This window comes from Acetobacter sp. P5B1, assembly GCF_018811985.1.
GTDB lineage: Bacteria > Pseudomonadota > Alphaproteobacteria > Acetobacterales > Acetobacteraceae > Acetobacter > Acetobacter cerevisiae.
Map to the genome: position 1 here is coordinate 57,672 of NZ_JACRVS010000003.1, position 115,343 is coordinate 173,014.

Annotated in this window: 102 protein-coding genes, 6 tRNA genes and 1 other RNA gene (2 of these 109 cut by a window edge); 66 read left to right on the forward strand and 43 right to left on the reverse strand. The window is 57.2% G+C overall.

The features are described 5' to 3' along the window. From KP703_RS03010 to KP703_RS03030, 5 genes are all read left to right on the forward strand, one after another. A protein-coding gene (locus tag KP703_RS03010) for a peptidylprolyl isomerase (protein WP_062141377.1) crosses the window boundary here: on the forward strand, positions 1 to 544 show its 3' portion. Its footprint begins 401 nt before the window's first position; only the last 544 of its 945 coding nucleotides appear in the window; its start codon lies beyond the left edge, outside the window; it ends in the stop codon at positions 542 to 544. Positions 545 to 613: 69 nt separating this feature from the next. After that, positions 614 to 1,858 (forward strand): bifunctional glutamate N-acetyltransferase/amino-acid acetyltransferase ArgJ, encoded by a 1,245-nt coding sequence (gene argJ, locus KP703_RS03015; protein ID WP_215753765.1) that lies wholly within the window; start codon positions 614 to 616, stop codon positions 1,856 to 1,858. Positions 1,859 to 1,891: 33 nt separating this feature from the next. Further along, positions 1,892 to 2,533, forward strand: a complete 642-nt coding sequence (locus tag KP703_RS03020) for an RDD family protein (RefSeq protein WP_062248646.1) — start codon at positions 1,892 to 1,894, stop codon at positions 2,531 to 2,533. 138 nt (positions 2,534 to 2,671) lie between these two features. After that, positions 2,672 to 5,275 (forward strand): mechanosensitive ion channel family protein, encoded by a 2,604-nt coding sequence (locus KP703_RS03025; RefSeq protein ID WP_215753766.1) that lies wholly within the window; start codon positions 2,672 to 2,674, stop codon positions 5,273 to 5,275. After that, the gene (locus KP703_RS03030; RefSeq protein ID WP_215753767.1) at positions 5,268 to 6,026 is read left to right on the forward strand and encodes a 2OG-Fe dioxygenase family protein; all 759 of its coding nucleotides are present in this window, start codon (positions 5,268 to 5,270) and stop codon (positions 6,024 to 6,026) included. The genes KP703_RS03025 and KP703_RS03030 overlap by 8 nt, the downstream gene beginning before the upstream one ends. A gap of 90 nt (positions 6,027 to 6,116) precedes the next feature. On the opposite strand, the gene KP703_RS03035 is transcribed toward KP703_RS03030, so the two are convergent. Both KP703_RS03035 and KP703_RS03040 read right to left on the reverse strand, forming a co-directional pair. Continuing rightward, positions 6,117 to 9,386 (reverse strand): Hint domain-containing protein, encoded by a 3,270-nt coding sequence (locus KP703_RS03035; RefSeq protein WP_215753830.1) that lies wholly within the window; start codon positions 9,384 to 9,386, stop codon positions 6,117 to 6,119. A gap of 791 nt (positions 9,387 to 10,177) precedes the next feature. Then, positions 10,178 to 10,420, reverse strand: coding sequence for a hypothetical protein (locus KP703_RS03040; RefSeq protein WP_156470097.1), 243 nt, complete (start codon positions 10,418 to 10,420; stop codon positions 10,178 to 10,180). Between the two features lie 207 nt (positions 10,421 to 10,627). Here KP703_RS03040 and KP703_RS03045 point away from each other — a divergent pair, with 207 nt between their 5' ends. Next, positions 10,628 to 11,035: a hypothetical protein gene (locus KP703_RS03045; RefSeq protein ID WP_215753768.1), complete on the forward strand. Its 408-nt coding sequence runs from the start codon at positions 10,628 to 10,630 to the stop codon at positions 11,033 to 11,035. Between the two features lie 77 nt (positions 11,036 to 11,112). Here KP703_RS03045 and KP703_RS03050 read toward each other — a convergent pair whose 3' ends face one another. Together KP703_RS03050 and KP703_RS03055 are read right to left on the reverse strand one after the other, a co-directional pair. Beyond that, positions 11,113 to 12,021: a DnaJ C-terminal domain-containing protein gene (locus KP703_RS03050; protein WP_215753769.1), complete on the reverse strand. Its 909-nt coding sequence runs from the start codon at positions 12,019 to 12,021 to the stop codon at positions 11,113 to 11,115. Beyond that, positions 12,018 to 12,215 carry a hypothetical protein gene (locus tag KP703_RS03055; protein WP_215753842.1) on the reverse strand — a complete coding sequence of 66 codons (198 nt, stop codon included), beginning with the start codon at positions 12,213 to 12,215 and terminating at the stop codon, positions 12,018 to 12,020. The genes KP703_RS03050 and KP703_RS03055 overlap by 4 nt, the downstream gene beginning before the upstream one ends. Before the next feature lie 228 nt (positions 12,216 to 12,443). On the opposite strand from KP703_RS03055, the gene KP703_RS03060 reads away from it, so the two are divergent. The 7 genes from KP703_RS03060 to KP703_RS03090 all read left to right on the forward strand — a co-directional run bounded on the left by KP703_RS03060 (position 12,444) and on the right by KP703_RS03090 (position 17,803). Continuing rightward, a complete protein-coding gene (locus KP703_RS03060; RefSeq protein ID WP_062141393.1) occupies positions 12,444 to 12,734 on the forward strand; it encodes an accessory factor UbiK family protein in 291 nt (96 codons plus the stop codon). Between the two features lie 42 nt (positions 12,735 to 12,776). Continuing rightward, entirely contained in the window at positions 12,777 to 13,277 is a 501-nt protein-coding gene (locus KP703_RS03065) for a YbjN domain-containing protein (RefSeq protein WP_043550336.1), read from the forward strand. After that, positions 13,277 to 14,101: a pyrroline-5-carboxylate reductase gene (gene proC / locus KP703_RS03070; RefSeq protein WP_215753770.1), complete on the forward strand. Its 825-nt coding sequence runs from the start codon at positions 13,277 to 13,279 to the stop codon at positions 14,099 to 14,101. The genes KP703_RS03065 and proC overlap by 1 nt, the downstream gene beginning before the upstream one ends. A 57-nt stretch (positions 14,102 to 14,158) precedes the next feature. Then, positions 14,159 to 14,806: a TetR family transcriptional regulator gene (locus KP703_RS03075; RefSeq protein WP_215753771.1), complete on the forward strand. Its 648-nt coding sequence runs from the start codon at positions 14,159 to 14,161 to the stop codon at positions 14,804 to 14,806. Between the two features lie 71 nt (positions 14,807 to 14,877). Further along, positions 14,878 to 14,952 (forward strand) — tRNA-Gln (locus KP703_RS03080). Between the two features lie 180 nt (positions 14,953 to 15,132). Beyond that, the gene (locus KP703_RS03085; protein WP_256441362.1) at positions 15,133 to 16,470 is read left to right on the forward strand and encodes a DUF2142 domain-containing protein; all 1,338 of its coding nucleotides are present in this window, start codon (positions 15,133 to 15,135) and stop codon (positions 16,468 to 16,470) included. A 97-nt stretch (positions 16,471 to 16,567) separates the two neighbouring features. Then, positions 16,568 to 17,803: an MFS transporter gene (locus tag KP703_RS03090; protein WP_215753772.1), complete on the forward strand. Its 1,236-nt coding sequence runs from the start codon at positions 16,568 to 16,570 to the stop codon at positions 17,801 to 17,803. Between the two features lie 102 nt (positions 17,804 to 17,905). Here the strand turns inward: KP703_RS03090 and KP703_RS03095 are convergent, their stop codons facing one another. Next, entirely contained in the window at positions 17,906 to 18,175 is a 270-nt protein-coding gene (locus tag KP703_RS03095; protein WP_025826565.1) for an HU family DNA-binding protein, read from the reverse strand. Positions 18,176 to 18,829: 654 nt separating this feature from the next. Here KP703_RS03095 and KP703_RS15570 point away from each other — a divergent pair. Next, positions 18,830 to 19,249 (forward strand): hypothetical protein, encoded by a 420-nt coding sequence (locus tag KP703_RS15570; RefSeq protein ID WP_252353798.1) that lies wholly within the window; start codon positions 18,830 to 18,832, stop codon positions 19,247 to 19,249. Here KP703_RS15570 and KP703_RS03105 read toward each other — a convergent pair. Next, a complete protein-coding gene (locus tag KP703_RS03105) occupies positions 19,191 to 22,091 on the reverse strand; it encodes a glycosyltransferase (protein ID WP_215753832.1) in 2,901 nt (966 codons plus the stop codon). The genes KP703_RS15570 and KP703_RS03105 overlap by 59 nt on opposite strands. A 111-nt stretch (positions 22,092 to 22,202) precedes the next feature. Then, positions 22,203 to 23,624, reverse strand: coding sequence for a calcium-binding protein (locus KP703_RS03110; RefSeq protein WP_215753774.1), 1,422 nt, complete (start codon positions 23,622 to 23,624; stop codon positions 22,203 to 22,205). Positions 23,625 to 24,763: 1,139 nt separating this feature from the next. Between KP703_RS03110 and KP703_RS15890 the strand changes: the two genes are divergently transcribed. After that, positions 24,764 to 27,106 (forward strand): glycosyltransferase, encoded by a 2,343-nt coding sequence (locus KP703_RS15890; RefSeq protein WP_373687426.1) that lies wholly within the window; start codon positions 24,764 to 24,766, stop codon positions 27,104 to 27,106. A gap of 185 nt (positions 27,107 to 27,291) precedes the next feature. On the opposite strand, the gene KP703_RS03120 is transcribed toward KP703_RS15890, so the two are convergent. Further along, positions 27,292 to 27,366 (reverse strand) — tRNA-Gly (locus tag KP703_RS03120). A gap of 201 nt (positions 27,367 to 27,567) precedes the next feature. Between KP703_RS03120 and KP703_RS03125 the strand changes: the two genes are divergently transcribed. The 9 genes from KP703_RS03125 to ubiM all read left to right on the forward strand — a co-directional run bounded on the left by KP703_RS03125 (position 27,568) and on the right by ubiM (position 35,863). Next, entirely contained in the window at positions 27,568 to 29,619 is a 2,052-nt protein-coding gene (locus KP703_RS03125; protein ID WP_252353799.1) for an NAD(+) synthase, read from the forward strand. Positions 29,620 to 29,689: 70 nt separating this feature from the next. After that, positions 29,690 to 30,286 carry an imidazoleglycerol-phosphate dehydratase HisB gene (gene hisB, locus KP703_RS03130; RefSeq protein WP_043550343.1) on the forward strand — a complete coding sequence of 199 codons (597 nt, stop codon included), beginning with the start codon at positions 29,690 to 29,692 and terminating at the stop codon, positions 30,284 to 30,286. A gap of 90 nt (positions 30,287 to 30,376) precedes the next feature. Beyond that, entirely contained in the window at positions 30,377 to 31,039 is a 663-nt protein-coding gene (gene hisH / locus KP703_RS03135; RefSeq protein WP_215753777.1) for an imidazole glycerol phosphate synthase subunit HisH, read from the forward strand. Then, a complete protein-coding gene (gene hisA, locus KP703_RS03140) occupies positions 31,032 to 32,369 on the forward strand; it encodes a 1-(5-phosphoribosyl)-5-[(5-phosphoribosylamino)methylideneamino]imidazole-4-carboxamide isomerase (protein WP_215753778.1) in 1,338 nt (445 codons plus the stop codon). The genes hisH and hisA overlap by 8 nt, the downstream gene beginning before the upstream one ends. Then, a complete protein-coding gene (gene hisF / locus KP703_RS03145; protein WP_043550347.1) occupies positions 32,369 to 33,157 on the forward strand; it encodes an imidazole glycerol phosphate synthase subunit HisF in 789 nt (262 codons plus the stop codon). The genes hisA and hisF overlap by 1 nt, the downstream gene beginning before the upstream one ends. Then, complete coding sequence (locus KP703_RS03150) at positions 33,154 to 33,645, forward strand: phosphoribosyl-ATP diphosphatase (RefSeq protein WP_215753779.1); 492 nt, start codon at positions 33,154 to 33,156, stop codon at positions 33,643 to 33,645. Before hisF ends, KP703_RS03150 begins: the two co-directional genes overlap by 4 nt. A gap of 3 nt (positions 33,646 to 33,648) precedes the next feature. After that, positions 33,649 to 34,023, forward strand: a complete 375-nt coding sequence (locus KP703_RS03155; RefSeq protein ID WP_061507653.1) for a histidine triad nucleotide-binding protein — start codon at positions 33,649 to 33,651, stop codon at positions 34,021 to 34,023. A 42-nt stretch (positions 34,024 to 34,065) separates the two neighbouring features. Further along, entirely contained in the window at positions 34,066 to 34,656 is a 591-nt protein-coding gene (locus tag KP703_RS03160; RefSeq protein WP_062141240.1) for a nitroreductase, read from the forward strand. A 4-nt stretch (positions 34,657 to 34,660) separates the two neighbouring features. Next, on the forward strand, positions 34,661 to 35,863 hold the full coding sequence (gene ubiM / locus KP703_RS03165) for a 5-demethoxyubiquinol-8 5-hydroxylase UbiM (RefSeq protein WP_062273131.1): 1,203 nt from the start codon (positions 34,661 to 34,663) through the stop codon (positions 35,861 to 35,863). 58 nt (positions 35,864 to 35,921) lie between these two features. On the opposite strand, the gene KP703_RS03170 is transcribed toward ubiM, so the two are convergent. The 3 genes from KP703_RS03170 to KP703_RS03180 all read right to left on the reverse strand — a co-directional run bounded on the left by KP703_RS03170 (position 35,922) and on the right by KP703_RS03180 (position 38,821). After that, on the reverse strand, positions 35,922 to 36,389 hold the full coding sequence (locus tag KP703_RS03170; RefSeq protein WP_215753780.1) for a DUF4186 domain-containing protein: 468 nt from the start codon (positions 36,387 to 36,389) through the stop codon (positions 35,922 to 35,924). Positions 36,390 to 36,395: 6 nt separating this feature from the next. Continuing rightward, entirely contained in the window at positions 36,396 to 38,075 is a 1,680-nt protein-coding gene (locus KP703_RS03175) for a ShlB/FhaC/HecB family hemolysin secretion/activation protein (protein WP_215753781.1), read from the reverse strand. A 122-nt stretch (positions 38,076 to 38,197) separates the two neighbouring features. After that, complete coding sequence (locus KP703_RS03180; protein WP_215753782.1) at positions 38,198 to 38,821, reverse strand: hypothetical protein; 624 nt, start codon at positions 38,819 to 38,821, stop codon at positions 38,198 to 38,200. 258 nt (positions 38,822 to 39,079) lie between these two features. Here KP703_RS03180 and KP703_RS03185 point away from each other — a divergent pair, with 258 nt between their 5' ends. Continuing rightward, the gene (locus KP703_RS03185; RefSeq protein ID WP_062248314.1) at positions 39,080 to 39,271 is read left to right on the forward strand and encodes a CsbD family protein; all 192 of its coding nucleotides are present in this window, start codon (positions 39,080 to 39,082) and stop codon (positions 39,269 to 39,271) included. Positions 39,272 to 39,630: 359 nt separating this feature from the next. Here KP703_RS03185 and KP703_RS03190 read toward each other — a convergent pair. The 6 genes from KP703_RS03190 to mnmE form a co-directional block, all read right to left on the reverse strand. Beyond that, positions 39,631 to 39,706, reverse strand: a tRNA-Lys gene (locus KP703_RS03190). A 67-nt stretch (positions 39,707 to 39,773) separates the two neighbouring features. Beyond that, positions 39,774 to 40,697, reverse strand: coding sequence for a ParB/RepB/Spo0J family partition protein (locus KP703_RS03195; RefSeq protein WP_215753833.1), 924 nt, complete (start codon positions 40,695 to 40,697; stop codon positions 39,774 to 39,776). Continuing rightward, positions 40,691 to 41,482 carry a ParA family protein gene (locus KP703_RS03200; RefSeq protein ID WP_062248318.1) on the reverse strand — a complete coding sequence of 264 codons (792 nt, stop codon included), beginning with the start codon at positions 41,480 to 41,482 and terminating at the stop codon, positions 40,691 to 40,693. Before KP703_RS03200 ends, KP703_RS03195 begins: the two co-directional genes overlap by 7 nt. Beyond that, positions 41,475 to 42,071, reverse strand: coding sequence for a 16S rRNA (guanine(527)-N(7))-methyltransferase RsmG (rsmG, locus tag KP703_RS03205; protein WP_215753783.1), 597 nt, complete (start codon positions 42,069 to 42,071; stop codon positions 41,475 to 41,477). The genes KP703_RS03200 and rsmG overlap by 8 nt, the downstream gene beginning before the upstream one ends. Beyond that, complete coding sequence (gene mnmG, locus KP703_RS03210; RefSeq protein ID WP_215753784.1) at positions 42,068 to 43,939, reverse strand: tRNA uridine-5-carboxymethylaminomethyl(34) synthesis enzyme MnmG; 1,872 nt, start codon at positions 43,937 to 43,939, stop codon at positions 42,068 to 42,070. Before mnmG ends, rsmG begins: the two co-directional genes overlap by 4 nt. Positions 43,940 to 43,957: 18 nt before the next feature. Then, positions 43,958 to 45,301: a tRNA uridine-5-carboxymethylaminomethyl(34) synthesis GTPase MnmE gene (gene mnmE / locus KP703_RS03215; protein WP_215753785.1), complete on the reverse strand. Its 1,344-nt coding sequence runs from the start codon at positions 45,299 to 45,301 to the stop codon at positions 43,958 to 43,960. A 276-nt stretch (positions 45,302 to 45,577) separates the two neighbouring features. Here mnmE and KP703_RS03220 point away from each other — a divergent pair, with 276 nt between their 5' ends. Then, positions 45,578 to 46,045 carry a methylated-DNA--[protein]-cysteine S-methyltransferase gene (locus tag KP703_RS03220; RefSeq protein WP_215753786.1) on the forward strand — a complete coding sequence of 156 codons (468 nt, stop codon included), beginning with the start codon at positions 45,578 to 45,580 and terminating at the stop codon, positions 46,043 to 46,045. 33 nt (positions 46,046 to 46,078) lie between these two features. On the opposite strand, the gene KP703_RS03225 is transcribed toward KP703_RS03220, so the two are convergent. From KP703_RS03225 to KP703_RS03245, 5 genes are all read right to left on the reverse strand, one after another. Further along, complete coding sequence (locus tag KP703_RS03225) at positions 46,079 to 48,160, reverse strand: M1 family metallopeptidase (RefSeq protein ID WP_373687427.1); 2,082 nt, start codon at positions 48,158 to 48,160, stop codon at positions 46,079 to 46,081. Between the two features lie 125 nt (positions 48,161 to 48,285). After that, entirely contained in the window at positions 48,286 to 49,035 is a 750-nt protein-coding gene (locus tag KP703_RS03230; RefSeq protein WP_215753788.1) for a hypothetical protein, read from the reverse strand. A gap of 340 nt (positions 49,036 to 49,375) precedes the next feature. After that, positions 49,376 to 49,452, reverse strand: a tRNA-Pro gene (locus tag KP703_RS03235). Positions 49,453 to 49,531: 79 nt separating this feature from the next. Continuing rightward, positions 49,532 to 50,116, reverse strand: coding sequence for a TIGR00730 family Rossman fold protein (locus KP703_RS03240; protein WP_062141218.1), 585 nt, complete (start codon positions 50,114 to 50,116; stop codon positions 49,532 to 49,534). Between the two features lie 88 nt (positions 50,117 to 50,204). Continuing rightward, positions 50,205 to 51,410 (reverse strand): MFS transporter, encoded by a 1,206-nt coding sequence (locus KP703_RS03245; protein WP_215753789.1) that lies wholly within the window; start codon positions 51,408 to 51,410, stop codon positions 50,205 to 50,207. Between the two features lie 70 nt (positions 51,411 to 51,480). On the opposite strand from KP703_RS03245, the gene KP703_RS03250 reads away from it, so the two are divergent. Then, entirely contained in the window at positions 51,481 to 52,056 is a 576-nt protein-coding gene (locus KP703_RS03250; protein ID WP_062250418.1) for an NUDIX hydrolase, read from the forward strand. Positions 52,057 to 52,294: 238 nt separating this feature from the next. On the opposite strand, the gene hemJ is transcribed toward KP703_RS03250, so the two are convergent. Genes hemJ through hemE form a run of 3 tightly spaced genes read right to left on the reverse strand, consistent with a single transcriptional unit; the run spans position 52,295 to position 54,524 of the window. Beyond that, a complete protein-coding gene (gene hemJ / locus KP703_RS03255; protein WP_062273104.1) occupies positions 52,295 to 52,747 on the reverse strand; it encodes a protoporphyrinogen oxidase HemJ in 453 nt (150 codons plus the stop codon). A 5-nt stretch (positions 52,748 to 52,752) separates the two neighbouring features. Next, a complete protein-coding gene (locus KP703_RS03260; protein ID WP_215753790.1) occupies positions 52,753 to 53,445 on the reverse strand; it encodes an HAD family phosphatase in 693 nt (230 codons plus the stop codon). Beyond that, complete coding sequence (gene hemE, locus KP703_RS03265) at positions 53,442 to 54,524, reverse strand: uroporphyrinogen decarboxylase (protein ID WP_062273100.1); 1,083 nt, start codon at positions 54,522 to 54,524, stop codon at positions 53,442 to 53,444. Before hemE ends, KP703_RS03260 begins: the two co-directional genes overlap by 4 nt. A 368-nt stretch (positions 54,525 to 54,892) precedes the next feature. Here hemE and KP703_RS03270 point away from each other — a divergent pair, with 368 nt between their 5' ends. The 5 genes from KP703_RS03270 to KP703_RS03290 all read left to right on the forward strand — a co-directional run bounded on the left by KP703_RS03270 (position 54,893) and on the right by KP703_RS03290 (position 58,763). Beyond that, positions 54,893 to 55,525 (forward strand): Maf family protein, encoded by a 633-nt coding sequence (locus tag KP703_RS03270; RefSeq protein ID WP_215753791.1) that lies wholly within the window; start codon positions 54,893 to 54,895, stop codon positions 55,523 to 55,525. A gap of 84 nt (positions 55,526 to 55,609) precedes the next feature. Beyond that, positions 55,610 to 55,685 (forward strand) — tRNA-Ala (locus KP703_RS03275). 153 nt (positions 55,686 to 55,838) lie between these two features. Further along, positions 55,839 to 56,042 (forward strand): hypothetical protein, encoded by a 204-nt coding sequence (locus KP703_RS03280; RefSeq protein WP_062141207.1) that lies wholly within the window; start codon positions 55,839 to 55,841, stop codon positions 56,040 to 56,042. Between the two features lie 21 nt (positions 56,043 to 56,063). Beyond that, complete coding sequence (locus KP703_RS03285) at positions 56,064 to 57,305, forward strand: multidrug effflux MFS transporter (RefSeq protein ID WP_215753792.1); 1,242 nt, start codon at positions 56,064 to 56,066, stop codon at positions 57,303 to 57,305. Between the two features lie 27 nt (positions 57,306 to 57,332). Then, on the forward strand, positions 57,333 to 58,763 hold the full coding sequence (locus KP703_RS03290; RefSeq protein WP_215753793.1) for an amidohydrolase family protein: 1,431 nt from the start codon (positions 57,333 to 57,335) through the stop codon (positions 58,761 to 58,763). Positions 58,764 to 58,769: 6 nt separating this feature from the next. Here the strand turns inward: KP703_RS03290 and KP703_RS03295 are convergent, their stop codons facing one another. The 4 genes from KP703_RS03295 to KP703_RS03310 all read right to left on the reverse strand — a co-directional run bounded on the left by KP703_RS03295 (position 58,770) and on the right by KP703_RS03310 (position 61,121). Continuing rightward, on the reverse strand, positions 58,770 to 59,165 hold the full coding sequence (locus KP703_RS03295; protein ID WP_373687428.1) for a hypothetical protein: 396 nt from the start codon (positions 59,163 to 59,165) through the stop codon (positions 58,770 to 58,772). 36 nt (positions 59,166 to 59,201) lie between these two features. Beyond that, positions 59,202 to 59,396 (reverse strand): Trm112 family protein, encoded by a 195-nt coding sequence (locus KP703_RS03300; protein ID WP_043550377.1) that lies wholly within the window; start codon positions 59,394 to 59,396, stop codon positions 59,202 to 59,204. Between the two features lie 22 nt (positions 59,397 to 59,418). Continuing rightward, positions 59,419 to 60,057: an LON peptidase substrate-binding domain-containing protein gene (locus KP703_RS03305; RefSeq protein ID WP_156474614.1), complete on the reverse strand. Its 639-nt coding sequence runs from the start codon at positions 60,055 to 60,057 to the stop codon at positions 59,419 to 59,421. A 74-nt stretch (positions 60,058 to 60,131) separates the two neighbouring features. Continuing rightward, complete coding sequence (locus KP703_RS03310) at positions 60,132 to 61,121, reverse strand: tetratricopeptide repeat protein (protein ID WP_215753794.1); 990 nt, start codon at positions 61,119 to 61,121, stop codon at positions 60,132 to 60,134. Positions 61,122 to 61,346: 225 nt separating this feature from the next. On the opposite strand from KP703_RS03310, the gene uvrA reads away from it, so the two are divergent. The 3 genes from uvrA (at position 61,347) to KP703_RS03325 (ending at position 66,525) form a co-directional block, all read left to right on the forward strand. Beyond that, the gene (uvrA, locus tag KP703_RS03315) at positions 61,347 to 64,238 is read left to right on the forward strand and encodes an excinuclease ABC subunit UvrA (protein ID WP_215753795.1); all 2,892 of its coding nucleotides are present in this window, start codon (positions 61,347 to 61,349) and stop codon (positions 64,236 to 64,238) included. 28 nt (positions 64,239 to 64,266) lie between these two features. Then, positions 64,267 to 65,103 (forward strand): creatininase family protein, encoded by an 837-nt coding sequence (locus tag KP703_RS03320; protein WP_215753796.1) that lies wholly within the window; start codon positions 64,267 to 64,269, stop codon positions 65,101 to 65,103. 135 nt (positions 65,104 to 65,238) lie between these two features. Then, complete coding sequence (locus KP703_RS03325) at positions 65,239 to 66,525, forward strand: YncE family protein (protein WP_215753797.1); 1,287 nt, start codon at positions 65,239 to 65,241, stop codon at positions 66,523 to 66,525. Between the two features lie 81 nt (positions 66,526 to 66,606). Here KP703_RS03325 and aldA read toward each other — a convergent pair whose 3' ends face one another. Continuing rightward, complete coding sequence (gene aldA / locus KP703_RS03330) at positions 66,607 to 68,067, reverse strand: aldehyde dehydrogenase (protein ID WP_215753798.1); 1,461 nt, start codon at positions 68,065 to 68,067, stop codon at positions 66,607 to 66,609. A gap of 171 nt (positions 68,068 to 68,238) precedes the next feature. Here aldA and KP703_RS03335 point away from each other — a divergent pair, with 171 nt between their 5' ends. The 7 genes from KP703_RS03335 to rimI all read left to right on the forward strand — a co-directional run bounded on the left by KP703_RS03335 (position 68,239) and on the right by rimI (position 75,201). Further along, positions 68,239 to 69,153 carry a LysR family transcriptional regulator gene (locus tag KP703_RS03335; protein WP_215753799.1) on the forward strand — a complete coding sequence of 305 codons (915 nt, stop codon included), beginning with the start codon at positions 68,239 to 68,241 and terminating at the stop codon, positions 69,151 to 69,153. Positions 69,154 to 69,227: 74 nt separating this feature from the next. Further along, a complete protein-coding gene (locus KP703_RS03340) occupies positions 69,228 to 71,246 on the forward strand; it encodes a M61 family metallopeptidase (protein ID WP_373687430.1) in 2,019 nt (672 codons plus the stop codon). 66 nt (positions 71,247 to 71,312) lie between these two features. Continuing rightward, positions 71,313 to 72,551, forward strand: coding sequence for a DUF2075 domain-containing protein (locus KP703_RS03345; RefSeq protein WP_373687429.1), 1,239 nt, complete (start codon positions 71,313 to 71,315; stop codon positions 72,549 to 72,551). 238 nt (positions 72,552 to 72,789) lie between these two features. Then, positions 72,790 to 73,353, forward strand: a complete 564-nt coding sequence (locus KP703_RS03350) for a NifU family protein (RefSeq protein WP_043550454.1) — start codon at positions 72,790 to 72,792, stop codon at positions 73,351 to 73,353. 101 nt (positions 73,354 to 73,454) lie between these two features. Next, on the forward strand, positions 73,455 to 74,036 hold the full coding sequence (locus tag KP703_RS03355; RefSeq protein WP_043550384.1) for a malonic semialdehyde reductase: 582 nt from the start codon (positions 73,455 to 73,457) through the stop codon (positions 74,034 to 74,036). After that, positions 74,036 to 74,731 (forward strand): tRNA (adenosine(37)-N6)-threonylcarbamoyltransferase complex dimerization subunit type 1 TsaB, encoded by a 696-nt coding sequence (tsaB, locus tag KP703_RS03360; protein WP_215753837.1) that lies wholly within the window; start codon positions 74,036 to 74,038, stop codon positions 74,729 to 74,731. The genes KP703_RS03355 and tsaB overlap by 1 nt, the downstream gene beginning before the upstream one ends. Beyond that, complete coding sequence (rimI, locus tag KP703_RS03365) at positions 74,728 to 75,201, forward strand: ribosomal protein S18-alanine N-acetyltransferase (protein ID WP_252353801.1); 474 nt, start codon at positions 74,728 to 74,730, stop codon at positions 75,199 to 75,201. The genes tsaB and rimI overlap by 4 nt, the downstream gene beginning before the upstream one ends. A gap of 195 nt (positions 75,202 to 75,396) precedes the next feature. Here the strand turns inward: rimI and purD are convergent, their stop codons facing one another. Then, positions 75,397 to 76,665, reverse strand: a complete 1,269-nt coding sequence (gene purD / locus KP703_RS03370; protein ID WP_215753800.1) for a phosphoribosylamine--glycine ligase — start codon at positions 76,663 to 76,665, stop codon at positions 75,397 to 75,399. A 66-nt stretch (positions 76,666 to 76,731) separates the two neighbouring features. On the opposite strand from purD, the gene xseA reads away from it, so the two are divergent. The 6 genes from xseA to KP703_RS03400 all read left to right on the forward strand — a co-directional run bounded on the left by xseA (position 76,732) and on the right by KP703_RS03400 (position 83,082). Next, complete coding sequence (xseA, locus tag KP703_RS03375) at positions 76,732 to 78,192, forward strand: exodeoxyribonuclease VII large subunit (RefSeq protein ID WP_215753801.1); 1,461 nt, start codon at positions 76,732 to 76,734, stop codon at positions 78,190 to 78,192. A 120-nt stretch (positions 78,193 to 78,312) separates the two neighbouring features. Continuing rightward, positions 78,313 to 78,660, forward strand: coding sequence for a hypothetical protein (locus tag KP703_RS03380; RefSeq protein WP_062250383.1), 348 nt, complete (start codon positions 78,313 to 78,315; stop codon positions 78,658 to 78,660). 51 nt (positions 78,661 to 78,711) lie between these two features. Beyond that, positions 78,712 to 78,796 (forward strand) — tRNA-Leu (locus KP703_RS03385). Positions 78,797 to 78,831: 35 nt separating this feature from the next. Further along, positions 78,832 to 80,019, forward strand: a complete 1,188-nt coding sequence (locus tag KP703_RS03390; RefSeq protein WP_215753802.1) for a phosphoserine transaminase — start codon at positions 78,832 to 78,834, stop codon at positions 80,017 to 80,019. A 219-nt stretch (positions 80,020 to 80,238) separates the two neighbouring features. Continuing rightward, entirely contained in the window at positions 80,239 to 82,242 is a 2,004-nt protein-coding gene (locus KP703_RS03395; RefSeq protein WP_215753803.1) for a CocE/NonD family hydrolase, read from the forward strand. 9 nt (positions 82,243 to 82,251) lie between these two features. Beyond that, positions 82,252 to 83,082 carry a creatininase family protein gene (locus KP703_RS03400; RefSeq protein ID WP_252353802.1) on the forward strand — a complete coding sequence of 277 codons (831 nt, stop codon included), beginning with the start codon at positions 82,252 to 82,254 and terminating at the stop codon, positions 83,080 to 83,082. A gap of 102 nt (positions 83,083 to 83,184) precedes the next feature. Here the strand turns inward: KP703_RS03400 and KP703_RS03405 are convergent, their stop codons facing one another. The 3 genes from KP703_RS03405 to zwf all read right to left on the reverse strand — a co-directional run bounded on the left by KP703_RS03405 (position 83,185) and on the right by zwf (position 87,406). After that, positions 83,185 to 84,576: an NAD-dependent succinate-semialdehyde dehydrogenase gene (locus KP703_RS03405; RefSeq protein ID WP_215753804.1), complete on the reverse strand. Its 1,392-nt coding sequence runs from the start codon at positions 84,574 to 84,576 to the stop codon at positions 83,185 to 83,187. 32 nt (positions 84,577 to 84,608) lie between these two features. Then, positions 84,609 to 85,637, reverse strand: a complete 1,029-nt coding sequence (gene adhP / locus KP703_RS03410) for an alcohol dehydrogenase AdhP (protein WP_215753805.1) — start codon at positions 85,635 to 85,637, stop codon at positions 84,609 to 84,611. Positions 85,638 to 85,852: 215 nt separating this feature from the next. Next, the gene (gene zwf, locus KP703_RS03415) at positions 85,853 to 87,406 is read right to left on the reverse strand and encodes a glucose-6-phosphate dehydrogenase (protein WP_215753806.1); all 1,554 of its coding nucleotides are present in this window, start codon (positions 87,404 to 87,406) and stop codon (positions 85,853 to 85,855) included. A 115-nt stretch (positions 87,407 to 87,521) separates the two neighbouring features. Between zwf and KP703_RS03420 the strand changes: the two genes are divergently transcribed. The 9 genes from KP703_RS03420 (at position 87,522) to KP703_RS03460 (ending at position 96,257) form a co-directional block, all read left to right on the forward strand. Continuing rightward, entirely contained in the window at positions 87,522 to 88,544 is a 1,023-nt protein-coding gene (locus tag KP703_RS03420; RefSeq protein ID WP_062141174.1) for an aspartate-semialdehyde dehydrogenase, read from the forward strand. 140 nt (positions 88,545 to 88,684) lie between these two features. Then, positions 88,685 to 89,158, forward strand: coding sequence for a succinate dehydrogenase, cytochrome b556 subunit (gene sdhC, locus KP703_RS03425; protein ID WP_061501373.1), 474 nt, complete (start codon positions 88,685 to 88,687; stop codon positions 89,156 to 89,158). Between the two features lies 1 nt (position 89,159). Continuing rightward, the gene (gene sdhD, locus KP703_RS03430) at positions 89,160 to 89,573 is read left to right on the forward strand and encodes a succinate dehydrogenase, hydrophobic membrane anchor protein (protein ID WP_062141172.1); all 414 of its coding nucleotides are present in this window, start codon (positions 89,160 to 89,162) and stop codon (positions 89,571 to 89,573) included. Between the two features lie 98 nt (positions 89,574 to 89,671). Further along, positions 89,672 to 91,483 carry a succinate dehydrogenase flavoprotein subunit gene (sdhA, locus tag KP703_RS03435; protein ID WP_215753807.1) on the forward strand — a complete coding sequence of 604 codons (1,812 nt, stop codon included), beginning with the start codon at positions 89,672 to 89,674 and terminating at the stop codon, positions 91,481 to 91,483. A gap of 36 nt (positions 91,484 to 91,519) precedes the next feature. After that, positions 91,520 to 92,302: a succinate dehydrogenase iron-sulfur subunit gene (locus tag KP703_RS03440; protein ID WP_062141168.1), complete on the forward strand. Its 783-nt coding sequence runs from the start codon at positions 91,520 to 91,522 to the stop codon at positions 92,300 to 92,302. A gap of 235 nt (positions 92,303 to 92,537) precedes the next feature. Further along, positions 92,538 to 93,995 carry a hypothetical protein gene (locus KP703_RS03445; RefSeq protein ID WP_215753808.1) on the forward strand — a complete coding sequence of 486 codons (1,458 nt, stop codon included), beginning with the start codon at positions 92,538 to 92,540 and terminating at the stop codon, positions 93,993 to 93,995. 51 nt (positions 93,996 to 94,046) lie between these two features. Next, positions 94,047 to 94,559 carry a GNAT family N-acetyltransferase gene (locus KP703_RS03450; RefSeq protein ID WP_306789678.1) on the forward strand — a complete coding sequence of 171 codons (513 nt, stop codon included), beginning with the start codon at positions 94,047 to 94,049 and terminating at the stop codon, positions 94,557 to 94,559. A gap of 80 nt (positions 94,560 to 94,639) precedes the next feature. Further along, positions 94,640 to 95,302 (forward strand): fused DSP-PTPase phosphatase/NAD kinase-like protein, encoded by a 663-nt coding sequence (locus KP703_RS03455; protein ID WP_215753809.1) that lies wholly within the window; start codon positions 94,640 to 94,642, stop codon positions 95,300 to 95,302. A 7-nt stretch (positions 95,303 to 95,309) separates the two neighbouring features. Continuing rightward, the gene (locus KP703_RS03460) at positions 95,310 to 96,257 is read left to right on the forward strand and encodes a DMT family transporter (protein ID WP_215753810.1); all 948 of its coding nucleotides are present in this window, start codon (positions 95,310 to 95,312) and stop codon (positions 96,255 to 96,257) included. Positions 96,258 to 96,311: 54 nt separating this feature from the next. Here the strand turns inward: KP703_RS03460 and KP703_RS03465 are convergent, their stop codons facing one another. The 3 genes from KP703_RS03465 to KP703_RS03475 are packed head-to-tail and all read right to left on the reverse strand — an operon-like array spanning position 96,312 to position 100,559. Continuing rightward, a complete protein-coding gene (locus KP703_RS03465; RefSeq protein ID WP_062141162.1) occupies positions 96,312 to 97,535 on the reverse strand; it encodes a phosphoglycerate kinase in 1,224 nt (407 codons plus the stop codon). Further along, positions 97,535 to 98,554, reverse strand: coding sequence for a type I glyceraldehyde-3-phosphate dehydrogenase (gene gap / locus KP703_RS03470; protein WP_062272018.1), 1,020 nt, complete (start codon positions 98,552 to 98,554; stop codon positions 97,535 to 97,537). The genes KP703_RS03465 and gap overlap by 1 nt, the downstream gene beginning before the upstream one ends. A gap of 25 nt (positions 98,555 to 98,579) precedes the next feature. Beyond that, complete coding sequence (locus tag KP703_RS03475) at positions 98,580 to 100,559, reverse strand: transketolase-like TK C-terminal-containing protein (RefSeq protein ID WP_215753811.1); 1,980 nt, start codon at positions 100,557 to 100,559, stop codon at positions 98,580 to 98,582. A gap of 193 nt (positions 100,560 to 100,752) precedes the next feature. Between KP703_RS03475 and KP703_RS03480 the strand changes: the two genes are divergently transcribed. Further along, positions 100,753 to 101,229, forward strand: a complete 477-nt coding sequence (locus tag KP703_RS03480) for a hypothetical protein (RefSeq protein ID WP_062141156.1) — start codon at positions 100,753 to 100,755, stop codon at positions 101,227 to 101,229. Between the two features lie 91 nt (positions 101,230 to 101,320). Next, the gene (gene hemA, locus KP703_RS03485) at positions 101,321 to 102,583 is read left to right on the forward strand and encodes a 5-aminolevulinate synthase (protein ID WP_215753812.1); all 1,263 of its coding nucleotides are present in this window, start codon (positions 101,321 to 101,323) and stop codon (positions 102,581 to 102,583) included. 57 nt (positions 102,584 to 102,640) lie between these two features. On the opposite strand, the gene KP703_RS03490 is transcribed toward hemA, so the two are convergent. Continuing rightward, positions 102,641 to 103,417 carry a DsbA family protein gene (locus tag KP703_RS03490; RefSeq protein WP_082779859.1) on the reverse strand — a complete coding sequence of 259 codons (777 nt, stop codon included), beginning with the start codon at positions 103,415 to 103,417 and terminating at the stop codon, positions 102,641 to 102,643. Positions 103,418 to 103,623: 206 nt separating this feature from the next. Between KP703_RS03490 and KP703_RS03495 the strand changes: the two genes are divergently transcribed. Together KP703_RS03495 and recA are read left to right on the forward strand one after the other, a co-directional pair. After that, complete coding sequence (locus tag KP703_RS03495; RefSeq protein WP_231874796.1) at positions 103,624 to 105,003, forward strand: gamma-glutamyltransferase; 1,380 nt, start codon at positions 103,624 to 103,626, stop codon at positions 105,001 to 105,003. Between the two features lie 228 nt (positions 105,004 to 105,231). Then, a complete protein-coding gene (gene recA / locus KP703_RS03500) occupies positions 105,232 to 106,257 on the forward strand; it encodes a recombinase RecA (protein WP_231558193.1) in 1,026 nt (341 codons plus the stop codon). Between the two features lie 3 nt (positions 106,258 to 106,260). On the opposite strand, the gene KP703_RS03505 is transcribed toward recA, so the two are convergent. Beyond that, a complete protein-coding gene (locus KP703_RS03505; protein ID WP_215753813.1) occupies positions 106,261 to 106,785 on the reverse strand; it encodes a GNAT family N-acetyltransferase in 525 nt (174 codons plus the stop codon). A gap of 92 nt (positions 106,786 to 106,877) precedes the next feature. On the opposite strand from KP703_RS03505, the gene KP703_RS03510 reads away from it, so the two are divergent. The 3 genes from KP703_RS03510 to mdoH all read left to right on the forward strand — a co-directional run bounded on the left by KP703_RS03510 (position 106,878) and on the right by mdoH (position 111,000). Next, entirely contained in the window at positions 106,878 to 107,228 is a 351-nt protein-coding gene (locus tag KP703_RS03510) for a winged helix-turn-helix domain-containing protein (protein WP_062141150.1), read from the forward strand. A gap of 86 nt (positions 107,229 to 107,314) precedes the next feature. Beyond that, the gene (locus KP703_RS03515; protein WP_062141149.1) at positions 107,315 to 108,859 is read left to right on the forward strand and encodes a glucan biosynthesis protein; all 1,545 of its coding nucleotides are present in this window, start codon (positions 107,315 to 107,317) and stop codon (positions 108,857 to 108,859) included. Next, on the forward strand, positions 108,835 to 111,000 hold the full coding sequence (mdoH, locus tag KP703_RS03520) for a glucans biosynthesis glucosyltransferase MdoH (protein ID WP_215753814.1): 2,166 nt from the start codon (positions 108,835 to 108,837) through the stop codon (positions 110,998 to 111,000). The genes KP703_RS03515 and mdoH overlap by 25 nt, the downstream gene beginning before the upstream one ends. Positions 111,001 to 111,112: 112 nt before the next feature. Here mdoH and KP703_RS03525 read toward each other — a convergent pair whose 3' ends face one another. The 4 genes from KP703_RS03525 to KP703_RS03540 form a co-directional block, all read right to left on the reverse strand. Continuing rightward, positions 111,113 to 112,066: an aldo/keto reductase gene (locus KP703_RS03525; protein ID WP_215753815.1), complete on the reverse strand. Its 954-nt coding sequence runs from the start codon at positions 112,064 to 112,066 to the stop codon at positions 111,113 to 111,115. 92 nt (positions 112,067 to 112,158) lie between these two features. Next, positions 112,159 to 113,220 carry an N-acetylglucosamine-6-phosphate deacetylase gene (nagA, locus tag KP703_RS03530; RefSeq protein ID WP_373687431.1) on the reverse strand — a complete coding sequence of 354 codons (1,062 nt, stop codon included), beginning with the start codon at positions 113,218 to 113,220 and terminating at the stop codon, positions 112,159 to 112,161. 190 nt (positions 113,221 to 113,410) lie between these two features. Further along, entirely contained in the window at positions 113,411 to 114,385 is a 975-nt protein-coding gene (locus tag KP703_RS03535; protein WP_215753817.1) for a BadF/BadG/BcrA/BcrD ATPase family protein, read from the reverse strand. Positions 114,386 to 114,495: 110 nt separating this feature from the next. After that, positions 114,496 to 114,936, reverse strand: a complete 441-nt coding sequence (locus tag KP703_RS03540) for a hypothetical protein (protein ID WP_231866224.1) — start codon at positions 114,934 to 114,936, stop codon at positions 114,496 to 114,498. Positions 114,937 to 115,064: 128 nt separating this feature from the next. On the opposite strand from KP703_RS03540, the gene ffs reads away from it, so the two are divergent. Beyond that, an RNA gene (ffs, locus tag KP703_RS03545) (signal recognition particle sRNA small type) lies at positions 115,065 to 115,162 on the forward strand. Between the two features lie 57 nt (positions 115,163 to 115,219). After that, positions 115,220 to 115,343: the 5' portion of a DNA polymerase III subunit gamma/tau gene (locus KP703_RS03550; RefSeq protein WP_215753818.1), read on the forward strand. The gene runs 1,898 nt beyond the window's last position; 124 of the gene's 2,022 nt are visible here — the first part of the coding sequence; its start codon is at positions 115,220 to 115,222; its stop codon lies beyond the right edge, outside the window.

Consider the following 115,343-nt stretch of genomic DNA (forward strand, 5'->3'; position numbering starts at 1 on the left):
CCGCGAAGTCATGCCGCACCTGACCGATGCCGAAATTCAGGCTGACTATCAGCAGAACTATGCTGGCAAGCCGCCGGAACAGGAAGTGCATGCCCGCCATATTCTGGTGAAGACGGAAGCCGAAGCACAGGACGTCATCAAGAAACTCAAAGCGGGTGAAGACTTCGCCAAGCTGGCTGCTCAGGTATCCACCGATACGGGCAGCGCCAAGCAGAATGGCGGCGACCTCGGCTGGTTCAAGAAACAGGACATGATCCCGGCGTTCTCCGATGCCGCTTTCGCCATGAAAAAGGGCGAAATCAGCAGCACCCCGGTCAAGAGCCAGTATGGTTTCCATGTTATTCAGGTGCTCGACACGCGCACGGACCCGATCCCGTCTCTGGATTCCGTCAAGGGCAAGATCCGTCAGTCTCTGATCCAGAAATACGTGCGTGAAGCCGTCGCCAAAGCAACCGCAGGCGTCAAGATCGTGCGTTTTGATCCCACCACAGGCAAGCCGCTGCCGGACGCTCCCGCTCCTGCCGCTGCCCCTGCAAAAAAATAATTTTCACTCCAGACTGACTAGCCCCGCCAGCCTGCTGGCGGGGTTTGCCGCTTCCAAGGACTTCGCGTTATGGCGCACGCTCTCCCCGTCTCCCCCCTCGCTCGGCCTCTTCCGGAACTGAAGGAGGTGCGCGGGGTGCGCCTTGGCGCAGCTGAAGCTTGCATTCGCTACAAAGGCCGGACTGATCTTGTTCTGGCTGAATTTGCACCGGGCACCACGGTGGCCGGTGTCTTTACCCGTTCCAAATGCCCCGGCGCACCGGTTGACTGGTGCCGCGACAGCCTCCCCACAGGGGAAGCCCGCGCCCTCGTGGTCAATGCCGGGAACGCCAACGTTTTCACCGGCCGCGCGGGCCGTGAAACCTGTAAGGCCACGGCTGAGGCAGCCGCCCAGCTTGCTGGCTGCACGCCGCAGGCGGTTTACCTCGCCTCCACCGGCGTTATTGGTGAAATTCTGCCGCATGAGCGCATGACGGCGGCTCTCCCCGCCCTGCATGACGCACTCTCTGAAAATGGCTGGGAAGCCGCCGCCCGTGGCATCATGACCACAGATACCTTCCCCAAAGCCGCCGTGCGCACCGCAAAGCTGAACGGCACGGATGTCATTATTCAGGGTATCGCCAAAGGCAGCGGCATGGTCGCGCCAGACATGGCCACCATGCTGGCTTTTGTCGCCACCGATGCCGCCCTGCCTGCCTCTGTTCTGCAAGCCCTGCTGTCCGAAGGGGTCAAAACGACCTTCAACTGCATTACGGTTGATTCGGATACCTCCACCTCGGACATGGTGCTGCTGTTTGCCACCGGTGCTGCTGGCAATGATGAGCTTTCCGCCAGCACGCAGGCCAACGCCGCAGCCCTGACGGATTTCCGTGAGGCCCTGCAGGCCGTGCTGCATGATCTGTCCCAGCTTGTTATTCGGGATGGCGAAGGGGCAACCAAGCTCATGACCATCACCGTAACCGGTGCCGTTTCTGACGACTCCGCCTGGCGCGTCGCCATGGCCATTGGCAATTCTCCGCTGGTGAAAACCGCTGTCGCCGGGGAAGACGCCAACTGGGGCCGTGTCGTGATGGCCGTTGGCAAATGCGGAGAACCGGCAGACCGCGATACGCTGTCCGTCTCCATCGGCGGTGTGTGCATTGCGCGTGAAGGCACTGTTGTGCCCGGCTATGATGAGACGCCGGTTGTGGCCCACATGAAGGGTCATGAAATCGACATCGACGTGGATCTCGGTCTTGGCGATGGCAAAGCCCGCGCATGGAGCTGTGATCTGACCCACGGCTATATTGATATCAATGGATCATACCGGAGCTGACCGCGCTTCATCGCGCTTTAAGGAACAGGCCTGATGTCTTCTTCCGCTTTTCCTCCCGGCTGGGGGCAACCGTCTGGCGCACAAAACGGGGCAGGTTTCCCACAAGGGAATGGTAGCCAGCCTGTCTGGATTTATGCCGGGTTCTGGTGGCGCGTCTGGGCCTTCCTTATCGACAGCATTATCCTCACTGCGATGGATGCCGTTCTGGGATATTTCATCCTGCCGGACTTCAAGGTCCAGTGGGAAGAACTCCCCATCCCTGACAGTTCCGGCCAGACCGTGGATGTGGTGGACATTGCGCAACGCGTGCAGCCTGACACCATTTCCGTGCTCATCCCCCATATTCAGGTCGGTCACTGGCATCTGCCGGGGCTCCTGATGGCGCTGGTCCCGGCCCTGTATTTCATTCTGTTTGAGTCCTCCCGCTTCCGCGCCACACCGGGCAAGCGGTTGTGTCAGCTGGAAGTCACCACCCTGCAGGGTGAGCGCATTTCCATTGCGCGGGCGACTGTGCGGTTCCTGATCAAGGCGTTCATCTCCTTCCCCTTCTTCCACATTGGGGTGCTGATGGTGGCCTTCACGCGCCAGAAACAGGGACTGCATGATCTGATTGCCGGAACGCTGGTCCTTCGCGCGGAAAACAGCCAGATCGTCACGTTCGACCGCCGTATGTAGTCCCCCATCTGGCGGCACATCAGGCCTTCGGCTGCGCACCTTGTTACCGCCAGATTTGCCCCTTACCATTTCTTCACACAGGGGGCCTGTAGTGTGCCCCTTTCCTGACCGACATTTTAAACAAGGATACGGCACGCCATGGCGGCAGAGAGCCTGCACCAGAGCACGACCCGAGCCCTCACGGCTTCTCCACCTTTTTCTCTAGCCAGATTTGCCCTCGGGCTTTGCTTTGTCTGCCTTCTGGTTTTCGGGATTGCGCCCCGGCTGAGCAGCCAGGCTCTGGCCGCTGATACGGCTCCTGCCGCCGCTCCGGCAGCAGGAGCCTCCACAGGGAACCTCAGCCGTCAGGATGCGGAACAGCTCCTCAGCGTTCTGAACGACCCCAAAAAGCGGCAGGATTTCACCAATACCCTGACGCTCATGGCCAAAGGCCTGCCTGTTGCGCAGCCCGCCGCAGCGCCTGCCGCCAAAAAAGACAATCCCACCGCGGTGATTGACAGTGACGTCAACTCCGAACTGGACGGTCTGACGACTGCCATGCGGGGTTACACCCAGAATTTTACGGCGCTGTTCAAGGATTTACGGTCAGTCGGCACGTGGTTCCATCAGCAAATCAGCAATCCGCAGTCTCGTCAGACTCTGATTGATGCGTTCAGTCGCGCCCTGATCATCATGCTGGTGGCTCTTGCTCTGGAACGGGCCACAAGCCTGCTGCTTAAAAAGCCACTGAATTCTGTAACAGCCCACGCCGAAACGCGTGAGCGCAAACAGGAAGCCGCCGTTGCGGTGGAAAATGTGCAGGCTGCCACCTCCACCCCGGATGGTGACAACACCAAAACCCGCGCCGATGACCAGCGCCGCCGTAATGAGGTGATGCGTTACCTCATCCGGGTTCCTTACAATGCTCTGCATTTCCTGCTTAAGCTGCTGCCCGTCGCGGTCTTCCTGGGCCTGGGTTATCTGGGAGCGGAATTCCTGACGACCACCCAGCAGGCCAGCACCGTCACCATCACACTGACCAACGCTTACGTGGTGGCCCGCTGCCTGTATCTGCTGGTTGAAACCGCTCTGGCACCGCGCTCACCCGCCATCCGTCTGGCTCCTGCCAAAGATGATACGGCACGGATGCTTACCCGCTGGTGGAACGTGCTGGTGGCAGCGCCCTCACTGGTCATCTGTCTGTCTACACTGGGGAGCGAGTTCAATCTGGCTCCGCGTGGCACGGAAGCCATGCTGCGCGCGGTGGTGCTGATCCAGCACCTGATTATTGCCGCGTTCATCTGGCGGGTCCGGCATATTGTGGCCAATGCGCTCCAACCCTCCGACAACATGCGCAAAAAAGCCTTCTGGGCCTTTGTGGGCACCATTGCGCGCTTCTGGTGGATTCCGGTCCTGTTTCTGGATATCGCGCTGTGGTTCGTCTGGGCGGCACACCTGAAGGGTGGGTATCAGTGGATTCTGCGCGGCACGGGCCTGACCTTTGCCTTTCTGGTCCTGTCCCGTCTGGTGGCGGTGCTGGCCTATGGCATGCAGGACCGTCTGTTTCGGATTAGTGATACGGTTGAGGCGGAATATCCCGGCCTGCAGAAACGGGCGGATTATTACTACCCGTTCGTGCGCCGTGTGCTGACCATTGTCATCGTGTTCATGACCTGCGTGATCATCGCGCAGAGCTGGGGCCTGCCGAGCTTCCAGTTCTTCTTCCACTCTCCGCTGGGCTCACGTCTGGTCGGGGCGGCTCTCAGTCTGGCCATTGGGGCAACCATTGCCGCCTTGGCATGGGAAGTCATCAATGGTCTGCTGAACAAGCAGATCGACCGTTATACCTCATCCTCTCAGGCCTCCCGCGCGACACGTCTGCGCACCGTGCTGCCTATTATCCGTACTGTGCTGCTGGCCATCATCATCATCGTGGTCTCGGTCACCACCCTCTCGCAGATTGGCATTAACGTCACACCGCTGCTGACGGGTGCGGGAATTATGGGTGTGGGTCTGTCCTTCGGTTCCCAGAGTCTGGTCAAGGACGTTATCACCGGCTTCTTCATGCTGGCGGAAGATGCCATTCAGGTGGGTGACTGGGTGACCACCGGGGGTGTCTCCGGCACGGTGGAACATCTGTCCATCCGGACGCTGCGTGTGCGCTCCATTGATGGTGACCTGCACATCATCCCGTTCTCTTCCGTGACATCCATTGCCAACACGGGCCGCGGCTTCAACCAGATTATCGTCAAACAGGTGCTGGATCTGAGCGAAGACTCCGTGAAAGTCGCCAAGCTGATGGCCAGCGTTGTGGCCCAGATGCGGACCGAAGATGCCTTCAGCCACATGATCTTCTCGGATTATGCTGATCTGGGTGTGGATAAAACGGACAGCAACGGCGCTGTGCTGGTCGGTGCCATCAAGACTGCGCCGATGATGAAGTGGAAGGTGCAGCGTGAATTCTACCGCCGTCTGGCCAACCTGATGGTCGAAGCCGGGGTGAAATTCTACACCCCCACGTCCTATTACACCACGCCGCCGGGCAACAGCATGCATCTGGCTGTGGACGATGTGCCGGATACCATGACGCCAGCCGCCCATGCGCAGCAGCCTAAGCCTGTTGCCCCTGAGCCTGTGCCTCAGCCCTCCGCTGAAGAAAAAAAGGCGATTGAAGCCGCAGAAAAATCTGACACAGGCCTGCAAAAGCCTGAAGATGAAAGCTCCCCTGCTGCTGCTTTTGGAGAAGGTCCGCCCCATGCCTGACGCCCGCCCACACTCCCTCCCGCCAGCGGCCTTAAAACCGCTGGAAGCCCTTGAAGCGCCGCTTGGTCAGAACGGTTTTGCCTATGAGCAGGCCTCTGCCATCCGCCCGCTGCTGGAGCAATTCGGGATGGAGCGATGGGAGGAATTCGCAGAAAGCTGGAATCATCTGGGAGTTGATCGCTACATGGCAGATGGCGGCCGTTACCGCCGCCGCCGCCACGCGACCTTCACCCTGACGGAAGACCAGATTCTCAGAAAGCCGCATCAGCCGCATTATCAGAGCCGGGATTACAACACCCTTAATGGTGGAATTGAACGCTGGTTCAAGGCCATTACCCCCGCCATAGTGGAGCACCCGGCGCTGCTCGCAGTGCTCCGGCTAACGCAGCATATTGCGGATGATCTGACTCCGCAGACCCAGCGCCCTGTGGCCTGGCATGCGGAAGTGCATCAGTTCCGGATTGAAGCAAGCCCGGACTCAGCCGGGCGCCCCACCCCGGAAGGTCTGCACCGTGACGGCGTGGACTGGGTCTGTGTGATGATGGTGCGCCGGGAAAATATTGCCCGAGGGGAAACGACTATTCACGACCTTAACCGCCAGCCGGTCGGCAGCTTTACGCTGACAGACCCGATGGATACGGCGCTGGTGAATGACAGCCGGGTTTATCATGGTGTGACGCCAGTCAAGCCGGTTGACCCGACCCACCCGGCCTATCGGGACGTTCTGGTCGTCACCCTCCGGCACGAATAAGCCAGATGCCTCAGAAAAAAAATATTCCATAAAAAACAGGCCCAGCCCCTCAGGGTAGAGCCTGCTTGTCAGCACTAACAAATCTGAAAATCAGGCAGAACGGACGTTCGTTTCTTCCACCTGTTTGGGAAGGACAAGGTAAGGTCCAGCGGCCCGGATCGTCACGGAGAGAATGCCCATTTTGCCCCTGGTGAGATAATCACCCAGTGGCAGCACAGCATTCCCATTGGTCCATGCGCAGTCCGTCTCATCGTTCTCATACCAGCCTTCAGGTTTCTCCGCCTGAAGATGAGAGGTGATAGCGAACTGCTCCCTGGCGCACAGCAGCCGCACGTCGGCAACGGCCACACCCATGGAGCGACGATCATCCACAAAAGGACCAACCACATCCGCAGGGCGACTGGCACGAGAAACAAGGCGAACGGATTTTGTTTCAGGTGGCAGCATGAAGCTGTACTGCTGCCCCTTGTGCCGCATTGAGCGAAGAATTGTCCCGGTGTCCGTGATCAGATGCAGATCCGGATCAAGGGTAGTTTCAATATCTTCCATCTGAACACAGCAGCCCGCAACAGAGTTTTTGCGCGATTCCACAGAACGGAACAGCGGTTCAACAAAAGATCGCTCAACACACAGCGGTGCCGCGGCATGATCTGCCCACGTGCGCTTTTTCCCACCCAGACGGACCACCGTGCCTTCCTGACGGAAGGAAGCGCGGTTGCCAGTATCCAGATAGCTTTCAGTCAGCATACCATCGGCAGTAATAACAGAATGCTGCCCTGTTTCCACATGGTAGTAGTCATAAGAGGTAATGGACTTATCGTAGAAAATGGAAACACCGTTGACCAGCATACGGGCTGGCACAAATTTTCCTTCAAAGAACAGGCAATGTTCTGCAGTGATCAGCATATCCTTGTAAGGCACGCCCTCAGCAATCGCATCTTTGAGAATACGCACAGGATATCCTGCTTCGTCATCCTGCAGATCCGTACGCACCGTAGCCTGAGCTTTGCCAACCCAGACAACCGGACGGGTAACGTGTTTGTTGCTCTTCCAGTCGAAAGTCACAACGTCATGACTAATCGTAAGATTTTCGACCGCAACATCCCCTGCGGACGTACGAATCATACTCCCGCTCAGGAAGCACACTTCGTAAATTAGATTACCATCTGTCCCTACGACCAGCGAATTACCAAGGCTGGAGGCCTTATCAATCTCTAACCCTATAGCGTGACCATTTTTCAGATTGATCCACACGCGGTTAGCATCACCAGAATCATAGGCAATGCCGACAACATCTCCATCTTTGACGCCATCCAATACGATGCCGTCTGAGTCTCCCGCGGCTGCGCCATCAAAACCAGAAATGACGGTGTTAACAATTCCGCCATATGACAGACCGGAAATAACCAGACCGGTATTCTTCTCCCCGTCCATGACAATAGTGCCACCAGCATTTGAATAAATACTGGCCTGCCCGCCACTTTGCAGGGAAAGGGTCCCTGAAAGGATTCCCCCACTCTCAATGGAAACGTAGCCGCCGTTATTGACGGTTGCACCCGTAAGCTGGCCGCCTGCACTCACAATCGCGCTTGCTGTATTATTAATTGTAAGGTCAGAAAGCGTGCCGCCCGCATACGCATAGGCGTAGCTACCATCATTAATTGTGGCACTGATGGATACACCGCCCTTACTAACATATTCCGCAGCGGCATTGTTAAATGTCGCATTATAGGAACTTGCCCCAGCGGAAATTGCTTCAAAAGCCTGAGACTGACCGTTAGGAACGGTGCCGTTTCCTGTCAAAACACTGTTGGATGTTATTGCGCCTGAATACAGCACCATAGTCCCACCGGAAATGGTGGCACTCTCTACGGTCGCACTTGTAATAAACCCATGACCATTGGTAGCCAAAGTGACATCACTCACTGCACCTTTAGATACAGTAAGCGTACTTCCGTCCTGGAAGCTCGCATTACTGAGCGTACCACCAAAAACGCTTACGCCACCGTTTCCATTCGTAAGATTACTGCCACTCCCAGTAATATTTGCAGCAGACCCACTCTCATAAAGATTGATAAAGCCGCCAGTGTTGATGTTAAGCGCCGAAACGCTACCGCCGAAAACATCAAAACCACCGCCATTGTCTGCAACCATACCAGAAACAAGACCACCGGATACCGTGATGATCCCGCTCTGAATGGCACCCCCATTCATTGTCCCGCTATCGTAAACTGTACCGTAACCACTGATAATTTCAGCATCAGATGCCAGGCCACCAGCGGATACAATAATATTGGCGTTTGAGGTGAGGATTTGGGCAGAAATGCTTGTGCCGCCATTGTCTACATATTCGGTGCCGCCACTTTGAACGATATCAGAGGTCGCGGTGCCACCAGCAGAAATATGAACATATCCGCCACTTTGCAACGAGGCCGACGTTAGGTGACCGCCGTCAAAAACGTTTATGCCACCACTTCCGTTTGTTGCTGAGACAACGGTTGCATTCCCGCCTGACAGATTAATGATACCACTCTGAACCGTCGTATCCGTAAGGTCGCCGCCGGTGTAAACATTCACGGCGCCGGCTGAAAGAATTGTCAGTGAAGCCGCACCGCCAGAAAGATTTAAGGTCGCATCGTCCGCCTCTAAAGTGGCGGATAGACTTGATCCCCCACCATGAACGTCCATGACACCCTTTGTCTCAATGACAGTACTTTGTGCTATGCCACCCGCCGAAACCTGAATGGCGCCGCCAGAGACAGCACTGGCGACAGAAACTGTTAGGCCATTTTCAATCTGAACTATGCCGCTATCTGTCGCGGTCGCGTTGCTGACCTGGCCGCCAGAAATGTCAGCATAGGTATTTGTCCCGGATACGGTGAGACCGTTTAACGTCGCGCCGTTATAGATGCCAATCCAGCCCCCGTTTGCAGCAGTCCAGTTTGTACCGTTTCCCCCGTTGGAAAGGTACGCATGGCCAGCATCAACAGTAAGATCAACAGCGCTACCCCAAACAGTTTCCTGCCCGCCTGTGCCAGCGACATCGCCAGACGTTGTGCCACCTGCAGAGACCAGAATATTCGCGCCGTCCACCGCGGACGTGAAGCTCGCCTGACCTCCTGATAAAACATTGAGCGTTGCGGCAATATTATCCTTAGAATCACCGCCAAAGAGATACGTGCTGACAGCCCTTCCGGAGTTATAAACATCTATATACCCCCCAGACCCAGCACTCACATTGGAGGCGATACCTCCTGCACTCACAAATAGTCCCACACCACTTTGAACTGTTCCACCGTTCCAGGTCGTAGCGTTACTGGCATCACCGCCAATAGTCGTGTCGGACAAAATATCATTCATATTTCTTATCTTTTCCAAATAATATTTTTACTGCTGTAATATTTTTCTTAGCAGTAATGAAGAAAGTGCTTTCAAACTGTCGCGGCGCATCTGCAGGCCATAATTACCAGAGGAAAGCATGGATCAAAGTGCTCTTTTAGATTATGCCGGCACGGAAAGCCTCCCCCTGATCCCTTTTTCAAGAAAACGATTGCCTGTATCTCGTTCTGTCAGACTCAGACACCAAGACCTGCATGCAGGCTTGGGAAATAAAATCCGATAAATTTGATTGCAATCATAGCGAATGACCCCGGCCCCAGCCTGCGGAATTACCGGAAGAGCCTTTAGCTCAGATGATTTTACGGAATCAGGATTTCCGTCTTCTGCTAAAAATGATGACCGGCCAGACGCACATAGCGCTGTATTGTCTGCTCTTTTGTTCATAGTAAAATCACGGCATTATTCGGAAGTTATAAATTTCTCAAATTGAATATTTTCATATCACTATCAATATGTTGTTTTCTATTATTTGAAAATAAATAGCTGAACAAAAAATATTAAATGATTTTTAATGATCTGACTTTTAGCCCTGGTTCAGCCGGATAACTTTCTGATCCTTGAGCCATTCAGTTTTCTGTAATTCATCCGATCAGGTTAGACTTACCAGACCGCCGATTGCTTATCCGACGCAGAGCAAATTCAGCCCATTTGATACGCGCAGGAACAATCGAGACAAAAGCCAGCAACCAAAGCTTACAGTGCTACAGCACGGCTAATTGCTCACACTTTATGCCCTGACGTCTGGCTTACCCTCAATAGCCCGCGTGATACATGGCGTTAAAGCCAAGGGCTGCAAAGCAGAACACGAACACCATCGCGCCAACCATCTGGAAGACTTCCTTGACGGCAACCCCTTCCGGCGGAGGAGGAGCAGAGGGCACGGGAGCCGGTGTCACAGGCAGAACGGGGTCCGCCATAACCGCATGGGTTTCCGCGCCCACACCCTCATGCTCTGCCTGTAGACCTGCATCAGGGGTATGAGTCTGTGAGATCACGGACGCATCATGTGATGAATCTGTTCCTGACATGGCGAAACCCCTTCCGTTTTTGCAATGCAGATTTGTAACCCCTACTTATCTGGGTCTCAAACAGCTCTTCGTCAAGTCTGGGTCTCAAATAAACCCGATCACATTCCTCAGGCGGGGTGGACGGAAAGCCTGCAGGCAGGCACATGAAAAGATCTGTTTTCAGGAGTGCCCGCCATGAAGCCGCTTTTTGCCTCTGCCCTCATCCCGCTCGGTCTGGCCTTTGCCATGCCGCTCCCCGCACAGGCCGCAAAGCCCACCGTGCAGGCCCCGGCCACACAGGCGCATTACGAGACGTCAGTTTTTGTGGGACAATGGGCCATTATGGCGATGGACCCGATTATGGTCGCCGCGAACAAGGCAACGGGTCCTGCGGAGCGCCTGCTCGTCACGCTGCCGGAATCCCTGAAGAAAATTGTCGGGCAGGATCACTTCAGCCTCTCCCGCGCCTCCGGCACAGCATGGACCGGGAAGCAGGATGACCTGACGGTCACGTTCAAGCTTGTTTCAGAAAATAGTGCTCAGATTCAGATTACAGGGGAAGGCACCCATAAGCTGGACCTGCCGCTGTATCGGGACAACTAAAAGAGCGTGCCCCAAACAAGGCGCGCTCCTGTGCCTGTCCGCTCATAGGCGGTTCAGGCACAGGCAGCCGTTGCGCCTTAGGACGCGCTGTCAGGCGTCCAGTTTTTCAGGAAGTCTTCCAGCGCGGCATCAGGCTTCCCGATCTTGATTTGCAGCGTTACGTAAAGATTCCCGGCTTCACGCGAGCCATGAGCCTGCACGCCTTTCCCACGTAACCGCAGCTTGGTGCCACTGTCGGACTGCGGCGGCACGTTCATCTTAACCGGGCCTGTCGGGGTCGGGACCGTAATGGGACCACCCAGCACGGCAGTTTTCAGGTCCACCGGCAGGGTTTCGGTCAGGTCAAACCCATCACGCGTATAGGTCGGGTCAGCCTGAACGTTCACGGTAATCAGCGCATCCCCATCCGGGCCGCCCTGAACACCCGGGCCACCTTTGCCGCGCAGGCGCAGAGTCTGGCCGTCTTCAATCCCCGGGGGAATGCGCACATCCAGCGTTGCCCCTTCCGGCAGCGTGATGCGGGATTTCCCACCCGTGACCGAGTCCAGAAAACTGACCTTCAGCGAATAAGAGCGGTCAGCCCCTTTGCGCGGTCCGGCAGAACGCCGTCCACGACCTGTGAACATGCCGCTGAACAGGTCACCCAGATCTTCTTCACTGAAAGAGTGGCCCTGCCCTCCGGCATAACGGAAGCCACCCGGGCCTGCCCCGTAATCCCCGTAGCCGCCACCGCCGCCGCCAAATCCCGGATGGCGTTCCTGCCCGGCAGCATCAATTTCGCCCCGGTCAAACCGCGCCCGCTTTTCCGTATCGGAAAGCAGATCATTCGCCTGCCCGATTGCCTTGAACTGTTCTTCGGCAACCTTGTCACCAGGGTTCAGGTCAGGATGGTATTTCTTGGCAAGGTTGCGATAGGCCTTGCGGATCTCATCCTGACTGGCGGTTTTGGAAACCCCCAGCACCTCATAAGGATCACGCACACTCATGCTGCACCTCCCTGAGCTGAAGGAGGATTGGGATCAGTGCCAAAATTCATTGTGTCCAGCAGGCTGATCAGCAGCGCAACCGTCACATCCTGACTGTATCCGGCTTTGTCTGCCTCACTCACAAGTGCCGCGAGGCGGGGTTTGAGAAATGCCTCCGCCGTCATGTTGTCCATAAAGCTTGTCTCTCCACTCATACTGTGCAGACCGCTTCCTGGTCGGACCGGCCTGATAATGGTTTCAATATCTTATTCTGATAATGGGAACGCACTGAGGCAGGGTCAATGGACAACGGGGCAGGAGTGGGCTGCACACCTGCCAGACAAACGCTGTCCAGACATTTCTAAAGAAGCGATAGCCTCATGCCCGCAGACTGACTATAAGCCTAAGGGAGAAGATTTAACTGTTTAAGTGGAGAACCAGCAATGTCTGACAAACCGCGTTTTTTTGATGATCTTGCTGGTGTAGCCGGCGGTGCTTTTTCAGCCCTGACCGGCGCAAAAGAAGAGCTTAACGCCATTGTGCGCAGCCGCGTGGATGAAGTGCTGACCAGCCTGCAGGTTGTCCGGCGTGAAGAATTTGAAGTGGTGCGTGAACTCGCCGCCCGTGCGCGTATCGGGCAGGAAGAAGCCGAACGCCGTCTGGCCGCACTGGAAGCCCGTGTGGACGCACTGGAGCAGAAAAGCCACGGCAGCCACACGCACCACACCTCCTGAGCGCAGCGTTTTTCCGCATCACCTTGCAGCCGAGAGTGAGCCATGCCCGCGTTAAGCACAAACACCCCTTCTCCTCCCGTTAATCCGCTGGATCTGATGGAACAGGTCATTTGTGGACACGGCTGGAATTTTGAACGCTGCAACGCAACCGAAATGGCCGTGGAAGCCCCCGGCAAGTGGTGCGATTACGGCATGTTCTTCTCCTGGTCGGCAGAACTTGGGGCCATGCACTTTACCTGCGCCTTTGACCTCAAGGCCCCTCAGCCCCAGCAACGTACGCTGTATGAGCTGATTGGCATGGCCAATGAGCGGATGTGGATTGGCCATTTCAGTCTGGATCAGGAAGACGGTGTTCTGCTGTTCCGGCATGCCCTTCTGCTGCGCGGGACGAGTATCTCTGTCGAAGTGTTTGAAGACATGATCGACATCGCTCTGACAGAGTGTGAACGCTTCTACCCGGCTTTTCAGTTTTTCCTGTGGGGCGGGCAAAGCCCGGCTGATGCTCTGGCCGTTGCCATGCTGGACTGTCAGGGAGAAGCATAATGACGGCTCATACTTCCCCCCTGCCCTCCGTCCTGCTGGTTGGCTGTGGCCAGATGGGTGGCTCCATGCTGGAAGGCTGGCTGGCCCACGGTCTGAAACCTTCCGTCGTGCTGGACCGGCATGACCGCACCCTGCCGGCACCCCATAAACTGGCTGCTACGCTGGAGGATGTCCCGGCGGATTTCCAGCCGGATGTCATTATTCTGGCCATCAAGCCCCAGAAGGCAGACCCGGCGCTGGAGGCTATGGCACAGCGCTTCCCTAACGCCACGCTGCTGTCTGTCATGGCAGGCCGCACGGTGGAAAGCCTTACGGAACGCTACAAGCAGGGCAACCCGCAGGCACAGCCGGTGATAATCCGGGCCATGCCCAACACGCCCTGTGCCATTGGTGCAGGTATGAGCGGTCTGTATGCCCCTCCGCACGCCACCGCCACACAGAAAGCGCAATGTGATGCCCTGCTGCAGGCTGTGGGCGATACAGTCTGGGTTGAGCGCGAAGAGCTGATTGACTCCGTCACCGCTATTTCCGGCAGCGGCCCGGCCTACATTTTCCTGCTGGCCGAACTACTGGAAAAAGCCGGTGTGGAACAGGGCCTCCCTGCCGAGACCGCCCGCATACTGGCACGCAAGACCATTTATGGCGCGGGCGCGCTGCTCAACCAGTCTCCGGCGGATGCCGAAGAGTTGCGCCGCCGCGTGACCAGCCCCGGTGGCACCACGGCGGAGGCCCTGAAAGTCTTCATGGCGCCGGATGCATGGCCCGCTATCGTGCCCCGTGCCGTAGCCGCAGCCGCCAGACGCGCCAAAGAGCTTTCGACCTGATTTACGCGGCCCGACAGGCTGCCTTACTCTCTATTTTCTACGAACAGGCTTCTTCTTATGGACCATGATGACTTTGACGCCGCCCTGCTGAGTGCTGCCATGACACAGGCCGAGCATGGGGGCTGGGCGTCTGTCTCTCTGCTGGATTCCGCTCGGACTGCGGGGCTTGCTTTCCCGCAGACGCGCGAGCGCTTCCCCTGCCGCGCGTCTCTGCTGCTCCGGCTGGGCCGTATGGCGGACGAGTCCGCTCTGGCGGACAACACCACCTTCGGTTCCTCGCGTGAGCGCCTGTTTGATCTGCTGATGCGCCGTCTGGATGTGTTCCAGCAGTATCGGGGTGGGATTCGCGCCGTCATGCGCGCCCTCCCGATGGACCCGCCTCTTGCTCTGCTTCTGGGAGGCGCCACGCTGGAAAGCATGCGCTGGATGGCCGATGCCGCCGGAATCAACGTCGCCGGGCTGGGCGGGCTAGTGCGCATCAATATGGTAGTCGCCATCTGGACGCACACACTCCGCGCATGGGAAAAAGACGATAGCGAAGACATGGGCAGCACCATGGCCGCGCTCGATCAGGCTCTGAACAAAGCCGCCGGTTTCCGCCTGTTCCCTGCTGAGAGTGAACTAAGCGACGGCGGCCTGCCGGATCTCGATTTTGAAGAACCAGATGCCCCGTCCGCTCCCCTTACCCCTGAAAATTCTCTCTGAGAGACAAAACAGCGCGTTCTCACTCTTTACGAATCCTACTGGTTGGCCTTAATAAGAGCCAACCGCACTCTTGGGGCGTAGCCAAGCGGTAAGGCAGCGGATTTTGATTCCGCCATGCGGAGGTTCGAATCCTCCCGCCCCAGCCATTTTTCTTTAAGACATATAAAATCTGTCTGATCCTCAGGCCTGAATTATTTTCCCTCTTGGGGCAATAACGGGCGCTGTATTTTTCTGACATCATTGCTATTGCAGGATCACAAAGTCACCACGGATCTTTTTGCAATGTTGTCTTTTAAAAAACTATCGATTCGGAAAAAAATTCTATTCTGGCTGCCGCTCTTCTTCTTTTTTTCTGCTTTTTACTGACAGCCCTCATTCCACCTCTTCAGTCTCCTGATGAGCGAGATCATCTCAAACGCGCTTATTTTCTGAGCCAGGGACAGATTTTTCTGACTGCTCAACCGCATAAATTATCAGGCGGTCCGCTAGACTCTGGCCTTCTGGAGTATCTGAATTTCTCGGAAAAATACCCTTTCCGCCCGGACATCAAGGTCACTGAGCAAGACATTGTGCGCTTAAAGACCATTCCATGGTCTCATAAGGGTGTTTATGCCGAGGCTCCGGGCACGGGCTACTACTTCCCTGTTCTCTATGCTCCACAAGCCATAGGACTGACTGTTGGCCGCTGGCTCGGCCTTTCAGTCGACCGCTCCTATATGCTGGCCAGACTGAGCGCGATTGCATCTATTGGCATTCTGCTGTTTGCCTCATTCCTGCTCACCACACCCAACCCGCTGGTGCTGGCTCTTCTGATCCTACCGATGAGTTTGTTTCAGGAAGCCGCATGCAGTCTGGATGGTGTCTCCACTGCAATGACCATTCTGGCCATTTCCTGCTTTTTACGCATCACGCAGGATCGGGATAAAACGCCTCTGAGCCTGCTGTTTCTGCTTGCTGTCTCCGTGGCACTCGTCACATCCTGCCGCCAACATGCCCTGCCGTTACTTGGGCTCATATTTCTGAGCGCAGCCTTCACCCGCCGCAAGGCAAGTCTCATCGCCGGAACAATTGCCAGCCTTTTTACCGTCTCATGGACAATTCTGTCTCTCAAGACCACGGTTTTCAAGCTGCCACTCCCCGCAACCTCCGCCTCCGAAAGAGCGGTGCATTACGTCCTGCATCCCTGGTCTTTTTTCAAAATCCTTTTGCATACGCTTGGGCTGCATACGGTTCAGGTCGATTACCTGACGACGTTCCTTGGTCGTCTTGGGTGGCTCGATACCCCTCTACCAGAACATGCTTATGGGATCCTTACCGCAGCCCTTATCGTGCTGGCAGTTCTATCCTGCCCCTTCACTGCATTTCGCAACAACTGGCAGGCTCGACTCAGCCTTGGATGTGCGGCTCTGGTCTCGTTTCTGCTGATTTTTTTCGCCATGCTCATCACATGGAGTGACGATGCACCGACCACCATCGGCGGCGTGCAGGGACGCTATTTTCTAATCCCCGCATTGCTTTTTGCCTATGCACTTAACGGCAACGAGAAGCAGGAGACATTGACGCTCTGCTATTGCGCATCCCTAACCATACTGGGCGGCCTGTTCCTGTTTTCCTCACACGAAATGATTGGTGTGCTTTTACAGCGGTATTATATTACCCCCTGAAACTGGTAGTCCCTTCCAAAGCTCTCGTATTATTTAAAAGAAAGCGGTCCCAACAGGGATAGGCCTTTGCCTGTGCTGCCTGTTATGACTCGTTCCCATGGAAGATCATCCGGCAGCCGCCACGCCTCTTTTGTCCCAGCCCGGTCTTGCTGCGGCCCTCACGTCCCGCACACTTGGGGCGTTTTCCTCTCAGGTTCAGGCTGTTGCTGTCGGGTGGCAGGTTTATGCGCTTACACATAGTGCAGCGGCACTCGGCTTTGTGGGACTTGCGCAGTTTCTGCCCATGGTGGCCTTTATTTTCCCGGCAGGGCACGCAGCAGACCAGCACGACCGCCGGCGCATTGTCATCACCTGTCAGGCTATCGAAGCCTTTGCTGCCGCCTTCATGGCGCTGGCCTCCTTTGCGCATTTTCTGGCACCCGGCATGATTTATGGTCTGGTGGCCCTGTTTGGCATCTGTAGGGCTTTTGAAATGCCTGCCCAGCAGACCTTTCTGCCCTCACTTGTGCCTGCGTCCTTATTCCCGCGCGCGGCGGCGCTGTCGTCCTCTCTGTTTCAGGTGGCCTCCATTGCCGGCCCCTCTCTGGGTGGGTTGCTGTATGGTCTGGGAGCTGGCGTCTGTTACGCGCTCTGCGGCACAGGCTTTGCTGTTGCCGCTATGGCCACAGCCAGCATGAAATTCCGTTTTCCAGCCCGTGCGCGGCAACCCGCAACATTGGCAGCTGTGTTCGGTGGCATTTCTTTCCTGCGCCGCAAACCCACCATGCTGGGTGCACTCTCGCTGGATCTGTTTGCCGTGCTACTGGGCGGCGCCACTGCCATGCTGCCGCTCTTTGCCACGGATATCCTGCATGCAGGGCCGTGGGGGCTCGGATTGCTGCGAGCGGCCCCTGCCATTGGCGCGTTGCTGGTGGCCACCATTCTGGCCCGTTACCCGCTGGGCCACCATGCGGGGCGATGGATGTTTGTCTCGGTCATGATCTTCGGGATTGCCACCATTGTTTTTGGCTTCTCCCGCTCCATTCCTGTTTCCATTGCAGCACTAGCCGTGCTTGGCGGAGCAGACGTTATCAGCGTGATGGTGCGAAGTGCTTTGGTCCAGCTTGGCACGCCGGACGAGATGCGCGGCCGCGTCTCCGCCGTGAACATGCTGTTTATTGGGTCATCAAACCAGCTGGGGGAGTTTGAAAGTGGCATGCTGGCCAGCGCTATCGGGGCTGTTCCCGCGGTGGTGGTGGGCGGCATTGGCACGCTGGTCATTACCGCTCTGTGGATGGCGTTTTTCCCAGGCCTGCGGAAACTTGATCGTCTGGATGATATCAAACCCGATTAACCGGCGGGAAAGGGCAGCCCCTCCCCTGAAAAAGGCCAAAAAAAACAGCTCTAAGGAAACCTTAGAACTGTTTTCAAAAGCATCAGACTGAGTAAAAAATACTCAGACTGCTTTTTTCAGATTGGGGCTGGCTTTAAAGCGCACCGTTTTACCGGCCTTCACTTTTACAGGCTCACCCGTCCGCGGATTCAGGGCTTTACGCGCCTTTGTCTTGCGCACTGTAAATGTTCCGAAAGACGGAAGGGTAAACCCACCCTCACGCTTCAATTCTTCTACAATCGCATCAAGAAGGTCGTTGGCAGCCTGATTGGCGGCAACGCCGGTGCAGTTGATCGAATCCTGGATCACCGCAGCAATAAAGGCCTTGCTCATTGAGACTTTAACTCCCCTTCAGACAGAACTATGTGAGTAACAATTCTTCGGCTACTATAACCAGCAACACTCGCGGCTTGATAGTCATATTTCACCGAAAAAACCAAATTAAAAATGCAATCAGTTTCGATTTTTCCCGCAGGCATCACCAAAAAACAGGTTGAAAGGGCGCCATCCGCCCCTTTGCCCGCAGGGACAGTCTGCCTGTTTGCCTGTTATGTTCCTGATGGGAACCTCCCTCTTCACACCCGCTTTTACCTCAAAAACCTGTTAAAGTGTGGTGTCACTCTGCATATTATTCTCTCCGGCGCAGAAGCTATTCATGAAAACACAAATAATTTTTGCAAAAAACACGGTATTCATGCCTGGAGACGGCCAAATGGCGGGCTGGACTTTGGTGCCTGGCAATTTCTTCTGGAAAAAGGACTCGCCAAGGACGCCCCTTACATTCTTTTTGCCAATGACAGCGTCTTCGGCCCGCTCAAACCCCTGCCCCTTCTTTTAGAAGAGCTTGCCGCAAACCAACGCCCTGCATGGGGGCTGGTTGCCTCACGGGCCGTCACGCCCCACCTGCAATCCTGGTTTATTGGACTGTCCCAAGCCGCATTCCAGGCGGCCCCCGTGCAACGCGTTCTACACCTTCCTTTTCAAGACATGTCCCGGGATGAAATCATCTGGCACGGTGAACTCGGCCTGTCCGTTGCCCTGAAAGCTGCGAACATTCCGCTCCATGCCGCATGGAGTGACCTGAACGCTCCCATGGCCCGCTTTTTCCCTACCAACCCCATGCACACACACTGGCGGGACATGGCGCAAACGGGAGCAGTACCTTTTCTCAAGCAGGAAGTTTTACGGGATAACCCCTTCCGGGTGCCCCACCTTGCAGACTGGCGGGCGCTGATCCCGGCAGAAAGCGACTTCAACCCGGAATGGATTGACACCTATCTGAACCAGCACGCGCCACGCCCCCTCACCATCCATCCCACATGGAAAGGACGCGCGCTTTATGGCCTTATCAATCAGCTGGATCGGCTGAAATGGCGGACAGATCGTCTGCGAGGCGTTGCGCGTTAGCCGTTTTTATGGCCACCACGTCGCGCAGAACGCCGTCCAGCTCTGCTGTCTGCTCCTCAAAAGTGGCGAGGTTCTGTTTGAGCGGGTTGACGTATCCTGTCAGTCTTTCAGGATTTTTCAGAAGCGCTTCAACGGCTTTCTGCAAACTGTCCGGTCGCCCGTCTATGGCAATCAGCGTGCCGTTTACTCCGTCAACAATATCTTCCGACTGCCCACCCGGTGCTGTGGAGATGACCCACACATCCCGCGCCAGAGCTTCACGCACAGTCAAACCGTAGCTTTCTTTCCATTGAGACGGGAAGAGAAGCACATCAATCCCATCAAAAAAGGCATCCATACTCTCAGGGACGTATGCCGGAACCGTTGTGACTGTTCCTTTTACTTTCCATGATTCTGTGTAAACGGAGCGGATACCCAGATTGAGTTTGTTATCAACAACCCGAAGCTCCCAGTTCCTATCTGACAGAGCCTGAAAGGCCCGCCGCACCAGAGAATAGCCCTTGATTTCTTCTGTGCCGCCAACATAACCAAAGCGCAGCGGGCTACCGGGTTTACGCGGAGTGCGGGCGTGTGTGGGCCAGACAAACCCGTTTCTATTCACCAGGATACGGTCTGGAGGAACGCCATTGGCAATAAACAGTTGCCGGTGCGTCTCGCTGGGGGAAAGCAGCAACGCAGCCCCTTCCATCGCAGCCCGCATCATCACGGCCCGTTCTGACAGATGCCGCGCCTCAGGCACGCACGCCTGACAGACACGCAGATTGATTTTTTCCTGAAAACAATAATGCCCGTCGGCTTTCACCATGAACTGACGGTCACACAGCCACCAGGCATCATGCACGGTCACCACATAGGGCACACCGGCTTCAATACAGGCTCTCAACAAACCCAGACCCAAACCCTGGGTCGCATGGAAATGCACAACGTCCGGTTTCATTGCCGCCAGCCATTTCCGGAAGTGACTGGTGGCCGTCGCATTATCAAGGCCGCCCACCCGATCATGATCAGGCGGCACACGCACGCCCAGCACGGGGCAACCATCAGCACTGTAACGTAGAGGCGCGTTGCCACGATCCTTCAAATCCGGACGAGAGGTCATCACAGCAACATCCACATCCGGCAGACGCTGCAACCGACGGACCATTTCTTCTGCCACAAATGTCGCTCCCCCAAAGGAACGCGGACTGAAATACACATTGGCGCATAGCACGCGCAGGTTTGTTTTTGAGCGTACATCAACAGGCTCCCCAAAGACCGGCAACACCTGCTGCTGCGCAATCTGGTCAGGGCTGTATCGGGCCAGAACATCCTCATAGGCCTGCTGACCGAGCTGCACTCTTAACGCAGGATCTGCGGCCAGACGGAGAATGGCATCCCGCCATTGCTCATCCTGCTCAGCCAGAAGTCCATTTTCGCCATCCCGCATAACCTGCAGGAATGCATCGCGCGGGGAACAGACAGAGGGGATTTTCAGAATGGCGGCTTCAAGAAATTTAATATTACTTTTGGCATCATTGAAAATCGTGGGTTCAAGCGGTGCAATCGTAATATCGGCTTGCGCCAGAAGCGCCAGATACGCGGCATAATCACGCCCGGCGAGGGTCTGCACCCGCTCCTTTACAGTAAGAAAGCTTTCAGGAAGCGTCAGATCACCAATAATATGCAGAGTCAGGCGTGGATCTGCCTGCATGGCAGCAAGAATACCGCTGGCCGCCATCCGAAAATCAGCGTCATGCGTTTTGGTACCTGACCCATAGACAATACGGATTTCCTGCGTGGTATCGTGAGCAGGCACACCACGTTCTGCCAGGCTTTGCGCAATTTCTATGGTTTGCTGGTCCAGCGCGTTCTCAATCACCACAGCAGAGGGAATGCCAGCATCTACCATGGCCTGTGCCAGGACTCGGGTCGACGCAATAGCGCGGTCGCAGGACAACAGGCATTTCCTGAACAAGAGAACACCAAAAAGCAGTTGCTTCTGCTCCGCCGTATCCAGCGTCTGAAGGTTGCCATTCTCCTGATACAGCTCAGCGGAGAAAATCAGGTCATCCACTTCCCACCACGGGGACAAGCCGAGCTGCCGGGTTTCATGAAGAAGAATTTCAACGGATTCAAAGGCTGGAACCCGGTAGAAAATCACCTCGGTGCAGACTTGGAGAGCCGCCAGCGCCTGCTCCGTTTCGCGCCAGTCCACAACATCTACGGTCCAGCCCAAAGACCGCAGTTGTTCTTCTTTCTGCCAGACACGATACTTCGCGCACTGCCGCAAGGAGAGTTCTGCAATAATCAGAATATGCGGCGTAAGCTGGCTCAGTGCCTCAGCGCCAAGTGGCTTGGCATACACTCCCTCAAGCGCTTTTTGCCGCTCTGCCGCAGTCATGGGCGATGACTTCACACCTTGATGCGGCGCTGGCATTTGCACTGCGGAGGTTTGAGGCGGAGGAGACGAGGGTTGTTTCTGGCGATTGGACGTATACCGGGCGACCGCCCGCCCCACCCCGGTCTCCGGTAAGCGGGCCTGAATACGCTGCGTGACACCGTGCAGCCCTTCATCCTGATAGATTTCTTTGACGCGCTGACAGACAGCAGGAATTTTCTGCCCCGTTGGCAATTGGCCTTTCATCAAATGCCGGACAACCCGCAAAGGAGCCGTCACGCGCCAGGAAAGCGTGCGGCGCTGTGTTTCCAGCATGTGCCGCAGACTTGCAGCCTCATGCGTCAGGCCATCAACGCGCATCCCCTGAATACGGGCGCTGGCACGATAGCTGGCGGACAATGCCTCTGCCTGTGTCAGAACCTGTCTGATTTTCTCTGAATCTTCAGTCAAATCACTCACAGGCAGCACTCTTTCAATAAGACAAAGAATTGAAAAATTTTACTAACATTTTACCCAAAAGAAAACCGGGCCTTTCGGCCCGGTTTCCTTAACGTTCAAACCGTCTTTAGCTGAATTTTACTTCAGGCCGCTGAACTGGTTCGTCGTCAGGTCAGAAACATCAACAAAGGTGATCTTGCTGTTGTCAGACAGCGTGATCGTCGTGTTGCTGCCATTATGCGCTGCCTTGTCCAGCACATCCTGCTGGAACTGAGACGCCGTATAATCGTAGTCAACCAGCAGCACAGAGTTGCCAGCAGCGCTACCGAAGTCGGTGATGGTGTAGTCAGCGCCAGCAATCCCGTCGCGGAAGCCGAACACGTTGGCCGCACCAGAACCACCCGTCAGCGTTGCATTGCCAACACCAGCAACCAGCGTATCGGAAGCGGAACCACCGATAAACGTCTGTGAGCCTGTCGTGCCGACAACGTTACCGAAGGCGTGGATACCAAATGCGGAAGACGCACCGTCCAGCGTTTCGTTACCGTCGTTCGCTACGAACAGAGAGTCGGCAGACGTACCGTCAAAGTGAGCATTCAGGTTGTTGGAACCGAAGATGGTTGCCTGACCCGCCGTAATGGTCGTGTCACCCGTGCCACCAACGAAGGTCAGCGCGCCGCTGGCGTTGATGAGCGCCGTATCCGTGTGCGTGGTGTAAAGATCACCATGCGCAGCGGAAATGGTGTTCCGCTGACCACCCTCAACCGTGCCGGTTGCACCAGCCATGTTGATGTAGTCGTTAGAGCCACCGGTTACGGTGCTCGCGCCACCAACCGTGATCTGCTCGTTACCGGCAGCGTCAACAACCAGAGAGTTGTCACCAACGTTAACGAAGGAGTTACCACCGTTCAGCGTGATGCTCTGCACACCAGACGTTGCGGTAATCGTATCCTGACCGTCAGAGTGAACATAGTTCACACCAGTGCCCAGAGTGATGGTGTTGTTACCGGCACCAGCATAGATGGTGTCGTTACCATTGCCGCCGTTGATGGTGTCATTGCCATCACCGGTACGGATGTCCCATGCACCAGGATTCTGGTCCAGATAGTCACCCTGGAACAGGTTGTCGCCCGAACCACCGACGAACAGGCCGCCGCTGGAACCTGCACGGAAAGACACGCCCTGCGTAGTACCTGCAACAACGCTCAGATAATCTGTCGTCACTTTGCTGGCATCAATATTGACCCAGGCATCCAGAGCGGTGCTGGGAGCGGTCGTGGCAGAGTTGGAGCCAACCGTCAGCCAGCGGAAATCGCCGGAGACCTGATAGGAGCCAGCTGCCGTAACCACGCCATAACCGGACTGGTTGCTGGAACCAGTGGCTTTGCTGTTTGAGCCAGTGTTCAAATAACGGGCATCCAGGATACCCTGATTATTCAACTGATCAGAAAGCTGGTCCGCAAGAGCCTGTGTCCGGCCTACGAACGCAGTGTTCATAGCACCATCAACAGTGACCTGTACGGTCCCTCCTGACGCACCGGCAACGGTGATAATCGCCATATTTATCCGTCCTTTTCTAAGCCCGCTTTATTAGGCACGATCGGGTCACACCCATACAGCGGCACAACAACGTCAGGCTTCGTTTTAGGCGAAGCCCATACGAATATGCAAGCATCTTGTGAGTATTCTCAATGTTCAACGCTTTTTTTTGTAAATGCTTCTAAAAAGAGACACTCAAGATCAGTTACCCAATACGTGACAGTTAACTTAATGCTATCCACATTAGTACTAAATTAGAAAAAATGAGCTTTCAGATTGTCAAATAGTCAGTTCCCGGCAAAATAGTCTCTTGCTTTGAAATCAGGACATTTTGCTTTCCCATGCCTGCATCTTTATCAAGATCACCGCTCCGCAAGCCCGTCTCCTCTGTCTTGTCTCTCTGCACAGCGGAGCCTGAACCATTTTTTACACAGATTACCCTGGCGGACGGTGACACTGCAGGCTGCGGCCATCTGCCTTTTATCATATGGCTGCTCTGTGTTCTGTCTCCCGAAACTCTCGTTCTTATCGGAGCGAGTCGTTCAGTCAGAGAGACCCTGAATCAGGCAATTCACAACCAGATTCTGCCGACCCGCCTGGTCGAAACGCGGCTCTTTTCCTTGGAGAAGGACGCCGACTCCGCACTCTATTATTACGCCTCCCCTTCATGGGAAACGCCCGAGCATTTAAAATCTGAACTGGACAAGCTTCCAGCAGGCAGTCTGGTGCTGCTTGGAGGCACAACCTCTCCCGCGGGACGCCCTCTATGGGCAGAATTTGAAAAAACTTTCCTAACATTCAGTTTTTTCCATGCCGGGGGGCTTGGCCTTCTTGCTACAACCCCACCGCACAATACTGATGTGAATTTTATATTAACAAAAAATTCCACCCGTTCAGAAGATGACCTGCTGAAAAAAACGCTTCTTCGCGAACGGTTTAGTCAGGCCGGACAATTTTGGGAAAACAAGGCGTTACTGTCAGCGCAGACTGAAAAAACACAGGATCTTCAAGAAGAACTTCGTCAACAACAGTTGTTGTTTCTCAATACAAAACAAGAAAAAACGTCTCTAAAGGCCAATCTGGACGCGGAAAGAACCCGTCTAGAAACTATAAATAGCACACTACACGCGTACGCCACATCCTGGCGTAACCATGCTCTCGTGCTCAGAGAGGCCAACACAGCACTCTCTGCATCCCTCTCTCAGGCACTTTCACATTTCCATCATAACGCGGAAGTCTGGGCAGCATTCTCTCAGGAAGTCAGGAGCCGTGCAGAAGGGCTGAATGCTCTACGTGATTTCCTTTCCACACCAGCAGGCTTCCTCCGCTCTCTGGCCCGTACGATGGTCCGTGGCTCCATGGCCCCTTTTGTGCCGGACCTGCCGACCCCGCCAGCCGTCACGGAACCCGACGTTACCATCTCACCGCCGGTAGTGTCAGAGCAGCCAGAACCACTTGCTCTGACCGACGCCATGATAACGGACTCGAGCATCCCTCTTCTCTCTGCGCAAGCTGACCACACATCTGCGCTTCAGCCTGTCACACTGCGCAGCCCGCGTCGCAAGGTGCTGTTTGTTGCTGGTGAGCCGGAGTCCCCCGGCGTGCAGTATCGCTGCATTCGGAATGCTGCTGCCTGTCTGCGGGCAGGACATGAGGCACGCTGGAAACCGTGCGCAGACGTTAACCCGGATGATCTGAGCTGGGCGGATATCGTCATTCTATGGCGCGTAGAATTCAGTGGGCATGTCGATATTCTGCTGCAACTGGCGCGGAAAAATGGGGCAGACATCATTTTCGATACCGATGACATCACGTTCCTGCCGCATCTGGCACGGTTTGATATTATTGATGGTATCCGCAGTATTGGCGCAACAGAACAGCGTATTGAGACTGTTTTCACAGAAATGCGCCGTACCTTGATGCGTTCTGATCTGTGCATAGCCCCCACCGATACCCTTGCAGGCCTGATGCGCATCAATAAACCGCTGACCTATACTGTTCCTAATACCTTTGATGCGGATTCTCTGCGACGCAGCCGGATGGCCATGCGTAAAAAACAGTGGATTGAGTCAGATGGTCTTGTGCGCATTGGCTATGCCACGGGCTCCCGCACGCATCAGCGCGATTTTGCCCGCGTTGCCGGGATTCTGGTAAAACTGATGCTGAAGCGGGCAGACCTACGCCTCGTTCTGTTTCGGGAGCCGGGCAATCACCGCCCGGTCCTGCTCATGAACGAGTTTCCGGAACTGGCCCCCGTGTCGGACCAGATTGAATGGCGGGATATGGTTCCCCTCCCCGACCTGCCGGAAGAGACGGCCCGGTTTGATATTTCCATCGCACCGCTGGAAACCGGGTCGCTCTTCTGTAACGCCAAAAGTGAACTGAAATTTTTTGAGGCGGCTCTGGCAGGCGTTCCGTCCATTGTCTCCCCCACAGCACCATTCCGTCAGTGCATTGTGGATGGTATCAGTGGCTTTCTGGCGGATACGCCGGAAGAATGGGAAACCGCCCTGCGCACGCTTCTGGAAAATCCGGACTTACGTCGCCGTATGGCAGACGCAGCCTATCATGGATCTCTCTGGTATTTCGGGCCGCAACGCCAGGCGCTGGTATTTGACAGCATTCTTGAGGGACTCGGCGGAGAACAGGCCGCCGCCCGTGCCTCCGAACTTCAGATTGCCCGTGGCGCTTATCGCGGTAAAGGTCTGCCGGATGTCCCTCCGCATGAGATCCTGTTCCATCAGGATAGAATGGACGAAGCTGCTGTTACCGTAATCATCACGTCCTATAATTATGAAGCTTTCATTCTGGAGGCACTAGAGTCCGTTCGGGCACAGACCATGGAGATGCTGGATCTGGTCGTGGTGGATGATGGCTCATCAGACGACTCGATTGCTCTGATTGCGGCCTGGATGACACAGCATAGCGCCCGCTTTAACAGGCTCATTCTACTGAAAACAACAGTGAATGCGGGGCTCGGTGGGGCACGCAACTGTGGCGTGACACATGCGGAAACGCCCTTCTTCCTGCCTCTGGATGCCGATAACCGCCTGTTGCCGGACGCCTGTGCGTCTCTGCTGGCAGCGACGAGCGAGATGACAGCCTACGCCTACCCCATTCTGGAACAGTTTGGAGAGCCAACACGCCATAAGGTGTTGGGCGACAAACCCTACCACCCCATGCAGTTGGTTGCCGGCAACTATATTGATGCCATGGCGCTTGTTGCAAAATGGGCCTGGGCGGCTGCGGGTGGCTATTATGTCAGCCGCTCCGCGATGGGCTGGGAAGATTACGATCTGTGGTGTTCTTTTGCGGAACTTGGCTTACAGGGCACGCATGTTCCGGAAATTCTTGCAGAATACCGGGTGCATCGCACCTCCATGACCAGCAGCGTAACCGAGCAGGACGCCCATAAGCAGCGCGTGGTGGAGCTTGTTGAAAGTCGTCATGGCTGGATCAAACTGGTGCAGAAAGCCGCCAAAGACCGCGAAAAGGTTTCATAAACCCCTAGCTGAAAGCATCGTTTTCCTGTGGCACCCCTTGTGGTGCCACAGCTTTTTTCCGCCCAGTCGTGTGTGTGGGAAACAAAGCTTCAGGCTTCTTACATTTCAGAACCGCCGAGGCCAAAAACGCAAAAAAGGCCGCTTGCGCGACCTTGATGCATACCACTCAAATTTCCTTGAAAATTTGGAGCGGGCGATGGGATTCGAACCCACGACCCCAACCTTGGCAAGGTTGTGCTCTACCCCTGAGCTACGCCCGCATCGGATGGCCTCCTTCTAAGGGGGTTCGACAAAACGCGCAAGAGGGTTTTTTATATTTTTTTCGTTTATTTTGAATGACCTCTCCGCCCCTCAACGCAAAGCACGCCGGAAGCCCGGAAAGTCCTTGTGTTGGCGCGGGTCCACTTCTCTGCAATCATGGTCTGAGCTCTCTTTCCCATCAGCATAAAGGATGGAACGCGTTGTCGGCTTCCGCATTTCACGCGCTGTATCATCAGGGCTTTGCCCGTGTTGCGGCCTGCACAGTCCCCGTTGCGCTGGCGGACCCGGCCACAAACGCGCAGCGCACGCTGGAAGCCGCCCAGACCTGCGGGGTGGATGGCGCTGTGCTGTGCGTATTCCCGGAACTGGGGTTGTCTGGCTACGCCATTGATGACCTCCGCCAGCAGGAAGCCCTGCTCAACGGTGTCGAGCAGGCGATTGCTGATCTGGCCGCAGCGTCTGCTGACCTGCTGCCCATTCTGGTCGTGGGTGCGCCCCTACGGCATGACAATGCTCTTTATAACTGCGCCGTTGTCATTCACCGGGCTAAGGTTCTGGGCATAGTCCCCAAAAGCTACCTGCCCAACTATCGCGAGTTTTATGAAGCCCGGCATTTCACTCCCGGCATGGCCATACAGGGCCAGACGCTGCGGCTGAACGGTGCCGATATCCCCTTCGGGACCGATCTGCTGTTTGAAGCGGAAGACGTGCCCGGCTTCTGCCTTGCGCTTGAACTCTGTGAAGATCTCTGGGTGCCTGCATCTCCCGGCACACTGGCCGCCCTCGCTGGTGCCACCATTCTGGCCAACCCCTCTGCAAGTGACATAACGGTGGGCAAAGCCGAAACCCGCACCCTGCTCTGCCGTGCGCAGTCCGCCCGCTGTGTCGCCGCGTATCTTTATGCCGCTGCCGGAGAAGGCGAATCTACCAACGACGTCGCATGGGACGGACAGATCGCCATTTTTGAAAATGGCGAGGTGCTGGCCCAGAGCGAACGTTTCCCCTCCGGCTCTCAGCATGTGATCGCGGATATTGACCTCACCCTGCTCCGGCAGGAACGCCTGCGGATGGGCACATTTGCCGCCAACGCCCGTGCCATGCAGGCCCATGCTCCTGCGTGGCGGCGCGTCCGCTGCACGCTTACGCCCCCTATGGCAGACATAGGCCTGCGCCGCCCGCTTTCCCGCTTCCCCTTTGTGCCCAATGATGCAGACCGACTGACGCAGGATTGCTTTGAGGCCTTTACCATTCAGGTCTCCGCCCTCAAGCAACGGCTGCGCACCAGTGGCGTCAAACGGATGGTCATTGGTATTTCCGGCGGTCTGGACTCCACACAGGCCCTCCTGGTGGCCGTGCGGGCTGCGGATGAGTTAGGCTGGCCCCGCAGCGCTGTGCTGGGCTACACCATGCCCGGCTTTGGCACGACGGAGAAAACACTGGCCAGCGCACAGGCCCTGATGGCCGCCCTCGGCACCGGGAATGAGGTGCTGGATATCCGCCCCGCCGCCTCCCTCATGCTGCGCGAAATCAAACACCCGTTTGCGCAGGGCGAACCTGTGCATGACATCACGTTTGAGAACGTGCAGGCAGGCCTGCGCACAGACTTCCTGTTCCGTCTGGCCAACCAGCATCAAGGCATGGTGATAGGTACCGGCGATCTCTCCGAGCTGGCTCTGGGCTGGTGCACCTACGGCGTGGGGGACCAGATGGCGCATTACAATGTGAATGCCGGTCTGCCCAAAACACTCATCCAGCACATTATCCGCTGGGCTATTGCCTCCGGCCACTTCTCGCCAGACGTCACGCCTCTGCTTTCCACCATTCTGGCGACAGAAATCTCGCCGGAACTGGTGCCTGTGGGAGAAAACGGACCGCAAAGCACAGAAGACATTATCGGCCCCTATGCGCTGCATGATTTCACCTTGTTTTACGTCCTGCGCTACGGCTTTACGCCCTCCCGCATTGCCTTCATGGCCGAACAGGTCTGGCGCGATGCGTCCATTGGCAACTGGCCTCCCGGCTTTTTAGAGCAGGACCGTAAGGCGTATGATCTGCCAACCATCCGCCACTGGCTGCATATCTTCCTGCGTCGCTTTTTTGGCACCAGCCAGTTCAAACGCTCCGCCATGCCCAACGGCCCAAAGGTGATGGCCGGCGGTAGCCTCTCCCCACGCGGGGACTGGCGTGCACCCTCCGATGGCAATGCCACCCTGTGGCTTGCGGAACTGGACCGGAATGTTCCGAAAAGCTGACGATCTTTCCCACTTCCCGCCCCGTGCCTGATGGTATCGGGGCGCGTCTTCCGTTATAAAGCACCCCACCATGAGCACAGCACGCCAAGCCACCCTTCATCGCGTTACCAGCGAAACCGATATTGCCGTCACTCTTGATCTGGATGGATCAGGACAGGCCAACATTGATACGGGCATTGGTTTTTTTGACCATATGCTGACAGCACTGGCCAAGCATGGCCTGCTGGATCTGACCGTTATCGTGAAGGGCGACCTGCATATTGATGGCCACCATACGGTGGAAGATACCGGTATTGCGATCGGCCAGGCCCTGCGGCAGGCGCTGGGTGACAAGCGCGGCGTGCGCCGGTTTGGCCATGCGCTGGTCCCGCTGGATGAAGCCCTGTGTGAAGCCGTTGTGGACCTTTCCGGCCGCCCGTTTCTGGCATGGGACGCCACGTTTGACCGTGACCGTATTGGTGAACTGGATACGGAACTGGTGGAAGAATTCTTCCGCGCCTTTGCCATGTCCGGCATGCTGACCCTGCATCTGACACAAAAAGCCGGCAAGAACTGCCACCATATTGCCGAAGCCGCGTTCAAGGCGTTAGCACGCGCCCTCCGTATGGCCGTGGAACCAGACCCACGGGCGCAGGGCAGCATTCCCTCCACCAAGGGTGTGCTATAAGTCTCGTCGACAGTTTTCTTCCCCGAACCTCATTCTGCTCAGGCATCGGGGGAAACCGGTTCCTGATACGAACCAGAAGTGCGAGGTCCCATGACCCAGTCTCTCTCCATCGCCGTTGTTGATTATGAAGGCGGCAATCTGGCCTCTGCAGCCCGCGCGGCAGCCCGCGCGGCAGAGCTTTCGGGCATTGCGGCCACTGTCAGCATCACCAATTCCCCTGCTGATGTCCGCGCTGCGGACCGTATCATTCTGCCGGGTCAGGGAGCCTTTGCAGACTGCGCCCGCGGGCTCGAGTCCATCACCGGTCTGAAAGACGCCATTCTCACCGCAACCCGATCCGGCACGCCTTTTCTGGGAATATGCGTCGGCATGCAGCTCATGGCCGAACGCGGGCTGGAACACGGCACCACAGAAGGCTTTGGCTGGATTGCGGGCGAGATTGCTCCCATGGATGCCCCCGGCCTGCGTATGCCGCAAATGGGCTGGAATGAGCTGAACTTCAGTCACCCTCACCCGCTTACAGAGGGGCTCGGTGCCGCGCCGCATGGCTATTTTGTGCATTCCTACGCGCTGAGAAACACAAAGCCGGAAACCCTGATTGCCACCACAGACTATGGCGGCCCCGTTCCAGCCATTGTGTGCAATGGGAATGTGGCAGGCACGCAGTTCCACGTTGAGAAAAGCCAGACTGTCGGCTTGCAGATTCTGGCTAATTTCCTGGCCTGGACCCCGGAAACCCTTTGCGATGTCTAAGAGTAAACTCGTCCAGCGCGTTTTGTCCCTGACGGAAGACGACCTTCAGGCCCTGTGTGAAGCCGCCGACGCCGCCATTCTGGATGGCGGTGGCTTTGGCTGGGTGCAGCCTCAGGGCCGGCAGGTTCTGGAGCGCTACTTCAAAGGGTTGCTTCTGGTACCCGAGCGCATGCTGTTTGTGGTGCGTCTGAAGGGGGAGATTGTCGGCTGTGCCCAGCTTGTCCGGGCCCCGCGCAATAATGAATGTCAGGCCATGTGCATCACCCTGATGCACCTGTTTGTCGCACCCTACGCCCGTAATCGCGGCCTTGGCTCTGCCCTGCTGCATGAGGTGGAAAATGCCGCCCGCAGCATGGGCTTCCGCGTGATGAACATGGATGTGCCGGACACACAGACAGCGGCCATCAATCTGTTCCAGAAAGCGGGCTTCCAGCACTGGGGCACGCACCCGCACTTTGCGCGAATGGGAGACCAGACCGTGAGTGGGCTGTTCTTCACCAAACTTCTTGATACCGTGCGCTCTGCCCCCGTGGAGCCTTCCTTCTCCCCTCAGGTTGAAACACCGGACATGATTGCATCTTCTCCTGCCTCCTCCCGCCCGCTCACTCTCTACCCGGCCATTGATCTGAAGGACGGAGCCTGTGTGCGCCTGCGCCGTGGGGAAATGGATGATGCTACCGTCTATTCGGATGACCCGGCAGCACAGGCCCGGGCATGGTGTGATGCCGGGTTCAAATGGCTGCACGCGGTTGACCTGAACGGTGCCTTTGCAGGCCAGTCCGCCAACGCTCCGGCGGTGCAGGCCATTCTGAACGCCGCCACGGTGCCCATGCAGCTGGGCGGCGGCCTGCGGGATATGAAGGCCATTTCCTCCTGGCTGGAAGCTGGCGTGACCCGCGTTATTCTTGGCTCCGTGGCCGTAAAAAACCCGGCGCTGGTCAAGGAAGCCTGCCATGCCTTCCCCGGCCGGATTGTGGCGGGGATTGATGCCCGCTCCGGCCATGTCGCCACCGAAGGCTGGGCCGAAGTGTCTGACATGCAGGCAACTGAACTCGCTCTGCGGATGCAGGAAGCGGGTGTGGCTTCTATCATTTTCACGGAAATCAGCCGTGATGGCATGCTGGACGGCCTCGACATTGAGCAAACCGTAACACTTGCCAACACGGTTTCCGTGCCGGTTATCGCCAGTGGCGGTGTAGGCAATCTGGAGCATCTGGCTGCTCTGCGGAAAGCGGCGGATGATGCCCCGGGCATTGAAGGCGTTATTGTAGGCCGGGCGTTGTATGATGGCCGGGTCTCTCCCGCTGAGGCGCTGAAGGTTCTCGCCTGATGCTGAAACTCCGCGTTATCCCCTGTCTGGACGTCAAGAATGGTCGCGTTGTGAAAGGCGTGAACTTTGTTGAACTGCGCGATGCCGGAGATCCTGTCGAGCAGGCTGCTCTATATGACGCCGCAGGTGCTGACGAACTGACCTTTCTGGATATTACTGCCAGCCATGAAAACCGTGACACCATTCTGGATGTTGTCAGCCGCACGGCAGAACGGATTTTCCTGCCGCTGACAGTCGGTGGCGGTGTGCGCACCACGGATGACATGCGCCGCCTGCTGTTGGCCGGGGCCGATAAATGCGCCATGAATTCGGCAGCCGTTTCCCGCCCGGACCTGATTAATGAAGCAGCGCAGAAATTTGGCAGTCAATGTGTGGTTGTTGGCGTAGACGCGCGGCAAACCACGGCTGGTAAGTGGGAAGTCTATACCCACGGCGGCCGCACCCCCACGGGGCGGGACGTCATTGACTGGTGCCGGGAAGTGGCGGAACGTGGAGCAGGCGAAATTCTGCTGACCTCCATGGACCGGGACGGCACACGCTCAGGTTTTGATCTGTCCTTGCTGAAAGCCGCAACACAGGCCGTCAGGCTCCCGATTGTCGCCTCTGGCGGCGTGGGCGAACTGAAGCATTTTGTGGAAGGTGCCGAGGCCGGGGCGACCGGGCTTCTGGCTGCCAGTGTCTTCCACTTTGGCCAGTTTACTGTGTCTCAGGTTAAAACCGCGCTGGCCGAAGCCGGTCTGCCCGTACGCCCCAATCCCTCACCTTTTCAGGCAAAGTCACGCACATGACCAAAAAAGCCAGCACGAAGGCTACAGCCAAAGCAACTCCGAAAACTCCGTCAAAAGCCACGCCCAAAAGCAGTGTGAAAAAAGAGGCTGTGGCCAAAAAGACCGAAAAAGCCAAAGAGGTTCTGGAAGATAAACTCTCCCAGTCCGCTGATGAGACCGTGCTGGACCGGCTTTACACGGTTGTGCAGAGCCGCAAGGGCACAGACCCCAGCCTGAGCCACTCTGCCCGCCTGCTCTCCCGTGGCACCTACAAGATTGCCCAGAAATTTGGTGAAGAAGCTGTTGAATGCCTGATTGAAGCCGTTGCTGGCCGCAAGGATCTTCTGGTTGGGGAAAGTGCCGATGTGCTTTACCACCTTATTGTTTTGTGGGTTGATGCCGGTGTGACACCAGAAGAAGTCTGGGCAGAACTACGCCGCCGGGAAGGCACAAGCGGCATTACGGAAAAAGCCTCTCGTCCTAAAGAAATTTTGTCGAAAAAGGGATAAGCTATGGCTGTTAAAGGAACAGGGCCTTACAACCCGGAGAACATTTTTGCCAAAATCCTGCGCGGAGATATTCCGTGCAAAAAGGTTTTTGAAAATGAATGGGTTCTGGCCTTTCAGGACATTGCGCCCAAAGCCGCTGTACATATTCTGATCATTCCAAAAAAACCTTATGTCTCTTTTATAGATTTCACGAAAACAGCTTCCGAGGATGAGATTGCCGGCGTCATGAAAGCCGCTGGACAAATTGCCTCCGAACTTGGGCTGGATGAAAGCGGCTACCGGGTGATTACCAACGCCGGTGAAAATAGCGGGCAGGAAGTGCCGCATTTCCATCTGCATCTTCTTGGTGGCCAGCCCCTTCCGCCCTTCCCTGTCTGAGCAGGCTTCTCTCTTCAGTTTTTTGAAACAGGACCTTCGATCATGACACCCATGGACATGCTTCTGACCCGCGCTTCCACAGACCATCTGGCAGAACCCGCGCCGTCAGACGCTCAGCTTTCCGAAATTCTGGCCGCTGCCATGCGGGCACCAGACCATGGTAAACTGCGTCCGTGGCGGTATGTGGTGATCCGGGATGAAGCGCGGCCTGTTCTGGCTGAACGCATTGTCGCCAGCATGAAGCGGATGGATGCCGAAGCTCCTGAGTTTAAAATTGAAAAGCGTCGCAAACGTTTTTCCACCATGCCGCTTATTCTCGCACTCGGCATGCATCTGCGCCCGGATCATAAAATTCCGTTGTGGGAGCAGGAGATGGCTGTTGCCGCTGCCGCCATGAACGTGCTGAACGCCCTGCACGCCACCGGCTTTGGCGGTGTGTGGGTATCTGGCGATGTGGTGGACGATCCCGTTCTGGCAGCAGAACTGGGCCTGCCTGCTCCGCACCGGCTGGCCGGCTTCCTGTTTATCGGCACGCCGGAAGGCGAACAGCATGCTCCCAAACGGCCTGACCCGGCTGAGTTTACTGCATCATGGACCGGCAAGCCCGTTCAGTTTGCCGCAGACAGGACCTAAAGCCATGACCACACCGACACAGACAGATGTTGCCATTATCGGAGGCGGGCCTGTCGGGTTGGCCACAGCGCTTTCTCTGGAGAGCGCTGGTCTGTCTGTCACGGTGCTGGAACGCGCACCGCGCACAGTCTGGGCTGAACCCTCCTTTGACGGGCGGGAAATAGCCCTGACCCACCATGCCGTGCATACTCTCCAAAGTAATGGGGCATGGGACTACATTCCCGAAACGGCTATCTGCCCGCTTCGGGAAGCTCGTGTAGAAACCGGCAAGTTTCCGCATCCGCTTCGCTTTGACACCAACGGTCGCGGTGTCGATGCGCTCGGCTGGCTGGTATCCAACAACCATATCCGACGTGCGCTGTTTGCGGCGGCCTCGGAACGTCCGCGTATTACGCTGCTCGGCTCCACATCCGTCGAAACCGTGCGGCAGAACCCGACGCAGGCTGTTGTCCACCACTCACATGGCCAGACGGCGGCTCAACTTGTGGTCGGCGCCGATGGCCGCTTCTCTCCCACGCGTCGTCGGGCGGGGATTGGTGCGATTATCCATGACTTCAAACGCAGTATGCTGGTGTGCCGGATGGCACATGAGTCTCCGCACCACAACATCGCAACGCAATGGTTTGATGAAGGCCAGACTGTCGCCCTGCTGCCGGTGAATGGGATGGCATCCTCGCTGGTGCTGACCCTGCCGCCTGAAGACATTCAGCGCCTGCTGGATATGCCGCGCGATGCCTTTAATCAGGAAATCATGCAGCGTATTGGCAATCGTCTGGGCCAGATGCGCCTCGTGAGCACCCGCCACGCCTATCCGCTGAAGGGTGTATATGCGCACCGCTTTACGGCACGCCGTCTGGCGCTGGTGGGTGATGCTGCTGTAGGTATGCACCCGATTACCGCGCATGGCTTCAACCTCGGCCTGCGCGGGCAGGAAACACTAGCAACAGAAGTGGGCAAGGCTTTTGCAGAAACAGGGGATGCCGGAAACGCACACGCTCTGCGCCGTTTTGAACGCCAGCACCGCATGATCACGGCGCCGCTCTTTGCAGGCACTAATAGCATCGCCACGCTTTATACGCATGATGGCGCGCCGTTCCGGCAACTTCGCCAGGCCGGTCTCCGCCTTGCAGACACGTTTACGCCGTTTAAAAACGCCGTGACAGCCTTGCTGATGGACAGGGAAGTTCAGCCGCCCAAAGCCTCCTGAGGATTTTGAAGGACTTTCTCTTTATAAAAATTATTGAGCAGGATGCAGATGATCAGACTTATGATCCTGCATCCTTCTTTGTCTGTTCAGGACAACAGTTTTGCTCAGCGGCCTGCTTCTGCGCTGTATCCAGTTCGTGCTCAAGCCATCCTGCAATAACCGCCAGAACATAACGCTTCTGAAGATCTGTTAATTGTAAACCTTTTGAAAAATGATGCCATTTTTCAAGGCATGAACGGCAGCATGTGCCCGTGGCATGCTGTGCAACAAAAACAGGATGTCCCTTCCAAGGCGTTTGTTTGCCATCCCGAGCCGGGTGCGCCGGAGCCAGTCGCTTTGTAATAAAATCGGCGCCATGCTCCAGCACAACCGGCAGAGTTTTTTCCTGAAGATACGATAAATCCTCTGCATTAAGATGGAATTTTCTGCGAAATGCTGATCGTGCAAGTTTCCCCCAAAGCTCAGGCGCAACGGGAGGCAATGGCTTGTCTTCACGCGTATTGAAGAGATCACCTTGAGAAGACATCGCTTGTCATAACCCCACCACGATATTGAAGTCACAGAATGCGCCTTTTTTTCCTGAATCGGGAGCAGGACGCAGCCGCCATCCGGTATCAAAAACAATATTAACCAGCCTGTTGATTTTCGTATTCAGATCAATCCCAAGACTTGCCAGGCCGGTTTTATTGCTGCTGGTTTGCGAGAGCTTCTTGTTCCAGGTTTGTCCCCAGTCATAAAACCCACCAAGCGTTTCTGTATCCGCGAAATTTTTCCCAATCCCCAGCTGCTTACTAAGAGAAAATGAAGGAATCTTGATTTCCTCGCTCAGCTGCTCGCCCCGGCTGCCCAGAGCGGTATTCACATAGTATCCCCGCACGGTGCCAATACCGCCAGATTCAAGCTGTTCACTATAAAGCAGATTATGGGTTGTGGCCTGCGCAGACGCAATTGTTACAGAGGAAAACCCATAGGGCAGGTTTGTTGTCCGGGTAATCTGCACGCGATCATAAACATAATCAGGTTTGGCAGACTGGAAAATTGTCTGATAACTCCTGCGCGTATCATAATGCGTTAGTCCACCCGGGCCGTAATAGGCTTCGTTCAGCAGGTGCGTCTGACCATAATGGTCATTCTCCGTTATATCCGCACCCAGGGCAAACTGGTCTGTATCCGCATTCCCCAGCATGATGGGCGATGCGACGTAAAACTGGTCACTATTAGTTGTTTTCCAGTCAAACCCGGCCTGTAGCATCGTATCCAGCCCGACATCGGACGAAACAGCCAAGTGGGGGAGCTGATGAATATACCGCACTGAGGCCTGCCCGGAGATACCGGAGTTTCGGATGGGCCAGTCCGCCGCCGGGGCAGACGTGCTATAGGTGCCATAGACCAGCAATTTATCGCGCCATGGCAAAGGAATTTCCCAACTCCCAAGGTGCATGTTGTAGCGGCCAGTCAGACTGCGGGTAAACTGATAGGACAGCGTATGGTCAATACCAAACGCATTCCCCCAGGTTGCCCCCAAGCTCCAGTTGACGCGCCCCAGTGTGGGGTCCGCCTGATTGTTAAAAGAGCCGAACATGTAAACAGGGAAACGATCGGAGACCTGCAAATCCACGTCCGTCGTACCTGCTTTTTGTCCGGGATGATAAATCATATCAACCGTGCGAAACGGGTTTCCGTTTATCCATGCCAGATCAGCCTGCAGGTTTTGCAGAGCAAGCGTGTCTTTAGGATGCAGGCTACTGGCATTCCGAATAATGCGATCTGAAAACCATCGGTTTCCACTCACCGTAATCTGACCAAGACGATATTCCTCCACGCTAATATGGAGAATACCATCACGCACACGCTGCGGGGGCACAAAGGCTGTGAGAAACGGATGCCCTTTCTCTCTGAACAGCGCAGTCACCTGCTGGGCAATGTCATAAAAGGTGCGGGCGCTGGCAGGCTTATCCAGATACGGCTCAAGCTTTTTCCGAAACTCTTTGGTTTCCAGAATCGACAAGCCATTCACCTGAATGGTCTGCGTCTGCGTCTGCGTCTGCGGTGCATTGCTGCCTGAGGCCTCAAACACAAGCCCGCGCAAAGCTGGAATCAAAGGTTTATCCGAAAGACTGGAAGAAGGGCTTTGCTCCTGATGGGTTGATGCGTCTTCCTGCCCCGTTGGGAGCTTAGGCGTTGCCGCAGAGTCCGGAAGTTTGGAATTCATCCAGATTTGGGGCACAGGCCGCGAGGATGCCGCTGTAGCGCGTGAAGAGGCTGCCTGAACCACATGACCCTGCAGCGCCATAACGCACACAGAGCCCAAACAGAGGCTTTTGTGCAGGCGCTTCATTGTCCAGTCACTCCGGCTTCCAGAATAATATCGGCGCCGTCCGCATGCCCTTGTGTCGCCTGTGCAATGCCCTCACGGTTCCCCGCCAGAGCAAAGAGGTTGCCATCTGCTGTGGCCAGAGAGCCCGCAGCATTGCGGAGCTGTGCGGCGTCTGGTGCTGCGCCCAGCTGGCAGGCTCGTGGCGCGACATAGACACCTGAGGGCGCAAAGGAGGCGTCCATCAGAACCTGCTTCTGCAAAGAGCCTCCTGCATGGGCCTGTACCAGACCAAGACGGACAGACTCAGGTTTCTGCTGTGTCACCTTATTGCCGGATGTATCCTTAAGTTGCGGCTCGGCCGGAACCCCGCCCGGGTTATGCTGCCTCGCCGCCATAATCGGCACAGCCGGGCACCCCGGCGTTATGACCTGTCCCTGCTTATTCAGGACCACGCCATTGGGCTGAATGGTGAGTGTTTCAGAAGCCTGTTCAAATTGCTGAGCAATACGGGAAGGCCGGCTCCCCACAACACTATCCAGAGTGGTTGAAACCGAGGCCATGCTGCGGGCTGAAGCGGCGTAGTTTCCATTCCGCGCGGCGGCTCCCTGCGCAAAGGCATGTGAACCGTGGGAGAAGGACACGATAAAAGCAGCCAGAGAAAAAACAGAGGGTTTAAATTTGAACGAAAAAATCATGACAAAAAATTTATAGCACGTTTTTGTGACTGTCCATGCAACCGGTTCGGTTGGAGGCAAACTCACAGGAAGCTACAGAATCGTCTCTTTTGAATGTGAGTGGATAAATGTGCCTGCCCGGCCCTCCCGAAACTTTTTATCCCTGCTTTCGGAACCAGGCTAAGGAGCCAGCGTTTATTTTTCAGACAAAGGGAGGATATCGAAATGAGCTCCATGAAAGATAAAGTGGCAGGCGTTGCTAATCAGGTTGCCGGCAAGGTTAAAGAAGAAACCGGGAAACTGACGGACAACGAACGCCTTGAAGCCGAAGGCGCAGCACAGAACCTGAAAGGGAAAGTGCAGAAGACCGCTGGCGATGCAAAAGACGCCGTGAAGAGCGGAATTGATAAGCTCTAAGTTTTTTAAACTTTCTGCTTTGATGAAAGCCCAGACGCCTTGGTAGTGTCTGGGCTTTTTCTATGAAGACTTAGTGTCCCGAGTTCTTGATAAGCAGGACGGTCTTAAAAGAGTAGAACTTCCACGCGTATCGCCCTCCCAGAAGCCGGTAGCCGCTGCCGCTATACGACGCTCAGCACTCAAAAAATGGGAAAACGGTAGAAACTTCTTCTGATAAGGGAAGAAAACCGGGGAATGCTTTTCTTACAATGATAAAAAAGCCGTGGCCTACGGACACAGCACTATCATTCGAATGATTGCGAAAAATTGCCGGGAAGTTAATTCCCGGAATTTAAAACCACCTAAATCTTTGAAAAGATTGGTGGGCGCACAAGGGCTCGAACCTTGGACCCGCTGATTAAGAGTCAGCTGCTCTACCAACTGAGCTATGCGCCCTTACAGTTCTATGAACTGAAGTGGAAGCTTTTTATCACCCACTTTCCTTTAAGACAAGTCTGAAAATTCAGCTTTTTAAACGGGCCAGCACATCATCCAGCTGATCAAGACTTTTATAGTGGATTTGCAAAGAACCACCTTTCCGCCCGTCAAAATGGACCTGGACTTTCAGCCCCAGCCGCGTTCCCAGATCGCGCTCCAACGCAGCAATTTCCGGGTCTGCTATTTTTTTAGCCGGAGCAGGCTTGTCCTTGCCTTTATTTTCCAAAGCTTTCTGCACTAGGTTTTCCGTCTGTCTTACGGAAAGACCTTTTTCAATGACCTCTTTAGCCGCGGCAATCGGGTCAGGATGCGCCAGAAGTGCGCGTGCATGCCCCGCGGACAGAGCCCCTGCCCCCACAGCCTTCCGCACACTTTCCGGCAAGCGCAGCAGCCTCATGGTGTTTGCAACATGCGGGCGGGACTTACCAATAGCTTTGGCAAGCTCGTCCTGCGTCAGGCTATAATCTTCCATCAGACGGCTAAAGCCGTCGGCCTCTTCAATGGGGTTCAGGTCAGCACGCTGGAGGTTTTCCACCAAGGCCGCAGCCATGGCATCGACTTCATCCAGATCCCGCACATGCACCGGCACCGTATGGCACTGGGCCAGCTGTGCCGCGCGCCAGCGTCGTTCCCCGGCGATAATCTGATATTGCCCTTTTTTGCCCGGATCAGGCCGGACCAGAATAGGCTGTAAAATACCCCGCGCCCGGATAGACTCAGCCAGTTCTTCAAGAGCACCGGGTTCCATATCCTGCCGAGGCTGAAATGGCCCAGGAACAAGAACGTCCACAGACAAAGAACTGACAGGCGCCGCTGCACCTCCAGCAACAGGCTGAGCAGAACCAGAAGACGCAGCCGCTACGGGGGCAGCAACGTCTCCCAGCAGGGCAGCAAGGCCCCGACCGAGTTTAGGGCGGGCAGCAGATTTACGCTGAGACATGCCTATGATGCTCTCCTCTTAATTTCCGCCGCCAAAGCCCGGTAAGACGCGGCGCCGCTGGCCCGTGGGTCATAGGTCATAACCGGCTGACCATGGCTCTGTGCTTCAGAAATACGGATGTTTCTGGGAATAATGGTTTCCAGCACATCATCGCCAAAAAAGCTCCGGGCATCCGCTGCGACAAGCTCAGACAGATTATTTCGTCTGTCATACATTGTCAGCACAATACCCGCGATTTTCAGCGTGGGGTTAAGTTTTTTTCTGACCCGATCAATCGTCTTCACCAGATGCCCGAGCCCTTCCAGCGCGAAGAACTCACACTGCAACGGGGCCAGCACACCATCAGCTGCGACCAGAGCATTCAGGGTCAGCAGGCTGAGGCTGGGGGGACAATCGATAATGATATAATCCACGCTCTCTGCCAGCGGGGCCAAAGCATCGCGCAGGCGCGTTTCACGCTCATCAGCATCGACAAGTTCAATCTCAGCCCCGACCAGTTCGGTATTTGCTGCGATAACGGACAGGCCGTCGATCTCGGTCGGCTGCAGAAGGTCAGCGGCAGGCTTTTCGTGCATCAGGAGGGCGTAGGCCCCACCCTGCCGGGCATCATACCCAACGCCCAGACCTGTGGAGGCATTGCCCTGCGGGTCCATATCAAGCAGCACGACCCGTGTACCGTCTTCAGCCAGAGCGGCGGCAACATTAATGGCCGTGGTTGTTTTCCCAACCCCACCTTTCTGGTTTGCAATAGCCAGAATACGGCACGTTTTTGTTTTTTTGTCAGACTTAGACACGTTCAAGATTGCTCACTTCAAGAATCACACCATCATGGCTTGTTATGCTGCGGTGGATACGCACATTCATGTGCCAGTTGCGTCGGGCTTCGGTCAACTCTTCATCCGCTTGCTGACCTTTGAGAAAGAAGGCTTTCCCCTCTTTTTCCAGCAAGGGGGCTGTCCAGTCCAGCAGCTTGCTCAAAGAGGCCAGTGCCCGCGCCGTGACAACGGGTGCCGGGCCAAGGTCTACCTGCTCAATCCGCTCGGCCAGCACCTTGATTGGGGCCTGTGTGACACGGGCCGCTTCCCGCAGGAAGGCCGCTTTGCGCTGATCCGACTCAATTAGCGTTCCGGGCACACCCGTCGCGATTGCAACAATCACACCGGGGAAGCCCCCGCCTGACCCCATATCAATAAACCGCCCCTGCCCTGCCACCAGCGGGGCAAGCTGGAGACTATCCAGCACATGGCGTTCCCATACACTGGCAATATCTCGCGAGGACACCAGATTGATCCGCGGGTTCCATTTTTCCAGCAGGGCAACAAACGCTTCCAGCCGCTCCTGTGTTTCACGTGAAACATGCAGCGTTTCGGGCAGATCGATCATCGGGCTGCCGTCCTCTGCCTGACATGCGCCAGGACCGCCACCAGTGCCGATGGCGTCACGCCGGGGATTCTTTGCGCAGACCCAAAATTTTCGGGTTTGGCGCGTTCAAGCCGTTCCTTCATTTCCGCACTTAACCCCCCGATTGCGTTGAAATCCATATCCTTGGGAAAGCGGATTTCAGCTTCCGCCTCAAGCTGGCGAATTTCGCGCTGCTGCCGGACAAGATAACCTTTATAGCGGGCCTGCGTCGTCACATAATGCCGGGCCCGCGCCGGAGCATTCAAATACCATGGGGCCAGCTTTTCAAGCACTGCATCTTCCAGACCATAGCCCAGAATTTCCAGCAACGTTCTGCGCCGGCCATCCTGCGCCACCTTCAGTCCAGCCTGAGCCAAAGCCTGCGGCTGCCAGCTTTCCTGCTCGGCACGCTCTGTAATTTCCCTGATTTCTGCACAATCTTTTTCAAAAACAGCGCGGCGTTCCGCACCAACACAGCCCCACTCAATCCCGAGTTCGGTCAAACGCATATCGGCATTATCGGCCCGCAGAGTAAGCCGGTATTCTGCACGGGACGTAAACATCCGGTAGGGCTCACTCACACCCTGTGTAGTAAGGTCATCCACCATCACGCCGATATAGGCCTTCCCACGATCAAGGCTGACAGCCCCCTGCCCTGCGGCACGCCGGGCAGCATTGACCCCTGCCAGCAGTCCCTGTGCCCCCGCTTCTTCATAGCCAGTTGTGCCGTTAATCTGCCCGGCCAGAAACAGGTTCGGACATTTTTTCAGTTCAAGAGACGCCGTCAGTTCTCGCGGGTCCACATAATCATATTCTACAGCATAACCCGGCTGTGAAATGACGGCCTGTTCCAGACCGGGAATAGAACGGATCATGGCTTCCTGCACATCGGCAGGCAGGCTGGTGGAAATACCGTTGGGGTAAATCAGATGGCCGCCTTCATGCTCAGGCAGAGCTTCAGGCTCCAGAAAAATCTGGTGGCTGGTTTTCTCTGCAAAGCGCACAACTTTATCTTCAATAGACGGGCAATAACGCGGCCCACGGCCTGAAATTACCCCGCCATAAACAGCAGAGAGATGCAGAGACTCCCTGATAATATCATGGGTTTTTTGCGTTGTAGCCGTAATGCCGCAGACCATTTGCGGGTTTGTAATGGTGGTCGTCAGACGACTAAAGGGCTCGGGGGATACATCCCCCTTATCTTCCGCCAGAACTTCCCAATTTATGCTATTTCTTAATAAGCGCGGAGGCGTGCCAGTTTTGAGCCGCCCCATCGCCAGCTCAAGATTTTTCAAGCGCTTTGCCAACGCAACCGCAGGTTGTTCTCCCAAGCGCCCCGCTGGCTGGCTTTTATGCCCAATATGAATAACGCCATCCAGAAAGGTTCCAGTCGTCAGAACAACTGCACCGGCGTGCCATTCTGTACCATCTTCACACACAACACCCTGCACATCGCCAGCATCCGTGCAGAGCAGGTCTGTGACGGCCCCTTCCTCACAGATCAGGTTAGGCGTTTCAGTCAGCAGGTCTTGCACTGCCTGTTTGTAGAGGAACCGGTCAGCCTGTGCCCGAGGCCCCTGCACAGCAGGCCCTTTGGACCGATTAAGCAGTTTGAAGTGTATTCCTGCCCGATCTGCAGCGCGCCCCATCAGGCCATCCAACGCGTCAATTTCACGCACCAGATGCCCTTTCCCAATCCCGCCAATCGCCGGGTTGCAGGACATTGCTCCAACAGTGTCTTTGCGATGCGTCAGCAGGAGGGTGCGTGCGCCACACCGGGCGGCAGCCGCAGCGGCCTCACACCCGGCATGGCCACCGCCCACCACGATCACATCATACGAACGGTCCATAATCCTGCTGCCTTACCCTTACTTTCCGATACAAAACTGGCCAAACACAGCATCCAGCAGGTCTTCCACCCCAACATGCCCCGTCAGCCGCCCTAAAGCCCGCATAGCGAGCCGTAATTCTTCCCCACGCATTTCCGGCCACTCCTGCTGCAAAGCGGCCTCCAGACACGCACAGGCTTCCCTGACCCCTGCCTTATGCCGGGCACGGGTCAGAAGTGGCGCTCCGGATGCGGACGATGCCGTCAGCGCTTCCACCTTCTGCTCCAGCAAGACTTTAAGCTGGTCCAGCCCCCGCCCTGTTTCAAGGCTGACAGCCATAACCGGATATCCCTGTACCTCTTGCGGCACAGCCCCAAGGTCCATTTTGTTGCCTATAAGCACGCTTGCAGGGAATACGTCCTGCGGCTCATCTCCTGCGGCAAACATCTGCAACACACAGTCGGCCTGTTTCACGTGAAACAATGCCCGCTTTACGCCCTCTGCCTCAATAGCATCCTCGGTCTCACGCAGACCCGCTGTATCCACAAATGTCACGCGGACACCCGCCAGAATACCGCTAATTTCAATGGCATCCCGCGTTGTGCCTGCCATGGGAGAAACAATAGCTGCATCCCGGTCTGCCAGCCAGTTTAAAAGGCTGGACTTGCCTGCATTGGGAGGCCCGGTAATAGCAAACACCACACCCCGCCGGATACGCTCCCCACGGTCACCTTCCTGAATATGCGTCTGCATAGCGGCGATAAGACTGTGAATTTCATCCAGAAGGCCCTGTTCAACTTCCGGTGGCAGATCTTCATCCGGAAAATCAATCAGCGCTTCCTGATGCGCCAGAACACGTTTCAGCCGGTCGGCCCAGTTCTGATAAAGACGGCTGAGTGCGCCATCGGTCTGCGCCAGAGCCAGTTTGCGCTGGCTTTCTGTTTCCGCCTCAACCAGATCGGAAATACCTTCGGCTTCAACCAGATCCATCCGTCCGTTCATAAAGGCGCGGCGCGTGAACTCTCCAGCCTCTGCCGGGCGCGCACCCCCTTCTACCAGAGCCCCAGCCACAGCCTTGATGACCGCCGGGCCTGCATGCAGATGGAGTTCAAACCCATCCTCGCCCGTGTAGCTATTCGGGCCGGGAAACCAGAGAACCAGCGCTTCATCCAGCAAATTGTCCTGCGTGGTTGCATCCTGCCAGACACGCCGTAATGCCGCACGCCGTGCGCCGGGGAGTTTCCCTATCAGGCGCTGCAACAGCGCCTCACTCCCGGCACCACTCACTCGCATGACGGCAATAGCAGCCCGCCCCAGTCCCGTGGATAATGCAAAAATCGTCTCTTCACCCTGATAGGCCACGGTGGTTTTTCCTTCCTGCATGATCTTTAAAAGGCCAAGGCTATTCTGAAACTCTGGTTTTGACCGGCGTGGACACACACGGTTTGCGCTATTCCTCTGGATGGCTGCGCCTACGCTATACCGCCGCCTGTGAGAGAACGCAGGGGCTTTCTAAAACAGATCAGCCCTGAGACGTAAGCTAAAAACACATCCACGCTTTGCGCCGGCTTTTTGTGGCCTCTTTCTTCACATGACAAGCCTTAGACTGCCGCGCATACTGCGACCTCATCACAGACCAGACAATGACGGACGACGACCATGCCACAGCTTTCGCTCCACTCCCCCATCGGGCCGCTGACCCTGACAGAAGAAGAGGGCAAGATCATCTCGCTCGACTGGGGCTGGGGACGTGACCAGACAGAAACGCCCATGCTCTGCGCCGCACGGGACTGGCTGGATAGATGGTTTGATGAACCGAAGGTCGCTGGCCCCTTTCCTTTCTCGCTGGAGCCAATGTTCGGCACGGACTACCAGAAACGGGTGTGGAACGCTCTGTGCGCCATCCCTGTGGGCACAGTTACAACCTATCAGGCTCTGGCGAAGGAAGTGGGGGGAAGTGCGCGGTCTGTCGGGCAGGCTGTCGGCCGGAACCCCATTCCCATTCTGATCCCCTGCCACCGTGTTGTCTCGCAGAATGGGCTGGGTGGATATTCGGGGGATGGTGGCGTGGATGACAAACGCTGGCTTCTGAATCTGGAAGGGGCATCCATTCCATCCCGCGACTGACGCGCTGCTGGATGCCCCTGCTCTGTCTGTTTGTTAGGGTGCAGGGGCACCCTGCACGATTGGAGCGGGAGCCGCGGACGATGCCGCCGGATGCGCCGCCGTGAGCTTAACCGTAAAACTGTTATCCGACCGATTCAGATCCGGGATCATATGGTCCGGGTCCAGCACAGCAGACCGGATGGCTAACTTGCCCGGAATCTGGAGCGTGACCGTGTTCCGCTGAGACCAGGTTTCCGTAGGAATGGTGAGACGGGCAGAACTCCCGTCCATCCACGTAATAGCCAGCACGACTGGCAGAGGCAGCCAGCCCTTGTTTTCAACCTGTACCCGCGCGCCCTGCACCGGGTTCCCGTTCACATAAGAGACGGATTTCAGGCGGTAGTCTGGCCCCCAGTTCTTGAAATACCAGCCCCGCCAGAACCATGAGAGGTCCTCTCCGGCTTCGCTTTCCATCACGCGGAAGAAGTCAGACGGTGTAGGGTGGCGGAAGGCCCAGAGCGCAATGTAGTGCTGGAACGCGCGGTCAAACCGGTCTGCCCCAAGAATCTGCTCCCGCAATAATTGCAGGCCATAAGCGCCCTTAAAATACGTCACGCTATGGCGGTATTTTTCAGAAATAAGATCAGCCGGTGTCATCAGAACCGGTGCGGCCTGATCTTTCAGCACCGGCACAATATCATCCGCCGGGTGGCCGGTCTGGGGTGCAAACTCCACGTCATGCTTGGGGGCAAATTCCCCATGGTTGAAGTGGTCGGAAGCATAGACGTCAATAAAGGTATTGAAGCCTTCATCCATGAACGCATTGCGGCGCTCATTGGAGCCTACAATCATGGGGAACCAGCCGTGGCCCAGTTCATGCGTGGTCACCCAGAACAGCTCTGCGCCGGCATCCTCCTTGCCGTCAAACACAATCCCCGGGTACTCCATGGCCGCACCATGGCCGCCGACATTAATCGCGTTTGGCCAGGGATACGGAAACCATTTGCCGGAAAAATATTCGATGGCGTGCTTCACATACTCTGTTGAACGGTCCCATTTCCCCGCAGCCTCTGCGGGGTAAACGGACATAGCGAGACGCGGGGCAGGATTTTTGGCATCACTCCCCTCCAGCGCAGGCAGATTGAGCCGGGCCGCATCCCAGAGCAGCGTGGGAGACGCTACAAACGCAATATCCCGCGTGTTGGCCATATGGAACTGCCAGGTCTGCGTCTCAGTTTGTGGCTGATGCACAATGGCCTGCACATCTTCCGGCGTGCGGATCATGATGCGGGTTTCACTGGTGGCAGCCTGTGCCAGCCGCGCTTTTTCCTGCGCGCTCAGCACGGCATCCGGGTTTGTCAGCGCGCCACTGCCTGCCACCAGAAAGCCTTTGGGCACAGTCACGCTGTAATCAAAATCCCCATAATCCAGATAGAATTCCTGCCCCAGATACGGGGCCGTATCCCAGCCACGCTGGTCATCATACACCGCCATCCGGGGGTAAAACTGGGCGATTTCATACATCTCGCCATCCTGATTCTGGCTGAAGGCGGTGCGCCCGCCCCACTCCGCGGGAATGGTGTAATGCCATGAAACTTTCAGGGTAAGGTGGCCCCCCTTCCCCGGCAGAGCCTGCGGCAGGGGTAGCTGCATGCGTGTGTCTGAGACAAGCGGGGTGAGAGGTGTTTCCTTGCCATCCGCACTCAGCGCCACGGCCTCGATAATCAGCCCGTCCGTATGATCCTGAAGCCGCTGTGGCGCAGCATAAGCGCCGCGTGAGCCTTGCTGATAGATATTCTGATCCAGTTGCAGCCAGAGTGTGGAAAGGCTCTCGGGGCTATTGTTGGTGTAGGTCAGTGTTTCACTGCCGGACAACGTGTGGGTCGCAGGGTCAACATGCACATGGATGTTGTAATCGGCCCGATTTTTCCAGGCCATCGGGCCGGGAGCGCCATTGCCGGAATGATAGAGATTGACCGACTGCGGATAACTAAGCGGCGCAAAAATCTGGAACGGATCCGGCTCAGCAGCCTGCGCCACGGAGAGTGCGCTTCCGGCCAGCAGACCTGCCAGAAGGCCTCTGCGGGCAGGACGGATAATTTTGTGGAACCACGTTTTTTCGAAACAGCCAGACACCTTCACCCCACTCAGACAAATCATTTTTCTGCCTGAGAGCGTAAACCAGAATGCAGCCGCAATAAAAGAAAGGCCGCCCCAGATGTTTCCATCCAGAGCGGCCTTTTATCAGTCAGAGATCGGGGTCAGCGTTTGTCGCAGCTTTCCGTCAGAGAGTTGAAGAACCGCCCTGCGCTGCAATGCACCACATCAGAGCCCTGCTGTGGGACCTGTGCGCCCGCCTGAGGGGCATTGCCGTAATAAGCCGGCTGCCCGTAGGTAGGATAGCCTCCCTGCGCTACAGGCGGCTCTGTGGGCTGTGCGTAGTAGGACGGAGGGGCATACATGGTCTGCGGAGCCTGATAGCTCTCCTGGGCAGACGATGCGACCGCAGCGCCGACAGCGAGCCCTAACACGGAACCGAACGCAAAGGGTGCGCCCCAGCCCCAGCCACCGCCCCAATAAGGACTACCCCAGACACCGTAGCCCCAACCATAACCGGGCCCCCATCCATAGCCAGGATAACCCCAGCCACCCCAACCGGGGCCGCCCCACCAGCCACCACGGCCCCAGCCGCCGCCACCGCGATAAAAGCCACCGCCCGGCCTGCCGCCCCAACCGGGGCCACCACCACGAAAGCCGCCCCCGCCAAAGCCGGGACCACCGTGAAACCCGCCGCCCGGGCCACCAAAGCCCCCGCCGGGTCTGCCACCACCCCCGAAACCACCGGGGCCTCCTCCATGGAAGCCACCGCCTCCACCGCCAAAACCACCACCGCCATGCATTCCGCCGCCGCCACCTCCCCCACCGGGATGTGCCAGAGCTACGGGAGACAGCGCGCAGGCAAGAAGCAGGCTCGCGGCCAGCCGTCCGTAATGAAGTGAGTTGCGTGTCATCCTCTGCCCCCTCTTATGGCCAGATTGTCCGGCCTGTTCTGGCACCTGTTCCTGTGCGGAACACATCGCTCTCTGATGAAGAAATGGGAAACCGTTCAACGGATTTCTACAGAAAGCCGTCGGATGGTTCATACATGTCAGCTCTGACATAAGACTCAGATTTCCCGCCATTTCCAAGAGAGAATGGCATAATCCTACGGCAATCTGATGGCTGAAGCAGGCATACAGGCCCCTTCTGCTCTGCGTGAAACGCAAAACATGCGGAGGGGGAAAGGCATGATCGCCCGTCATCTGACGGGCTGGAGCCCAGTATACTATTTTTATTTTCAGGGGAAAAGTCTGGTCGGAGTGAGAGGATTCGAACCTCCGGCCCCTGCGTCCCGAACACAGTGCTCTACCAGGCTGAGCTACACTCCGATGACCGTGAGCGGGCTATACCCCTCTCAGGCCATCTTAGCAAGAGCTGAAACGCAGAGAAGTGCAATTCTCTGCCAGATCAAAGCTGTTCGACAGCTACGCGGTCTGTTTTTTCTGCGCTTTGAGAATGCGCCAGAGCTGTTTCAACGTCCGGCACGCACTCAATCATGGCTCGGGCTGTGGATGCGGCAAAGCCCTGCTCCACGGCAGCATCCAGCGCAGCAAGAAGCGTATCGGCCCATTTTTCCACGTTGATCAGAATAATCGGCTTGCTGTGTCGCCCCAGTTGCTTCCACGTCAGGATTTCCATCATCTCATCAAACGTGCCAAAGCCGCCGGGCAGAATCCAGAACGCGTCCGCCCGTGAGAACATGATCTGCTTCCGGGTGTGCATGGAATCCGTAACAATCAGTTCCGCCACACCCTCGTGCATTTTCTCCCGGCTTTCCAGAAAGTCGGGGATTACGCCGGTTACCGCGCCACCTGCGGACAAGGTGGCATCCGCCACAACGCCCATCAGCCCATGTGCCCCACCGCCATACACCAGACGGATGCCAGCCTGTGCCAATGTATGGCCCACATTTTGTGCGGCCTGTTTGTAGAGCGGGCTTTTCCCAAAGCGAGAGCCACAGAAAACGGCAACGGCGTTCAGGGTAGAGGGCATGCGGTCCTTCTCCTTCTTTCTCAGTAAGCAAAAAACCATACCGTGTTTTCACGGCGGATGCAGGACGGAAAATCTTTACGAGACTATTTCAGCGAGCAAGCCGGGTTTGTTTTTTGAGCAGAACACACAGCACGACGCCGACAAGACTGATGAGAGCGGCGGCCTGAAAGACGGCTCCGTAACCCCAAAGCGGGATCATCAGCCCCAGCAGAGGCCCTGAAACACCAATGGCGATGTCCAGACAAACCGAAAAGGCACCAATAGCCGCCCCTTTGTTCTCCGGCCCGGTCTGCGCCACAGCGCCTACACCCAGAGCAGGAAACACCAGAGAGAACCCGGCCCCGGTCAAAGCCGCCCCCGCATCTGCCCATGCTGCACTCTGGCCAAAGGCCAGCACAAACAGGCCCAGAGCCTCTACAAACAGGGAGACAATCGCCACACTATTTCCGCCATGTTTGGCAATCTGCCGCGTGAAAACAAAGCGCGTCAGCACGAAGGTAAGCCCGAACAGGGCCAGCGCAAAAGCAGCGCCGCTCCAGTTCTGGTCAGAAAAATACAGGGCCAGCAAAGCAGAAATGGCCCCAAAGCCGACTGACCCGGCCGCAAGCGCCAGCCCGTAAGGCAACACAAGCCCTAACACAGTGAAAAACGATGGCTGCTTGCCCGCCGCCAGAGGGGGCACAGAAGGCTGCCGCAGAGCCAATGGGATACCAACCCCCATCAGCACGGCAGAGAGCAACCCAACACCCGCAAAACCGCCCAGCACAGGCAGAGACACCCCATGGTAGATCATCGTGGCGATGGGAGCGCCCAAGGCTATACCGCCGTAAGAACACACACCGTTCCAGGAAATGACCTGAGCTGTTCTACTGACTCCTGCCCTGCGGATGTTCCAGACAATGACCGCCGTTGCCACCCAGCTTTCCGCTACACCAAGCGCAATCCGGCCAGCCAGCACAAACAGCAGGGAAAGAAGCGGCCAGGACACCAGCAGCGCAGCAGCCACCAGCAACAGGCCGGACAGGACACCAGTGCTCAGGCCCATCAGCACCACACGTTTGGGGCCACCTGTATCAATCCGTTTGCCTGCCCCAATGCGCGAGGCAAAGGTCGCCAGATACTGAACAGAGACGGCAAACCCGGCCATGGCGGAACTGAAGCCGAGTTTTTCCCGCACAAACAGTGGCACCACCGCCATTTGCAGGCCGATATCCGTGTAACAAAACAACGTAAAAACCACGACAGCCAGAATGACAAACGTAACCGAGGACGTGCGGACAGCCTCTTCCGACATGAAACATTCCTCAAAACATGATGCTATAAATCGCGCTTAAGACCCCATTTCCAGATGAAAGACCCGTTTGATGACGAAGCCTCTTCCTGACGCTGGCGGATATGTCACGCTTTCTTCCCGTATTGCCTATGAAAACCCATGGACCCGCGTAAGGGAAGACATCATTCGGCGGCCCAATGGCAAAGATGGGCTCTATGGGGTGGTCGAGCGCGGTCAATTTGTCGTTATCCTGCCGCTGGGAGAGACCGAAGACGGACGCCGCACCGTGACACTGGTCAACCAGTATCGGTATCCGATTGGCAAGCGCCTGTGGGAATTACCCATGGGCATGTGGGAAGACCGGCCCGATGCTGCCCCGGAGGCTCTGGCTGCTGGCGAATTACAGGAAGAAACAGGGCTGATTGCCAAAACCCTGCATCATGCCGGCATCATGTATCAGGGAGCTGGTTTCACCACGCAAAAAGGGCACGTCTATCTGGCGACCGGCCTGACGCAAGGCCCCTGTGCGCGGGAAGAAACGGAACAGGATATGACCTGCCATACGCTTTTCCTGGAAGAGGTCGAAGAGATGATCCGTAAGAACGAGATCACCTGCATGGTTACACTTTCAGCCTTCGGCCTGCTGCGTGCTCAGGGATTGATTTAAAAAGAGAATAACCCAGAGAGTACTGTCTTCCTGAATTTATTCATAAATATTATATGTGGGAATTTCTATTTAATTTTAAGGAATTTTTATGAATGTATCGTTATAAATCCGTAAAAAAGTCTGGTCCATAACGATCATTTTTATCGGAAATTTTACCGTATCTGGCTCCTGAATCTGTTTATTGAAGTCGCAATTTTCTGCCCTTCGCAAAGCAACCTCAGGAGCCATTTTTGATTATTCAGAATGGACGAACAATCACCATAATCACAATGACCATCATCAGGACTGTCGGCACTTCATTCGCCATACGGTAAAACCGTTCAGCATGCTGGTTCCGGTCTTCTGCAAACTCGCGCCGCCAGCGGGAACAAAACCCATGAAATGCAAACATACCGATAACTGCTGTAAGTTTTGAATGCCACCAGCCAGCCTGCCAGTCCACACTTCCGGGCGTTAACACCAGAAGCACCCCAAACAGCAGACTGGCAAACATGGCCGGGTTCATGATGGCCCGCAGCAATCTGCGCTCCATGATCTTGAACCGCTCACTCTCTTCTGACCCGATCTGCACCTGACAATGATAGACAAACAGACGCGGCAGATAGAAAAGCCCGGCCATCCACGCCATGACAGACATGACATGAAAAGCCAGAATCCAGCGTACCCAGGGCAGAAGAGCGTCAAAGGTCATGTTTTTTATCCCTGACTCTGCAAGGCTTTTTTCAAAAGCGGCACAAATTCTGAAAGATGACGAATGCGGACAAGATTAGGCCAGTCCGGCACTGACTCAGAACCGGGACGGAGCAGAACACACATCATCCCTGCATCCACCGCAGCCCGTGCGCCGGTATTGCTATCTTCCAGCACAACACAGTTTGCAGGAGAAACGCCTTCCTGCTCGGCAGCATGCAGATACACATCAGGGCGCGGTTTTGGCACACCCATATCCCGCGCAGAATGGATGCGGTTTGTAAAATAGTGCGTCATATCAGTCGCTATGAATTTTGCATCCATTTCCTCAACGGAGGAATTGGAGCCAACACGCACCGGCAAACCGAGTTTTTTCACACCATCCAGCATGGCGTGGACGCCATCAATCGGTTCCACACCCTTCTTCATGGCCTCTACAAAACGTTTCTGAACGCGATTAGCCCAGTCTGGCCCAAGAGATTTTCCGGTTTTCTTTTCAATATCTTTTTGAATTTCCGGCAGCGCCATGCCGGAAAATTCATCAACCGCGTTTTCTGCCGGAATATTCAGGCCGACAGCGCGGGCTTCTTCCGCGCTGATCCGGCAACAGGTCTGCTCGCTATCAACCAGCACACCATCACAATCAAAAATGACAAGTTTCAGCTGCCCTTCAGGAGAAAGTGCTAAAGCCTGTGTCATAGTTCTGTCTCCCGAACTGTTTTGACCAGATCCGCCACATGCTCAACCGGTGTTTGCGGCAGAACGCCATGACCCAGATTGAAAACATGCGCCCGGCCACGGCCAGCATTCCGCACAGCCAGAGCCTCACGCCGCATGGCTTCACCACCAGCCAGAACAGCAACAGGGTCGAGATTGCCCTGCAAAGCAACATGCTCCGGCACCATGCTCCGCACAGTCGCAAAATCTGCTCCGGTATCGAGTGCCAGAACATCTACGCCGGTTTCACGTGCATATTCCGCAACCATCACGCCACCAAGACGCGGGAAACCGATCACGCGCACGGAGGGGTAGCGGGCTTTGATGGTCTGCACGATCTGCCGTGTTGGGGCGATGACATGTTTACGGAATTCTGCTGGTGAGAGCAGGCCCGCCCAGGAATCAAACAGCATGACGGCTTCAGCGCCCGCTTCAATCTGTGCACACAGATAGGTTGCGGTCTGTTCCGTCAGCAGCGCCATCAGCCGATCAAACAAAGCGGGTTCGGAAAATGCCATGGTGCGCGTAATGGCGAACTCACGCGATCCGCCACCTTCAACCATGTAACAGGCGACGGTGAAGGGAGAGCCGGTAAAACCTAGCAGTGTTGTGGCGCCACCTTTTGCAACGCCAATATCGTCAGGCCCGTTCAGAATAGCTTTCAGGCGGGACAATGTTTCCAGAACAGGGGCTGTCACCTCTGCAATGCGTTCCGGGTCAAGTTTTGCAAGATCCGCTTCACTGCGGATAGCGCCCAGAACCGGGCCTGTGCCTTCAACAAACTCAAGGGACTGTCCCATAGCCCAGGGCAGAATGAGAATATCGGAGAACAGAATGGCACCATCCATCCCGAAGCGACGGATGGGCTGCAAGGTCAGCTCTGTCGCAATATCCGGTGTCATGCAGCGTGTCAGGAAATCTGCTCTGGCACGCATGGCCCGGAATTCGGGAAGGAAACGTCCTGCCTGTCGCATCAGCCACATTGGCGGTGGCCAGACAGCCTCACCGTTCAATGTTCTGAGCAGGCGTTTGGAGGGGGGGATATCTGTCTTGCTGGTCATGGCCTGAAGTCCTGCACGTCTTTGTCCAACCTGTCCACGGTCCTAAAATATAAAATAAAAGAATAGAAATGGATTTAGAGGTTAAGGGGTACTGTGGATGACGGGGTACCCACCATTCCAAAAATGTACCCCATCTTTCCCACACTGTGTACAGATTACAGACCGTTGGAAATGCTAAGGTTTTTGGAGTTATCCAGATTGTACCCAAATGAGGCTGTGTACAACTCACCGGTTCATGACTCTTGCGAGTTGTGCACGGTACTCGGTACGTGCTTGTCATGATCGCCGTACAATCCACATGTACCCCGGTACTCAGGAGAGTACTCACAGCCCCCTTATTGCTTAGTACCTGAAAGAGACTCGCTTTCGTGTCAGATTTAGTACTCAAACCGACTCCAATACAGGACTCGCGCCATAAACTGGTTCTGGCGAGTGGTTCAACCATTCGTCGCACGCTTCTGGAAAATGCCGGACTGACGTTTTCCGTCCTCTCCTCCTCCGTTGATGAAGAGCCTCTTAAAAGAGCAGGCTGTGCGGAAGGTGCTGCGGCCCAAACCGTTGCCCTCCGTCTGGCAGAAGCCAAAGCGCTTTCCGTCTCCTGTCCCGATGCCTTTGTGATTGGTGCGGACCAGATGCTCTCCTGCAAGGGGGACTGGTATGACAAACCTGCGGACCTGAACGCGGCCCGGCAGCAGCTTCTTTCTTTAAGGGGGCAAACGCATATGCTGCATACGGCGGTGGTGGTCTGCCGGAACGGCCAGGTGCTGTGGCAGCATGTCTCTCAGCCCAACCTGACCATGCGGCCCTTTTCTGATGCGTTTCTGGAGGCCTATCTGGCGGAGGAAGGGGAAGAGTGCCTCTATTCCGTTGGTGCCTACCGGATTGAAGGGCCGGGCCTGCATCTGTTTGCCCGGATGGAGGGGGATCAGACAGCCATTCTCGGCCTGCCCCTTTTGCCGCTGCTGGAAGGGTTGCGGGAGATGGGTGTACTGTTTTCGTAAAATAGGGACTTGTCAGTCTTGGAATCGTCTTGTATCAGGCGTGCACAAGCAAGCCACGTCACCGTGGCCTGACTGGAACAGTGTGGGGCCATAGCTCAGTTGGGAGAGCGCCTGAATGGCATTCAGGAGGTCGTCGGTTCGATCCCGATTGGCTCCACCAGTTTCCTTCTCCTTCAAAATTCCCAATTTAAAACGGCTTCAGGCCAAATTGTCTCAGCATTCTTGTGTTTGTGCTGTAAGCAAAGTGTTCTCGCATTATGTGCCAGTGCTCTTGAGACAGGCGCATTAGTTAGTGTGTCAGCAGGAGTGAAGCATGGCCGAGGATAACTGGACGGAACAAACCCCCGAGGACGCAGAAGCGGATGCCCGGGCAGACCAGCTTTTTCAACAAGCCGGCATTGCTGAACCAGCCGAGCCCAAAGGCAGTTTTCTGCTAACGATCCTCCTCCCCGTTCTGATAGCAGGGGCGCTACTGATTGCTGGCCTCTGGATGTTTTCTGGCTGGCTGGGAATTTAACAGGCTGGGACTTTACAAAACATGCCGCGTTTTTCGCCTGCCCCTTTTGTGCCGGGAAGCGGCTTTACGCCCTGGCTGATCGTCCTGCTTGGTCTGGTGACGGCCATCGGGCCCGTAGCCACAGACATGTATCTTCCGGCCTTTCCAGAGGTGGAGCAGGATCTGGGGGGCGGGAAAGGATCAGCCCAGTTCACGTTGGCCGCCTGGTTTTTAGGTCTGGCGCTAGGGCAGTTTTCTCAGGGGCCTCTGTCTGACCGGTTTGGCCGCCGTGTGCCGCTTATGCTTGGCTTGCTGATTTTTGCCATTGCCTCGGCTGGCTGTGCGGTTGTGCAGGATTACCACCTGTTTTGTGTATGCCGGTTTGTAGCGGCTGTCGGTGGCTCCGCCAGTGCCGTGATTCCGCGCGCGATTGTGCGTGATGTCGCGACGGGCAAAAAAGGTGCGAAGCTGATGTCTCAGCTCACACTGGTGTTTGGCGTCATGCCGGTTCTGGCTCCCAGCTTTGGCAGTCTGGTTTTGCAGTTTGGCAACTGGCGGTGGATCTTCTGGATTGGCACGCTGTATGCGTTGGCCGCCATTGTCGGGCTGTTCTGCTGCCTGCCGGATACCCTCCGGCCGGAACGACGGGTTGCACTTTCACCTGTTAAAATTCTGACCCGTTACATCACGATCAGTCAGGAGCCGCTTTTTCTCTCCAATGCTTTGATCGCCACGTTCTCAACCTTTGTGATGTTTGCCTATCTCGGCAGTGCGCCCGTGCTGTTTGAGCAGGTGCTCCATTTCACACCGGGCCAGTTCGGGGCATTTTTTGGCGTGAATGCAGCGGCCTTTATTCTGGGCACACAGATCAATGGTCGGCTGGTGCATCGGGTTGCCATGCCGGTCCTGCTGGAAACGGGTCTGTTCTGGGCGCTGGGGGCCGGGGCGCTGTTCACGGTGCTGGCTCTGGCCGGCATTGCCGGCGAACATCACGCAATTCTGACCTGTGCGCTGATTGCCAGCATTACCGGAGCATTGGGCTTTATCGGGCCGAATGCTACGGTGATGTCCTTCTACCATCACGGTCAGCACGCCGGCAGCGCCTCGGCTCTGCTGGGAACCATGCAGTTTGGCATCGGTTCTTTGAGTAGTGTTCTGGTGGGTTTGCTGCCCGGCGGCAGCGCAATACCAACTGCCATTGGCATGATGGTGGGCATTCTGGGAATGGCAGGTGCGGACCTCATGCGGCGGCATGCACCGGAAATTGGCGCCGACGAGGATTAAGCACCGTCTGATAGAAAAGGACGGGTCATGGCGTGGCGTTTAGATAAGAAACAGGCGGTGCGGGGGCTTTCCCGCCTGCTGCTGGCGGGTGTTGCAGGTGGTATCGTCAGTCTGGGGTTCTTTGGAGCACAGGTACATGCGCAGACCCCCTCCGCCATTTTGCTGGAGCATGTGCGTCTGTTTGACGGCACCGGGGCGGCAGAACAGGACGATATGGCTGTTCTGGTTCAGGGACCACGGATTGTCTCGGTCGGGCACAGCGGGCATGTTAAGGCCCCTAAAGGCGCGCAGCGGATTGATCTGTCCGGTAAAACGCTGATCCCCGGCCTGATTACCGACCACAGCCATGTGGGTGTGGTCTCCGGTACCTCCGTAGGGGCTGAAAACTTTACGGTGCCTGTCATCAAGGCCGCACTGGACCAGTATGAACGCTACGGCGTGACGACTGTCACCGCGCTGGGTCTGACAAAATCCCCTCTGTTTGATGACCTCCGCCGTGCTCAGCATGCGGATGGAGCAACGGGCGCGGATCTGTTCGGGGTCGATCAGGGTATTGGCGTGCCGGGCGGAATGCCGCCGGAGGGGATGGTCAAAGTCGGGAAAGATCAGATTTTCCGTCCAGCAACCGTTGCAGAAGCACAGCAGGCCGTGCGCACCATGGCCAGTGAGCATACGGACCTTGTGAAGCTCTGGGTGGATGATTTCCGTAACGGTGTAGCCAGCCAGAAGCCCCTGCCTGTCATGAAGCCGGAAATCTGGCAGGCAGTGATAACCGAAGCGCACAGCCAGAAGCTCCGCGTAGCCGTGCATATTCATGATCTGGATTACGGCAAACGGCTTGTAGCGGCCGGAGCTGATATTATTGCGCATGGTGTGCGGGATGAGCCGGTGGACGGTCCGTTCATCACCGCCATGAAAGACCGGGGTGTCTGGTATATTCCCACCATCAGTCTGGATGAGGCGACCTATCTGTTTGCTGAACAGCCCGAGATTCTGAACGATCCGGTTCTGAAAGCCGGACTGAATGCGGACCTCCAGAAACAGTTTTCAGACCCCGCCTGGCGGCAGAAAGTCGCGTCCTCTCCTCTGGCTAAGGCCTCTCACGCAGCCGTAGCCATGAACCAGAAAAATCTGCTCACGCTCTATCAGGCTGGTGTGAAAATTGGCTTTGGTACAGATTCAGGCGCGGCTCCGGTGCGTATTCCCGGTTTTGCGGAACACAGGGAATTACGTCTTCTGGTGGAAGCAGGGCTGACACCGTTGCAGGCGCTGACACTGGCGACCAGTCAGGCCGCGGCTCTGCTGAATTTGTCGGATCGCGGGGTGATTGCACCCGGAAAGCGGGCGGATTTTGTTGTTCTGGAAGCTGATCCGGCTGAAAATATTGCTGCGGTGGATCAGATTGCCGCTGTCTGGCGTGGCGGTGTGCGGGCTGCCGGGCCGCTGGTGCCACGCTAACATCGCTTAATGCTGTTGCGGGGCTGACTGCTGGGACTGTTCCCGCTTGCCGTAAATGGCCTGTGTTTCCGGAATAACGCTGTGACCGTCGCCTGCTTCCAGCGGGCCGGTTGCAGCATCAGACGGAGCCAGCGGTTCATAGCGGTCTTTAAGCTGGTTCTTGTCAGGGTTCTGGCCATTATTGCGGGCCATATCCTCACGCCGTTCCTGCTCCTGTGCAGCGCGGGCTTCCGCCGGGGCGGCTTCGGGCAGGAAGCGGCCCGGTCTTTCTGGCGGGATATCGATATTCTCGCCCTCAATGTCCACATGGCATCCGGCCAGCAGAGGGGCAGCCAGAACCAGCGCTCCCAGCATGATGCGGGGGCGCTGTCTGGTTTTGAGCTGAGGGGCGCAGCGTTTCACGGCAGAGCGTTATCCAGGCCTTGCTATGCTGAAAACTCAGCCTTCGAGATGGCGGGCTTCTTCCGGCAACATGATGGGAATGCCATCACGGATGGGGAAGGCCAGTTTGGCCTGCGCGCTGATCAGCTCATTGGTGGTGGCATCATAGGTCAGCGGGCCTTTGGTCACCGGGCAAACCAGAACGGAAAGAAGCCGCGGGTCGAGTGGAGGAGAAATGTCAGCACCAGACATGAACGTCACCCATAAAAAATGTTCAGGAAGGCGGGCCTTCCTCTTCAGGACCAGACAGGTCTAGCAGCATCTGCAGCACGCGCACACGGTCTGTCAGGCTGCCTGCGTCAAGCAATGCCTGTTTTTCTGCCGGAGGAAAAGGACAGATCATGGGAAGAGTGACCAGCAGGGTATCATCTTCCATCTGTTCAATGATGGACCAGCGGGCAGATAACCCCTTCTGCCGGAAATAACGACGCAGAGAGTCCAGCAGTTTTTCCCGGTTAAACGGTTCTGAAGGAATTTCGCTCAGATCGCCCACAAAGGATGAGACATCAATCCGCGCCTGCCGATATCCTCTGTGCAGACCTGTCTCCCGCAGCACCCGGAACCGGGCCACGCCACTCAGGGTGACGGCAAACGTGCCATCGGCCCGTTCCGTAAAGGAGGTAATGCGGCCCAGACACCCGATGGTGTAGAGGGGCGGTATCTTGCCTTCCTCCTCTTCATCTTCTTCCCCCCACAGAGGCTGGATCATGCCGATCAGCCTCTGGGATGCCAGCGCATCTTCCACCAGCGCCACGTAACGCGGCTCAAACACGTTCAGCGGCAGTTTCCCCCGAGGCAGCAGCAAAACACCGCTCAGGGGAAACAGGCCGATTTCCGCAGGAATATCGGCCATGGTGAGGTCTGAAACTCTGGGGACGTGCCGCAGAATCTCGTCGTCAGGCAGGTAGGAAGCCAAGATCGACCTTATCAGGAAAACAGAAGAGATGAGAGGCGACGGCGGGCCGCCAGTGTAGCCGGGTCATCATGGCCCCAGGCTTCAAAAAAGCGGAAAAGCTGCTGTTTTGCGGCACCCTCGTTCCAGTTCGGGTCGGCTTTGATCACACGGAGCAGTTCGTCTGCGGCCTCTTCCCGCTTGCCAGCTACGTTCAGGCCGGTCGCCAGTTCACACCGGGCGGCGTAGTCATCCGGGTTGGCAGCAAGGCGGGCGTGAACCTCTTCCATTTCCTGCGCGGCTTTGCGACCTTCCTTCTTGAGTTCAAGGGCTGCGCGTGCCCCGGCAACCTCAGGTGTGTCCTTGATTTTTTCAGGCACGTCCGCAAGGGCTGCGTCTGCTGCCTCTTCATCATCCAGAGCCAGCATGGCGCGGATCAGCCCACCCCATGCCTTGGGGTTTTCCGGTTCTTCGCCCAGAACACCAGAGAACAGTTCCGCCGCGTGTGCGGGCTGGTTGGTTTCCATGGCCACCGCGGCTTTCTGCAACAGTTCTGTTGCGGGCAGCGGGCCGCCGCCAGCGGCTTTCAGCACGCCTTCAACAAATTTCTTGATCTCACTTTCCGGCAAAGCGCCCTGGAACAGATCCAGAATCTGGCCTTTCCAGAATACCGCCACCATCGGGATGGACTGCAACGGCAGGCCAATCTGCGTCAGCTGGGCAGCGAGAGCACGGTTGGCTTCAATATCAATTTTAACAAGCCGGACCTTGCCGCGAGCCGCCGTGACGACCTTCTCCAGCACCGGAGCCAGCTGCTTGCACGGGCCACACCAGTCTGCCCAGAAATCAACCAGAACGGGAATGGAACGACTGGCTTCAATCACATCCTGCATGAAGGTGGCCTGTGAGCCATCCATAATCAGGGGTGCTGATGCCTGAGGGGCGGCGGCCTGCCCCTGTGCCAGCGGGTCCTGCATCAGACTGCCGGAAGCCTGAGGGGCTTGCTGGCCAATAATATGGTCCATCTGGTGTCATCCTTAGCTCAAAACGATGGTGGATGGCGTGGGGTCCACCCGGCGGCACACACCGCATTATCTTCCTAAATGGTCAATCATGTGCCCCGGTGCAATGGGAATTGGCGAGAGACGTCCCATATCAACACAGAAGAGGTGTCGGGCGGCCATTCCCTGATTGCATGGAGGGCGGCAAAGGCGGCATACAGGACAAAACAGGAACGGCAGCGGTATTTTATGGACAATCCATCTTTTCCCAGTGCTCAGAAACTCAGTGTGCGCGGGGCACGGGCGCACAACCTCAAAAATGTTGATATCGATATCCCGCGTGACTGTCTGACGGTGGTGACGGGCCTTTCCGGCTCCGGCAAATCGTCACTGGCGTTTGACACGATCTACGCCGAAGGCCAGCGCCGGTATGTGGAAAGTCTGTCTGCCTATGCCCGCCAGTTTCTGGAACTGATGGGCAAGCCGGATGTGGATTCCATAGAAGGACTTTCCCCGGCCATTTCCATCGAGCAGAAGACGACGTCCAAAAATCCGCGTTCCACCGTGGGCACCGTGACGGAAATCTATGACTATATGCGTCTGCTCTGGGCGCGTGCTGGTGTGCCCTATTCTCCCGCGACCGGCCTGCCGATTGAAGCCCAGACCGTCAGCCAGATGGTGGACCGTGTGATGGCGCTGCCGGAGGGCACGCGTCTGCTGCTGCTCTCCCCCGTGATCCGTGACCGCAAGGGCGAATACCGCAAGGAACTGGGAGAATTGCAGCGTAAGGGCTTCACCCGTGTGAAGGTTGATGGCGAGCTGTATGAAATTGCCGACGTCCCGGCCCTGAACCGTAAGTTGCGCCATACGGTGGAAGTCGTAGTGGACCGCGTGGTGGTCAAAGAGGGGATAGAATCCCGTCTGGCGGACAGTTTTGAAACCGCTCTCGGCCTGTCTGACGGCATTGCCTACACAGAAGAAGTGTTGAAGGACAAGGACGCCGAGCCGGAACGGCTGGTCTTTTCCTCTCGCTTTTCCTGCCCGGTGAGCGGGTTTACGCTGGAAGAAATTGAACCGCGCCTGTTTTCCTTCAACGCGCCGCAGGGAGCGTGTCCGTCCTGTGATGGTCTGGGGTCTGAAACCTTCTTCAACCCGTCGCTTGTCGTACCGGATGAGTCTAAATCCCTGCGCAAAGGGGCGATTGCACCATGGAAAGATGCAAAATCACCCCTGCTGGAACAAACCCTGACCAGTCTGGCCGCGCATTTTGGCGTCAGCATGGACACGCCCTGGAAAGACCTGCCAGAAGCTGCTCAGGATGGCATTCTGAACGGCGTTGATGAGAACATTGAGTTTACGTATCAGGACGGGCGGAAAAGCTACACGGTCAGCAAACCATTTGAAGGCGTTCTGGCCAGTCTGGCCCGGCGTCTGGCTAACACGGACAGCATGTGGGTGCGGGAAGAACTCTCCCGCTATCAATCCGAAAAGCCGTGCCATGTCTGCCATGGTGCGCGTCTGCGGCCAGAGGCGCTGTCTGTCCGTGTAGCGGATAAAACCATTGCGCAGGCCTGTGACCTGCCAATTGGTAAGGCACTGGACTGGTTTGAGACCGTCATGCCGACCCTGACACCGCAAAAAGCCGAGATTGCCCGGCGCATTTTGCGTGAAATTCAGGAACGTCTGACTTTTCTGGATGATGTCGGTCTGGATTATCTGACCCTTTCCCGGAGTTCCGCCACGCTGTCTGGCGGGGAAAGTCAGCGTATTCGGCTGGCCAGCCAGATTGGGTCTGGCCTGACCGGGGTTCTGTATGTTCTGGATGAGCCATCTATTGGTCTGCATCAGCGCGATAATGAACGGCTGCTTGGCACGCTGGAGCGTTTAAAAAAGCTTGGGAATACTCTGATTGTTGTTGAACATGATGAGGATGCTATCAGAAGTGCTGACTGGCTGGTCGATATGGGGCCGGGGGCTGGTGTGAATGGCGGCAGGGTGATTGCTGCGGGCACGCCGGAAGAAGTTGCTAAAGTGCCGGAAAGCCTGACAGGGGCGTATCTGTCAGGCCGCAAGAGCATTCCCGTTCCGGAACACAGACGCCCGTATGACAAGAAAAAAGTCCTGACGGTAGAAGGCGCGACCGGGCATAACCTGAAGAACGTCACGGCGCATTTCCCACTGGGAACCTTTACATGCGTGACAGGGGTTTCCGGCAGCGGGAAATCTACACTGGTGATTGATACGCTTTATAAAGCACTGTCCCGCCAGTTGATGGGGTCTTCTCAGTCTCCCGAAGCCTATAAAGCGATCAAAGGGATAGAACTGCTCGATAAGATTATTGATATCGACCAGTCCCCTATTGGTCGCACACCGCGCTCCAACCCGGCCACCTATACGGATCTGTTCACCCCTATTCGGGACTGGTTTGCCGAACTGCCGGAGAGCAAGGCACGCGGCTATAAGCCGGGGCGGTTCTCCTTCAACGTGAAGGGCGGACGGTGCGAGGCCTGTCAGGGGGATGGTGTTCTCAAGATCGAGATGCACTTCCTGCCGGATGTGTTTGTCACTTGCGATACCTGTAAGGGCACGCGCTATAATCGCGAGACGCTGGACATCAAGTTTCGTGGCAAATCCATTGCCGATGTGCTGGCCATGAGCGTGGATGAAGCCCTGCCCTATTTCTCAGCACAGACGCGTATTCGGGACAGGCTGGCCATTCTGCAAAAGGTTGGTCTGGGTTATGTCGCTCTCGGCCAGCAGGCGACAACCCTGTCGGGCGGGGAAGCGCAGCGCGTGAAGCTCTCCAAGGAGCTGGCGCGCCGTGCAACTGGTCGCACGGTTTATATTCTGGACGAGCCCACAACCGGTTTGCATACGGAAGATGTCAGAAAACTTCTGGAAGTTCTGCATGCGCTGGTTGATCAGGGGAATACGGTAATTGTCATTGAGCATAATCTGGAAGTGATCAAAACCGCGGACTGGATTGTGGACGTTGGCCCGGAAGGCGGGGATGGCGGTGGCCGTATTGTTGCAGAAGGGACCCCGGAAGATATCGCAGCCTGCAAGGAGAGCTATACAGGCCAGTTTCTGGCTCCCCTGCTCAAACCTGCTCCGGCAAAAACCAGAAAAAAGAAGAAGTAAAACTGTGTCCGTAAAAAAGAAAAAAAGCATGCTTCTTCGAACGGTTTTGTCAGCTCTTGTTCTGGGAGGAGGCTTGCTGTCCGCACCAGCCTTTGCGCAGAGTGCGGCAGGCGTGCAGTCTGATAATGCGGTTAATGCGGTGCTGTTTGAAAAACACACTTGGACAGAAATTCAGTCCGGTGTGGCGGCAGGGGTGACGACCATTATCATCCCTGTGGGCGGCACGGAACAGAGTGGCCCGTATATTGCTGTTGGCAAGCATAATGAGCGTGCCACGTATCTGGCAGAACAGATTGCCGGGAAGACCGGAAAAACACTGGTGGCGCCCGTTGTGGCTTATGTGCCGGAGGGAGGCACGTCTCCCCGTTCCTCCCATATGCGCTTTCCCGGCACCATTACCGTGCCGCCGGATGTTTTTGAAAAACTCCTTGTCTCTTCCGGGGAGAGTTTTCAGGTGCAGGGATTCAGGCTGATTGTCTTTGTGGGGGACCATGGAGGCTACCAGAAGTATATGGAAAAAGCCGCTGCCATGCTCAACCAGAAATGGCACGGCACGGGTGCGCAGGCGCTCTATGTGAGTGGATTTTATACCGTTATTGCACATCAGTATGCGGACTGGCTGAAGCAGCAGGGCTTTGGGAAGGATGTGGGGCAGCATGCAGACATTAGCGATACCTCGCTGATGCTGGCTGTTGATCCTTCCATGGTCCGGCAGGATGCGTTGCGCCATTCTGGTACGCCGTCTGCGCAGGAAGGTATTTATGGGGGTGATCCGCGCAGGGCGTCTGCCTCGCTTGGGCAGGCTGGTCTTGCGATGCAGATTAATGCCGCAGTGCAGGCTATTCAGTCTGCCCGAGGGTTTTGAACACAATCTCTAAGAATAAGTCTCAATAAAAAAAGCCGAGTTGCCAGAAAGTCAAAAATAGACGCCTAATCACCCATGTGCTAAAGCCTCATCGCATGATGATGACAGCACAAGAAAGGGATGGGCTGTAATATTATGGTAGTAAAAAGACATCTGGCAGCCGCTACGGCTGTGTTTGTCGCTTTAGGCGCGGGGACCAGTCTGGCCGTTGCGCAGGAAGCCAGTCAGTCCCCTGTGCAGACAACAGCGCCGTCTGCTGCCCCGCAGCCCGCCCCGGCGCAGGTGCCTGCTTCGCAGGGTTCTTCCACTCAGCCGGTTGTGTCTGCTCCTGCAGCACCTTCTGCCGTGCAGACCATTCCGGGCATGCCGCCGGTTATCAACCCGGCCAATCTGTATAGTGAGACTGCGCCGGATCATATCAATCCGGAAGTGGCACAGGACCCGGCCCGTGTTTACGTGCCCAACCTGCGCTCTAACGATGTCTCTGTGATTGACCCGGCCACATCCAAAGTTGTGGACCGCTTCCCGGTTGGCAAAAGCCCGCAGCATGTTGTGCCGTCCTGGGATCTGCGCACCCTGTGGGTGACGAACAATGCGGAAGGCACCACAAATGGCAGCCTGACCCCCATTGATGCCCGCACCGGCAAGCCCGGTCCGGCTGTTGCCGTGGATGATCCCTACAACATGTATTTCACGCCCGATGGTAAATCCGCCATTGTGGTGGCCGAAGCCCGTAAGCGGCTGGACTTCCGTGACCCGCACACCATGGCGCTCCAGCAGTCAGTGGAAACGCCGGACTGTAAAGGCGTGAACCACGCGGACTTCTCTATTGATGGACGCTACGCCATTTTCACCTGTGAATTTGGTGGCCATTTGGTGAAGGTCGATACCGTTAACAAAACTGTAATGGGCTACCTGAAGCTTTCCAGCGGTGGTATGCCACAGGATATTCTGATCTCCCCCAACGGTAAGACGTTCTATGTGGCCGACATGATGGCCGATGGTGTCTTTATGGTGGATGGCGACAGCTTTAAGGAAATCGGGTTTATCCCGACGGGTGTCGGCACACATGGCCTGTATCCCAGCCGTGACGGCACGAAGATGTATGTTGCGAACCGTGGGTCTCACAAAATCCATGGTAAACCGCACAGCAAAGCCGGCGGCGTGACAGTCATTGATTTTGCAACCAACAAGATTGTGGCCAACTGGCCCATTCCGGAAGGTGGCAGCCCGGATATGGGCAATGTGAGCGCAGACGGTAAAACCCTCTGGCTTTCAGGGCGTTTTGACGATGTTGCCTATCAGATCAACACGGAAGACGGCTTCATGAAGAAAATTCCGGTTGGCGCAGAACCGCACGGTCTGACTGTCTGGCCGCAGCCGGGACGCTATTCCATCGGACATACCGGGATTCTCCGCTAAGCCTGATCCATGCGTCTGACAGCATGAAAAAAGCCCTTCCTCATAACGAGGAAGGGCTTTTTTATTAAGAGCGTTCAGGCATCAGGCGTTCAGGTAAATTGTCTTGGTTTGCACGTAGGCTTCAAGACCGTATTTTCCATCTTCCCCGCCAAGGCCACTATCTTTGTAGCCGTGGTGGAAGCCCTGCGGTGCTTCCCCGCCTTCACGGTTCACATACACCTCACCGAAGTTCAGATCAGTGCTGATGCGCATGATCTTTTTCAGATCCTGCGTGAAGACATAGGCGGACAGGCCATAGCGGCAGTCATTGGCCTGACGCAGCGCATCCTCAAAGTCCGTTACTTTTGTCAGCAGCATGACCGGGCCAAAGACTTCATTCTGCACAATATCCATGCCTTCCTTAACGTCGGTCAGCAGGGTTGGTGCGTAGAAGAAGCCTTTGTCATACACGCCACCCTTTAGGCGCTCACCACCGGTTTCCAGTCTGGCACCCTGAGAGACAGCTTTTTCAACCATGGCATGAACTTTTTCCAGTTCCTGCTCACTGACTTTGGGGCCCATATCGGTTGCGGCGTCCAGCGGGTTCCCGACTTTCAGAGCGGAAATTTTCTTTCTGACCAGATCAGCAAATTTCTCATACACGGTAGCATGCACGTAAGTGCGTTCATTACTGGTGCAGACCTGCCCGCCATTGGTAAAGCGCGCCAGAACGGCGGCTGTAGCGGCTTTGTCCAGATCAGCATCATCCATCACAATAAACGGTGCCTTGCCGCCCAGTTCCAGCCGGACTTCTTTCAAAGTATCTGCTGCGGTCGCCATGATCTTCTTCCCGGTCGCTGTGCTGCCGGTCATGGTGATCAGCCGCACATCCGGATGTTCCACCAGCGGGGTGCCAACGCCTTTGCCGTCACCGGGAACAACGTTGAGAACGCCTGCCGGAAAAACGCCAGCCTCTTCAGCCAGCCTGGTCGCTTCCAGCGCTGCCAGAGGTGCCAGTTCATGCGGTTTGATAACGATGGTGTTGCCTGCTGCCAGAGCCGGACCAACTTTGCGGGCGAACAGAGCCAGCGGGAAGTTCCATGCAGAAATACCGCCAATGACACCGTGTGGAATTTTCTCAATCAGGATTTTCTCACCCGGACGGCTGCCCGGAATAATGTCGCCTTCCAGCCTGCGGGTATTTTCTGCAGCAAAGCGCAGCAGCCCTGCAGCAAAGCCAACTTCCGTTTTGGCTTCCTTCAGCGGCTTACCCATTTCACTGGTAATAAGATGCGCGAGACGATCAGCATTTTTTTCAATCAGTGCCTTGAAGGCATAAAGCGCATCCGCCCGTTCTTCTGCTGTTTTGCGGCTCCATGCCGGAAAGGCTTTGGAGGCCGCCGCAACGGCAGCTTTCACGTCCTGTTCCGCACCGTTGGCGACAACAGCAACAAGCTCGCCGGTTGCCGGATTGCGAATTTCCAGCGTTTCGCCGCCGCTGGCTTTGGTCCAGGCACCATTGATAAACAGATTATAATGTGGCGTGTTTTGTGAAGTTGGCATTGAAAATCACCTTTTTGAAGCTGTTGGAAACATCAGACGCTCAGTTCATCCTGTTTCCGGAAGTTACTGATAAAAACGTCTGTGCTGTTGATGGTTCCATCTTTCCACAGGTCGTTAGGCAATGAAAAGTGATTATGAAAGAATGAAATGCTCACATAAAGTGATGATACCATGTATGCGCCAAAACTCTCTCATCTCCGGTTTTTCTGTGCCATTGTTGAAGCAGGTTCCATTGCGGCGGCTGCACGCCGTATGCACTGTGTAGCGTCCAATCTCACCATGCGGTTGAAGGAACTTGAAGCTGATCTGGGGCAGGATCTTTTTATTCGGGACCGTAAAAAACTGCTTATTACACCAGCAGGACGCCTTTTTTATAAGGAAGCAAAAGACATTGTCAGCCGGGCGGATCGCCTGCCGGAATTATGGTCTCAGGGTCAGCCTCGCGGCATTCTGAATGTGGGGGCGCTGGATGTGGCGTTTCTCAGTCTGTTACCCCGTTGCGTACCCCGTTTTATGCGCGAGCATCCGGGAATTCAGCTTAATATCCTGAAAAAACCCAGCTTTAGTCTGGAAAGAATGCTGGTGAGCGATGAGATTGATTTGGCGCTGACGGATGGCCCGGTTGAAAATACGCTGCTGGAAGGCACATTTGCCTTTTCCGAAACGCTGCATCTTGTTGTGCCTGAGCATGTCAAAAAAATCACGCCAGAGCTGATTGAGCAATCGGATATTTATCTGTTCAACAAAGACTGCTTTTACAGGCGCCGTGCTGAACAATGGCTCGACGAGAAATCCTATCATCCCCATTCAATCCTGACGCTGGAATCCTATGATCTGATCCTTGAATGTCTCGGCACGGGAGCTGGCTTGTCCTGCATGCCCGAGAGTGTCATTCGTCAGTTCCGTGAAAGAGGGCAGTCCCTGAAGACGTTCAGGCTGGATGGGATGGGCCCGACAGATGTGTACTTTGTCTGGAGAAAACACGCAAAAAGCCAGATTATCGAGACATTTATTGAAATGGCGCAGAACGGCGTGGGGGGAGAGGTTTTTCAGGCCTCGACAGAGGCTGGCCAGAGTGCTTCATAAGCGTAATGAAATATGCACATGGTCTGACGTCAGAAGGCCGTCAGGGTGTGATGTATCCGTTTGGAGAACTGGCTATGTCGTTACGGAACCGTTTTTTATCCAGCGTTGGGCTGACTGCTCCGTGCCTTGCTCTGATGGCGCTGGCGTGTGCTCCACAGGGGCTGGCGGCTGAGGCGTCTGCTCAGCCGCAGCCCATGCCACTGCCCCTCCCCCCGGCTGTGCCTGCGCCGCAGGATGTGCCTTTTGGTAGCACGATTGCTCTTGCTGTGGATGGCACGGATCTTGCCCGGCATATCCTGAGCATGAAGGAGACAATCCCCCTTCCGACCCGTATCGCGCAGAAGGGTGGCGATTTTGTTCTGCTTTATCCGATGTGGCTGCCGGGTAACCACTCCCCCAGCGGCACGATTGATCAGCTGGGCGGCCTGACAGTAAAGGCCGATGGGAAGATCATTCCCTGGCTGCGGGATACGGTAACGGTCAGCGCTTTCCACATTGATGTACCGCAGGGCACAAAGCAGCTTGAAGTCTCTTATCAGTTGCTCACGCCGGTTTCTCCCAAAGTGGGGCGTGTGGTCATGACGGATACGATGGAGAACGTGCAGTGGTCTGCTGTTTCTCTCTACCCGGCGGGATATTTCACCCGGCAGATTATGGTGCATCCGAGTGTGACGTTCCCGGCAGGCTGGTCCTACGGCACGGCGCTGCGGTCTGATGGCACGGGATCTGGCAGCAAGGTTTCCTTCCAGCCGGTTTCGTTCAACACGCTGGTGGATTCTCCCATTTTTGCAGGGAAATATTTCCGAAAATTTGACCTGACACAGGATGACAAGGTTTCAGTCACGCTGAATGTCATGGCGGATCAGCCGCAGGATCTGGCTGCGACGGATGCCCAGATTCAGGCCCATAAAAATCTTGTAAAACAGGCAAACCTCCTGTTTGGATCACATCATTACGCGCATTATGATTTCCTTCTGGCTTTGACGAACAAGCTGGGCGGTATCGGTCTGGAACATCACCAGTCCAGTGAAAATAGTGGCCCCAGAGGCTATTTTACGCATTGGGACAAGACCTTCGGGATGCGTGACCTGCTGGCGCATGAATTTACTCATTCCTGGAATGGGAAATATCGCCGCCCGGATGGCTTGTGGGCACCCGATTTCAACACGCCTCAGCGTGGCACCGGTCTGTGGGTCTATGAAGGGCAGACACAATACTGGGGCTATATTCTGGCTGCTCGCGCAGGGCTGATGACGGTGCCGCAGGTGAAGGATGCGCTGGCTGAAGTGGCCGCAGTGTATGATAACCGGCAGGGCCGGCAGTGGCGCCCGCTAATTGATACGACGAATGACCCGATTATTGCCCAGCGCTCCCCTGAGTCCTGGAGAAGCTGGCAGCGGAGCGAGGATTACTATTCTGAAGGTCAGCTGGTCTGGCTGGATGCGGATACACTCATTCGCAAACTCTCTGGCAATACCAAGAGCCTGAACGATTTTGCCAAGGCGTTTTTTGGGACCAACAATGGCAGCGTTGTCACCAGCACCTATAATTTTGATGAGATTGTAAAAACGCTGAATGCTGTCCAGCCTTATGACTGGGCGAAGTTCCTGCATGAGCGTCTGTACAACACCAGTACACATGCCCCGCTGGATGGGTTTACGCGTGGCGGTGCAAATGTTGTCTATACGGAAAAGCCCTCAGACTATGTAAAATCCTATTCTGACCTGCGGCATGTTTCAGACTTCATGTTCTCTCTCGGCCTGACTGTGAGCAAGAAAGGCTCTGTGAGTGAAGTGCTGTGGGGTAGTCCAGCCTGGCAGGCCGGGGTCACGCGGGATCAGGACCTGGTGGCTGTGAATGGTGTATCATATGATCCTGATGCACTGCAGGATGAGATCACCAATGCAAAAAACAAGGATGCAGCCCCGATAGAGTTGCTGCTGCGGGATGGTGAGCGCTATCATACGGTGGCTGTCACCTATCATGGTGGCCTGCGTTACCCGCATCTGGACGGCAATACGCAGCTTCTGGATACGGTGCTTGCACCGCTGGGTGCGCAGAACGATGCCGCGGGGTCTGCCGCGGGAAAATAATCTGATGCATGAGGACCGGAAGAGGTTTCAGAAAAAGCCTCTTCTGGTCCGCTGCAAGGGGGACGTGTGAAAGAGTCTGGTTTGCCTGATCGTTATGAAAACGATGCAGCAGAAAAATTATCTCCTGAAAAACAGCTTTCTCCGGAACAGCAGGACCTGAAAAACGCCATCAAGGCGTTCTGTGTTGCGCATCAGCATGATGAGCATGCCGTTTTTCTGATTGAAGGTGACGCAGGAACCGGAAAAAGTATCGTTATCAATTCAATTTTTAACGAGATACAGTCTCTTTCACGCTCATCTGATAAAAGCAGTCCATTCTGGAAGACGGACAACTACCTTGTTGTCAATCATCCGGAAATGATGAAGCTTTATAAAAATATTTCAGAATCCTATCCGGCGCTAAAAAAGAAAGACTTTGAGCGTCCGACAACATTTATCAACAGAATGCATAAGTCTGGAAAACGGGCCGATATTATCTTTGTGGATGAAGCCCATCTTCTTCTGACAAAAAGCGATAAATACAATCATTTTAAACAGGATAACCATCTGGAAGAACTAATTAAACTCTCCAGAATTACGGTTCTGGTGTTTGATGAAAAACAGGTTTTGAAATTCAAGAGCTGCTGGAGTCAGGGGCTTCTGGAATCTCTGGTGAAGGGCCTCCCCTGCCAGACATACCACCTCAAGACGCAGTTTCGCGTTCATGCCAATCAGGATGTGCTCGACTGGATTGAGGGTTTTTGTCAGAAAAAAATTCTCCCGATGCCGCAAAAACAGGCGTTCGATTTCCGGGTTTTTGCGGATGCGCAGGATCTCTACGACGCCATCAAAAAGGAAAATGCCCGTTACGGGCTGTCCCGCATGATTGCGACATATGACTATCCCTATCGGCTGGATGGGGAGGATCACTTCATCCACGAGGGCCGCTTTACCCTCCGCTGGGACCGCTCCAAACCGGATGAAAAGCTGCCATGGGCAGAACGGCCCGATACGATTGATGAAGTCGGGTCTGTTTACACCGTGCAGGGGTTCGACCTGAATTATGTCGGGCTGATTTTAGGCCCCTCCGTGCTGTATGACCCGGCAACGGACGGCATCCGCATTGACACCAGCCGGTATGAAGATGGCGCTGCCTTTGCCGGGCGCGATGGGCTTCAGGACCCGGAAGGCACAAAAGAGCGTATCATGCTGAATGCCATCAATGTGCTGATGACACGGGCCGTGCATGGGCTGTTTATTTATGCGAGCGATCCTGCCCTGAGAAAACGGCTCCTGCAGATGCAGGCGAGCCGGGACGCTGCGTAAAAAGGCTGGAAGGCGGAAGCTGGCAGTATGCATGGCAGCTCGGCGCATCCGGGTAGAGCGGCTTTGCAAAGGGTTTTTCCGCGTCATGCCGGTCAGTTTTCTTATGCGTGGCAGAAAAACCTGAGTGAATTCTCTGCAAACCGGGGGTTTCTTACAATACAGGACTTGTCCTGTCCGCATTGTGATGCCACCTGATGACACAGAAAGACACGTAGCAGACGATCAGGATCAGGTTGCCATGTTTATTGAAACTGAAGACACTCCTAACCCCGCCACGCTGAAATTCCTCCCGGGCCGCGCCGTGATGGGTGATGCCGGGACGATTGATTTTATTGATGCCGATGCTGTCTCCGGTCGCTCCCCTCTGGCGGAAGCGCTGTTTGGGCTGCCCGGTGTATCCCGCGTGTTTCTGGGGAATGACTTTGTGTCCGTCACCAAGTCCGATCAGGAAGACTGGGCAGAGCTGCGCCCGCTGGTGCTGACAGCCCTGATGGATCACTTTGTCGCTGGGGCACCCGTGGTGGCTGAAGGCGTTGGGATTACGGAAGAACCCATCGCGCCGGAAGATCAGGAGATCGTCACCCAGATCAAGGAACTGCTGGACACGCGCGTGCGTCCGGCTGTGGCGGGTGATGGTGGGGACATTGTGTTCCGTGGCTACAAGGACGGCATTGTTCGTCTGACCATGCAGGGTGCCTGCTCTGGCTGCCCCTCTTCCCGCGCTACGCTGAAGCACGGTGTGGAAAACATGCTGCGGCATTATGTGCCGGAAGTTGTGTCCGTGGAGCAGGTTGAAGACTAAGGCAGCTCTCAGCATCTTCCCGTCTCCGGGTCTGTGACCTAAAAGGGGAGCAGACACTAGGTAAGCCCCCGCAAAAGCGGGGCAGCGGAGGCAGGACAGAAATGCTGGATGATAGCGGGCTGGATCTTCTTTTCCAAAAGGCGCGCACGCCGCGGCGCTGGATGGCCCGCCCGGTGGAGCCTGCCCTGTTGCGCCGCCTGTATAGTCTGGTGAGTCTGGGGCCGACCTCCGGCAACTGTAGCCCGGCGCGGTTTGTGTTCATTACTGCATCCGAAGGGCGGGAGCGCCTGCGCCCCGCCCTTTCCGCAGGCAATGTGAACCGCGTGATGGGGGCCCCCGTTATCGCCATTGTGGCGTATGATCCCCTGTTTTTTGATGAACTGCCGCGTCTGGCCCCCAATGAGGAGCTGCGCTCCTGGTTTGCTGCGGATGTCGGGCTGGCGGAAGAAACCGCTTTCCGTAATGGCACGCTGGAAGGCGCCTATATGATTATGGCGGCGCGTGCGCTGGGGCTGGATGCGTTGCCGATTTCTGGCTTTGATCAAAACATGGTGGAAGATACCTTTCTGGCCGAAGATGGCTGGCGGGCGAACTTCCTGCTTTGTCTCGGGTATGGGGACATTGAGCAACTGCCGCCTCGTGCGCCGCGCTTAGGCTTTGATGAAGCATGCCGCTTCCTGTGATGAAACCTGAACGTCTTTTAGTGCTGGATGGCAGCCCTGCCGGAGAGGCCGCCTGTGGTACTGCGGCCTGTGTCACGCCTTCTCCCGAGGGCGGCTATACGGTTCTCTCTCACGTCTCTGCTGCGGGGAAACAGGCTGCGGAAGGCATTGGTCTTCTGGCTGCTGAGGCTTTGCAACAGGTAGGCTGGGGGGCAGGCCAGCCTGTGCAGCCTGATCTGGTGGCCGTGGTGACTGGTCCCGGTTCCTTTACCGGTCTGCGGGCTTCCTGCGCTATGGCGGCAGGCTATGCGCTTGGGGCTGGGTGCTCGCTGGTTGGGGTGACACGGGGCGAAGCGCTGCGTCCGCAGCTTGATGCCGAGTGTGCTCGCTATGGGGATCTGGATGGCTGGCTGCTCGTCACGGCAGCGCGGCGTGGGCGCGTGTTTGTGGAACGGGCCGACGGGGTGCAGGCTGTGGCTCTGGCAAGCTGGTCTCCTCTGCCCGGTCGCTGGCTGGTGGCGGGGGATGCTGCGGCGTCGCTCCCGGTGGCAGAGCCGGTCTTCTCTGACGTGACACAATCCACGGCCAGCCAGATTGCGGACGCTGCCGTTGCCCGGTTAACAGGCCAGCTCGCGCCGCGGGATGCTTTGCCTTTGTATGTCGATCCGCCAGAAGCCAAGCTCCCGGCTGCTGGTTTACGGTCTGCACCCGTTTGAGCCAGACACTCTCTCAGGCCGTGGCCGTGGACATTATTGAGGCCAGTCAGGCGCATGGCGCGGTGCTGGCTGCCCTCCATGCTCAAAGCTTTTCTGTAGACGATTTGTGGGATGAGGCGGCTTTAAAACAGCTTTTGCCCATGCCCGGCGTAGTGACAGCTCTTGCCATGCAGGGCGACCAGTCCGCAGGGTTTTTGATGATCCGGTGTGTGGCAGATGAGGCTGAGGTTCTGACACTCTGTGTCGCGAAGGCCTTCCGCCAGCAGGGCATCGCCAGACAGCTTCTGGCATGGGGTGTGATGGAAGCGCAGGACCGGGGCGCAGACCACATGTTCCTTGAGGTCTCCGTCCATAATGCAGCGGCACAGGCGCTTTATGCTGGTGCAGGGTTTGTGCAGGCTGGAAAACGGCGGGCTTATTACCCGGATGGCTCGGATGCTTTGGTGCTGATGCACAGCTGGGGCGTGTAAGCCGGGGCTCGTCTGATTCCCTCTTGCGCGTCGCATAGGCCAGATCCGCAGTTTACGGGCTTTAGAAAAAGCGTGAGATGCGGACTTAAGAGGCCCGCATCACATAGCGCCATAAAGACTATTCTGAAAACTCATCATCACCCCTGATGACAAAGAGTGATGCCGGTGCGTTCAGGGGTTGGAGAACCGAGTGCCTTAAAGGGCACGCGCGCCAATATCCGTGCGCCAGGCCGCACCATCCCAGGAGATGGCTTTTACACCGGCATAGGCACGGTCCCGTGCTTCCTGCACGGTGTTTCCAAGCGCGCAGACGGACAGAACGCGACCGCCGGCCACAACCAGTTCGCGGGACGCATTCTCTTTGGTGCCAGCCTGAAAGACGCGCACACCTTCCAGCGCTTCGGCATCGGCAATGCCGGAAATAACCGCACCCGTTTCCGGTTTTGCAGGATAGCCCCGCGCGGCCATAACAACGCTGATGGCGGCCTGATCCGAGAACGTGACAGGGGTTGTGTCCAGCCTGTCTTCCGCAAGGGCGGCCAGTGCTGGCAGCAGGTCGGAGGTCAGGCGGAGCAGCAGAGCCTGTGCTTCCGGGTCCCCAAAGCGAACATTGTATTCAATCAGCTGCGGGCCGGTTTCTGTCAGCATCAGGCCGGCAAAAATCACGCCCCGGAACGGGGTGCCCCGGCGGACCATTTCTTTCAGCATGGGGCGCACAACCAGATCGAGTGCGGCTTCCTGCGCGGCGCGATCAAACCCACGCGGCGGGGAGACAGCGCCCATGCCGCCGGTGTTGGGGCCGGTGTCGTTATCGCCAATGCGTTTGTGGTCCTGTGCGGCCCCAATGAGCATGGCGGTCTCACCCGAGCAGAAGGCAAAGAGAGAAACTTCTTCACCCACAAGGCAATCTTCAATCACCACGCTGCGGCCTGCGTCGCCCATGCTGCCCTGCGTCATCATTTCACGCACCGCGTCCTGCGCTTCGGCAACCGTCTGGGCCACGACGACGCCTTTGCCAGCGGCCAGACCGTCGGCTTTCACCACAATGGGGGCACCGCGTTCTGCAATGTAGGTGATGGCGGCTTCTGCACTGGTAAAGCGTTCACCCCGGGCGGTGGGCACGCCTGCGGCGTAGCAGACTTCCTTGCTGAAGCTCTTGCTGCCTTCCAGACGGGCAGCGGCCTGCGTGGGGCCTGCGCAGGCCAGACCGGCAGCGGCGCAGGCATCGGCCAGACCAGCCACCAGTGGGGCTTCCGGGCCGGGAACAATCAGGTCAACCTGCTGTTCTTTTGCAAAGGTGATCAGAGCGGCCACATCGCTTGCACCAATGGCCACGTTGGTGCCCAGCTCTGCCGTGCCGGGGTTGCCGGGGGCAATGAACAAAGCCGTCAGTTTGGGGGAACGTGCAAGTGTTGCGGCCAGTGCATGTTCACGGCCGCCGGATCCAACCAGAAGTACCCGCATATTTTTCTCTCTCACTCTGTCAGCTCTGCTCTTTCAGGGCGAGCGTCTGTAGCATAGGTTGGGCAAATGATCGAAGGGCTTGCAGCAGGGGCACCTCCCGGTGGGAATGTGCCGGAATATAGTGTCTCCGAAATTTCCGGGGCTATCAGGCGCACGCTTGAGGGCACGTTTGGCCGTGTGCGGGTGCGCGGTGAGATTACCGAATTCAAGCGCTATCCCTCCGGCCACCTCTATTTTTCCCTCAAAGATGAGCGCGGCAAGATTTCCGGCGTCGTGTGGCGCGGCTCAGTCTCCCGCCTTGGGCTGGTGCCGGAAAACGGGCTGGAAATTATCGCAACCGGCAAGATTTCCGCTTATGGCGAACGCTCAAGCTATCAGCTTGTGGTGGAGCGGATGGAGTATGCGGGGGAAGGTGCCCTGCTGGCCCGCATTGAACGCCTGCGGCTGAAACTGGCGGAAGAAGGCCTGTTTGACGCTGAGCGCAAACGCCCCCTGCCCCTGTTGCCGCGTGTGATCGGGGTGGTGACCTCGGCGCAGGGTGCTGTGTTGCATGATATCTGCACGACCCTCCTGCGTCGCTTCCCTCGCCCGGTGCTGGTGTGGCCAGTGGCTGTGCAGGGGGAAGGTGCTGCCGCACAGATTACGGCGGCTATTAACGGATTTTCCGCGCTGGATGGCAGCAGCAACGTGCCGCGTCCGGATGTGCTGATTGTGGCGCGTGGTGGTGGGTCTCTGGAAGACCTGATGGCGTTTAATGATGAAGCCGTGGTGCGTGCCGCCGCTGCGTCCAGCATCCCGCTGATTTCCGCCGTGGGGCATGAGACCGATACGACGCTGATTGATTTTGCCTCGGACCGGCGTGCGCCGACACCGACTGCCGCGGCAGAACTGGCCGTGCCGGTCCGTACGGAAATGCTGGCGGAGCTGGAGCATCGGGGGGCACGCGCGCTTGGGGCGCTGTCCCGCCTATTGCAGACGGCCCGGCTGCGGCTGGACCGGGCTGCGGCGGCCCTGCCCGATCTGCCCGGCCTGCTGGGCACGGCGCGGATGATGCTGGATGACCGGGGCCGCAGGCTGGACGTCGCCCTGCCCGGCTTTGTGCAGGGGCGACGCGTGGCACTGGTGGCGGTGGAGCGGCATATGCCCGCAGTGGAAACGCTGCTCTCGGGCCGCCGTACCCGTATGGCCTTACTGGGGAGTGCGTTGCAGACAGGTCTGCGGCATGGTTTGCAAACGCGGGAAGCCCGGCTGGGGCGGTTGCGGATTTCTCCGGCTCCGCTGGCGGCGCTGGTGCGGGAACGGCGCGCAGCACTGGTGGGTGTTGGTGGGCAACTGGAAGCAGTGTCTCCACAGGCGGTGCTGGCGCGGGGCTATGCATTGGTGACGGCCGGTGGCCAGCCCGTAACCTCTGCGCGCAAGCTGAAGGTGGGGGAAGATGTTGTGCTGACCTTTGGTGATGGCCAGCGTGACGCCGTGATTACCCGTAAAAAGCCTGCGAAAGCTGAACAGACGACTTTGGAACTGTAAGGGGTTATAGAAGCCCGGTTGAGCTTGAATTCTGATCCTGTCTATGGTGTCAGGCAGTGCAGAATACATAGAGAGAAACGGGGGCTGTGAGGCCCAACCTGCTTTTAGGGGACTGTCCGCATGTCTACGCGTTTTCTTCGCCCGCTGGGTTATTGCCTTGCTCTGGGGCTTCTTGCGGGCTGTGCTGCCCAGCCCGCCGCACAGCAGAAGGTTCCGCTACAAACCTTCCCGCCGAACATGGCCATCCAGCAGGGGAACCCTGTGGATGAAAGCCATTTGACGAACGATCCCTCCGCCCCGGCCAACACGCCGCTGTGCGGCACAGCCGCGCGGGAAAGTCAGGCCATGGCGACGCAGAACTATCCGCAGCCGCTCACCAGTGGGAACAGCTGTGTGCAGAATGCCTGCTTTAATACCCAGACGGGCACCTATATTGCTGCAGATGGGTCTGCCCGCGTCTGCCGCTAATCCTGAGTGGCCTTTTCTGCCAGCCTTTTTGCTGGTAGTGAGGGCCCTGCCGCGAGAGTGACGGAATCGGTAGACGTAGTCGGCTCAAAATCGACCGCCGCAAGGCATAGGGGTTCGAGTCCCCTCTCTCGCACCACAATTTGTCTCACTTCCTTGAAACCGGACAGGGTGATGACCTCCACACATTCCGAAAATTCCTCCCGTCCGGCTTGCCGTCCTGCCAATCCGTGTTTTTCCTCCGGCCCCTGCGCCAAGCGCCCGGGGTGGGATGTCTCTGCGCTGAGCAATGCGCTGACGGGCCGTTCCCACCGTTCTGCGGAAGGACGGGCCAGACTGGCGGAGGTGATTGACCGTTCCGCAGCCATTCTGGGTATTCCCGAAGGCTGGCGTGTAGGAATTGTCCCGGCGTCCGATACTGGCGCTGTGGAAATGGCCCTGTGGTCCCTGCTGGGGGCCCGGCCTGTAGATGTGCTGGCGTTTGAAAGTTTTTCCTCTCTGTGGGCGCAGGACATTGTCTCTCAGCTTAAACTGGACAATGCGCGGGTTCTGAAAGCCGATTACGGTCAGCTGCCCGATCTTGCTCAGGTGGACTGGACGCATGATGTGGTTCTGGCCTGGAACGGCACCACGTCCGGTGTGCGCCTGCCGTCTGCTAACGCCATTCCGGCGAAGCATGAGGGGCTGGTCATTTGCGACGCAACCTCTGCCGCCTTTGCGATGGATCTGCCGTGGGACCGCCTGGATGTGGTCACATGGTCCTGGCAGAAAGCACTGGGGGGTGAGGCTGCGCACGGCATGCTCGCGCTTTCCCCACGTGCTGTGGAGCGGCTGGAAAGTTTTGAAGCGCCGCGGCCCCTGCCCAAGATTTTCCGTCTGATGGGCAAAGGCAAGCTGATTGAAGGTATCTTCCGGGGCGACACCATCAACACGCCCTCCATGCTGTGTGTGGAAGATGCGCTGGATAGCCTGAAATGGGCTGAGTCTGTTGGTAGTCTGGCTGGGCTGAAGGCGCGCAGTCAGGCCAATCTGGCGGAAGTAGCCGCATGGGAAGCCAAAACAGACTGGGTGGAATTTCTGGCTCGTAACGAGGCAGAGCGTTCCTCCACCGCAATCTGCCTGCGCATTGTGGCCCCGTGGTTTTTAGCACTGGAGCGCTCCGAGCAGATGAAGACTGTCAAACAGATGGTCGCCCTGCTGGATGAAGAAGGCGTGGCATTTGACATTGCCAGCTATCGTGATGCCCCGCCGGGTCTGCGGATCTGGGGTGGTGCGACGGTGGAAGCCTCCGACGTCAGCGCGCTTCTGCCCTGGCTGGACTGGGCGTTTGCACAGGTTGCGCCGGTAGCCTGCCCGGCCTGAAAGCCTCGCGTTTCAAGAGGGCTTCGGTGGTAGGGACCGAAGCCAGAGGCGCCGGGAAAGCGCTGTCTTTCCCCCGGTGATTTTCACACGGTTCGTGCCGCCCGGACTGTATCGCCTGAGAATCGTTTTCTACGAAAAACAGGGTGGACGAACCGCCTGATCCAACGCATCGTCTGAGCACCAGCTTAAAAAGCAAAAACCAGACAGAAGTGCAGGATCATGGTGGGACAGATTACCCTTTCAAAACAGAAATCCGTTTTGCAAAAAAAGAGCCTGTGGGCGAGCGTTGCTCTGTCCGGGGTGTTGCTGGCGGCAATTCTTCCGGTCGCGCAGGCCGCAGCTCCGGCAGCGGATGCTGCTCAGGCGCATGATCCGCTAAGCGTGCAAACCGGCAGCGATATTCCGGCCAGTGTGCATATGCCAACAGACCAGCAGCGTGATTACATCAAGCGCGAGGTTATGGTCCCCATGCGGGACGGCGTGAAGCTGTATACGGTTATTGTTATTCCGAAAAACGCCCGTAATGCTCCAATTCTTTTGACACGCACCCCCTATAACGCCAAAGGCCGGGCTAACCGTGTGCCCAATGCCCTGACCATGCGGGAGGTTCTGCCGCAGGGGGATGATGTGTTTGTAGAGGGCGGCTATATCCGCGTGTTTCAGGATATTCGCGGGAAATATGGCTCTCAGGGCGATTATGTGATGACGCGCCCCCCGCACGGCCCCCTAAACCCCACCAAAACGGATGAAACCACCGACGCATGGGATACGGTGGACTGGCTGGTGCATAATGTGCCGGAGTCCAATGGCCGTGTGGGTATGACAGGCTCGTCCTATGAGGGCTTTACTGTTGTCATGGCGTTGCTGGACCCGCACCCTGCCCTGAAAGTCGCCGCACCGGAAAGCCCGATGGTGGATGGCTGGATGGGAGATGACTGGTTCCATTATGGCGCGTTTCGTCAGGGGGCGTTTGATTATTTTGTCAGCCAGATGACAGCGCGTGGCGGAGGGAATGATATTCCCCGCAGAGATGCTGATGACTACACCAATTTTCTGAAAGCCGGATCTGCCGGGAGTTTTGCGACACAGGCCGGTCTGGACCAGTATCCGTTCTGGCAGCGTATGCACGCACACCCGGCGTATGATGCGTTCTGGCAGGGGCAGGCGCTGGATAAAATTCTGGCTCAGCGCAAGCCGACAGTTCCGATGCTGTGGGAACAGGGCTTGTGGGATCAGGAAGATATGTGGGGGGCCATTCATGCCTGGCAGGCGCTGAAGGATGCAGACGTTAAAGCCCCCAATACGCTGGTGATGGGCCCCTGGCGGCATAGTGGGGTGAACTATAACGGCTCCACACTTGGCCCGCTGGAATTTGAAGGGGATACAGCCCACCAGTATCGGCGGGATGTCTTCCGGCCCTTCTTTGATGAATATCTGAAACCGGGCAGCGCGTCTGTGCATCTGCCTGACGCCATCATCTACAATACAGGGGACCAGAAATGGGATTATTACCGTTCCTGGCCGTCTGTATGTGAAAGCAACTGCACTGGCGGCCTGACCCCGCTTTATCTGGCAGACGGGCACGGGCTGAGCTTTACACACCCGGCAGCAGATGGGGCGGACAGCTATGTGTCTGACCCGGCGCATCCGGTTCCGTTCATCTCCCGCCCCTTTGCCTTTGCGCAGAGCAGTCGGTGGAAGCCCTGGCTGGTGCAGGACCAGCGGGAAGCAGAATCCCGCCCGGATGTGGTGACCTATGAAACGGAGGTGCTGGACGAGCCTGTGCGCGTGAGCGGTGTGCCGGTGGCAGATCTGTTTGCCGCGACAAGCGGCACGGATTCAGACTGGGTGGTGAAGCTGATTGACGTACAGCCTGCCATGACACCGGATGACCCCAAAATGGGTGGGTATGAACTGCCTGTGTCCATGGATATTTTCCGGGGCCGCTACCGCAAGGACTTTGCCAAACCGGAAGCACTCCAGCCGGATGCAACGCTGCATTATCACTTCACTCTGCCTGCTGTGAACCATGTGTTTGCAAAAGGGCATCGGATTATGGTGCAGATCCAGTCCTCCTGGTTCCCGCTTTATGACCGGAATCCGCAGAAGTTCGTGCCGAACATTTTTGATGCAAAACCGGCAGATTATACCGTGGCGACGCAGAGCATCCATCATGGTGGCAAGGAGGCGACCTCCATTCTGCTCCCGGTTGTGAAACAGTAAGAGGCCGGTATGGTTCAAACCAAATTCCAGATGGCGCATTTAACCGCATCTGAAATGCGGGAGGCTGTGGCGCGCTCCCCTGTTATTCTGTTGCCATTCGGCAGTTTTGAAGATCAGGGGCCGCATATGCCGATGGGGGACTACCTTCTGGCAGAGGCCATGGCGGAGAAAATCGCCAGAAAGGCCTCTGCTGCCGGGCATGAGGTGTATGTTGCGCCTGTCCTGCCTTTTGGTGGCGCTGATTTTTTTGGATACATGCCGGGTGGAATTGCGCTTTCCCAAAGTACTTTGCAGGCTGTCTTGCGGGATATGCTGGACAGTCTGCTTCGGCATGGTCTTACCCGACTTATTATTTTGAACGGGCATGGTGGAAACTGCACCATGATTCATGATGTCACACGCAGTATCTGGCTGCGGGATAATGTTGTAGTCCCAAGCTTTTATCTGTGGCGTGTTGCTGCCAGTTTCTTGCCCCAGATTGTTGGCGCAGAGCAGGCCGCGCAGTCCGGCGGCCATGGTGCAAACCCGTTGACAAGCGTTGGGATGCATGTGCTGCCTGATCTGGTTCGGGAGGATCGTATTCCTCAAACGCGTGCAGATAAAACAGCATGGGGTCTGAATGTTTCAGATTTTGGCACGCTCGATCTGGATGGCGCTCTGATTTCTGTGCCACTGGAGGGGGATTGCACGGCGTCGAATGGGGTTGGGCGGGGAGATCCACGTCTCTGCTCAGCAGAAACGGGTGCGCGCCTGACAGAAAAGCTGGTGGAAACAGGCGTGAAACTGGTTGAGCATGTGGTGAAGCAGGACGTGCAAGAGGCCTCCAACAAAGAAGACTGAAAGTTTTTGACGGATAGAAAAGTATTTTGCTCTGTAAGGAGCTTATAAAAAAGGCGACAGAGAGGACTCTGTCGCCTTTTGTGTCTTTAGAAAAACGCTGGATCAGGCTGGAGCATCAATAGGCACGACGTTGATGAGCTTCTTGTTAACGAACTCTTCAATCCCCAGCATGGCGAGTTCACGCCCATAGCCGGAGCGTTTGACGCCTCCAAAGGGCAGATCTGGCCGGGTCCATGTCGGGTGGTTGATATAGACCATGCCGGTGTAAATCTGCTTGGCAACCTCAACACCGCGTTTGGTATCTTCTGTAAACACGGAGCCACCCAGCCCGTAAGGCGTGTCATTGGCCAGTTCAATGGCTTCCTGCTCGTCCTTAACGGTAAAGAAGAGCGCCACGGGTCCAAAAAATTCCTGATGGAAAGCAGGATTGTCGCGCGTCAGGTTGGTCAGGATCGTGGTCTGAACAAAGGCGCCCTTGTTAGGTGGGGTCGGGCCGACCCGGTGCGCTTTGGCCCCATTTTTCACCGCGTCTTCAACCTGCTGATTCAGCTGATCTGCTGCAGACTGGGAGGACATGGGCGGTACGCCGGTTGCGTCATCAGACGGATCTCCGGGCGCAAGTTTTGCAAGTTCTTCACTAAAGCGTTTGAAAAACTGGTCAGCAAGGCTCTCCTGCACAATAATGCGCTTGGACGCCACACAGCATTGGCCACCATTATTCATGCGGCCCCAGACAGCCCATTTAACGGACTTTTCAAGATCTGCATCATCCAGAACAATGAAGGCATCACTGCCGCCCAGTTCCATGGTGGTTTTTTTCAGGTTCTTGCCAGCCTGTGCCGCAACAGTGGCCCCTGCCCCTTCGCTCCCCGTCAGGGCGATGCCCTGAATGCGCGGGTCATCAATCAGTTTTTCCAACTGCTGACGTGTGGCGAACAGGTTTGTGTAAAGCCCTGCGGGAGCGCCTGCGTCATGGAAGAGTTTTTCAAAAGCAGCGGCGCATTGCGGAACAATGGAGGCGTGTTTCACCACAACCACGTTCCCTGCCATCAGATGCGGCCCGGCGACGCGGGCCAGCTGGTAGTAGGGGAAGTTCCACGGCTCAATGGCCAGCAGGATACCGAGCGGCTGGCTGATGAGCATGGCGTCATCCCCACGCTCGCTGCCGCCGGGCACTTTCTGCGGTGCCAGAAATTTTTCAGCATTGTCGGCATAATAATCAAGAATATCAGCAGAAAGAGCAACTTCTCCTAATGCTTCACGCTTGAGTTTGCCCATTTCCAGCGTGAGCAGCTTTGCATACTCTTCGCTTTGCTCGCGCAGCAGGCTGGCAGCTTTGTGCAGGATGCTGGCGCGGTCAGCAAAGGATTTTCCACGCCAGCTTTTATAGGTTTTCTCTGCCTGTGACAGCAGAGAATCCAGTTCGGCATCTTTCAGGTCAGGAAAAGTGGCGATCGTCTCGTTGGTGTACGGATTGACAGTCTTGTAAGCCATATTCGTGAGCCTTTCCGAATGCCTCGGAAGTATCAGGCCCGAAAGTCGATTACGATCCGGCCTTCCACCTTACCTTCCTCGAGGCGTTCAAAAATAGAGTTTATATTCTCCAGCCGGTCTGTCTGCGTTACCGATTTCACTTTCCCATCGGCAAAGAAGGACAGAGCCTCAATCATATCAAGGCGTGTCCCGACAATGGATCCGCGGATGGTGGTGCCATTCATCACCATATCGAAGATCGAAATAGGAAAATCGCCCGGTGGCAGGCCATTCAGAACAAGTGTTCCCCCAGCCCGGACATACCCCATGGCCTGCGAAAAAGCCTTGGTGGAAACAGCCGTAATCAGGCCGCCGTGAACACCACCAACTTCCTTTTGCATAAAAGCCGCCGGGTCTGTCTCTCTGGCATTAACGGTCAGAGCCGCGCCGAGTTTCCGGGCGATGGCAAGTTTTTCATCGTCAATATCAACAGCTACCACATTCAGGCCCATGGCGACGCCATATTGCACCGCCATTTGTCCCAGTCCGCCAACGCCGGAAATGGCCACCCAGTTCCCGGCCTTTGTGTCGGTCATTTTCAGACCTTTATAGACCGTCAGGCCAGCGCACAGCACGGGGGCGACCTGCACAGGGTCTATGCCTTTGGGGAGGAGGGCGACGTAGTTGGGGTCTGCCACCACATATTCTGCAAAACACCCATTGACGGAATAGCCGGTATCTTCCTGTTTGGTGCACAGAGTTTCCCAGCCGCCAAGGCAGTGTTCACAATGGCCGCAGGCGGAATACAGCCAGGGCACACCGACTTCATCCCCTACCTTCACATGCGTGACAGCACTGCCTGTTTTTACAACAGTGCCAACGCCTTCATGGCCGGGAATAAACGGAAGGGTCGGTTTTTTCGGCCAGTCCCCATCAGCGGCATGCAGGTCTGTATGGCAGACACCGCAGGCAATCATTTTGACCAGAATTTCGTTCGGACGGATATCAGGAATATCCAGTTCTTCAATGCTCAGAGGTTTGCCGAATTCGCGCACCACTGCCGCTTTCATTTTTCCTGACATTGTCTCAGTCCCTTTTTGTTTTCGTTGCTGGAAATACATTCCAGAGAGCCCCGTCTTTTTTATATGCGTGGCGCGGCTCTGTTATCAGGAATTTCCTCCTCTCACTAGGCAGAGTGTGATGAAAAACTGCATTGACCTGCATCAAAAAAATCCTGTCACGGCAGGGTTTCCATGACAGGACGCGGGAATGAGGATTTTTAAAGACTGTCCTGAGGTCAGCTATCTTTTTTAAGCTGGCCAAACGGTGCCCAGCAGCGGCCATCGCGGGCCAGAAGAGCATCTGCTCCAGCGGGGCCGGTGCTGCCTGCCTCATAAAATTCCGGCGCGGTGGTAGCTTTGTTCCAGGCCTGCAGAACCGGGTCCACTGCCCGCCAGCCGGCCTCGATATTATCGGCGCGCTGGAAGAGCGTGGCGTTGCCCTGCAGGCAGTCATACAGCAGGGTTTCATACCCTACATTGGGGATCGCCCCGAAGGCGTTCTGGTAGCGGAACTGGGAGACCACTTCTTCCACCACTGTTTCCGGGCCGGGATGCTTGGCGTTGAAATGCAGGTCCGCCCCTTTTTCTGGCCGGATATTATAAACAAACCGATTAGGCGCTTGCGGCGTGCCGTCGGCTGTATGGAACAGGGGGTGCGGTGTCTGTTTGAACTGCACCACAATTTCCGTCACGTTGGAACTCAGGGCTTTGCCGGTGCGCAAGTAGAAGGGCACCCCGGCCCAGCGCCAGGTATCAATTTCAATTTTCAAAGCCGCATAGGTTTCCGTGGTGCTGGTTGGGCTTACGCCGGGGCTGGCGCGGTAGGCGTCAATGTCCCGCCCGGCGACTGTCCCTGCGGTATATTGTCCGCGCACGGCATTTTCCGGCGTGATGGGACGAATGGCGTCAAACACCTGTTGCTTGGCATTGCGGATGGCTTCAGCCTTCAGGGATGAGGGCGGTTCCATAGCGACCAGCGCGAGCAACTGGAACAGGTGGTTGGGCACCATATCCCGCAATGCGCCTGTGGCATCGTAAAACACGCCGCGTCCTTCAACGGAGAGTGTTTCTGCGGCGGTAATCTGAATGTGGTCGATATAGTCGCGCCGCCAGAGCGGGTCGAACAGCAGATTACTGAAACGGAGCGCCAGCAGGTTCTGCACGGTCTCCTTTCCCAGAAAATGGTCCACCCGGTAAATCTGCGTTTCCTTGAGGAAGGACAGCAGATGTGCATTCAACGCCTGTGCGGAATGCAGGTCTGTGCCGAACGGTTTTTCTACCACCAGACGCCGGAAGCGGTTCGGTGTTTCCTCCATCAGTCCGGCGCGCGCCAGACTTTCCGCTGCCGTGCCGAAAAAGCGCGGTGGTGTGGCGAGGTAGAAGACGGCGTTGCCCTTGCCGATATCGGGGGCCAGTTCCTTTAGTGCCTCAACAGATGTAAAATCCAGCGCACGGTAGGACATCCGGCTGGCAAGCCAGGACCACGCCTCTTCATTGATGCTGACAGTATAAAATTCAGCATGTCTGTCCTGCGTGAAGCTTTCCATCTTGGTGCGCAGGGAGGCGACCCAGCTTTCCGTCGTCTCCTTTTCAAGACTGACGCCGATAATCCGGAAATCATCTGGCAGAAAACCGTTGCAGGTCAGGTCATACAGCGCGGGCACCAGCAGCCGATGAGTCAGGTCTCCCGCCGCTCCGAGGATCACCAGTGTCCCGGCCGGGGCCGGATGGGTGGCCGCAGGGGCGACAACCGGGGTGGGAATGCCGGGAGATGCGGGGGCTGAAGTCATATTTCATTTCTCCTTGCGCGACGGAAGGGCATGCTCCGCAATTCCATTTTTACCCGGTTTGGTCTAGGTTTCCTGCCCGGTCAGGCTTTGGCAGGAATGAGTAAGGGATAGAGTTATGGGGTATCGGGTTGCAGTTGTAGGCGCCACCGGAGCAGTTGGGCGTGAAATTTTAAAGACACTGGCCGAGCGGGAGTTCCCCGTTGACGATATTGTTGCGCTGGCGTCACCACGGTCTGCCGGGCGTGAAATCTCGTTTGGGGATCGTACGCTCAAGGTCCGGAATCTTGAAACCTTTGATTTCAAAGGCTGGGATGTTGGTCTGTTCTCCCCCGGGGGTGAGGTCTCGGCCAAATATGCTCCCATTGCTGCCAAAGCAGGCTGTGTGGTGATTGATAACACCTCCCACTTCCGCATGGACCCGGATGTGCCGCTGGTGGTGCCGGAAGTAAACCCGGATGCGCTCAAGCGCATGAAGCGCAACATTATTGCGAACCCGAATTGCTCGACCATTCAGATGGTTGTGGCCCTCAAGCCGCTGCATGACCTGTTCACGCTCAAGCGCGTTGTGGTCTCCACCTATCAGGCGGTGTCCGGTGCGGGCAAAGACGGCATGGACGAGCTGTTTTCCCAGACGCGCGGCAGCTTTGTGACTGACCCGCCGAAGATCGAGCAGTTTCAGAAGCAGATTGCCTTTAACTGCATCCCGCAGATTGACCGCTTCATGGATGATGGCGCGACCAAGGAAGAATGGAAAATGGCCGTGGAGACGAGAAAAATTCTCGATCCCGACGTTTCCGTGATTGCCACCTGCGTCCGCGTGCCGGTGTTTATCGGCCATTCTGAAGCCGTTGTGGCGGAGTTTGCAGAGCCTGTGGATCTGGCCCGTGCGCGTGAAGTTCTGCGTGAAGCAGAAGGCGTGATTCTGCGCGATGAGCGTGAAGATGGCGGCTATGTGACTCCGATTGAGTGCGTGGGGGAAGATGCAACCTATGTCTCACGCCTTCGTGTCGATCCGACGGTTCCCAACGGCCTCGCGTTCTGGTGCGTGTCCGATAATCTGCGGAAAGGTGCGGCTTTGAACGCAGTGCAGATTGCCGAGACGATGATTGCCCTGGACCTCCTGCCCAGACACGGCTGAGTGAGGTCGCCCCGGCTCGCGGGCTCGTGTTGGCTGGCTGAATTGACCGGTCTGCGGGTTGGGGCGTAGGACAAATTTCGATGCAGAAACGCCGGTCTGAGCCGGTGTAAGGGATAGACGGACAGGATACGAGGCTGACAATGCAGGATATCCGCAAGGCCCTCTACGTAGGGACCCGAAGTGACGGCAGACTCATTCAGCGGCCCATGTCGCCGCATCTGCAAATTTACCGCTATCGCCTGTCCATGGTTCTTTCAATTTCGAACCGCCTGACGGGCGTTGCCGCAACCGGCGGCGCTGCTCTTGGCGTGTTCTGGCTGGCTGCTGCCGCCAAAGGACCGAAAGCGTTTGCTACAGCGCGCAAGGTGACAGGCAACCCCGCAGGGCAGTTGCTGCTGGTGGGGTGGCTGGCTTCCGTTGTGTATCACACGGTCGGTGGCATCCGGCATCTGATCTGGGATAGCGGCAAGCGCTATGACAAGGAAGAGCTGAACAAGGATGGCCCGGTTGCCGTGGGTGTGACCGCCGGTGTCAGCACTGTGCTGGCCGCGGGCCTTCTGGGCGTTGCCGCCAAACGGGCGCGCGCTCTGGCCAAAGCAGGAAAGGCATCCTGATATGACTGATTCCGCTCCTCATATTGAGGTGATGCGCTCACAGCTGAGCCGTGCCCGTGGACTTGGAGCCGGTGGCTCCGGCACAGGGCACTGGTGGGCCGAGCGCGTGACGGCGGCGTCTCTTCTGCCGCTTTCAACATGGTTTATCGTCCAGATGTTCCGCCTTGGCGGCGCAGACCATGCAGAAGTTGTGAAGTGGGGCGGCAAGCCGGTGAACGCCACCATGCTGACCGCGCTGATCATCACGACCTTCTACCACGCGCAGCTCGGCCTGCAGGTGATTGTGGACGACTACGTTCACGGCAAGGCGCATCTGCCAACCCGTATTCTGGTCAAGCTCGTTACCTCCCTGCTGGGGCTTCTGGGCGTGTTTGCCGTAATCAAGCTTGTGGCTGCCGGTAGCCGGCGGTCCTGACCAGACCTGAACGCTGTGCCGCCTGTTTGCGCCACATGTCGCGGCGGCACGAAATCTGAAGACATGACAGGCCGAACGCACATGGGAGCGCCGTCACGATGAATGCCAATACCTCTCCGTCCCGGGGAGCTTACCGGATTGTCGATCACGCTTATGATGTCGTGGTTGTTGGAGCAGGCGGTTCCGGCCTGCGCGCCACGCTGGGCATGGGGGCTGCTGGCCTCAAAACTGCCTGCGTGACCAAGGTTTTTCCCACACGAAGCCACACGGTGGCCGCTCAGGGCGGCATCGGGGCCTCTTTGGGGAACATGGCCGAGGATAACTGGCGCTGGCACATGTATGACACCGTAAAAGGGTCAGACTGGCTGGGCGATCAGGACGCCATTGAATTCATGTGCCGCGAGGCTGTGCCCGCCGTGCAGGAACTGGAACATTTCGGTGTGCCGTTCTCCCGCACGGAAGATGGCAAGATCTATCAGCGCCCCTTTGGCGGCCATATGAGCGAATACGGCAAGGCCCCTGTGCCCCGTGCCTGCGCTGCGGCTGACCGGACAGGCCATGCCATTCTGCACACGCTGTATCAGCAGTGCCTGAAGCATAACGTCGAATTCTTTGTCGAATACTTCGCTATTGACCTGATTATGGACGATAAAGGCGAGTGTCGTGGCGTTATGGCCTGGTGTCAGGATGACGGCACGATCCATCGCTTCAACGCCAAGATGGTGGTGCTGGCAACGGGCGGTTATGGCCGTGCTTACCAGTCCTGCACCTCGGCCCATACCTGCACGGGTGATGGCAATGCCATGGCCATGCGGGCCGGTCTGCCGACGCAGGATATGGAATTTGTGCAGTTCCACCCGACAGGTATTTACCCCGCAGGCTGCCTGCTGACTGAAGGGTGCCGTGGTGAAGGTGGGTATCTGACCAACTCCGAAGGCGAGCGCTTCATGGAGCGTTATGCGCCGACGGCGAAGGATCTTGCCTCGCGTGACGTGGTCTCCCGCGCCATGACGATCGAGATCAAGGAAGGTCGTGGCTGTGGGCCGAAGAAAGACCACATCATGATGCATCTTGAGCATCTGGGGTCTGACCTTCTGCACCAGCGTTTGCCGGGTATTCTGGAAACGGCGCGTATTTTTGCCGGTGTGGATGTTACCAAGGAGCCAGTGCCGGTTCTGCCGACGGTGCATTACAATATGGGCGGTATTCCGACCAATATTCATGGTGAAGTTATTCGCCCGACACCGGAAAACCCGGATGCGGTTGTGCCCGGCCTGATGGCTGTGGGGGAGGCCGCCTGTGTGTCCGTGCATGGCGCGAACCGTCTGGGCACAAACTCCTTGCTGGATCTGATTGTGTTTGGTCGCGCTGCGTCCAAACGGGCTGCGGAAATTGTCAAACCGAGCGACTTTATCAGACCGCTGCCGCCGGGTGCCGGGGATGCTGCACTCGACCGTCTGGACAAGCTGCGTTACGCCAAGGGTGATACGAAAGTTTCCGCCATGCGGGACCGTTTGCAGCGTGACATGCAGACGCATGCAGCCGTTTTCCGCACAGAGGAAAGCCTGCAGGAAGGCGTGGATAAAATCCACCAGATCTGGGACGACCTTGGAGATATTTCCGTCTCTGACTCGTCACTCATCTGGAACAGTGACCTGATGGAAGCACTGGAATTTGAAAACCTTCTGGCTAATGCAACCGCTACGCTGGAAAGCGGGCTTGCCCGGCACGAAAGCCGCGGCGCGCATGCACGGGATGACTTCCCCAAACGCGATGACAAGGAGTGGATGAAGCACTCCGTTTCCTGGCTGGATGAGAAGGGTGGCATCAAGCTGACCTATCGTCCGGTGCATTTGAAGACCCTGACGGATGACGTTCAGGTCTTCCCACCCAAAGAGCGCGTTTACTGAGCCGACGGGAAGAACGGGCGAAAAAGGGAGGCGAACATGGTCGAACTCAGACTGCCGCGCAACAGCGAGATCGGGAAAGGCAAAACCTATCCCGCGCCAGCCGGGGCTAAAAACGTCAGGACGTTCAGGGTTTATCGCTGGACGCCGGATGATGACAGAAATCCGGTAGTGGATTCCTATGAAGTGGATCTGGATACCATCGGGCCGATGGTGCTGGACGCCATTATCCACATCAAGAATGATGTGGACCCGACGCTGACATTCCGCAGGTCCTGCCGTGAAGGGATTTGCGGCTCCTGCGCGATGAACATTGACGGTGAAAACACGCTGGCATGCCTGAAGCCGATCAAAGACATCAAGGGCGATGTGCGCATCTATCCGCTGCCGCACATGCCGATTGTCAAAGATCTGGTTTCCAATCTGGATGGCGCCTATGCGCAGCTGCGGGCCATTAACCCGTGGTTGCAGTCAGACAGTGCGCCGCCGCCGGATGCCGAGCGCAAGCAGAGCATTGAAGAACGCGCCAAGCTGGATGGCATGTGGGAGTGCATTCTGTGCTTCTGCTGCACAACATCCTGCCCGTCTTACTGGTGGAATGGCGATAAGTATCTGGGGCCAGCTGTGCTGCTGGCGGCGTATCGCTGGATTGCGGACAGCCGTGATGAGCATACGGGTGACCGGCTGGATGGGCTGGAAGATACCTTCAAACTCTATGCCTGCCGTACCATCATGAACTGCACGCAGACCTGCCCCAAAGGCCTGAACCCTGCCAAGGCGATTGGCCGGATTAAAGAGTTGCAGATTGAACGGAAAGTCTGAGAACCGCTCTTTACTCTGATCGGTTATTGGTCTTCCGGCCCGTAAGGGTTTTTTAGAAGACAAGAGAAACCCGGTGCGTCATTCAGACGTTCCGGGTTTTTTATTTTGAAGTTAAAAATGCATCAAAACTGATGCTTGAGATCATAGTTAAAAAATAGTTTCAAAACATAAGGAAAACGGTGTGCAAGAGAGAGATAGCAGGATTAGTCTGTTTTTCTCAGAAATGATGCCCCGGATGGTTTCTCCGAGGCTTGCCGCAGGATTGAAATATTTCCTGATCGGCCTTGTTGTGGTGTATGCCCTGAGCTATTGCGTCGTCCCGTTTTCGGACGGGGACCCGGCGTATTACGTGCTGATTGGCCGTGGTCTGTTCCGAGACCACCTTCTGCCCTACAACTATGCTTTTGATCACAAGCCCTTTGGCGTTTATCTGTTTTATGGGCTTTGGGACAGGATCGCCCCTTTTACGCCGGGAAAATTTACGCTTCTGGCGGTGCTGTTAAGTGGGGCTTTTGTCACCATCAGCCGGGCGTTCGGGATCTTTAATCGCACTGTTGCCTTTGTCATCCTGACTGTTGGCGGCGCGATTTTTGACGTGCTATCCGGCAATACGGAACTTGTTCTTGTGGTGGGTGAAGCGCTGATTCTGGCGTTGATGCTCAAAGGGATAGAGACACACAAAACGGCTCTGTTTTTTCTGGCAGGCTGTCTTGCAGCTTTGACCGTCAATGTGAATTATCTGGCGGGCGTCTGTCTTCTGGGGCCTATGGCTCTGCTTCTGTTTTCTCCGGGCTGGTTCCGTCTTTCCCGCTGTGTGGTGATGGGGCTGGGAGGCGTGGTCGGTCTGATCATTCTGTTTTTGCCCTATCTGATTGTTGGGCATGGCGCGTTGCAGACCTATTTTTCCATGCAGAGAAGTTTTCTGCATATGTATGGTGGCGCGCTTTCCGACCGGTTGCAGTGCGTCTTCTGGATGACGTTTTATCTGGGACTGATGTTGCCCATCATACTTGGTTGGATCAGGCGTTTTCCATTTGATCTGTCAGATGAAGCCTCACGTCGCAGCATGATTTTGCCTGTCTGGCTTGCCTCATCCTTTCCGGCAACGCTGCTGTCCGGCCATCCATATCAGCATTATTTCATTCTCTGTTTTGCGCCTGCCACACTCATGCTGGCGATTTTGTTTCGGGAAGGCGCATTGCCTCCCCGTCTTGCTCTTTTGCCTCTTTGGGTCTCTTCCGTGTTTTTCATGGGGACAGCGGTGAAGAGGAATGTGACGGTCGCTCTCTACACGTCGCGCGTGGATTATGCAGAGATTGCCCGGCAGGTTGGGCATGCCAAAGTTCTGGATATCAGAACGTTCCATGCTGTTTTCTACCTGTCTGATTTAAAGCCCTTTGATGTGTATCTGTTTAGTGACCACATCGATATTTTCTTCCGGCAGAACGCCTGGAAGCGTTATATGCAGGACCTTCGGCAGCAGCCGTTATATGTCGTGGCCCCTTATATGGGCTGCGAAAGACATGCGGTTGAGGCTCCCGTCTGCCAGTGGCTGCAGGACCATTACACCCAGACTTACACGGTGAATGTTCGGCATATTCATAAGAACAGGCCGAATAAGTTTTCGTTGTCGCTCTACAAGCTTCGGCCTCAGACAGAACCGGACGCACCGAAGCTTCTGCCCGGCCGGTAAAATAACCGTTTCGGTTTGCCTTGCGCACGCAGCATCTCGCATAAAAGGCGGATGATGATGCTTCGTGACGCCTGCCCGGCGGATATTCCCCAGATTACCAGTATTTATAACCATGCCGTGCTGCATACGACGGCGATCTGGAACGAGACGGTCGTTGATGAGGCCAATCGTCTGGCGTGGTTACAGGAGCGGCAGAAGGCCGGGTATCCGGTGCTGGTGGCTGTCTCGCAGGACGGGGCAGTTACGGGTTATGCCACCTTTGGTCCCTGGCGGGCGTTTGATGGTTACCGGCATACGGTGGAGCATTCCGTCTATGTGCATCCTGAGGCCCAGCGGCAGGGCGTGGGGCTGACGTTGATGAAAGCGTTGATTGAGCACGCCCGTACGCAAGGGAAGCATGTGATGGTGGCCGGGATTGATGCTGAGAATACCGGATCTGTTGCGCTGCATCAGCAACTTGGGTTTGAAGCCACGGGCGTGATGAAAGAGGTTGGCTGCAAATTTGGCCGCTGGCTGGATCTGACATTTTTCTGCCTGAAGCTGGATGCCCGGCCCAGGCCGTAACAGTCGGCCTCTGTTGAAAAGATTGACGCTGAGGAAGCAGGGTGAGACACCAGTCCTTTCTATGAGAACGGGAGCAGTTCGTGTTTGACGGCCATCTTTCCTCCGTTGCCGGTCGTACGCGGGCATGGACAGACAGTTTGTTTGTGGACCACGCTATTTTCCGGCTGGTCTGGACAAATTTTCATGCTGTGGTGCCGGGCAAGGTTTACCGCTGCAATCATCCAACCCCGGCGCGCCTGAAATGGGCCATGGGGCGTTTTAACCTGCGCACGCTGGTTAATCTGCGTGGGCACCGGAAATGCGGGTCGGATGCGCTCTCCCGCAACGCAGCCGCTCGCCTTGGGCTGGCGCATGTGGATATGGCGTTTGAAAGCCGGGGGGCCCCGCACCGGGACCGTATCCTGCGTTTTGCCGGACTGTATCAGCAGATTGCTTTCCCAATGCTGATGCATTGCAAATCCGGCGCGGACCGGGCTGGTCTGGCATCCGGGCTGGTGATCCTGTTTGAAGGCGGCACGGCAGAGCGGGCGCTTAAGGAACTCTCCTGGAGGTATGGGCATTTTCGCCAGTCCCGCACCGGCATTCTGGATGCGTTTTTCCTGCGGTATCAGGCCGAGGCCGAAGGGCGCATTCCGTTTCTGGACTGGGTGCGCGATGAGTATGACGAAGCTGCGCTGAAGCGAGACTTCGTTGCCGGGAAAATTGCCTCTTTCATGACAGATCAGGTTTTACGCAGAGAGTAACAGACCCATGGATGCACAGCCTGCTCCGGCCTCGTCGGTTCATTCGTTGCCTGCATCCCACCCGCCTGTGCCGGTTTTTGCGGCGGCTCTGGCCATTTTATCGTGGGCCAGCGCCTATCCTGTTGTGCGTCTGGCGTTGCAGGTTCTCCCCCCTATTCCGCTGGCAGCCGCGCGTTATGCGTTAGCGGCGGTTATTGCGCTGGTCTGGGTTGGCTGGACGCGCCCCCGGTTGCCGCGTGTGCAGGACCTGCCGCGCTTTGTGGTGTGCGGGGCGATTGGCATTTCCCTTTATAATATCCTATTCAATCTGGGCGAGCAGACGGTTTCTGCCGGGGCGGCCAGCCTGTTGATCAGTTTTTCGCCGCTAATCGCTGCACTTCTTGCTGTTGGGGTGATGGGAGAGCGGCTGTCTGTCTGGGGCTGGATTGGGTCACTGGTCAGCTTCTGTGGTGTTGTTCTGGTGGCACAGGGGCAACCGGGCGGCCTGACATTTGGCTCTGGTGCTGCTGATGTGCTGGGGGCAGCCTTTTCTGCCGCCGTCTATAATGCGGTGCAGAAAAAACTTGTGGCAGTGTATGGGGCTTTGGCGACGACGGCGTATGTGCTGATTATTGGCGCTGTGCTGCTCATCCCATGGCTTCCGCAGGCGGTGCAGAGCTTGCAGACTGCCCCTGTTACCGGCTGGATTCTGGTTGTGCAGCTTGCGGTGTTTCCGGCTATTCTGGGCTACGCAGCATGGGCGCATGTTGTGGGCAGGATTGGTGTGGCCCGGTCTTCCGGCTTTATCTATCTGCTCTCCCCCGCGACTTTGTTGCTGGCGTTTCTGATCACTGCCGAGGTGCCCAGCCTGCGTATGCTGGTGGGGGGCACCATTATTCTGGCTGGTGTCGGGCTGATGAATACGCTGGGGCGTATAAGACCTCAGGCAGTCCAACAAAAAACGCCGGAGGTCTGAGCCCCCCGGCGCGTTCTGTCTTCTCAGAAAAAATCTCTGAAATCAGAGTATTTTTCAGATGGGAATGGTCCGTTCCAGCGTGGAGCTGAGGGCCGTCAGGCCCGGCAGAACCTTGCCTTCCAGCCACTCCAGAAAAGCGCCGCCTGCGGTGGAGACATACGTCATGTCATGCAGCACACCGGCGTGACGCAGGGCGGAAACAGTGTCTCCCCCTCCGGCAATGGTTTTCAGGCTGCCAGCCTTGGTCAGGCGAGCGGCTTCCTGTGCGACGGCATTGGTGCCTTCATCAAACGGCGGGAGTTCGAACACGCCCAGAGGGCCGTTCCATACCAGCGTTTTCAGGCCAGCCAGTTTGGCTTTCAGCAGTGCAACCGTTTCCGGACCCACATCCAGCGCCATCCAGCCATCGGGAATTTCCGTCACCGGGGCAACCAGCGTAGGCGCACCGGCCATGAAGTCTTCAGAGAGAACAACATCCACCGGTAGAACCAGATCGCAGTTCTTTTCCTTCGCCTTGGCGATGATCTGCCGGGCGGTATCCAGCATCTCTTCTTCCTTGAGCGACTTGCCGACGCTCAGGCCTTTGGCTGCAAGGAAGGTGTTGGCCATGGCCCCACCCACAACCAGAACGTCTACGCGTTCCAGCATGTTTTCCAGCAGGGCGAGTTTGGTGGAGACTTTCGCCCCGCCCACAATCGCGCCAACCGGATGCTCGGGGTTTTCAAGAGCGGCATCCAGAGCGGAAAGTTCCGCTTCCATCAGACGCCCGGCATAGGCAGGCAGATGCTCGGCCACACCGGCGGTGGAGGCATGTGCCCGGTGCGCTGCGGAGAACGCATCGTTCACATACACATCGCCCAGTCTGGCCAGTTCGGCAGCCAGATCCGGCGCGTTGGCTTCCTCGCCGGGGTAGAAGCGGGTGTTTTCCAGCAGCAGCACTTCCCCGTCTTTCAGGGAGCGGGCTGCCGTTTCTGCCTGCGGGCCGATGCAGTCATGCATGAAGCTGACTGGTTTACCCAGTGCCGTGGCCAGAGCCTCGGCCATGGGTTCCAGAGACAGGCCGGGCACAACCTTGCCCTTCGGGCGGTCAAAATGGCTGAGCACAATCACGCGCCCGCCTTTGTCCGCCAGTTCCCGGATGGTGGGCACAATGCGCTCAATGCGCGTCATGTCCGAAATCTTTCCGTCCTGCATGGGGACGTTCAGATCGGCTCTCAGCAGGATACGCTTGCCCTTCGGGTCAAGCTTATCCAGCGTGTTGAAGGGGAGAATGGCCATCAGAGTGAGCCGAACAGCGCCGCAGTGTCGGACATGCGGTTGGAGAAGCCCCACTCATTGTCATACCAGGAGCAGATGCGCACCAGCTTGCCGCCATCGACCAGAGAGGTCTGCGTGGCGTCAAAGGTGGAGGATGCCAGAGCATGGTTGAAGTCGGAGCTGACCAGCGGCGCATCGGAATACGCCAGAACGCCTTTCAGTGCGCCTTCGGATGCGGCTTTGATGGCAGCGTTCACTTCTTCCACGGAGCCCGGCACCTTTTTCGGCACGAAGTCGAGGGAGACGAGGGAGACGTTGGCCGTCGGCACACGAATGGCGGTGCCATCCAGCTTGCCTTTAAGCTGCGGCAGAACCAGACCAACGGCGCGGGCAGCGCCTGTGGAGGTCGGGATCATGTTCAGGCCGGCAGCGCGGGCGCGGCGCAGGTCTTTATGCAGCGTGTCCACCGTGCGCTGGTCACCTGTGTAGGAGTGGATGGTGACCATGTAGCCGCGTTCAATGCCAAACGTATCTTCCAGCACCTTGGCGACCGGGGCCAGACAGTTGGTGGTGCAGGAGGCGTTGGAGATCACCGTCATGTCGGGCGTCAGCACATCCTGGTTTACACCGTAAACGATGGTGGCATCAGCATCCGTGCCCGGAGCGGAAATAATCACCTTGCGGGCACCGGCTGCCAGAAGCTGGCCAGCTTTTTCCTTGGAGGTGAACAGGCCTGTGCATTCCATGGCCACATCCACGCCCTGGAACGGCACCTTGGAGGGGTCACGCTCGGCAGAAACGGTAATCGGGTCCCATGTGCGGCCATGCGCAGTGATGATCAGCTTGTTGCCATCAACCTTGACGTCAGCCGGCAGGCGACCATGCACGCTGTCATAGCTCAGCAGGTGGGCGTTATCCGCTACGCTGCCGAGATCGTTAATGGCCACCGGCACAACGTCCGTGCGTCCGCTTTCAATAATACCGCGCAGCACAAGCCGGCCAATACGCCCGAATCCGTTGATTGCAATTTTGACTGCCATGGTTTTTTAAGCTCCGTTTTTTATTCTATGGTCTGGTCGTTAACGGTCCCCGAACGCGGGTCCGGGGCTGGTCCGGCGTGCGCAGGGAAAGCCCCCGTTCACCGCCTGAGGTCAGAAGGCGCGCGCGCACCTTCTCACAGATCGCTTCAACAGTAATGCCGAAGCGCTCATACAATGCGTTGGCCGGGGCGGACGTGCCGAAATCATCCATGCCAACAAAAACTCCTTCTTCACCAAGCCAGCGTTCCCAGCCAAAGCTGGAAGCGGCCTCAACCCCCACGCGCAGCCCGGACGTGCCGAGCACGGTCTTACGGTAGCTGGCGGGCTGTTCGGCAAACAGTTCCCAGCAGGGGATGGAGACCACGGTGGCCCGAATATCCTGTCGGGCCAGATGGTGCGACGCTTTCAGCGCGATGGCAACCTCTGGGCCAGAGGCAATCAGCGTCACCTGCCTGTTGTCTTCCTGCTTCACCACATACCCCCCGCGGGAGGGGGTGCCGAACGCTGGCGGAGGGAGCGGACCGTACTGGTTTTCATACGGGCAGAGCAGCAACATGGCCGGTCCTTCCTGCCAGTTGAGAGCGGCCTCCCAGCAGGCTGTGGTCTCACGCGCGTCACACGGGCGGAAAACGGCCAGATGCGGCATGGCGCGCAGGCTGGCGAGCTGTTCCACCGGCTGCCAGCCCCCGCCGCCATCACCCAGAGCCAGCCCGTCACCCGTCAGCAGATACAGCACTTTGCGGCGCATGAGGGCGGCCATGCGCAGGGCGGAGCGCATGCGATCCACCGTCATCATGCTCGCGGCACAGATGGGAAGCAGCCCGCCATGCAAGGCAATGCCGTTAAGCATACCAGCCATGCCATGATCCTGAATGCCGCAGGACTGCTCCGCCGGCAGCAGGCGCGTGCGGGCCCGGAATGTGGCAGGCAGGGCGACCGGGGCTGCCAGATCCAGCCGATAGGCGGAGGAGGCCGTCAGGCAGACCAGCTCAGGCAGAATTTCGGAAAGGGCGCGGAGTCCGGCAAAACCGGCATCCTGCGTGGCGTGTCCGGTTGCAGCGCGCAGTTGCCAGCGGCAGGCGCGCTGCCAGTCCTCATCAAACAGGGCGGGACGCTGGCCCTGCATCTCCCGCTCAAACGCATTGCGTAGGCGATGGCGGGCAAAGCGGCGTAGCCAGGAGCGCCGGGTGGTCGCCCCGCGCCGGGCGGTGGGACTCCACGGGCCGGTCAGCTCTTCTTCCGGTGGGAGCTGGGGGCCGGGCAGAACCTCCGGGGCACTGGAGGGGAGGCAGGCAATCAGGGTCGGTTTGCGGGCCCGGAGCGTGGCCGCAAGGGCAGAGCTGATGGCCGCAGCACTCCCTGCGTCGACCCGGCGTACCGTCCAGCCGGAGGCGCTGAAGCGGGCAAGCGAATCGGCAAAATCCCCGTTATCCGGGCCTGCAGGCGGGGAGACAAGAACGGCCAGCCTCTCCAGCCCAAAGCGGCCAGCCAGTTGCGCGGCCTCCATGGCGACACCGGTTGCGAGGTCCGTATCCTGTGCCAGCACCCATGTGCGGTGATTAACCAGTGAGCGGCCAAAGCGGCGGGCAAGCGTCTGTTCTGCAAAGGCCATGCCCACGGCTGCGGCAACCCCCTGCCCGGCCAGACCCGGAGCGACTTCCACCGCAGGGTGACGACCATATTCCAGGGGAATGGTGTTTGCCGTGGGGGAGCCCGTCAGGCGCAGCATGGCGCGCAGCAGAGGCAGCATGGTGGTGGAGGGTACCACAAAGCGGTCCCGGTCCGGCCAGTTGGGGGCGCTGGGGTCAAACCGCAGCACCCGGCACCAGAGTGCTGTCACCGGCAGGCACATTCTGTTCAGCAGCGTGCGGGCGTGCGGAGGGAGAGGTTCGTCATTCAGCAGCAGGCGCGCGGCGCGGCTCATTCTGGCCACGGCGCTTTGCTGGGCGGAGAGGGTGGCCTCTTCCCGCAGTTCGGTCGGGTCTGTCGAAGGGACTGCTGCCATTCGCCTGCCTTCCGTGATGGGCCTGCCCTTGCGGCAGGTCTTCATCTTCGTGTCCCGCTCAATAAAGGTGGGCAGAGGTGAGAGCAAGTTTTGAGGACCTTGCGCGGAGCTTAACCTTGCGTCTGCCGTAAAGGAGCGCGAAAGAGGATGGCAAGAGTCGCCTCATCCTGTTTGACCCGGAGATCTGCCCGTTATGCTGTCTGTTTCCCGCTTTATAGAAAAGGGGCCGTTTTTCCGGGTGGCGTTTGTGGCCAGTGTTGCGCTGTGCCTGAGTGGATGCAAGCTGGTTGACCAGAAAACCTTCAATGCCCGGGCAGGCAAACCGCCCGTGCCGTATATTCCGCCGCCGCCGCCCGGCCCGCCGCCGGTGCCGCCGTTGATTGAGCTTGTGGCGGGCACCTCCCCGGCTGAGTGGAGCGGGCCGGTTGCACAGATTGTGCACAAGGCGCTGGCCAGCAAGCCTGACATTCTGTTTGTGGTGCAGTGTCTGGTACCGCCGGGTACGGATTCTGCAACAGATCAGCAGGCTCTGGTGCAGCTTGTGCAGGGCGATGGGCAGGCCGTGACACAGGCTATCATCAAGGATGGAGCCTCCCCGGCACAGGTGGAAATGGCCGCTATGCCGGATTCGACCGTGACGAACTCAGTCATCAGAGTGTATGTGAAGTAACTCTAACAAGTTTATGTGAAGACCGGCCAGACGGCCGACGGGCCCTGTGCCGAGCCCCGACCGTTTCTGACGACGCGAGGAGAGTAGAAGCGTGGGATCAATCAAAAACGCCCGGCATCCGTTTTATGAGCACTGTCACACGGCGTTGAATGATATCAGGCAGCAGGGGCGTTACCGCACATTTACCCCGCTGGCACGTCTTGCAGACCGTTTCCCTCTGTATGAGGAAGAACTGCCTGCCCTGCCGGAAGGCCGGGAAGTCATTGTCTGGTCCACTAATGACTATCTGGGCATGGGTGTTGTGCCGGAAGTGCAGGAAGCCGCGATTGCCGCCATCCGCGAGCATGGGGCTGGTGCCGGTGGCACCCGCAACATTGCCGGAACCAGCCCGCTGCATACAGCGCTCGAAGCTGAAGTCGCTGCGTTGCACGGTAAGGAAGCAGGGCTTCTGTTTGTCTCCGGCTATGTGTCCAATCAGGCCAGCCTGCAGACCATTCTGACCTCCATGCCCGGCTGGATCTGTTTTTCAGACCGACTGAACCATGCCTCCATGATTGCAGGCATCAAGGGCGCGCGTGGCTCCCAGACGGTTATTTTCGAGCATAATGATCTGGCGGACCTTGAGGCCAAACTGGCCGCAGCTCCGGTAGATGCGCCCAAGCTGATCGCGTTTGAGAGCGTCTATTCCATGGACGGCGATATTTCCGACATCGCCGGGACCTGCGCGCTGGCCCGCAAATATAACGCCCTGACCTATCTGGACGAGGTACATGCGGTCGGCCTCTACGGCGAGGAAGGCGGCGGGATTTCCCAGCGTGATGGCGTGGCCGATCAGGTCGATATTATTGAAGGCACGCTCGCCAAGGGCTTTGGCGTGCATGGCGGCTACATCACGGCGACTGCCGAGATTGTTGATTTCCTGCGCTCCACGGCGTCCGGCTTTATCTTCACCACGGCTCTGCCGCCGTCGGTTGTGGGTGCTGCGCTGACCAGCGTGCGCAAGGTGCGGGCTGAAAACTGGCGTCGTGAGAAAATGTTTGAACGGGTGAATACTTTCCGCGCCCGTCTGCGGGCTGCCGGGGTCCCGTTCACCATGACACCCAGCCACATTGTGCCTATTCCGGTGGGGGATGCGGAGCGTTGCAAGCGCATCAGCCGCCGCCTGCTGGTGGAATATGGGCAGTATGCCACGCCCATCAACTATCCCACGGTGCCGCAGGGCACGGAGCGCCTGCGGCTGACGCCGGGGCCGTTCCATACGGATGAGATGATGGATGAAATGGTGCGCGCTCTGGCGCATCTGCTGCGGGAAGAAGGCGTGATGCCTGCCCGCCAGACCGAAGACGCGGCCTGAAAAAACGGATCCCTCAGCCCGTCCCCGGTTGTATGAACCGGGGACGGGCCGGAGGGGTCAGCGCGCTTTGCGCAGTCGGTCGAGGGCCGCTTTCAGGTCACTTTCCGACGCAGCGCCGGGAATAATTTCACGGTCGCCAATAATGAAGGTCGGCGTGCCTTCCAGATCAATGGCCTTTGCCAGCTCAAGATTCTTGCTCAGTGCTGTGGTGACAGCCGGGCTCTTCATGTCTTTCAGCAGGCGGTCAGCATCCAGCCCGACATTCTGTGCAAGACGACGAATACGATCCAGCGACGGTGCTGAGGAATCGGTCATCAGCGCTTTCTGGAACGGGATGTATTTGCCCTGCAGGCCAGCGGCCATAATGGCTTCCGCGTCAATCACGCTGTTGGGCCCCAGAACCGGGATGATCTTTTCAACCAGCCGGAGGTCGGGTTCAGACCCGATCAGGTGGTCCACATCGCCCAGAACCTTGCGGCAATACTGGCAGCGGGGGTCATAAAACTCGACCACTTCCAGCTTGCCGTTCTTATTGCCCAGCACAACGTCCGTCGTGCTTTCTCCATACTGCGCCTTGTTCCGGCGCACCGTCTCCAGCGCGGAGGACGCTTTTCTGGCGGAGGCCTGCGCCTGCAGGGAGGAGATGGCATCAGACAGAATGGTAGGGTCTGTCTTTAGCGCATTGCGTACGATTTCAACAATTTCTGCCCGTTGTGCGGGGCTGAAACTGCCGTCCGCAGCATGAGCGGAGACCGCCCCGCCGCAGAGCAGGAGGAGGCTTGCGGCTCCGGCCAGAGCGGCGCGCCTGAAAGAAAAGGTTATCAGCTTTTTCATCGTGCCATTATGTCTAAAGCAGAACCGTTGGGATGGAAATGGCGTGCGCGTGTTGCTGCCTGCCCGGAAGAGCGGTAATTCAGAGTAGATATTCAGACGCCCGGTATGCGGGCAGACCAGCGAAATGGAGACATCAAGGCGTGCCCGAGCATTTCATGAAGACCTGTTCAGCCCGGCTTGCGCCGTTATTTTCAGGTCCTGCCCGGATGGCAGCTCTGCTGATGGCCTGTTCACTGACTGCCTGTGGCAGCGAGCATAATGGCCCTGCCCAACCTGCCGTAACTGGGTTTGTGGGTGAGGTTGTGGCGGACGAACCGCAGGCTGCTCTGGTGGCGCGGGATGTGCTGGCGCAGGGTGGCAACGCGGCGGATGCCGCGGCGGCTCTGGGTCTCGCGCTGTCCGTCACCCTGCCCTCCCGTGCGTCTCTCGGGGCAGGCGGGGCCTGTCTGGCCTGGCGTCCGGGTGATGCGCAGGGGCAGGCTTTCCTCTTCCTGCCGCATGCAGGCCAGACCGATGCGCAGACTGACCGCCCTGCCGCTGTGCCCATGCTGGCCCGTGGCCTGTATCTGATGCAGCTGCGCTACGGCAGCGTCGATTTTGCTGATGTCATCGTCCCGGCCCGCAATCTGGCGACCGATGGCGTTCCGGTGGGTGGTCTTCTGGCGTCCGATCTGGCCGCTGTGCAGGCTCCCCTGCTGGCGGACGAAAAAACCCGTGCCATTTTTGCCAATAGTAATGGCACCGTCCTGGCCGCGAATGACCTGATGGTGCAGCCCCGTCTGGCGGGTGCACTCGAACGTCTGCGTATTGCTGGTGTGGGCGATCTTTATAACGGTTCACTGGCGCAGAGCTTCACGCAGGCGTCTCAGGCAGCGGGTGCGGGCCTGACAACGGCGGACATGCGCGGCAGTCTGGCTGTGGCGGAACAGCCTCTCACGGTGCGTTCGGGTGGGCTGGATATCAGCTTCCTGCCGCCGCCCGCGGATGGTGGTCTGGGCACGGCTGCGGCCTATCTCTCCATGGATGACCATGGTCATGCCAGCGCACGCGGAGAGGCTGTTGTTTCTGGCTGGCGTAACCGGCAGTCCGGCAAGGGTGCTGCCGTGAGCGTTGCCGATGCGGAGGCTCTGCTGAAGAGCGGGCATCTGCCGTCCGGGTCTGCTCTGCCGCCCCTGCCCGCCTCCACCTCCTTTGTGGTGACGGATCGCACGGGTGAGACGGTGAGTTGTGGTCTGACCATGAACAATCTTTTCGGCACCGGCCGCGTAGCGGGTTCCACTGGCATTGTGCTGGCGGCATCTCCGGTTCGGCGTCCTTTGCCGTTGCTGACGGCGGCTATTGCGCATCAGGGTACTACGCAGTTCCGGGCGGCAGCTACGGCTTCCGGCCAGAACGTGGCGGCGGACACAGCTGCGGTCGCGCTGCGGGCTGCTGTGGCTGGCCAGCGCCCGACAGTCACACAGGGTGTGGGGCGTGCCAACTTCGTCTCCTGCCCGGCGGGGCTGCCGGGAGATTCCGGAAAATGCTTCGGCTGGACCGATCCTCGCGGGTCGGGCCTTGCGGTCTCGTCCGGCCATACCAAATAAGGTCTGTCGCGTTGGCGGCAGGAGGCAAGGCGGCTTTGGGCCGCCTGTTTCCGGCTTGAAGTGTTCTTGTTTTGTTTCTATAAGAACAAACAGAAATCAAATTCTTAAGGTGCCTGAGCGGACTCTGGGGCTTGATGCCGGTCATTGCCCGGCGCGCGGCTTTTATGGCACGTCTTAGAACAGTGTAGCACTCCCGGCCTCAGTCGAGGGCCACAGGAAAGGTGAATGATGGATAAGGCAAAAGCTCTTGAAGGCGCGCTCGGGCAGATTGAACGGGCTTTTGGGAAAGGTTCTGTCATGCGGCTGGGGCAGCGCCCGAAGGAACAGGCGGATGTGGTTCCCAGCGGGTCTCTGGGGCTGGATATTGCTCTGGGGATTGGCGGCCTTCCGCGCGGCCGTGTGGTTGAAATTTACGGGCCTGAAAGCTCCGGTAAAACCACGCTGGCCCTGCATGCCATTGCAGAAGCCCAGAAGCGGGGCGGCACCTGCGCGTTTATTGACGCCGAGCATGCTCTGGACCCCGGCTACGCCAAGAAGCTGGGCGTGGACATTGATAACCTGCTGATCAGCCAGCCCGATGCGGGTGAGCAGGCTCTGGAAATTGCTGACACCCTGGTGCGCTCCGGCGCGATTGATGTGCTGGTGGTGGATAGTGTGGCCGCTCTGGTGCCGCGTGCGGAACTGGAAGGCGATATGGGCGATAGCCATGTCGGCCTGCATGCCCGTCTGATGAGCCAGGCGCTGCGTAAGCTGACCGGCTCGGTTGCGCGTTCCAACACCATGATGATCTTCCTCAACCAGATCCGTCTGAAGATCGGCGTGATGTTCGGGAACCCCGAAACGACCACCGGCGGTAATGCGCTGAAGTTCTATGCCTCTGTTCGTCTTGATATCCGCCGCATCGGGTCCATCAAGGACAAGGATGAAGTGGTGGGCAACCAGACGCGCGTGAAGGTGGTCAAGAACAAGATGGCCCCGCCGTTCCGTCAGGTTGAGTTCGACATCATGTATGGCGAAGGCATCAGTAAGGTCGGCGAACTGATCGATCTGGGCGTGAAGGCCGGTGTGGTGGAGAAATCCGGCGCATGGTTCTCTTACGACAGCCAGCGGATTGGTCAGGGGCGTGAAAACTCCAAGCAGTTCCTGCGTGACCACCCGGAAATGGCTGCCGAGATTGAGCGTAAGGTGCGCGAGCATTCCGGGATTGTGGCGGAAGCCATGATGCTGGCTCCCGAACACCACACAGAAGACTAAGACCTACCTCCGGCCTGATACGGGCCGGGACAAAAAGCTGGCTTCGGGATCGTACGAAGCCAGCACCGCTTTTTCAGCCTCTGAAATCTCTTCCGGCGTAAAGCCCTGCCGCAGCCAGAAGGTGCGGGCCGGGCCGGTTGCCGTCAGGCTGAGCACGGGCAGATGTGCTGCGCGGGCGGCCTTTTCGGCCAGTGCAATGGCGTCTTTGGCCCTGCCCTGCCCCCTTACCGTTTCATCCAGCGCAAGATCATGCAGATACCAGCTGTCTGGCCGGGCTGGCAGACTGCTCAGAAGGCAGTTCAGGCGTGGGGAGAGGTGCCCCGCCCATGGGTGGCTGATCAGATAGCCATGAACCCCAAGCGCATTGGCCAGCACAAAGCAGCCCTCCGGCGCTAAAGCCAGCCGTTCTCTGAAAATATCGTCATCTTCCGGGTAATCGGGATGAATGCGCGCCGCCAGTGTAATGGTGGCGGCAAGATCGTCTGGCCTCATGGATCGCCAGATGGTATCTGCGTTGGAGTATGTCATGAGAACATCGCCGGGGCGTGGCCCTTGGTAAGAAGAGACATGATGCTTCATGATATCACGCATAAAATGACAACGCGAACGCGGGCAGGCGAATGACAGAGCGGCTAAGACTGACCTTGCGGGTGGATGCGGACAAAAAGCCCGCCCTTGGGCATGGGAAAATCCGCCTGCTTGAGCAACTGGCAGAAACAGGGTCCATTTCTGCGGCAGGACGCGCCATGGGCATGTCCTACCGTCGGACATGGTTATTGGTGGATAGCCTGAACCAACTGTTCCGGGAGCCTCTGGTGGTTACGCGCCCCGGCGGCGGTGGGGGCGCTTTTCTGACGGCCGAAGGCGAGGCCGTGGTCCGCTGCTATCGGGATATCGAAAAAGAGGCTGCACAGGCTGCGGAAGCCAATCTTGCAAAACTTGAAAAACTCTTAACACCACAAGTGGGGTAATGCCCTTAAAAAGCCGTATCGCACGGCAATTTTGTCATTAAAGAAATTTTTAGCCCTTAACTCTATAGGGAATTCGGGAGTCTGGAGTGTCTTCATCTGTACAGCGACGAGACTTAATTCGGATTGGCGCGGGGGCGACACTCGCTACTCTGGCCGGCGGCGTTGCCCGTAAGGCCAGAGCAGAAGGGCTTGAAGGGGCAACGGGTACATTTGACGATATGACGGTCCGGCAGATTGCCCGGCGTCTGGCCAGTGCACCGTATCATGGTCCATCTCAGACTCTGCCCAAAGCGCTGGATAATCTCAATTTCGACCAGTTCCGCAGCATTGCCTATCGGGAAGATAAAACCCTGTGGCATGACGACAATCTGGCTTTTGATGTCGCGTTTTTTCCACGTGGTTTCCTCTACCGCCCGCGGATTGATATTTTTGAAATTACGGACGGCAAGTCTGAGGCCGTTCCTTATTCCCCGGACCTCTTCACCTATGGTGATCCGTCTCTGAGGGTGGACGATAATCTCGGCTTTGCGGGGCTGCGGTTGCGCACCCCCATCAACACGCCGGGCGTGATGGAAGAATTCTGCGTCTTTCTGGGTGCATCCTATTTCCGTGCCGTTGCCAAGGGGCAGAGCTACGGCCTCTCCGCACGCGGCTTTGCGGACGGGACGGGTGACCCCAAAGGGGAGGAGTTTGCACTCTTCCGCGCTTTCTGGCTGGAAAAACCCCAGCCGGGAGTAAAAGCTGTAGTGGTGCATGCCCTGCTGGACAGCCCCTCCGTTGCCGGGGCCTTCCGCTTTACCATCCGCCCGGGTGATGCGACGGTGTTTGACGTGCAGTCCACTCTTTACCCGCGCACCAAAATTGACCAGTCCGGCATCGCGCCGCTGACAGGCATGTTCTACTTCGACGCCAATGACCGCACCCATGTGGATGACTGGCGTCCGGCTGCGCATGATAGTGAAGCCCTGCAGATGTGGACGGGGGCCGGGCAGGAACTGTTCCGCCCGCTGCGTAACCCGCTCGATTTGCAGTTCTCGGCGTTTTCAGATGATTCCCCGCGCGGTTTCGGCCTGATGCAGCGCCGCCGGAACTTCCATGATTTTGAAGATCTGGCCCTGAATTATGAAAAACGTCCGTCCCTGTGGATTGAACCCATTGGGGACTGGGGTCAGGGCTGGGTGGATCTGGTGGAAATCCCGACCCCTAATGAAGTGAATGACAACATTGTTTCCTTCTGGCGGCCCAAGACCCCGCTCGAAGCCGGGAAGGAATACAGCTTTACCTACCGGATGTACTGGGGATGGGATGCCCCCTTCCCCACACCGCTGGCCCGCGTAGGAGCCACCCGCGTTGGCGCGGTGGTGGATGATAAAAACGCCCGCTTCTTTGCGATCGATTTCATGGGTGTGCCGTTTGAACGGCTGCCAAAGGACACGAAGTTCCATCTGGAACCGCAGTCTTCTGGTGGCAAGATCCGGAACGTGGTGGTCGAGCCGAACCCGAATATCAATGGCTGGCGCACAACCTTTGAATTCGTCCCCGGTGATGAAAAGGTTGTGGAGCTTCGCTGTGTTCTGGCAGCGGATAGTGGTCCGGTTTCAGAAGAATGGGTGTACCGTTGGACGCCGTAATGACGCAGCCTGTACAACAGACCGTGCCGTTTCAGGCTCTTCCGACAGAAGCTCCGCTGGCGATGCCGGTGCAGGATCTGCACGCCATGCCGGATATGGAGGGACGAGCCAGAACGCCTTCAACCTCTCCGGCAACCATCGGGTTGCGGCGGTTTCTGGTTGTCGGGTCCGCACTGGCCCTGACAGCCTTTGGTGCATGGCGCACGCATAAGGTGCTGGATGCCAACGGTACCTCCATCCTCGGGGTGGTGATGCTGGTGTTGTTTGTCGCCCTGTTCCTGTGGATTGCACTGGCCTTTACGTCGTCACTGGCAGGGTTTGTCTCGCTGATCACACGTGGCGGTCTGGGGCTGGGGATTACGCGGTCAGGCCCGCTCCCTACCCTGCACTCGCGCACCGCCTTGTTGCTGCCCACGTATAATGAACCCCCGCACCGCGTGATGGCGGGGCTGAAAGCCATTTATACCAGCCTGTGTGAAACGGGTCAGGTGGATGCGTTTGATGTGTTCATCCTCTCCGACACAACCAACCCGGATGTGTGGGTAGAAGAGGAAGCGGCTTTTCTCGCTCTGCGTGCGCAGACGGGTGGAGAAAACCGGATCTTCTATCGCCGCCGCCACAACAATGTGGAACGCAAGGCTGGGAATGTCGGGGAATGGGTGCGTCGTTTTGGCGGGGCCTATGACCAGATGGTTACGCTGGATGCGGACTCCGTCATGTCTGGTGAGACACTGGTGCGCATGGCCGGGGCCATGGAGCGCAACCCCGGTGTGGGGCTGATCCAGACTCTTCCGGTGATTGTTGGCGGCACCACGCTGTTTGCCCGCCTCCAGCAGTTTGCGGGCCGTGTCTATGGGCCGGTGATTGCGCATGGCATTGCCTGGTGGCACGGCTCTGAAGGCAATTACTGGGGCCATAACGCCATTATCCGCACCAAGGCTTTTGCCGGGCAGGCCGGTCTGCCGCATGTGCCGGGTCGCAAACCGTTTGGCGGCCATATTCTCAGCCATGACTTTGTGGAAGCGGCCCTCATGCGTCGCGGTGGCTGGGCTATTCACATGGTGCCGGGGCTTGATGGATCGTATGAAGAAAGCCCGCCGTCTCTGACGGATGTGGCTATTCGTGACCGGCGCTGGTGCCAGGGCAACTTGCAGCATGTGAAGGTGCTGCCTACCAGAAAGCTGCACTGGATCAGCCGGATGCATATGGTGGTGGGGATTGGCGCTTACGTCACCTCTCCGCTCTGGCTGGTGTTCCTGCTGACCGGGATTTTGATTTCCCTGCAGGCGCATTTTGAACATCCCGAATATTTTGGGGATACAAAACTCCTTTACCCGCACTGGCCGCATGTCGACCCGGTGCAGGCGAAGTATGTGTTTATTGGTACCATGGCCATTCTGCTGGCGCCCAAGCTGCTGGCCTATATTGCCCTGATATTTGACCGCGCGACCTGCAAGGGCTGCGGCGGTGCGATCCGGGCCGCGGCGTCTGTGGTGGTGGAAACGCTGATTGGTGGCCTGATTGCCCCCATCGCCATGCTGATCCAGACGTCTGGTGTGCTGTCCATTCTGTCCGGGCATGATTCCGGCTGGAACACGCAAAAGCGTGATGATGGCGGCGTGCCGTTTATGATTGTTGTTCGGCAGTACGCAAAATTTACAATTTTTGGTTTGTTGCTGGGAGCCGGAGCGTGGGTTGTCTCCCCGTCCCTGTTCTTCTGGATGACGCCTGTGCTGCTCGGGCTGGTCTTTTCCATCCCGCTGGTTGTCATGACCAGCAGCCGGGATGTCGGCCAAAGCTTTAAAAAAGCCGGTCTGCTTCTGGTGCCGGAAGAAACGCATCCGCCAGATGTTCTGCTGAAGACTGAGCAGGCTGTGGAAGAGGATCACGGTCCCTCCCTGCCTCATGACGCCTTGCGTGCTTTGCGCGCCGATGCCGGTCTGTTGCAGGCCCATGCCGCCATGCTTCCGGCGCCTCGCAAAGCGGGCGATCCGATTAACCCCGATCAGTTGGTCGGGTTGCTGAAAGTCTCGGAAGCGCCGAGTCTTTCAGTTCTGGAAGAACAGCTCACAACCAAGGAAAAAGCCGCCGTTCTGGGTTGTGCGGAAGGTATTGCTGCCATAAGCCGCCTGCCAGCCTGAGTTTTTTCAGGGGTTTTCAAATACCCTTAAAAAAGAGACTGTTTATAAAAAAGGGAAGAAGGCCGGATACTCCGATCTTCTTCCCTTTTTTGTTGGGGCTGATGCCGTTGCGTCAGGCGCTGGCGACATCCAGCTCTGCACGGTCTTCTGCAGAGAGGTTCAGCTGAACGGCTTTTGCAAAACTCTCGATATGTTCACGCCGGGTTGCGCTGGCGATGGGGGCTGTGACCCCTTCCCGCCCAATCAGCCAGGCCAGAGCAACTTCAGCCTGTTTGGCATCATGCCGGGCAGCAACGGCATCAAGGGCTGTCAGAATTTTCAGGCCACGTGGGTTGAGATATTTGCCAATGCCAGACCCGCGCGCGCTTTGGGAAAGATCATCCTGCGTGCGGTATTTTCCGGACAGGAAGCCCGATGCAAGGCTGTAATAGGGCACCACGCCGAGCTTCTCTTTGATGCACAGATCCCGCAAAGCGCCATCATAGGAACTGCGGTCATACAGGTTATATTCGGGCTGAATGACTTCATAGCGCGGCAGGCTGTGGGTTTTGGCCACATCCAGTGCTGAACTGAGCTGGCTGGCATCCAGATTGGATGCGCCAATGGCGCGGATTTTTCCGGCTTTCAAAAGTTTGTCAAAAGCGCCGAGCGTTTCTTCATAGGGCGTTTCCGGGTCAGCCCTGTGGGAGAAATAGAGATCAATCCGTTCAACGCCCAGACGTTTGAGTGAGCGTTCGGCCGCTTCCATAATCCAGCGCTCGGAAAGCCCCTTCTCGCCCGGCTTTTCCAAATCCCAGCCGACCTTTGTGAAAATGAAAACCTGATCCCGCTTACCCGGATTAGCCTTGAGCCAGTTGCCAATAATGGTTTCAGACTCGCCGCCCTCGTTTCCCGGTGCCCAGACGGAATAGACATCAGCTGTGTCGATGGCGTTAAAGCCGTGGTCAACAAATGCATCCAGAATGCTGAAGCTGGTTTTTTCATCAAGGGTCCAGCCGAATACATTGCCACCAAAAACAATGGGGGCAATCTGGAAGCCGGTGGTGCCGAGGGGGCGAAAATCCATAGTTCATCTCTCTTTGTTTGTGTCAGGTGTCTGGGTATCTGCATAACGTAACGCGCACGCTGCCTGTTCCCGGGGCGCAGGTCTGCGTGGCTTTAGTGAATGCGTTCCCCGCCCACCCAGACTTCCTCAACCATAAAGGTGGAATCCAGCACGACAAAATCAGCGCGCTTGCCTGCTTCCAGTGCGCCCCGGTCTGTCAGGCCTAAATAGCGGGCCGGATTGGTGCTGAGCAGAGCAGAAGCTTCCTGCAAGGGTGTGCCAGCCTGAAGAGCGTTGCGCAGGGCCTGATCCAGCGTCAGCACGCTGCCTGCCAGACTGCCATCGGGCAGGCGGGCGGTGCCGTCTTTCACCATAACTTCCTGCCCGCCCAACTGGCTGGGGCCTTCGGGCAGGCCGGTGGCCCGCATGGCGTCTGTGACAAAAACCAGCCTGCCTCCCATCACGCGATGCGCCAGCCGGAAGGTGGCGGGGTGAACATGATGGGTGTCAAAAATCATTTCGGCGTAAGCATCACTGCACATCAGGGCCGTGACGGGACCGGGCTTACGACTGGTAATGGGCGCCATGGCGTTGAACAGATGCGTGCCCCCGGCCACACCGCCCGCTGCGCAGATATGGCAAATGGCGGCATTGGCCTCTTCATAGTCCGCAACGGTATGACCAAGGCTGACGCGAACGCCTGCATCTGCAAATTGCTGAATGGCCGTTTGCGCGTGGGGGAGTTCGGGAGCAAGCGTCACAACACGCACGCACTCAGTGGCAAGTGCTTCAGCCACGCGGTCTGCTGTAGGGGGAATGGCGTAAGGCGGTTGAGCACCCAGCTTGTGCGGGCTGACAAACGGGCCTTCCAGATGCGCGCCATGCACAACCGGTCCGCCGGGGATTTGTGTGCGTACGACTTCTGCGACGGCATGCAGGGCCTCCATCACATCTGCCCAGGGGCGTGTAATGGTGGTGGGCAAAATGGTGGTGGTGCCATGCTGCGCGTGAAAGCGGGAAAGGGTGTGGATGGCCTCTACACCATCCATAGTGTCTGCCCCGTTGCCGCCATGCACATGGCCATCAATAAAGCCCGGCAGAATATAACGGTCTGGCACCGCGCTCCGGGCTTCGGTGCTTTCAATCTTTCCGGAAAAAGAGAGGCGTCCGGGCATGATCCGGTCAGGAAGAACAAGATGTCCGTCAAGGTCTGACATGGGTGAGGCTCCTGTTTGCAAAGGCTTTATACGGTGGCAGGATGTTATGGAAATTCTTTGAAGAAAGCGTGTTGTGTCGGTGCTCCTGTTTCCAAAGGGATGGTGTCCATAGTGTTTTATGAAAAATCAGTGATTTTTTCTGGATTTGTTAAGTATCCAGCGCATGTGCAAGGCGTGCAATCCATGCGGCGTCAATTGGCCAGCCGGCCAGTCTGGCGGCTTGTATAATCCCGCCACCAACAGGCGGCAGGCGCGGAGGCTGAGGGGCACTGCATAATTCTGTTAAAGTCTCGCGCAGCAAGCGACTTTTGAAAACGCTCCCCGCATAACTCCAGGGCAGAGTGTGTTCAGAAAAGCGCGCACGCGCTGTCTGGACAAGGGTGGCAAGATGCTGCGCAGCCTGTGTGATGAGGGCCTGAGCCTCCGGGCAGCCGGCTTCCGCCATCTGATCAATCAGGCGGGCGCAGTGGGCCACGGCGGGGCGGGGGCGTTCCTGCTGGTTGTACCAGCCAAGCAGGGCGTCGAGGGCTGCCGGGTTTTCATCAGGCCAGTTCATGGTGGCGCAGATTTTCCGGGCAAAGTCTTTTGCTTGCGGGGCACGACCGTCCATGGCCTGACACACACGTTGCAGGGCTTTGCGGCCAATCCAGTAGGCGCTGCCCTCATCACCAAAAACCGGTCCCCATCCCCCGACACGGACGGTCTGGTCTGCTCCGTCTGACGCCCAGGCCATGGACCCCGTGCCGGAGAGCAGGAGAACACCAGCCTCGCCCGCAAAGGCACCGATGCAAGCCATATCAACATCATTGGTCAGGCTGAGCGGGGAGACGGGGCAGAGCTGGTGCACATGGGTGCGGAGCAGGCGGCCTGTCTCCCGGTTTTCACCATAGCCTGCAATCCCAAAGGCTGCGGCCTGTAAGCCAGTCGCAAGAGGTGTGACGAGGTTTGTAAGACTATTTTGCCAGTCGGGCTGATCAAACGGATTGCAGCCTTTGGTGATCTGCATTGCCTGAACGGTGGCATCCAGGCCAACACGCACGGCCAGCGTTTTTGTGCCGCCACCATCCACTGCCAGAATAGCCGGGCCCTGCGGCAGGTGAGGGGGCACAAAAGGCTCAGGCATGGTCACGGGCTTTGGTCAAAAGGACGCTCTTTGCAAAAGGAAGCTGGTTGCAGAGCGTCAAGATTATATCGTTTTCAAAACGTGCGCTATGGGCAAAACTCTATAGTGTGTCACTCGGCCGCAGAGGTGGACTGAGGGCCATCCGGAATGCTGCCCAGCCGTTCACAGGCCAGTGCCAGCGTTTTTTCCGGGTTGGGTGTTTCACAAAGCTGCCGGACGTCGGGCGAGCAGAGTTCGATGGAATTTTCAAAATCGGATTCCAGCACGTCCTGCGCGATCGCCAGATCCTGATCATTCGTGCGGGTCTGTTCTTCCTGCAGCTGGGCCTGTGTTTTATGCAGTTCCTTCAGGGAGTCGATACAGGCGGGGCTGGCAGCCTCGGGCTTGTATTGCAGAACGGCCAGTTCCTTCTGGAGTTGCGCGTTCGGCACCGTGCTGCGCACGGAGGATTTGTCCTCTTCCTCGTCAGCATGAGCATACAGGGGGGCGACGGTCAGGGCGGAAGCCAGCAGGACCATGGCGGCATGGGGGAACAGGCTGAATTTGGACACGCTCAGACTCTCTGAAGGGGCAAGGGATGGCTCAGACCTTATACCTCCTAGCCCGGCCCTTCCCGCAAGGCAAAGAGGGAAAAGGGCAGGGTTGGCAGGCGTGGCGGTTTGGTGCTATCTCTCTCCTCGGAAAGTCGGCAGTGGACGAGCGCCTTGCTAACCTGGTCAGGTCCGGAAGGAAGCAGCCCTAGTGAGTTTCGAGCGGGTCATTGTTCGGCTTTCCACCTTTTTCCGCTCAGAGCCTCAGGCCACAGGAGCGTGAGTTTTTTTCCTCGGAACTGTCATGACCGATAAGACCGATGCGCACCACTCCCGGGATGACGGGCTGCCCGATCCTGTGATGGAAGGCCCCGGTCTGTTTGGCGACGCCGCTCCAGGCGTCCCCGCCCCGGCCTCTCCGCCTCAAA

Coding starts and splice junctions, on each gene's coding strand:
- argJ (WP_215753765.1), top strand. CDS start 614: ATGGCGCACGCTCTCCCCGTCTCCCCCCTCGCTCGGCCTCTTCCGGAA.
- KP703_RS03020 (WP_062248646.1), top strand. CDS start 1,892: ATGTCTTCTTCCGCTTTTCCTCCCGGCTGGGGGCAACCGTCTGGCGCA.
- KP703_RS03025 (WP_215753766.1), top strand. CDS start 2,672: ATGGCGGCAGAGAGCCTGCACCAGAGCACGACCCGAGCCCTCACGGCT.
- KP703_RS03030 (WP_215753767.1), top strand. CDS start 5,268: ATGCCTGACGCCCGCCCACACTCCCTCCCGCCAGCGGCCTTAAAACCG.
- KP703_RS03035 (WP_215753830.1), bottom strand. CDS start 9,386: ATGAATGATATTTTGTCCGACACGACTATTGGCGGTGATGCCAGTAAC.
- KP703_RS03045 (WP_215753768.1), top strand. CDS start 10,628: ATGAAGCCGCTTTTTGCCTCTGCCCTCATCCCGCTCGGTCTGGCCTTT.
- KP703_RS03050 (WP_215753769.1), bottom strand. CDS start 12,021: ATGAGTGTGCGTGATCCTTATGAGGTGCTGGGGGTTTCCAAAACCGCC.
- KP703_RS03055 (WP_215753842.1), bottom strand. CDS start 12,215: ATGAGTGGAGAGACAAGCTTTATGGACAACATGACGGCGGAGGCATTT.
- KP703_RS03060 (WP_062141393.1), top strand. CDS start 12,444: ATGTCTGACAAACCGCGTTTTTTTGATGATCTTGCTGGTGTAGCCGGC.
- KP703_RS03065 (WP_043550336.1), top strand. CDS start 12,777: ATGCCCGCGTTAAGCACAAACACCCCTTCTCCTCCCGTTAATCCGCTG.
- proC (WP_215753770.1), top strand. CDS start 13,277: ATGACGGCTCATACTTCCCCCCTGCCCTCCGTCCTGCTGGTTGGCTGT.
- KP703_RS03075 (WP_215753771.1), top strand. CDS start 14,159: ATGGACCATGATGACTTTGACGCCGCCCTGCTGAGTGCTGCCATGACA.
- KP703_RS03090 (WP_215753772.1), top strand. CDS start 16,568: ATGGAAGATCATCCGGCAGCCGCCACGCCTCTTTTGTCCCAGCCCGGT.
- KP703_RS03095 (WP_025826565.1), bottom strand. CDS start 18,175: ATGAGCAAGGCCTTTATTGCTGCGGTGATCCAGGATTCGATCAACTGC.
- KP703_RS15570 (WP_252353798.1), top strand. CDS start 18,830: ATGTCCCGGGATGAAATCATCTGGCACGGTGAACTCGGCCTGTCCGTT.
- KP703_RS03110 (WP_215753774.1), bottom strand. CDS start 23,624: ATGGCGATTATCACCGTTGCCGGTGCGTCAGGAGGGACCGTACAGGTC.
- hisB (WP_043550343.1), top strand. CDS start 29,690: ATGAGCACAGCACGCCAAGCCACCCTTCATCGCGTTACCAGCGAAACC.
- hisH (WP_215753777.1), top strand. CDS start 30,377: ATGACCCAGTCTCTCTCCATCGCCGTTGTTGATTATGAAGGCGGCAAT.
- hisA (WP_215753778.1), top strand. CDS start 31,032: ATGTCTAAGAGTAAACTCGTCCAGCGCGTTTTGTCCCTGACGGAAGAC.
- hisF (WP_043550347.1), top strand. CDS start 32,369: ATGCTGAAACTCCGCGTTATCCCCTGTCTGGACGTCAAGAATGGTCGC.
- KP703_RS03150 (WP_215753779.1), top strand. CDS start 33,154: ATGACCAAAAAAGCCAGCACGAAGGCTACAGCCAAAGCAACTCCGAAA.
- KP703_RS03155 (WP_061507653.1), top strand. CDS start 33,649: ATGGCTGTTAAAGGAACAGGGCCTTACAACCCGGAGAACATTTTTGCC.
- KP703_RS03160 (WP_062141240.1), top strand. CDS start 34,066: ATGACACCCATGGACATGCTTCTGACCCGCGCTTCCACAGACCATCTG.
- ubiM (WP_062273131.1), top strand. CDS start 34,661: ATGACCACACCGACACAGACAGATGTTGCCATTATCGGAGGCGGGCCT.
- KP703_RS03170 (WP_215753780.1), bottom strand. CDS start 36,389: ATGTCTTCTCAAGGTGATCTCTTCAATACGCGTGAAGACAAGCCATTG.
- KP703_RS03175 (WP_215753781.1), bottom strand. CDS start 38,075: ATGAATTCCAAACTTCCGGACTCTGCGGCAACGCCTAAGCTCCCAACG.
- KP703_RS03185 (WP_062248314.1), top strand. CDS start 39,080: ATGAGCTCCATGAAAGATAAAGTGGCAGGCGTTGCTAATCAGGTTGCC.
- rsmG (WP_215753783.1), bottom strand. CDS start 42,071: ATGATCGATCTGCCCGAAACGCTGCATGTTTCACGTGAAACACAGGAG.
- mnmG (WP_215753784.1), bottom strand. CDS start 43,939: ATGGACCGTTCGTATGATGTGATCGTGGTGGGCGGTGGCCATGCCGGG.
- mnmE (WP_215753785.1), bottom strand. CDS start 45,301: ATGCAGGAAGGAAAAACCACCGTGGCCTATCAGGGTGAAGAGACGATT.
- KP703_RS03220 (WP_215753786.1), top strand. CDS start 45,578: ATGCCACAGCTTTCGCTCCACTCCCCCATCGGGCCGCTGACCCTGACA.
- KP703_RS03230 (WP_215753788.1), bottom strand. CDS start 49,035: ATGACACGCAACTCACTTCATTACGGACGGCTGGCCGCGAGCCTGCTT.
- KP703_RS03240 (WP_062141218.1), bottom strand. CDS start 50,116: ATGCCCTCTACCCTGAACGCCGTTGCCGTTTTCTGTGGCTCTCGCTTT.
- KP703_RS03245 (WP_215753789.1), bottom strand. CDS start 51,410: ATGTCGGAAGAGGCTGTCCGCACGTCCTCGGTTACGTTTGTCATTCTG.
- KP703_RS03250 (WP_062250418.1), top strand. CDS start 51,481: ATGACGAAGCCTCTTCCTGACGCTGGCGGATATGTCACGCTTTCTTCC.
- hemJ (WP_062273104.1), bottom strand. CDS start 52,747: ATGACCTTTGACGCTCTTCTGCCCTGGGTACGCTGGATTCTGGCTTTT.
- KP703_RS03260 (WP_215753790.1), bottom strand. CDS start 53,445: ATGACACAGGCTTTAGCACTTTCTCCTGAAGGGCAGCTGAAACTTGTC.
- hemE (WP_062273100.1), bottom strand. CDS start 54,524: ATGACCAGCAAGACAGATATCCCCCCCTCCAAACGCCTGCTCAGAACA.
- KP703_RS03280 (WP_062141207.1), top strand. CDS start 55,839: ATGGCCGAGGATAACTGGACGGAACAAACCCCCGAGGACGCAGAAGCG.
- KP703_RS03285 (WP_215753792.1), top strand. CDS start 56,064: ATGCCGCGTTTTTCGCCTGCCCCTTTTGTGCCGGGAAGCGGCTTTACG.
- KP703_RS03290 (WP_215753793.1), top strand. CDS start 57,333: ATGGCGTGGCGTTTAGATAAGAAACAGGCGGTGCGGGGGCTTTCCCGC.
- KP703_RS03300 (WP_043550377.1), bottom strand. CDS start 59,396: ATGTCTGGTGCTGACATTTCTCCTCCACTCGACCCGCGGCTTCTTTCC.
- KP703_RS03305 (WP_156474614.1), bottom strand. CDS start 60,057: ATGGCCGATATTCCTGCGGAAATCGGCCTGTTTCCCCTGAGCGGTGTT.
- KP703_RS03310 (WP_215753794.1), bottom strand. CDS start 61,121: ATGGACCATATTATTGGCCAGCAAGCCCCTCAGGCTTCCGGCAGTCTG.
- uvrA (WP_215753795.1), top strand. CDS start 61,347: ATGGACAATCCATCTTTTCCCAGTGCTCAGAAACTCAGTGTGCGCGGG.
- KP703_RS03320 (WP_215753796.1), top strand. CDS start 64,267: ATGCTTCTTCGAACGGTTTTGTCAGCTCTTGTTCTGGGAGGAGGCTTG.
- KP703_RS03325 (WP_215753797.1), top strand. CDS start 65,239: ATGGTAGTAAAAAGACATCTGGCAGCCGCTACGGCTGTGTTTGTCGCT.
- aldA (WP_215753798.1), bottom strand. CDS start 68,067: ATGCCAACTTCACAAAACACGCCACATTATAATCTGTTTATCAATGGT.
- KP703_RS03335 (WP_215753799.1), top strand. CDS start 68,239: ATGTATGCGCCAAAACTCTCTCATCTCCGGTTTTTCTGTGCCATTGTT.
- KP703_RS03340 (WP_373687430.1), top strand. CDS start 69,228: ATGTCGTTACGGAACCGTTTTTTATCCAGCGTTGGGCTGACTGCTCCG.
- KP703_RS03350 (WP_043550454.1), top strand. CDS start 72,790: ATGTTTATTGAAACTGAAGACACTCCTAACCCCGCCACGCTGAAATTC.
- KP703_RS03355 (WP_043550384.1), top strand. CDS start 73,455: ATGCTGGATGATAGCGGGCTGGATCTTCTTTTCCAAAAGGCGCGCACG.
- tsaB (WP_215753837.1), top strand. CDS start 74,036: ATGAAACCTGAACGTCTTTTAGTGCTGGATGGCAGCCCTGCCGGAGAG.
- purD (WP_215753800.1), bottom strand. CDS start 76,665: ATGCGGGTACTTCTGGTTGGATCCGGCGGCCGTGAACATGCACTGGCC.
- xseA (WP_215753801.1), top strand. CDS start 76,732: ATGATCGAAGGGCTTGCAGCAGGGGCACCTCCCGGTGGGAATGTGCCG.
- KP703_RS03380 (WP_062250383.1), top strand. CDS start 78,313: ATGTCTACGCGTTTTCTTCGCCCGCTGGGTTATTGCCTTGCTCTGGGG.
- KP703_RS03390 (WP_215753802.1), top strand. CDS start 78,832: ATGACCTCCACACATTCCGAAAATTCCTCCCGTCCGGCTTGCCGTCCT.
- KP703_RS03395 (WP_215753803.1), top strand. CDS start 80,239: ATGGTGGGACAGATTACCCTTTCAAAACAGAAATCCGTTTTGCAAAAA.
- KP703_RS03400 (WP_252353802.1), top strand. CDS start 82,252: ATGGTTCAAACCAAATTCCAGATGGCGCATTTAACCGCATCTGAAATG.
- KP703_RS03405 (WP_215753804.1), bottom strand. CDS start 84,576: ATGGCTTACAAGACTGTCAATCCGTACACCAACGAGACGATCGCCACT.
- adhP (WP_215753805.1), bottom strand. CDS start 85,637: ATGTCAGGAAAAATGAAAGCGGCAGTGGTGCGCGAATTCGGCAAACCT.
- zwf (WP_215753806.1), bottom strand. CDS start 87,406: ATGACTTCAGCCCCCGCATCTCCCGGCATTCCCACCCCGGTTGTCGCC.
- KP703_RS03420 (WP_062141174.1), top strand. CDS start 87,522: ATGGGGTATCGGGTTGCAGTTGTAGGCGCCACCGGAGCAGTTGGGCGT.
- sdhC (WP_061501373.1), top strand. CDS start 88,685: ATGCAGGATATCCGCAAGGCCCTCTACGTAGGGACCCGAAGTGACGGC.
- sdhD (WP_062141172.1), top strand. CDS start 89,160: ATGACTGATTCCGCTCCTCATATTGAGGTGATGCGCTCACAGCTGAGC.
- sdhA (WP_215753807.1), top strand. CDS start 89,672: ATGAATGCCAATACCTCTCCGTCCCGGGGAGCTTACCGGATTGTCGAT.
- KP703_RS03440 (WP_062141168.1), top strand. CDS start 91,520: ATGGTCGAACTCAGACTGCCGCGCAACAGCGAGATCGGGAAAGGCAAA.
- KP703_RS03445 (WP_215753808.1), top strand. CDS start 92,538: ATGGTTTCTCCGAGGCTTGCCGCAGGATTGAAATATTTCCTGATCGGC.
- KP703_RS03450 (WP_306789678.1), top strand. CDS start 94,047: ATGATGATGCTTCGTGACGCCTGCCCGGCGGATATTCCCCAGATTACC.
- KP703_RS03460 (WP_215753810.1), top strand. CDS start 95,310: ATGGATGCACAGCCTGCTCCGGCCTCGTCGGTTCATTCGTTGCCTGCA.
- KP703_RS03465 (WP_062141162.1), bottom strand. CDS start 97,535: ATGGCCATTCTCCCCTTCAACACGCTGGATAAGCTTGACCCGAAGGGC.
- gap (WP_062272018.1), bottom strand. CDS start 98,554: ATGGCAGTCAAAATTGCAATCAACGGATTCGGGCGTATTGGCCGGCTT.
- KP703_RS03475 (WP_215753811.1), bottom strand. CDS start 100,559: ATGGCAGCAGTCCCTTCGACAGACCCGACCGAACTGCGGGAAGAGGCC.
- KP703_RS03480 (WP_062141156.1), top strand. CDS start 100,753: ATGCTGTCTGTTTCCCGCTTTATAGAAAAGGGGCCGTTTTTCCGGGTG.
- KP703_RS03490 (WP_082779859.1), bottom strand. CDS start 103,417: ATGAAAAAGCTGATAACCTTTTCTTTCAGGCGCGCCGCTCTGGCCGGA.
- KP703_RS03495 (WP_231874796.1), top strand. CDS start 103,624: ATGGCAGCTCTGCTGATGGCCTGTTCACTGACTGCCTGTGGCAGCGAG.
- recA (WP_231558193.1), top strand. CDS start 105,232: ATGGATAAGGCAAAAGCTCTTGAAGGCGCGCTCGGGCAGATTGAACGG.
- KP703_RS03505 (WP_215753813.1), bottom strand. CDS start 106,785: ATGACATACTCCAACGCAGATACCATCTGGCGATCCATGAGGCCAGAC.
- KP703_RS03510 (WP_062141150.1), top strand. CDS start 106,878: ATGACAGAGCGGCTAAGACTGACCTTGCGGGTGGATGCGGACAAAAAG.
- mdoH (WP_215753814.1), top strand. CDS start 108,835: ATGGGTGTACCGTTGGACGCCGTAATGACGCAGCCTGTACAACAGACC.
- KP703_RS03525 (WP_215753815.1), bottom strand. CDS start 112,066: ATGGATTTTCGCCCCCTCGGCACCACCGGCTTCCAGATTGCCCCCATT.
- nagA (WP_373687431.1), bottom strand. CDS start 113,220: ATGCCCGGACGCCTCTCTTTTTCCGGAAAGATTGAAAGCACCGAAGCC.
- KP703_RS03535 (WP_215753817.1), bottom strand. CDS start 114,385: ATGCCTGAGCCTTTTGTGCCCCCTCACCTGCCGCAGGGCCCGGCTATT.